This is a genomic window from Streptomyces sp. KM273126, assembly GCF_004337435.2.
GTDB classification, from domain to species: Bacteria; Actinomycetota; Actinomycetes; order Streptomycetales; family Streptomycetaceae; genus Streptomyces; species Streptomyces acidicola.
In genome coordinates this window covers 171545-285284 of the sequence record NZ_SJXB02000002.1, presented here as the reverse complement: position 1 = coordinate 285284, position 113740 = coordinate 171545, and the positions used below count along the sequence as shown (strand labels likewise).

The 113740-nt window shown below is 70.5% G+C and carries 100 protein-coding genes and 2 pseudogenes (1 of these 102 only partly in view); 52 read left to right on the top strand and 50 right to left on the bottom strand.

What is annotated here, in order from left to right:
- Window positions 1-123 precede the first annotated feature (123 nt).
- The 7 genes from glnII to E0500_RS31805 all read left to right on the top strand — a co-directional run bounded on the left by glnII (window position 124) and on the right by E0500_RS31805 (window position 7356).
- Window positions 124-1152, top strand: coding sequence for a glutamine synthetase (glnII, locus tag E0500_RS31830; RefSeq protein ID WP_131559172.1), 1029 nt, complete (start codon window positions 124-126; stop codon window positions 1150-1152).
- A 460-nt stretch (window positions 1153-1612) separates the two neighbouring features.
- The gene (locus E0500_RS44470) at window positions 1613-1735 is read left to right on the top strand and encodes a hypothetical protein (RefSeq protein ID WP_258573691.1); all 123 of its coding nucleotides are present in this window, start codon (window positions 1613-1615) and stop codon (window positions 1733-1735) included.
- A gap of 116 nt (window positions 1736-1851) precedes the next feature.
- A complete protein-coding gene (locus E0500_RS31825) occupies window positions 1852-2448 on the top strand; it encodes a winged helix-turn-helix domain-containing protein (protein ID WP_131559170.1) in 597 nt (198 codons plus the stop codon).
- A gap of 86 nt (window positions 2449-2534) precedes the next feature.
- Entirely contained in the window at window positions 2535-3557 is a 1023-nt protein-coding gene (locus tag E0500_RS31820) for an NAD-dependent epimerase/dehydratase family protein (protein ID WP_181587301.1), read from the top strand.
- Window positions 3558-3608: 51 nt separating this feature from the next.
- Window positions 3609-4892 (top strand): sensor histidine kinase, encoded by a 1284-nt coding sequence (locus E0500_RS31815; protein WP_131559168.1) that lies wholly within the window; start codon window positions 3609-3611, stop codon window positions 4890-4892.
- Window positions 4883-5536, top strand: a complete 654-nt coding sequence (locus E0500_RS31810; protein WP_131559167.1) for a response regulator transcription factor — start codon at window positions 4883-4885, stop codon at window positions 5534-5536. The genes E0500_RS31815 and E0500_RS31810 overlap by 10 nt, the downstream gene beginning before the upstream one ends.
- 248 nt (window positions 5537-5784) lie before the next feature.
- Window positions 5785-7356 carry a DUF1996 domain-containing protein gene (locus tag E0500_RS31805; RefSeq protein WP_131559165.1) on the top strand — a complete coding sequence of 524 codons (1572 nt, stop codon included), beginning with the start codon at window positions 5785-5787 and terminating at the stop codon, window positions 7354-7356.
- Between the two features lie 124 nt (window positions 7357-7480).
- Here the strand turns inward: E0500_RS31805 and E0500_RS31800 are convergent, their stop codons facing one another.
- Window positions 7481-7915: a hypothetical protein gene (locus tag E0500_RS31800; RefSeq protein ID WP_181587300.1), complete on the bottom strand. Its 435-nt coding sequence runs from the start codon at window positions 7913-7915 to the stop codon at window positions 7481-7483.
- 166 nt (window positions 7916-8081) lie between these two features.
- On the opposite strand from E0500_RS31800, the gene E0500_RS31795 reads away from it, so the two are divergent.
- Both E0500_RS31795 and E0500_RS31790 read left to right on the top strand, forming a co-directional pair.
- The gene (locus E0500_RS31795; protein ID WP_131559163.1) at window positions 8082-10004 is read left to right on the top strand and encodes a hypothetical protein; all 1923 of its coding nucleotides are present in this window, start codon (window positions 8082-8084) and stop codon (window positions 10002-10004) included.
- A 91-nt stretch (window positions 10005-10095) separates the two neighbouring features.
- The gene (locus tag E0500_RS31790; protein WP_131559162.1) at window positions 10096-10818 is read left to right on the top strand and encodes a TetR/AcrR family transcriptional regulator; all 723 of its coding nucleotides are present in this window, start codon (window positions 10096-10098) and stop codon (window positions 10816-10818) included.
- Between the two features lie 33 nt (window positions 10819-10851).
- Here the strand turns inward: E0500_RS31790 and E0500_RS31785 are convergent, their stop codons facing one another.
- From E0500_RS31785 to E0500_RS31775, 3 genes are all read right to left on the bottom strand, one after another.
- Window positions 10852-11208 carry a 5-carboxymethyl-2-hydroxymuconate Delta-isomerase gene (locus E0500_RS31785; RefSeq protein ID WP_131559160.1) on the bottom strand — a complete coding sequence of 119 codons (357 nt, stop codon included), beginning with the start codon at window positions 11206-11208 and terminating at the stop codon, window positions 10852-10854.
- Window positions 11209-11291: 83 nt separating this feature from the next.
- On the bottom strand, window positions 11292-16721 hold the full coding sequence (pulA, locus tag E0500_RS31780; RefSeq protein WP_131559158.1) for a pullulanase-type alpha-1,6-glucosidase: 5430 nt from the start codon (window positions 16719-16721) through the stop codon (window positions 11292-11294).
- 306 nt (window positions 16722-17027) lie between these two features.
- A complete protein-coding gene (locus E0500_RS31775) occupies window positions 17028-18416 on the bottom strand; it encodes an alpha-amylase family protein (protein ID WP_131559156.1) in 1389 nt (462 codons plus the stop codon).
- 181 nt (window positions 18417-18597) lie between these two features.
- Between E0500_RS31775 and E0500_RS31770 the strand changes: the two genes are divergently transcribed.
- Window positions 18598-19017, top strand: coding sequence for a hypothetical protein (locus tag E0500_RS31770; protein WP_131559154.1), 420 nt, complete (start codon window positions 18598-18600; stop codon window positions 19015-19017).
- 55 nt (window positions 19018-19072) lie between these two features.
- Here the strand turns inward: E0500_RS31770 and E0500_RS31765 are convergent, their stop codons facing one another.
- A complete protein-coding gene (locus E0500_RS31765; protein WP_131559178.1) occupies window positions 19073-19507 on the bottom strand; it encodes a VOC family protein in 435 nt (144 codons plus the stop codon).
- Between the two features lie 720 nt (window positions 19508-20227).
- Between E0500_RS31765 and E0500_RS31760 the strand changes: the two genes are divergently transcribed.
- From E0500_RS31760 to E0500_RS31740, 5 genes are all read left to right on the top strand, one after another.
- The gene (locus E0500_RS31760) at window positions 20228-20566 is read left to right on the top strand and encodes a hypothetical protein (protein ID WP_131559150.1); all 339 of its coding nucleotides are present in this window, start codon (window positions 20228-20230) and stop codon (window positions 20564-20566) included.
- A 241-nt stretch (window positions 20567-20807) separates the two neighbouring features.
- A complete protein-coding gene (locus E0500_RS31755) occupies window positions 20808-21170 on the top strand; it encodes a transposase (RefSeq protein ID WP_131559148.1) in 363 nt (120 codons plus the stop codon).
- A gap of 53 nt (window positions 21171-21223) precedes the next feature.
- On the top strand, window positions 21224-21484 hold the full coding sequence (locus E0500_RS31750) for a hypothetical protein (RefSeq protein ID WP_131559146.1): 261 nt from the start codon (window positions 21224-21226) through the stop codon (window positions 21482-21484).
- Window positions 21485-21632: 148 nt separating this feature from the next.
- Entirely contained in the window at window positions 21633-22295 is a 663-nt protein-coding gene (locus E0500_RS31745; RefSeq protein WP_131559144.1) for a hypothetical protein, read from the top strand.
- A gap of 252 nt (window positions 22296-22547) precedes the next feature.
- Window positions 22548-23066 (top strand): hypothetical protein, encoded by a 519-nt coding sequence (locus E0500_RS31740; protein WP_131559142.1) that lies wholly within the window; start codon window positions 22548-22550, stop codon window positions 23064-23066.
- Window positions 23067-23237: 171 nt separating this feature from the next.
- Here the strand turns inward: E0500_RS31740 and E0500_RS31735 are convergent, their stop codons facing one another.
- The 6 genes from E0500_RS31735 to E0500_RS31710 form a co-directional block, all read right to left on the bottom strand.
- Complete coding sequence (locus E0500_RS31735; RefSeq protein WP_165934854.1) at window positions 23238-23405, bottom strand: hypothetical protein; 168 nt, start codon at window positions 23403-23405, stop codon at window positions 23238-23240.
- Between the two features lie 18 nt (window positions 23406-23423).
- Complete coding sequence (locus E0500_RS31730; protein ID WP_131559140.1) at window positions 23424-23951, bottom strand: DUF6584 family protein; 528 nt, start codon at window positions 23949-23951, stop codon at window positions 23424-23426.
- A 427-nt stretch (window positions 23952-24378) separates the two neighbouring features.
- Window positions 24379-26082 carry an alpha-amylase family glycosyl hydrolase gene (locus tag E0500_RS31725; RefSeq protein WP_131559138.1) on the bottom strand — a complete coding sequence of 568 codons (1704 nt, stop codon included), beginning with the start codon at window positions 26080-26082 and terminating at the stop codon, window positions 24379-24381.
- A 108-nt stretch (window positions 26083-26190) separates the two neighbouring features.
- Window positions 26191-27099, bottom strand: a complete 909-nt coding sequence (locus E0500_RS31720) for a sugar ABC transporter permease (protein ID WP_131559136.1) — start codon at window positions 27097-27099, stop codon at window positions 26191-26193.
- Between the two features lie 14 nt (window positions 27100-27113).
- Window positions 27114-28118: a carbohydrate ABC transporter permease gene (locus tag E0500_RS31715; protein WP_131559134.1), complete on the bottom strand. Its 1005-nt coding sequence runs from the start codon at window positions 28116-28118 to the stop codon at window positions 27114-27116.
- A 155-nt stretch (window positions 28119-28273) separates the two neighbouring features.
- Window positions 28274-29545 (bottom strand): extracellular solute-binding protein, encoded by a 1272-nt coding sequence (locus tag E0500_RS31710; RefSeq protein ID WP_131559132.1) that lies wholly within the window; start codon window positions 29543-29545, stop codon window positions 28274-28276.
- A gap of 389 nt (window positions 29546-29934) precedes the next feature.
- On the opposite strand from E0500_RS31710, the gene E0500_RS31705 reads away from it, so the two are divergent.
- Together E0500_RS31705 and E0500_RS31700 are read left to right on the top strand one after the other, a co-directional pair.
- On the top strand, window positions 29935-30969 hold the full coding sequence (locus tag E0500_RS31705; RefSeq protein ID WP_309505262.1) for a LacI family DNA-binding transcriptional regulator: 1035 nt from the start codon (window positions 29935-29937) through the stop codon (window positions 30967-30969).
- A gap of 133 nt (window positions 30970-31102) precedes the next feature.
- Complete coding sequence (locus E0500_RS31700; RefSeq protein WP_131559129.1) at window positions 31103-32020, top strand: phosphatase PAP2 family protein; 918 nt, start codon at window positions 31103-31105, stop codon at window positions 32018-32020.
- A gap of 426 nt (window positions 32021-32446) precedes the next feature.
- Here the strand turns inward: E0500_RS31700 and E0500_RS31695 are convergent, their stop codons facing one another.
- The gene (locus E0500_RS31695) at window positions 32447-35467 is read right to left on the bottom strand and encodes a bifunctional [glutamine synthetase] adenylyltransferase/[glutamine synthetase]-adenylyl-L-tyrosine phosphorylase (RefSeq protein ID WP_131559127.1); all 3021 of its coding nucleotides are present in this window, start codon (window positions 35465-35467) and stop codon (window positions 32447-32449) included.
- A gap of 401 nt (window positions 35468-35868) precedes the next feature.
- Here E0500_RS31695 and E0500_RS31690 point away from each other — a divergent pair, with 401 nt between their 5' ends.
- The gene (locus tag E0500_RS31690; RefSeq protein WP_131559125.1) at window positions 35869-36384 is read left to right on the top strand and encodes a pyridoxamine 5'-phosphate oxidase family protein; all 516 of its coding nucleotides are present in this window, start codon (window positions 35869-35871) and stop codon (window positions 36382-36384) included.
- Window positions 36385-36484: 100 nt separating this feature from the next.
- On the opposite strand, the gene glnA is transcribed toward E0500_RS31690, so the two are convergent.
- Window positions 36485-37846 carry a type I glutamate--ammonia ligase gene (glnA, locus tag E0500_RS31685; protein WP_131559123.1) on the bottom strand — a complete coding sequence of 454 codons (1362 nt, stop codon included), beginning with the start codon at window positions 37844-37846 and terminating at the stop codon, window positions 36485-36487.
- Window positions 37847-38246: 400 nt separating this feature from the next.
- On the opposite strand from glnA, the gene E0500_RS31680 reads away from it, so the two are divergent.
- Window positions 38247-38906 (top strand): DUF3105 domain-containing protein, encoded by a 660-nt coding sequence (locus E0500_RS31680; RefSeq protein WP_131559121.1) that lies wholly within the window; start codon window positions 38247-38249, stop codon window positions 38904-38906.
- A gap of 24 nt (window positions 38907-38930) precedes the next feature.
- Window positions 38931-39551: a DUF305 domain-containing protein gene (locus E0500_RS31675; protein ID WP_131559120.1), complete on the top strand. Its 621-nt coding sequence runs from the start codon at window positions 38931-38933 to the stop codon at window positions 39549-39551.
- A 282-nt stretch (window positions 39552-39833) separates the two neighbouring features.
- Here E0500_RS31675 and E0500_RS31670 read toward each other — a convergent pair whose 3' ends face one another.
- From E0500_RS31670 to E0500_RS31655, 4 genes are all read right to left on the bottom strand, one after another.
- Window positions 39834-41066 (bottom strand): MFS transporter, encoded by a 1233-nt coding sequence (locus E0500_RS31670; RefSeq protein WP_131559118.1) that lies wholly within the window; start codon window positions 41064-41066, stop codon window positions 39834-39836.
- Between the two features lie 108 nt (window positions 41067-41174).
- Complete coding sequence (locus tag E0500_RS31665) at window positions 41175-42209, bottom strand: endonuclease/exonuclease/phosphatase family protein (protein WP_131559116.1); 1035 nt, start codon at window positions 42207-42209, stop codon at window positions 41175-41177.
- 385 nt (window positions 42210-42594) lie between these two features.
- Entirely contained in the window at window positions 42595-43236 is a 642-nt protein-coding gene (locus E0500_RS31660) for a TetR/AcrR family transcriptional regulator (protein ID WP_181587299.1), read from the bottom strand.
- 141 nt (window positions 43237-43377) lie between these two features.
- Complete coding sequence (locus E0500_RS31655; RefSeq protein ID WP_131559114.1) at window positions 43378-44970, bottom strand: MFS transporter; 1593 nt, start codon at window positions 44968-44970, stop codon at window positions 43378-43380.
- A 208-nt stretch (window positions 44971-45178) separates the two neighbouring features.
- Here E0500_RS31655 and panB point away from each other — a divergent pair, with 208 nt between their 5' ends.
- The 3 genes from panB to E0500_RS31640 all read left to right on the top strand — a co-directional run bounded on the left by panB (window position 45179) and on the right by E0500_RS31640 (window position 48247).
- On the top strand, window positions 45179-46084 hold the full coding sequence (panB, locus tag E0500_RS31650) for a 3-methyl-2-oxobutanoate hydroxymethyltransferase (protein ID WP_131559112.1): 906 nt from the start codon (window positions 45179-45181) through the stop codon (window positions 46082-46084).
- 277 nt (window positions 46085-46361) lie between these two features.
- The gene (locus E0500_RS31645; RefSeq protein WP_131559110.1) at window positions 46362-47387 is read left to right on the top strand and encodes an ATP-binding cassette domain-containing protein; all 1026 of its coding nucleotides are present in this window, start codon (window positions 46362-46364) and stop codon (window positions 47385-47387) included.
- A complete protein-coding gene (locus tag E0500_RS31640) occupies window positions 47384-48247 on the top strand; it encodes an ABC transporter permease (protein ID WP_258573688.1) in 864 nt (287 codons plus the stop codon). The genes E0500_RS31645 and E0500_RS31640 overlap by 4 nt, the downstream gene beginning before the upstream one ends.
- Before the next feature lie 47 nt (window positions 48248-48294).
- Here the strand turns inward: E0500_RS31640 and E0500_RS31635 are convergent, their stop codons facing one another.
- Window positions 48295-51636, bottom strand: a complete 3342-nt coding sequence (locus tag E0500_RS31635; protein ID WP_131559108.1) for a BTAD domain-containing putative transcriptional regulator — start codon at window positions 51634-51636, stop codon at window positions 48295-48297.
- Between the two features lie 159 nt (window positions 51637-51795).
- Here E0500_RS31635 and E0500_RS31630 point away from each other — a divergent pair, with 159 nt between their 5' ends.
- Window positions 51796-52593: a site-2 protease family protein gene (locus tag E0500_RS31630; protein WP_131559107.1), complete on the top strand. Its 798-nt coding sequence runs from the start codon at window positions 51796-51798 to the stop codon at window positions 52591-52593.
- Here the strand turns inward: E0500_RS31630 and E0500_RS31625 are convergent.
- From E0500_RS31625 to E0500_RS31610, 4 genes are all read right to left on the bottom strand, one after another.
- Entirely contained in the window at window positions 52583-52765 is a 183-nt protein-coding gene (locus tag E0500_RS31625; RefSeq protein ID WP_131559105.1) for a hypothetical protein, read from the bottom strand. The genes E0500_RS31630 and E0500_RS31625 overlap by 11 nt on opposite strands.
- A 132-nt stretch (window positions 52766-52897) precedes the next feature.
- Entirely contained in the window at window positions 52898-54379 is a 1482-nt protein-coding gene (locus E0500_RS31620; RefSeq protein ID WP_131559103.1) for a short-chain fatty acid transporter, read from the bottom strand.
- A 614-nt stretch (window positions 54380-54993) separates the two neighbouring features.
- Window positions 54994-55734, bottom strand: coding sequence for an NADPH-dependent F420 reductase (gene npdG, locus E0500_RS31615; RefSeq protein ID WP_131559101.1), 741 nt, complete (start codon window positions 55732-55734; stop codon window positions 54994-54996).
- Between the two features lie 58 nt (window positions 55735-55792).
- Window positions 55793-56878, bottom strand: coding sequence for an exo-alpha-sialidase (locus tag E0500_RS31610; RefSeq protein ID WP_131559099.1), 1086 nt, complete (start codon window positions 56876-56878; stop codon window positions 55793-55795).
- Window positions 56879-56982: 104 nt separating this feature from the next.
- Here E0500_RS31610 and E0500_RS31605 point away from each other — a divergent pair, with 104 nt between their 5' ends.
- On the top strand, window positions 56983-57585 hold the full coding sequence (locus E0500_RS31605; protein WP_131559097.1) for a hypothetical protein: 603 nt from the start codon (window positions 56983-56985) through the stop codon (window positions 57583-57585).
- Between the two features lie 48 nt (window positions 57586-57633).
- On the opposite strand, the gene E0500_RS31600 is transcribed toward E0500_RS31605, so the two are convergent.
- Window positions 57634-57864, bottom strand: coding sequence for a hypothetical protein (locus tag E0500_RS31600; RefSeq protein WP_131559095.1), 231 nt, complete (start codon window positions 57862-57864; stop codon window positions 57634-57636).
- A 61-nt stretch (window positions 57865-57925) separates the two neighbouring features.
- On the opposite strand from E0500_RS31600, the gene map reads away from it, so the two are divergent.
- Window positions 57926-58783 (top strand): type I methionyl aminopeptidase, encoded by an 858-nt coding sequence (map, locus tag E0500_RS31595; RefSeq protein WP_131559093.1) that lies wholly within the window; start codon window positions 57926-57928, stop codon window positions 58781-58783.
- A 204-nt stretch (window positions 58784-58987) separates the two neighbouring features.
- A complete protein-coding gene (locus tag E0500_RS31590) occupies window positions 58988-59635 on the top strand; it encodes a heme oxygenase (biliverdin-producing) (RefSeq protein WP_131559092.1) in 648 nt (215 codons plus the stop codon).
- 113 nt (window positions 59636-59748) lie between these two features.
- On the opposite strand, the gene E0500_RS31585 is transcribed toward E0500_RS31590, so the two are convergent.
- The gene (locus tag E0500_RS31585; RefSeq protein WP_131559090.1) at window positions 59749-60393 is read right to left on the bottom strand and encodes a PhzF family phenazine biosynthesis protein; all 645 of its coding nucleotides are present in this window, start codon (window positions 60391-60393) and stop codon (window positions 59749-59751) included.
- A 281-nt stretch (window positions 60394-60674) separates the two neighbouring features.
- Between E0500_RS31585 and efeO the strand changes: the two genes are divergently transcribed.
- From efeO to E0500_RS31565, 4 genes are read left to right on the top strand one after another with little or no spacing between them, the layout of a single operon-like run.
- A complete protein-coding gene (gene efeO / locus E0500_RS31580) occupies window positions 60675-61829 on the top strand; it encodes an iron uptake system protein EfeO (RefSeq protein ID WP_131559088.1) in 1155 nt (384 codons plus the stop codon).
- A gap of 20 nt (window positions 61830-61849) precedes the next feature.
- On the top strand, window positions 61850-63250 hold the full coding sequence (gene efeB / locus E0500_RS31575) for an iron uptake transporter deferrochelatase/peroxidase subunit (protein ID WP_131559086.1): 1401 nt from the start codon (window positions 61850-61852) through the stop codon (window positions 63248-63250).
- Between the two features lie 4 nt (window positions 63251-63254).
- Complete coding sequence (gene efeU, locus E0500_RS31570; protein ID WP_131559084.1) at window positions 63255-64130, top strand: iron uptake transporter permease EfeU; 876 nt, start codon at window positions 63255-63257, stop codon at window positions 64128-64130.
- The gene (locus tag E0500_RS31565; RefSeq protein ID WP_131559082.1) at window positions 64087-65178 is read left to right on the top strand and encodes a hypothetical protein; all 1092 of its coding nucleotides are present in this window, start codon (window positions 64087-64089) and stop codon (window positions 65176-65178) included. Before efeU ends, E0500_RS31565 begins: the two co-directional genes overlap by 44 nt.
- 30 nt (window positions 65179-65208) lie before the next feature.
- Here E0500_RS31565 and E0500_RS31560 read toward each other — a convergent pair whose 3' ends face one another.
- Both E0500_RS31560 and E0500_RS31555 read right to left on the bottom strand, forming a co-directional pair.
- Entirely contained in the window at window positions 65209-65937 is a 729-nt protein-coding gene (locus tag E0500_RS31560; protein ID WP_131559080.1) for a bifunctional DNA primase/polymerase, read from the bottom strand.
- A gap of 302 nt (window positions 65938-66239) precedes the next feature.
- On the bottom strand, window positions 66240-66881 hold the full coding sequence (locus tag E0500_RS31555) for a TetR/AcrR family transcriptional regulator (protein WP_131559078.1): 642 nt from the start codon (window positions 66879-66881) through the stop codon (window positions 66240-66242).
- Between the two features lie 148 nt (window positions 66882-67029).
- On the opposite strand from E0500_RS31555, the gene E0500_RS31550 reads away from it, so the two are divergent.
- On the top strand, window positions 67030-67212 hold the full coding sequence (locus E0500_RS31550) for a DUF6243 family protein (RefSeq protein WP_131559076.1): 183 nt from the start codon (window positions 67030-67032) through the stop codon (window positions 67210-67212).
- Window positions 67213-67287: 75 nt separating this feature from the next.
- Here the strand turns inward: E0500_RS31550 and E0500_RS31545 are convergent, their stop codons facing one another.
- The 5 genes and pseudogenes from E0500_RS31545 to E0500_RS31525 form a co-directional block, all read right to left on the bottom strand.
- Window positions 67288-68307 carry a small ribosomal subunit Rsm22 family protein gene (locus tag E0500_RS31545; RefSeq protein WP_131570498.1) on the bottom strand — a complete coding sequence of 340 codons (1020 nt, stop codon included), beginning with the start codon at window positions 68305-68307 and terminating at the stop codon, window positions 67288-67290.
- Window positions 68308-68495: 188 nt separating this feature from the next.
- Complete coding sequence (locus tag E0500_RS31540; RefSeq protein WP_131570496.1) at window positions 68496-68855, bottom strand: ASCH domain-containing protein; 360 nt, start codon at window positions 68853-68855, stop codon at window positions 68496-68498.
- Window positions 68852-69031: a hypothetical protein gene (locus E0500_RS44460; RefSeq protein ID WP_258574030.1), complete on the bottom strand. Its 180-nt coding sequence runs from the start codon at window positions 69029-69031 to the stop codon at window positions 68852-68854. Before E0500_RS44460 ends, E0500_RS31540 begins: the two co-directional genes overlap by 4 nt.
- 274 nt (window positions 69032-69305) lie before the next feature.
- On the bottom strand, window positions 69306-69470 hold the full coding sequence (locus E0500_RS31530) for a hypothetical protein (protein WP_165935207.1): 165 nt from the start codon (window positions 69468-69470) through the stop codon (window positions 69306-69308).
- Window positions 69467-69643 (bottom strand): annotated as a pseudogene (locus E0500_RS31525) (radical SAM protein); the annotation flags it as partial. The gene E0500_RS31530 and the pseudogene E0500_RS31525, both read right to left, overlap by 4 nt.
- 15 nt (window positions 69644-69658) lie before the next feature.
- On the opposite strand from E0500_RS31525, the gene E0500_RS44450 reads away from it, so the two are divergent.
- From E0500_RS44450 to E0500_RS31510, 3 genes are read left to right on the top strand one after another with little or no spacing between them, the layout of a single operon-like run.
- Window positions 69659-70045 carry a helix-turn-helix domain-containing protein gene (locus E0500_RS44450; RefSeq protein WP_309505330.1) on the top strand — a complete coding sequence of 129 codons (387 nt, stop codon included), beginning with the start codon at window positions 69659-69661 and terminating at the stop codon, window positions 70043-70045.
- Window positions 69982-70260, top strand: a complete 279-nt coding sequence (locus E0500_RS31515; protein WP_131570494.1) for a hypothetical protein — start codon at window positions 69982-69984, stop codon at window positions 70258-70260. Before E0500_RS44450 ends, E0500_RS31515 begins: the two co-directional genes overlap by 64 nt.
- Window positions 70257-70655 carry a PIN domain-containing protein gene (locus E0500_RS31510; protein WP_131570492.1) on the top strand — a complete coding sequence of 133 codons (399 nt, stop codon included), beginning with the start codon at window positions 70257-70259 and terminating at the stop codon, window positions 70653-70655. The genes E0500_RS31515 and E0500_RS31510 overlap by 4 nt, the downstream gene beginning before the upstream one ends.
- 111 nt (window positions 70656-70766) lie before the next feature.
- On the opposite strand, the gene E0500_RS31505 is transcribed toward E0500_RS31510, so the two are convergent.
- Window positions 70767-71153: an Imm10 family immunity protein gene (locus E0500_RS31505; protein ID WP_309505261.1), complete on the bottom strand. Its 387-nt coding sequence runs from the start codon at window positions 71151-71153 to the stop codon at window positions 70767-70769.
- 138 nt (window positions 71154-71291) lie between these two features.
- Here E0500_RS31505 and E0500_RS31500 point away from each other — a divergent pair, with 138 nt between their 5' ends.
- Window positions 71292-72035, top strand: coding sequence for an aminoglycoside 3'-phosphotransferase (locus E0500_RS31500; RefSeq protein WP_131570490.1), 744 nt, complete (start codon window positions 71292-71294; stop codon window positions 72033-72035).
- 163 nt (window positions 72036-72198) lie between these two features.
- Here the strand turns inward: E0500_RS31500 and E0500_RS31495 are convergent.
- A pseudogene (locus E0500_RS31495) lies at window positions 72199-73418 on the bottom strand (serine hydrolase domain-containing protein); the annotation flags it as partial.
- Window positions 73376-74806, bottom strand: coding sequence for a multidrug effflux MFS transporter (locus E0500_RS31490; RefSeq protein WP_220141425.1), 1431 nt, complete (start codon window positions 74804-74806; stop codon window positions 73376-73378). The gene E0500_RS31490 and the pseudogene E0500_RS31495, both read right to left, overlap by 43 nt.
- A gap of 83 nt (window positions 74807-74889) precedes the next feature.
- Here E0500_RS31490 and E0500_RS31485 point away from each other — a divergent pair, with 83 nt between their 5' ends.
- Window positions 74890-75999: a Gfo/Idh/MocA family protein gene (locus E0500_RS31485; RefSeq protein ID WP_131570488.1), complete on the top strand. Its 1110-nt coding sequence runs from the start codon at window positions 74890-74892 to the stop codon at window positions 75997-75999.
- Here the strand turns inward: E0500_RS31485 and E0500_RS31480 are convergent.
- Complete coding sequence (locus tag E0500_RS31480) at window positions 75986-77671, bottom strand: alkaline phosphatase (RefSeq protein WP_131570486.1); 1686 nt, start codon at window positions 77669-77671, stop codon at window positions 75986-75988. The genes E0500_RS31485 and E0500_RS31480 overlap by 14 nt on opposite strands.
- Window positions 77672-77804: 133 nt before the next feature.
- On the opposite strand from E0500_RS31480, the gene E0500_RS31475 reads away from it, so the two are divergent.
- Entirely contained in the window at window positions 77805-78557 is a 753-nt protein-coding gene (locus tag E0500_RS31475; RefSeq protein WP_131570484.1) for an SDR family oxidoreductase, read from the top strand.
- Between the two features lie 323 nt (window positions 78558-78880).
- Here E0500_RS31475 and E0500_RS31470 read toward each other — a convergent pair whose 3' ends face one another.
- The 3 genes from E0500_RS31470 to E0500_RS31460 all read right to left on the bottom strand — a co-directional run bounded on the left by E0500_RS31470 (window position 78881) and on the right by E0500_RS31460 (window position 81752).
- Window positions 78881-80122 (bottom strand): D-alanyl-D-alanine carboxypeptidase family protein, encoded by a 1242-nt coding sequence (locus E0500_RS31470; protein WP_131563449.1) that lies wholly within the window; start codon window positions 80120-80122, stop codon window positions 78881-78883.
- A 240-nt stretch (window positions 80123-80362) separates the two neighbouring features.
- A complete protein-coding gene (locus E0500_RS31465) occupies window positions 80363-81364 on the bottom strand; it encodes an aldo/keto reductase (RefSeq protein WP_131563450.1) in 1002 nt (333 codons plus the stop codon).
- Window positions 81365-81425: 61 nt separating this feature from the next.
- Window positions 81426-81752, bottom strand: coding sequence for a nuclear transport factor 2 family protein (locus E0500_RS31460; RefSeq protein ID WP_131563451.1), 327 nt, complete (start codon window positions 81750-81752; stop codon window positions 81426-81428).
- Between the two features lie 214 nt (window positions 81753-81966).
- Here E0500_RS31460 and E0500_RS31455 point away from each other — a divergent pair, with 214 nt between their 5' ends.
- Genes E0500_RS31455 through E0500_RS31440 form a run of 4 tightly spaced genes read left to right on the top strand, consistent with a single transcriptional unit; the run spans window position 81967 to window position 84338 of the window.
- A complete protein-coding gene (locus E0500_RS31455) occupies window positions 81967-82524 on the top strand; it encodes a DoxX family protein (protein ID WP_131563474.1) in 558 nt (185 codons plus the stop codon).
- A 56-nt stretch (window positions 82525-82580) separates the two neighbouring features.
- Window positions 82581-82937: a MazG-like family protein gene (locus tag E0500_RS31450; RefSeq protein WP_131563452.1), complete on the top strand. Its 357-nt coding sequence runs from the start codon at window positions 82581-82583 to the stop codon at window positions 82935-82937.
- 42 nt (window positions 82938-82979) lie between these two features.
- A complete protein-coding gene (locus E0500_RS31445) occupies window positions 82980-83501 on the top strand; it encodes a hypothetical protein (protein ID WP_131563453.1) in 522 nt (173 codons plus the stop codon).
- A 21-nt stretch (window positions 83502-83522) separates the two neighbouring features.
- Window positions 83523-84338: a TIGR01458 family HAD-type hydrolase gene (locus E0500_RS31440; protein WP_131563454.1), complete on the top strand. Its 816-nt coding sequence runs from the start codon at window positions 83523-83525 to the stop codon at window positions 84336-84338.
- Window positions 84339-84353: 15 nt separating this feature from the next.
- Here E0500_RS31440 and E0500_RS31435 read toward each other — a convergent pair whose 3' ends face one another.
- The 4 genes from E0500_RS31435 to E0500_RS31420 are packed head-to-tail and all read right to left on the bottom strand — an operon-like array spanning window position 84354 to window position 93179.
- A complete protein-coding gene (locus tag E0500_RS31435) occupies window positions 84354-85643 on the bottom strand; it encodes a TIGR02679 family protein (protein ID WP_131563455.1) in 1290 nt (429 codons plus the stop codon).
- Window positions 85640-89953, bottom strand: a complete 4314-nt coding sequence (locus E0500_RS31430) for a TIGR02680 family protein (protein ID WP_131563456.1) — start codon at window positions 89951-89953, stop codon at window positions 85640-85642. The genes E0500_RS31435 and E0500_RS31430 overlap by 4 nt, the downstream gene beginning before the upstream one ends.
- Window positions 89950-91434, bottom strand: a complete 1485-nt coding sequence (locus E0500_RS31425; protein WP_258573684.1) for a TIGR02678 family protein — start codon at window positions 91432-91434, stop codon at window positions 89950-89952. The genes E0500_RS31430 and E0500_RS31425 overlap by 4 nt, the downstream gene beginning before the upstream one ends.
- Window positions 91434-93179 (bottom strand): TIGR02677 family protein, encoded by a 1746-nt coding sequence (locus E0500_RS31420; RefSeq protein WP_309505260.1) that lies wholly within the window; start codon window positions 93177-93179, stop codon window positions 91434-91436. Before E0500_RS31420 ends, E0500_RS31425 begins: the two co-directional genes overlap by 1 nt.
- 307 nt (window positions 93180-93486) lie before the next feature.
- On the opposite strand from E0500_RS31420, the gene E0500_RS31415 reads away from it, so the two are divergent.
- Genes E0500_RS31415 through E0500_RS31385 form a run of 7 tightly spaced genes read left to right on the top strand, consistent with a single transcriptional unit; the run spans window position 93487 to window position 100985 of the window.
- The gene (locus E0500_RS31415; protein WP_131563457.1) at window positions 93487-94782 is read left to right on the top strand and encodes an extracellular solute-binding protein; all 1296 of its coding nucleotides are present in this window, start codon (window positions 93487-93489) and stop codon (window positions 94780-94782) included.
- A gap of 6 nt (window positions 94783-94788) precedes the next feature.
- Window positions 94789-95718, top strand: a complete 930-nt coding sequence (locus E0500_RS31410; protein WP_131563458.1) for a carbohydrate ABC transporter permease — start codon at window positions 94789-94791, stop codon at window positions 95716-95718.
- The gene (locus E0500_RS31405) at window positions 95715-96614 is read left to right on the top strand and encodes a carbohydrate ABC transporter permease (protein ID WP_131563459.1); all 900 of its coding nucleotides are present in this window, start codon (window positions 95715-95717) and stop codon (window positions 96612-96614) included. The genes E0500_RS31410 and E0500_RS31405 overlap by 4 nt, the downstream gene beginning before the upstream one ends.
- A gap of 2 nt (window positions 96615-96616) precedes the next feature.
- Complete coding sequence (locus E0500_RS31400) at window positions 96617-97804, top strand: ROK family protein (RefSeq protein ID WP_399121024.1); 1188 nt, start codon at window positions 96617-96619, stop codon at window positions 97802-97804.
- Between the two features lie 56 nt (window positions 97805-97860).
- The gene (locus tag E0500_RS31395) at window positions 97861-99387 is read left to right on the top strand and encodes a GMC oxidoreductase (protein WP_181587298.1); all 1527 of its coding nucleotides are present in this window, start codon (window positions 97861-97863) and stop codon (window positions 99385-99387) included.
- A gap of 28 nt (window positions 99388-99415) precedes the next feature.
- Entirely contained in the window at window positions 99416-100027 is a 612-nt protein-coding gene (locus E0500_RS31390; protein WP_131563460.1) for a nucleoside deaminase, read from the top strand.
- Window positions 100028-100058: 31 nt separating this feature from the next.
- A complete protein-coding gene (locus tag E0500_RS31385; RefSeq protein WP_131563477.1) occupies window positions 100059-100985 on the top strand; it encodes a sugar phosphate isomerase/epimerase in 927 nt (308 codons plus the stop codon).
- 21 nt (window positions 100986-101006) lie between these two features.
- Here the strand turns inward: E0500_RS31385 and E0500_RS31380 are convergent, their stop codons facing one another.
- Window positions 101007-101528, bottom strand: coding sequence for an ATP-binding protein (locus E0500_RS31380; RefSeq protein WP_181587456.1), 522 nt, complete (start codon window positions 101526-101528; stop codon window positions 101007-101009).
- Window positions 101529-101675: 147 nt separating this feature from the next.
- On the opposite strand from E0500_RS31380, the gene E0500_RS31375 reads away from it, so the two are divergent.
- Window positions 101676-102611 carry a helix-turn-helix transcriptional regulator gene (locus E0500_RS31375; RefSeq protein WP_131563478.1) on the top strand — a complete coding sequence of 312 codons (936 nt, stop codon included), beginning with the start codon at window positions 101676-101678 and terminating at the stop codon, window positions 102609-102611.
- Window positions 102608-102814 (top strand): DUF397 domain-containing protein, encoded by a 207-nt coding sequence (locus tag E0500_RS31370; RefSeq protein WP_131563462.1) that lies wholly within the window; start codon window positions 102608-102610, stop codon window positions 102812-102814. The genes E0500_RS31375 and E0500_RS31370 overlap by 4 nt, the downstream gene beginning before the upstream one ends.
- Here the strand turns inward: E0500_RS31370 and E0500_RS31365 are convergent.
- The 7 genes from E0500_RS31365 to dctA all read right to left on the bottom strand — a co-directional run bounded on the left by E0500_RS31365 (window position 102811) and on the right by dctA (window position 112472).
- Window positions 102811-103491 (bottom strand): response regulator transcription factor, encoded by a 681-nt coding sequence (locus tag E0500_RS31365; RefSeq protein ID WP_131563463.1) that lies wholly within the window; start codon window positions 103489-103491, stop codon window positions 102811-102813. The genes E0500_RS31370 and E0500_RS31365 overlap by 4 nt on opposite strands.
- Window positions 103488-104699, bottom strand: a complete 1212-nt coding sequence (locus E0500_RS31360) for a sensor histidine kinase (protein WP_131563464.1) — start codon at window positions 104697-104699, stop codon at window positions 103488-103490. The genes E0500_RS31365 and E0500_RS31360 overlap by 4 nt, the downstream gene beginning before the upstream one ends.
- Before the next feature lie 141 nt (window positions 104700-104840).
- On the bottom strand, window positions 104841-107096 hold the full coding sequence (locus E0500_RS31355) for an MMPL family transporter (RefSeq protein ID WP_131563465.1): 2256 nt from the start codon (window positions 107094-107096) through the stop codon (window positions 104841-104843).
- A gap of 341 nt (window positions 107097-107437) precedes the next feature.
- Window positions 107438-108550, bottom strand: coding sequence for a tartrate dehydrogenase (locus tag E0500_RS31350; protein ID WP_131563466.1), 1113 nt, complete (start codon window positions 108548-108550; stop codon window positions 107438-107440).
- Window positions 108551-108702: 152 nt separating this feature from the next.
- Window positions 108703-109602, bottom strand: a complete 900-nt coding sequence (locus tag E0500_RS31345) for a LysR family transcriptional regulator (RefSeq protein ID WP_131563467.1) — start codon at window positions 109600-109602, stop codon at window positions 108703-108705.
- 213 nt (window positions 109603-109815) lie between these two features.
- Window positions 109816-110976: a glycerate kinase gene (locus tag E0500_RS31340; RefSeq protein ID WP_131563468.1), complete on the bottom strand. Its 1161-nt coding sequence runs from the start codon at window positions 110974-110976 to the stop codon at window positions 109816-109818.
- Entirely contained in the window at window positions 110976-112472 is a 1497-nt protein-coding gene (dctA, locus tag E0500_RS31335) for a C4-dicarboxylate transporter DctA (protein WP_258573683.1), read from the bottom strand. The genes E0500_RS31340 and dctA overlap by 1 nt, the downstream gene beginning before the upstream one ends.
- A gap of 343 nt (window positions 112473-112815) precedes the next feature.
- Between dctA and E0500_RS31330 the strand changes: the two genes are divergently transcribed.
- On the top strand, window positions 112816-113740 hold the 5' portion of the coding sequence (locus tag E0500_RS31330; protein ID WP_131563469.1) for an aldo/keto reductase family protein. It continues 74 nt past the right edge of the window; 925 of the gene's 999 nt are visible here — the first part of the coding sequence; it begins with the start codon at window positions 112816-112818; its stop codon lies off the right edge, out of view.

Genomic DNA, 113740 nt, shown 5'->3' with positions numbered 1-113740 from the left:
TGATCGGGAAACCGCCTGTTGACAGGCTTCCGGGCATCTTCCCACGCGGCGCCCCCAGTGCCGCAGCGCCGCCGCAGCACCCGCATGACTGCGACTTCAAGACACACCCGAAGGAAGTGGCCCGTGAGCTTCAAGGCTGAGTACATCTGGATCGACGGCACCGAGCCGACGGCCAAGCTGCGTTCGAAGACCAAGATCCTGGCCGACGACGCCAAGGGTGCCGAGCTGCCGATCTGGGGCTTCGACGGGTCCTCCACGAACCAGGCCGAGGGTCACGCCTCCGACTGTGTCCTCAAGCCGGTCTTCTCCTGCCCGGACCCGATCCGCGGCGGTGACGACATCCTCGTCCTGTGCGAGGTCCTGAACATCGACTTCACGCCGCACGCGTCCAACACCCGCGCCGCGCTGACCGAGGTCGCGGAGAAGTTCGCCGCGCAGGAGCCGATCTTCGGCATCGAGCAGGAGTACACCTTCTTCGACGGCACCCGCCCGCTGGGCTTCCCCGAGGGCGGCTTCCCGGCCCCCCAGGGCGGCTACTACTGCGGTGTCGGCGCCGACGAGATCTTCGGCCGCGAGATCGTCGAGGCGCACCTGGACAACTGCCTGAAGGCGGGTCTCGCGATCTCCGGCATCAACGCCGAGGTCATGCCCGGCCAGTGGGAGTTCCAGGTCGGCCCGGTCTCCCCGCTGGAGGTCTCCGACCACCTGTGGGTGGCCCGCTGGCTGCTCTACCGCACCGCCGAGGACTTCGGCGTCTCCGCCACCCTCGACCCCAAGCCGGTCAAGGGCGACTGGAACGGCGCCGGCGCGCACACCAACTTCTCCACCAAGGCGATGCGCGAGGGCTACGACGCGATCATCACCGCGTGCGAGTCGCTCGGTGAGGGCTCCAAGCCGCTCGACCACGTCAAGAACTACGGCGCCGGCATCGACGACCGCCTGACCGGTCTGCACGAGACCGCCCCGTGGGACCAGTACTCCTACGGCGTCTCCAACCGCGGCGCCTCGGTCCGTATCCCGTGGCAGGTCGAGAAGGACGGCAAGGGCTACATCGAGGACCGCCGTCCGAACGCCAACGTCGACCCGTACGTCGTGACGCGTCTGCTCGTCGACACCTGCTGCTCCGCCCTGGAGAAGGCCGGCCAGGTCTGATCCACGGCCAGGTCTGATCCACGCGGGCTCCGTGAGGGGGCGCCCAACCGTTCGCGGTGGGCGCCCCCTTCGCGTTGCCGTTCGTCATCGCGAGAGCGGCCGGTGTCGTCCACCTCACTTGACGCCCTCTCCCGCCCGAGGGCAGGAGATTCCGGTCCGTACCGCTACGCGGTACCACCACGGGTTCCTGTTTCACGGGCCGCTGCCAACCGGTGAGGGTCGGTCTTACACGGCCTCCGCAGGCCTGACTTCCCGCCCGTCCGGCGGTAGGTCCGCCAACCACGTTGTCGGACAAGGCGACATTAGCAGTGGTGCTGCGCCTCTACGGGCCTCCAGGGCGAGGATGCCCTACACCTCCACCCTGAAGGGTGGAGCACTGGGCAAGTTTTCGGTAGCCGGAAGCGTCCAAGCAGTGAGAGGAGGCTCCCTCCCCCGGCCCGCTGTCTGCTTCAATGGGCCCATGGCCAGCTTCCAGAAGGACACCGCGACGGGTCGCCACGACCTTGAGCCGTTCTGGCCTTCCCGTCAGCACCACGACTTCGACCGGGTGTGTTGCCGCGCGACGAACGCGCCGGCCTGCTGAGACCGCACACCCGGGCCTTCCACCGGCGCGCACGACGTACGTCCCGACGAGCCCGACCACGCACTCGCGGCCGTCGCCCTCCCGACGAACCTCTCGCGCGAAAGAGCTGACCTCTCATGGCGACCACTCGTTCCATCTCCACCGCCGCCCTCACCGTCCCGGCCTCTCCCCCGGCGAACGGCCCCGCACGCCACCGGCTGCGTGCCGTGGACCGCGACGAGGTCGTCCACGTCGCGGACTTCCTGCCCCCCGGTGCCACCTGGCTGCCCGCGCCCCCGCACACCCTGCCCACGCTGCCGGGGCAGCCGCCGATGATCGGCTACCTGGTCCTCGTACCCGCCGACCAGCAGCCGCCGGTACCGCCGTTCGCGGTGCCGGGCCCGTCCGGAGCCGACGCGGCCGGCCCCGACGACGACGAGGACACCCTCGTCCGGATCGACACCGTGCAGCGCACCGCCGAGGTCGACGGGCGCCCGCTCGACCTCACCTACCTGGAGTTCGAGCTGCTCGCACACCTGGTGACGCACCCTCACCGGGTGTACACCCGCGACCAGTTGGTCACCACGGTGTGGGGTTACGGGCACGTGGGCGACGGCCGGACCGTCGACGTCCACATCGCCCGGCTGCGCCGCAAGCTCGGCGCGGAGCACCGGCAGGCCATCCAGACGGTGCGCAGGGTCGGTTACAAGTACACGCCGCCTGCCGGGCGCTGACCGGGCTGGACCGCGCCAACCGCCGGCTGTCTGCCCTGGGCAGACAACGGTTCCGTCCCGCCGCCGCACCGGGCAGAGTCACCGGCATGAGACTTCTTGTGCTGGGCGGTACGGAGTTCGTGGGGCGGGCCGTCGTGGAGTCGGCGCTCCGGCGCGGCTGGGAGGTGACCGTCTTCCACCGGGGACGGCACGCGCCCCCGCCCGGCGTGCGGTCGTTGCACGGCGACCGCACCGCCGACGACGGGCTCGCCGCGCTCGCCGACGGCGGCCCGTGGGACGCCGTCGTCGACACCTGGTCGGCGGCGCCCCGCGCCGTGCGGGAGGCGGCGCGGCTGCTGCGGGGCCGCGCCGGCCGGTACGCGTACGTGTCCAGCCGCTCGGTGTACGCCTATCCCCCGGCGGGCGGGACCGGCGAGGACGCGCTGCTGGTCGAGGGCGCCTCGGCCGACGCCGAGCAGACCGAGTACGCGCAGGACAAGCGGGGCGGGGAGCTGGCCGCCGTCGAGGCGTTCGGCGCGGACGACTCGCTGCTGGTACGGGCCGGGCTGATCCTCGGCCCGTACGAGAACGTCGGCCGGCTGCCCTGGTGGCTGACCCGGATCGCCCGCGGCGGCCCGGTCCTGGCGCCGGGCCCGCGCGATCTGCCCCTTCAGTACGTCGACGTGCGCGACCTGGCCGACTGGACGCTCGGCGCGGTGGAGAGGGGGCTCGGTGGCCCGTACAACCTGGTCAGCCCGCCCGGGCACACCACGATGGGCGGGTTCCTTGCGGCGTGCGTCGAGGCCACCGGCGGCGACGCGCGGCTGTGCTGGACCGATCCGCAGGTCGTCCTGGACGCCGGGATCGAGCCGTGGGTCGAGCTGCCGGTGTGGGTGCCGCCGGACGGTGCCCTGTACGACGCCCTGCACCGCGCGGACGTCTCACGGGCGCTGGCGACGGGCCTCGTGTGCCGTCCCGTCGGCGAGACCGTCGCCGACACCTGGGCGTGGCTGCGGGACATCGGCGGCACGGCGCCGCAGCGGCCGGACCGGACCAGCAAGGGCCTCGACCCGCAGGTGGAGGCGAGGGTGCTCGCCGCGGCGGAGGGTGTAGCTGACACCACCCCCTGACCGGGGGCTCCGCCCCGTGACCGCCGCCCCCGGTTCGGCGAGACTGGCGGCATGGACACGCAGAGCAAGGGCCCCCGGAACGCCGGCGGCCGGACGCGCGCCGTCATGACCGCCGGAGTCCGGGGACTCGCTCTCTCGGTCGTCGCCCTCGCCGGTTCGATCACCCTGTTCGTTCTGTCCGTCGTGTCGATCGCACTCGTCCCGCTGGGCGTCGGGATCGTCACGACGTCCTGGGTGCTGACCGGTGTCCGGGCCTTCGCGAACTGGCGGCGGCTGGTGGCCGCGCAGTGGTGCGGGGTGCGGATCCCGCCCGGATACCGGCCCCTTCCGGAAGGGGCGAACCCGTGGGCGCGGACCTTCGGCATGCTCGGCGACCCGGCGACCTGGCGGGACCTCGGCTGGCTCCTGGTGGACATGACCGCCGGGTTCGTGACCGCGCTGCTGCCCGCCGCACTGCTGGTGTATCCGGTGGAGGGCTTCGCGCTGGCGGCCGGACTGTGGCGGGCCTTCACGGACGGCAGCAGGGTGGGCTGGTGGTACGGCTTCGTGCCGGTCTCCGGGCAGGGCAGCGCGCTGCTCGCCGGACTGCTCGGCGCGGTGCTGCTCGCCGCCGCGTACGCCCTCACCCCGCCGCTGCTGCGCGTCCACTTCCTGCTGACCCGTTCGGTGCTCTCCGCCGGGCAGGGCGAACTCGCCGAACGGGTCCGTGTGTTGACCGAGACCCGGCGGGACGCGGTGGACACCTCGGCCGCCGAACTGCGGCGCATCGAGCGGGACCTGCACGACGGGGCGCAGGCCCGGCTGGTCGCGATGGGCATGGACCTGGGAACCGTCGAGGCGCTGCTCGACAAGGACCCGGCGAAGGCGCGGCAGTTGCTCGCGCAGGCCCGCCGCAACTCCGCCGAGGCCCTCGGCGAACTGCGTGACCTGGTGCGCGGCATCCATCCGCCGGTACTGGCCGAACGCGGGCTGGGCGACGCGGTACGGGCGTTGGCGCTGCGGCTGCCCGTGGCCACCGAGGTGACCGTGGAGCTGGACGGGCGGGCGGACGCGCCGGTCGAGTCGGCCGCGTACTTCGCGATCAGCGAGGTGCTGACCAACGCGGTCAAGCACTCCGGCGCCGAGCGGATCTGGGTCGACCTGCACCAAGTGGCGCAGGACGGCGGCCTGCTACGGATCACGGTCACCGACAACGGCAGGGGCGGCGCGCGGATCGGCGCGGGCTCGGGGCTGGCCGGAGTGGAGCGGCGACTGGGTACATTCGACGGCGTCCTGGCCGTCAGCAGCCCCGTGGGCGGCCCCACCATGGTCACCATGGAGATCCCTTGCGCGTAGTCCTGGCCGAGGACCTGTTCCTGCTCCGTGACGGGCTGGTCCGGCTCCTGGAGGCGTACGACTTCGAGATCGCCGCCGCGGTCGAGAGCGGGCCCGAACTCACCCGCGCGCTGGCCGAGTTGAGGCCGGACATCGCCGTCGTCGACGTCAGGCTGCCGCCCTCGCACACCGACGAGGGGCTCCAGTGCGCGCTCCAGGCCCGCCGGGAGCGGCCCGGGCTGCCCGTGCTGGTGCTGTCGCAGCACGTGGAGCAGCTGTACGCGCGGGAGCTGCTCGCCGACGGCACGGGCGGGATCGGGTATCTGCTGAAGGACCGGGTGTTCGACGCCGACCAGTTCATCGACGCGGTACGGCGGGTCGCCGCGGGCGGTACGGCGATGGACCCCCAGGTGATCCAGCAGTTGCTCACCCGGCGGGCGGTGGACGACCGGCCGCTGGGCCGGCTCACGCCGCGTGAGCTGGAGGTGCTGGAGCTGATGGCGCAGGGCCGCTCGAACGCGGCGATCGCCGAGCGACTTGTGGTGACGGAACGGGCTATCGCCAAACACACCTCCAATATTTTCGCCAAATTGGGACTTGAGGTGTCGGACGACGACAATCGTCGTGTGCTCGCGGTCCTCGCGTATTTGGATCATGGCCACTGAATGTGGTGCCGAATGTGATGCTGAATGTGATTCGGCGATTACTGAACCTCGTTCAAAAGTCGACAGGCTACCCCCCTCAACTGCCGTTGAAACCTGGGCATCTGTACCCTTTGCGCCCGAATTGGAAGCACTGACTTCTGATTTTTTCCAAGGTTTCTGAACACCTCACGAGCCCCTTGCGTATGAGATGGAGCCGCTTCACTCCTGTCGGGCGCCTCGATGCCCCGCAAGGAAGTCAGAGGAGTTCCATGGGACGCAACACAAGAAAACGTCGTTCGCCGCTGGCCGTGCGCGCCGTAGCCGCATCCGCGGCTCTGGCGGTCGCCGGAGGTGGACTGGTCTGGGCGAACTTCTACGCCTCGGCGGGCGAGTCGTCGGACCGGAACAACATCAAGGCCGCCGCCGCGCAGGTCGCGACGATCGACTGCCCGGATGTCGGCCAGCAGCTCACCGATGTGCCGGACGGCGCCCGGCAGGGCGTTGACCAGGAGCTGGCGAAGCTCGACCAGCAGGTCACCGAGGCCTACAAGCGCCTCGCCGACACGCGCCAGGCCCAGGCCGGGGATTCCAGTTACGTCAACAACGCCATCCTCAGCCCGCTGAAGTCCAAGCGGGTGGCCACCATCGACCGGATCGGCATCAACATCAAGCGCGCGGGCGGTAAGCCCCCGCGGGGTGCCGACCAGCTCGCCGAGTGCAAGGGCATGGAGGTCGACCAGCCCGCCGCCGGTGGAGGCCAGAACCAGGGTGGTGGCCAGAACCAGGGTGGCCAGGACCAGGGCCAGAACCAGGGCGGTCAGGACCAGGGCCAGAACCAGGGTGACGGTCAGAACCAGGGCGGCCAGGACCAGGGCCAGGGTCAGGACCAGGGTCAGGGCCAGGGCGGAAACGGTCCGACCGCGGACGACTTCCAGGACATCACCCAGGTCCAGCCGAACGGCGGCCCGAAGGGCGTCGGCGGAAACGGCCTCCCCGCGAACGGTGACGGTGGTTCGACCGGCACCTTCACCACGAGCTGTGGCACCAACAGCAACAACCTCCACAACTCGGACAACGTGATCGTCGCTCCGGGTGTCAGCAACGGTGCGCAGCACCAGCACGACTACGTCGGCAACCAGAGCAACAACGCCTTCGCGAGCGACCAGGACCTGGCGGCCGCTGAGACCAGCTGCCAGAACCAGGGCGACAAGTCGTCGTACTTCTGGCCGGTGCTGCGTGTGCAGAACGGTCAGGACGACTTCGACGCGAACGCCGCCGGTGGTGGCCAGGACGGCAACGTGGGTCAGATCCTGGAGCCCAGCGCGGCAGAGCTGAAGTTCGTCGGCAACAAGACGAGCGATGTCGTCGCGATGCCGACCGCCCTGCGCATCATCACCGGTGACGCCAAGTCCTTCGTGAACGGCCTCGCCAACGCCAACACGAACTGGAGCTGCACCGGCTTCGAGGACCGGCAGCTGACGGACAAGTACCCGATCTGCCCCGACGGCAGCTCCGTGGTGCGGACGTCCAACTTCCAGAGCTGCTGGGACGGCCAGAACATCGACAGCGCCAACCACCGCACGCACGTGGCCTTCGTCCAGCAGGACGGCAGCTGCGGCAACGGTTTCCAGGCCATCCCCCAGCTCCAGGTCCGCCTCGTCTACGACGTTCAGGCCCCGCAGATCCAGAACGGGCAGATCCAGAACGCCTTCGCGGTGGACTCCTTCCCGGACCAGCTGCACAAGGCGATCACCGACCACAACGACTTCATCAACTTCTTCGACGAGAACACGATGAACCAGGTGGTCGACTGCATCAACAGCGGCCAGGACTGCCAGTAGCGCAGCCGGTAGCACACAGGTAAGCCGGCGGTGGGAATTCCCACCGCCGGCTTTCGATTGTCCTCGAACGTCCTGCGCGTCAGCCGCTGTGCGGTCAGCCGTTACGCCGCCGGCCGTTGCACGGTCAGTGACCGCCGTTCATGTGGGCGGACCCCTCCTCCATGGTCCCGCCGAGCCGGCCGCGCAGCCCCGTGACCGTCTTCTGCTCGCCGATGGCGACCCACTTGCGGCCGACGAGGTAGTAGCCGCCGTAGTCCTTGGCCCCGTTGAGCCACTCGCGCTGGCCGCGGTCGGTGGCGAAGGTCGCGAGGACGAACTTGCCGTTGAAGTCGCCGTCGGCGTTCTTGCAGATGGCCTGGCGGATCGTGTCCGCGTCCGTCTGCATGTCCGGCTTGCAGCCCACCTCGCTCGCGATGTGCTCCAGACTCCCGGTCGCGGTCTCGGGGAGCTTCTTCTCCCCGCCCCCGCCGCCGTCGCCCGAGCCGCAGCCGGTCAGCACCATCAGGGCCGCGACCGCCGCGACCGCGCTCCCCGCAAGCTTCTGCCTCGTCACACTCATTCGTACGTACCTCCGGGTCCCCGGGTCCTGTTCCGGCCCACGCCGCTGAGAGCCCCGGCGGGGGCCCTGCCTTCGATACGGCTCCCGCACGCCCGGCGCTCAATCGGCCCCTGCCCCGACGCGGGCGGCAAGGTGACCATCCAACGATTCGCTCGTTCTGCTGAACGTGCAGTCACAGGATGTCGCCCCACGCCCCCCAGTCCCCACCACCGAACCGGCCGTCGATGTCGATGTCGAACAGGCCGAGGCCGCGCTCGTCGAGCACTACCCACGACTCGTCCGGCTCGCCTACCTCGTGCTGCCGCCCGCCCTCGGCCGCACCCGCCGGGTCCTGACGGCGCACGCCCTCACCCAGCGGGCACTCCCACGGGGCCGTTCGGCGAAGTCCGTGATCCCGGCACCGGCGACGGGCAGCGACGGCGGCCCGGGCTACGGCTACGTCCGCCTCCAGGTCCTGCGTACGGCGCTGGAGGCCGGCCGTCCGCTGAGGCTCCGGCCCCTGCCCAAGCGCTCGCAACTGCCCCCGCTGCTGCCGCAGGTGTGGGGCCTGCGCCTGTTCCCCCGCTCCGGCGGGGCAGACGAACTCGCCCTGGATCAGCGCCTGTCGGCCCTCTCGGGCCCCGCACGGGCCGCGTACGTCCTGCGGGGCCTGGAGAAGCTGACCGACGCCGACGTACGGAAGGTGCTGGACGCGGCCGGGGTCGAGGACCCGGGGACCGCGCTGAAGGAGGCGGGCGGCGTTCCGCCCGAGGACGCCCTGCTCGGCTCCCCCGAGTTCGACCCCTGTTCGCTCCAGGCCAGGCCCACCGACCTGATGCGGCGCCGACAGCACATGAAGGCCGCGCTCGCCGCCACGGCCGCGGCACTCGTGTGCGGGGCGCTGCTCGTCATGCCCGGAGACGGCTGGGGCCCCGACGGGGCGGCCGCACCCCCGTACGCGCGGAACCCGGCCGCCGAAGCCGCCCTGGACCCCGGCAGGTTGGCGACCGCGTCGGCATCCGCCTGGAAGACGTCCACGCGCACCGGTTTCTCCGTGTGGCCCGCACGCGGAACGCTCACCGAGGACAAGGCGCTGCTACGGCGCGCGCTCGCCGTGTGGGCGCGGCCCGGAGAGTCCGTCCAGGTCTCGGCGACCCCCGGCACCCCGGCCGGCGCCCCGCCCGGACCGCCGCAGCTGCTGTACGCGGGCGTGGTCGACTCCGCACGCGTCGTGCTGCTGTACGACGGGCTGCGCGTCGCGCGGTACGCCGAACCGAAGGAGGGCACGGGCGGGGCCGCGCTGGACTTCGCGCGGGTGGACGGGGCGACCGGGCCCGAGGCGAGCGCGGTGGTGCTCGACCGGGCCGACGGCAACGTCCGCTATCTGATGGCGCCCTGGGTGAGGAAGGTGACCGTACGGGACCTGATGAAGCCGGCCGGCGGGACGTCGGCGCTGCCGGTGGCGGCGGACGGGGTGACGGGCGCGTTCGCGAGCCCCGCGCTGCAACAGGGCGCGTGCCGCTCGTGGAACGTGCTCCAGCTGAGCGGCGCGTCGGGCTCCCGGCTGCTGACCGACCTCGCCGAGCTTACCCCCGCGCGCCTGACCACCGGGCGGCCGTCCGCGCCTCGCGATGCGTCGAAGGAGCTCGGGACCTGGTCACCGTATGCCTGCTCGCTGGCCGCCGCGCGGGCGCAGGGCGTGCGCTCCGTGAACGCCTGGCAGTACGCCCAGCAGACGCTGCCCGACGCGACCGGGACGGCGTCCTGGGTGTGCACGCGGGCCGAGACCTGGCGGGGTGGCGGCACACGGGTGCTGGCCCAGTTCCACGCGTCGGCCGCACGGTTCGGAGCGGTCGCCGCCAAGGCCGACGACTCCCCCGCGTGCGGCGCCCGTGACCCGCACCTCCTCGCCGGTGTGCTGTGGAAGTCGGGCACGGGCACCTGGTACCTGCTCGCCGCCGGCAGCCAGGACACGACCTCGGTCACCGCGACGGGCGGGATCAGCGGGTCCGCCCAGGGCAATGTGCTGGCCGTACGCGCGAAGCGGGGTGCGGAGGCCAAGTTGAAGGGCACCCTGGCCGAGGGCCGGCCGATCACGGGGCTGAGGTGAGCGCGTTCGGTGACCGGTTTGCACCGAAGCCGTGAAAAATCTTGACCGATCTGGTCCGTTGGAGGCCGAATCCGATCGGTAGGGTGTCCGTATGACAACCGGGGTTCGCCGCAGGATGGGAGTCGAGGAGCGGCGGCAGCAGTTGATCGGCGTCGCCCTTGAACTGTTCAGCCGACGCTCACCCGACGAGGTCTCCATCGACGAGATAGCGTCCGCCGCAGGCATCTCGCGGCCGCTGGTCTACCACTACTTTCCCGGCAAGCTCAGCCTCTACGAAGCCGCGTTGAAGCGCGCCTCCGACGACCTGGCCGCCCGCTTCCTGGAACCGCAGGAGGGCCCTCTGGGTGCCCGGCTGCTGCGCGTGATGCGCCGCTACTTCGACTTCGTCGAGGAGCACGGGCCCGGCTTCTCGGCACTGATGCGCGGCGGACCGGCGGTCCCCGGGGACGGACCCCGCTCCCGGGACGCCGTGTCCCGCACCAACGCCCTCATCGACGGCGTGCGCCAGGCCGCGTACGACCAGATCCTCGCCCACCTGAGAATCGAGGACCCGCCCGCCCGGCTGGAGCTGGTGATCCGCTCCTGGATCTCCCTCGCCGAGTCCACTGCCCTGATCTGGCTGGACGGCCGGCGCATCCCGCGGGGGGAACTCGAGGCGCAACTCGTCCACGACTTCGCCGCGTTGGCGGCGGTGAGCGCCGCGTACGACGAGGAGATGGCGGAGCTGCTGCGCCGCATACTCAAGGACGAGCCGACGGACGGCCCGTTCACGGACCTGGTTGGCCGCTTGGTGGCACTGGGAGCGCCCCGGTAGGAGGCGCTCCCCGGCGGGCGGCGTACGGCGCGACTACGCGTCGAACTTCCTGTACGACGCGTCAAGATCCCGCACCTCGGCCGACGCGTGCAACGCCGCCCCCGCACCGGGCTTCACATACGTGCGGAGCAGCTCCAGCACCGCCTCGGTGAGCCGCGCCTTCGTCTCGTCCGTACGCCCCGCCAGCAGCCCCAGCGTCACATGGACGACCACATGACCGTCCTCGTCCCGCCCCACGGTCGTGTCCTCGGTCGCACGGAACTGCGTCTTGCACGCCTCGTACTTCGCGGCGGCGATCCCCACCACCGCGTCGTGCAGGGCGAGCGCGAAACCGCGCCGGTCGAAGCCCTCGGAGAGGCGCGCTGAGTAGTCGACGGTGATCTGCGGCATGAACACTCCTGTGGTGGGACCGGTTGGGCTCACCCTAACCGCGGGGCCGGCAGGCAGCGCGATGCGAGGTGCGCGGGGCCGTGCTACCGCGTGCCCCGGGCGAAGAGCGCGACGGTACGCCCCGGAACGGAGAACGTCCCCGATTCCGCCGCGTACGACGAGGTCCGGACGACGGGGTCCGCGCCCGCGGCCTGGACGGGGTGCAGCGCGTACGCCGTCCCGGACAGGTCCGCGATCCGCTGCTCCTGCCGCTCGGGAGTCGCGTTGAGGACGACAACCAGGTCGCCGAGTTCCATGGTGATGACGCCGGGTGTCTCGTCCTTGCCGGAGAGCGGGAAGGTCAGCGCCGCCTGTACCTGGTCGGCGGTGTCGAGCGAGAACACGTCTTCGGTGGTGCGGATGCGCAGCAGGTCCCGGTAGGCGGCCGAGGTCCCCCGGATCTGCTCGCAGCCCACCGCGACCGAGGTCAGCAGGGGTTTGGCGTAGGGCCACTTGGACTCGTTGTCGGCGGCCATCGGCAGCCCGCGTCCGAAGCCGTTGCCGTCGCGGCAGTCCCAGTGGACGGCGTTGAACCAGTCGCCGCTGTCGTACGAGTTGCGGTCCAGCGACTTGGAGCGCAGCAGGTCGGTGCCGGCCTGGGAGAGCGCGGGGCCCTGCGAGAGGGCGGCCGTGGCCATGGCGAGGACCTGCATCCGGGCCCGGTCGTCCGCGCTCGCGGATCTCGGCAGCTTGTAGGCGAGCGCGTCGAACAGTGACTCGTTGTCGTGGGCGTCGGCGTAGGCGAGGGCGTCGCCGGGTACGTCGGCGTAACCGGCGGGTGAGCCGTTGTAGTCGACCTCGGAGCCCTTGACCCTTTTGCCGCTGGTGTCGGTGAAGGTGAACGACGCCAGGTTGCCGCTGAGCCCCACCTTGATCAGATCCTGGTAGTGCAGCAGCCGCGCCCGCTGCTCGGCCGGACTCCCGTTGCTCGCCGACGAGTTGGGGGCGGTGTACAGCCCGGAGGCGAAGCCCTGCACACCCGGGTCGTCGTCGAACGGGCCGCCGCCGCGGACGGCGTCACGCGCACGGTCGGAGAAGGTCGCGACGCCCGTCCCCGCCATGTGCCGCTGCGTCGCCTGGACGAACCGGGCGTCGTCGGCGACCTCGCCGAAGTTCCAGCCCTCCCCGTACAGGATGATCTTCTTGCCGTCCACGCCGTCCTTGTCGAGGGTGAGCGCGTCAAGTGCCTTGCGTACGGCGAGGATGTTGGCCTTCGGGTGGTGCCCCATCAGGTCGAAGCGGAACCCGTCGACCTTGTACTCCCTGGCCCAGGTGACGATCGAGTCCACGACCAGTTTGCCCATCATGGCGTTCTCGGGGGCGGTGTTCGCGCAGCAGGTGGAGGTGGCCACCGAGCCGTCCGCGAGGAGCCGGTGGTAGTAGCCGGGCACCACCTTGTCGAGCACGGAGGTGGGGGCCTGCCCGCTGGCGGTGGTGTGGTTGTAGACCACGTCCATCACGACCCCGAGGCCGTCGTCGTTGAGCGCCTTGACCATCTTCCGGAACTCGACCGTGCGCCGGGTGCCGTCCGGGTCGGTCGCGTACGAGCCCTCCGGCACCGTGTAGTGGTACGGGTCGTAGCCCCAGTTGTAGGCGTCCTTCGCGGCGGCCTTCGCCACGCACTCCTGCTGTTCGCCGGAGTCGGCGGCGTACGAGCCGAGATCGCAGTCGACGGTCGTCTGGTCCGCCTTCTTCTCCGGGATGGTGGCGATGTCGAAGGCGGGCAGCAGGTGCACGTAAGACGTGCCGGACGCGGCGAGCTTCCGCAGGTGCTCGGAGCCGTCGCTGTCCTTGTCGGTGAAGGCGAGGTAGGTGCCCCGGTCCTTCGCGGGCACGGTGCTGTCCGCGACCGAGAAGTCCCGGATGTGCAGCTCCTGGATCTGCGCGTCCTTGAGCGGCACCGCCTCGGGTTTCCGGTACGAGGACCAGCCGCTGGGGGCCAGTGACCGGTCGTCCAGGTCGACGACGAGGCTGCGCTCGGAGTCGGCGGTCAGGGCGAGCGAGTACGGGTCGGTGACGTGGTTGGTGACGACCTTCCCCACACGCGGGGCCCAGACCTTGACGACGTACCGGTAGGGCTTGTTCTTCCAGGACTTCCCGCCGGTGACGGCCCAGACGCCGGTGGTGTCGTCCCGCTTCATGGCCACGGAGGTGCCGTCGAGGTCCAGGGACACGGACTGCGCGGTGGGCGCCCACACGGCGAGCGTGGGACGGCCGCCCCGGAAGACCGGTCCGAGGGCGGCACCGGTCCCGTCGTACAGGTCGTCCAGCACTCCGGCGATCTGGACGCCGGTCGCCGCGAGCACCGCGCCGTTCGCTGCCCGCTGCGAGGCCACGACCTGGCCGCGCAGGGCCTCACGCACCCGGTCGCGGTCGCGCGGGTCGACCGACCAGGCGGTGTACGAGCTCAAGTGCGGGAACTTCGCCTTCTGGGCGTCGGTGAGGCCGGCCCTGTCCAGCCGCAGCCAGCGCTCGTCCTCGCTCGTCAGCGTGGAGTCACGCACCTCGATGGAGCCGCTTGGCGAGTACAGCAGCTGGGTGGACGCAGCGGTGTCGCTGCCGTTCCAGGCGACGGTGTTCCGGTCGATCCAGACCGCCTTGGAGGTGGTCAGGTCGAGGGCGGCGGCGGAGCCGGCCGGCTGCGGAAGCAGGTACTTCTCCTGCCCGTTCAGGAGCCACACCTCATGGCCGTCGGCCTTGAGGTCCAGCGACTGGTCGGCGGGGAGGTCCTTCTCGTCGCCCTTGTGGATGATGTAACCGAGACTGGTGGCCCCGTCGGTGAGCGGCACTTCGAACACCGCGCCGTAGGCGTCGGTCCGCACCGGCTGCAGGGGCTTCGACCAGTCCGTGGGCTGCGCGGCACCGGACCACACGTGCAGGCCCCAGCCGTCGTAGTTGCCGTCGGCGCGCTGGTAGTGCAGGACGGCCTTGGTCGTGTCCTGCTCCGGGTAGTCGGCCGTGGGCTTCTCCGTCCGTACGGCCTCCTCGCCCTGCTCGATCCACACCTCACCGGTGTTCGTGACGTCGATCGAACGGTCGGCGGAGACGTCCTTGTTTCCCTCCTTGTCGATGACGAGGAAGCCCACGGTCGAGGCGCCCGGCTTGAGCTTGACGTAGGCGAAGGCGCCGTACGCGTCACGGCCGGTGAAGGGATGGCTGTCGGGCCAGGTGGTGCCCTCCCCGTCGGCGAGGTCGCCCCAGGCGTACAGGCCCCAGTCGTCGTAGTCGCCGTCGGTGCGCTTGTAGTGGACGATCGCGTAGTCGCGGGAGGAGGCGGTGGGGATCTCGGGGGCGGGCGGAGTGCCGGTGGCCGACCCGGCGGTCGCACTCACCGTACGGCCGGCGGAGTCGATGACCACTGCCTTGTACCGCAGGGCGGTTCCGGACGGTACGTCCTTGCCGATGGTCTGGGTGACCTTGTACGGCGCGCGGTCGGCGGACCCGAGCGTCTTCCACGGGCCGTTGCCGGTCTGGGCGGCGAAGACGACGCGGTTGAGCTGCCCGCCCTCGACGTCGGCGCCGATCTCGACGGTGCCGGTGGCGCCGGTGGCCGGGGCCTTGAGGGCGATGGTGGGCTTGGTGGCGGGCTTGGCGAGCCCGTCGGCCGCCTTGAGGACGACCGAGGAGCCGGCCGGGACCGTGACGGTGATCGTCCTGTCGGAGCCGCTGGTGAGGGACTTGTCCGTCCCGTAGATGCCCCGGAACCGCATGTCCGCTGAACCGGTCGCGAAGGTCGCCGTCTCCGCGTCCTCGGCGTTGTTGAAGGCGACGACGTATTCGGTGCCGGTCTTCGCGTCCGTACGGGAGAAGGCGTACACGCCCGCGCCGTCAGCCGCGTACCGCTCCGTCTGCACCCCGTCGGCGAGCGCGGGGTTGGCCTTGCGGAGCTCGGCGAGAGCACTGATCTGCTGATAGAGCGGTGCTCTCGTGTCGTACGCGTCGCCGGCATGGGTGCGGTCCGTGCCGATCTGGTCGTCGTCGAGGTAGTCGGCCGTACGGGACGCGAACATCGTCTGGCGGGCGTCCTTGTCACCGCCGGAACCGGTGAAGCCCTGCTCGTCGCCGTAGTAGACGACGGGGTTGCCGCGGCTGAGGAACATCAGCTCATTGGCGAACCGGTCCTTCTTCAGCAGCTCGGCGTCGGACGCGTTCGGGTTGTCCTGCTTGAGGAAGTACCCCACACGTCCCATGTCGTGGTTGCCGAGGAAGGTGACCTGCTCGTACGCGTTGGCCTTGTCGGTCGTGTACTTGTAGTCGTCGCCGAAGACGGAGGCCAGCTTCTTCGCGCTGCCGCCCTGGGAGGCGTACGACCGTGCCGCGTCCTGGAAGGGGAAGTCGAGCGTGGAGTCGAGGCGGCCCTGGGTGACGTAGGGCGCGGTGACGGACGTGTCGGCGGAGTAGACCTCACCGAACATGAAGAAGTCGTCGCGCCCTTGTTCGGCCGCGTAGGCGTCCAGGGCGGTGGCCCACTGGGTCCAGAACTCCATGTTGACGTGCTTCACGGTGTCGATCCGGAAGCCGTCGATGCCGAAGTCCCTGACCCAGCGCTGGTAGATCTTCTCCATGCCCTCGACGACCTCGGGACGCTCGGTCCACAGGTCGTCGAGGCCTGAGAAGTCTCCGTGGGTCGTCGACTCACCTGCGTACGTCGAATCGCCCCGGTTGTGATACATCGTCGGGTCGTTGAGCCAGGACGGGACCTTTGTGTCCCGCGTGACCTTCGGCTTCCGTGGAAAGGCGGCGGCGTCGACAGCGGGGAACTCGGAAGTGCCCGCGTACTCCGCGTCGTCGAAGGGCTCGCCGTCCTTCGTCAGGTACGGGAAGGCGCCCTTGGAGAGGTAGTCGTAGGACTTCTCCTCATAGTCGACGACATCGGCGGTGTGGTTGGTGATGACGTCGAAGAAGACCTTCATACCCTTGGCGTGCGCCTTGGAGACAAGGGTCTCCAGGTCCTTGTTCGTCCCGAAGTGCGGGTCGACCTGGGTGAAGTCGGTGATCCAGTAACCGTGGTAGCCGGCGGAGGCGTTGCTGCCGGTGCCCTGCACGGGCTGGTTCTTGAAGATGGGCGCCATCCAGATGGCGGTGGTCCCCAGCCCCTTGATGTAGTCGAGCCTCTGGGTCAGGCCCTTGAGGTCGCCGCCCTGGTAGAAGCCCTTGTCGGTGGGGTCGTACCCGGTGGCGAGCCGGGAACCGGTCAGACCGCCCTTGTCATTGGCGGTGCTGCCGTTGGCGAAACGGTCCGGCAGGACGAAGTAGAACTGCTCGCGGGTGAGGTCGTGGCGGCTTGCGGCCTTCGCGAGGGATGCGTCGGACGGGGGCGGAGGCGGGGTGCCGGCCCGTGCCGCGAGGGGCTGGACGAGGACCGCGGCGAGGGCGGTCACGGTGACGGCTGCGGTGACGGCCGGGGTAACGGCCGCGGCTCTTCCGGCACGGTTGGTACGGCGCGTCCGGGGCGCCGGCCATCTCGGTATCACAGGTCTGAACTCCTTGCGACTTCGGCTCGAACAGGTCCGGCCCCACGCCGCGGCACGGCTCCTGCGCCGGGCGCCGGCGCGACCGTATCGCCGACGAAAGCCTTACAGCAAGAGTCTTGAAAACCCCGGCAAGAGATTTCACAACTGGCGAGTGACGGACTCGGGTCCGGACGGTGCGCGGATAGCGGATATCGGGGCCGAACGGTGCGCGGACACCAGGTCCGGACGGTGCGGGGACACCGGGTCCGGACGGCGCACCGCCCGGACCCGGTGCCGGCGTGGCCGTCAGCGGCCCGTCGACGTCGCTCAGCAGCTGGACTTGCCCGAGTAGATCGCCAGTGCCGTGTTGGAGCCGAGGGTCGCGGTGAGCTGGCCCGAACCGTTCACCGTCACGGTCGTGTTGTTCTGCACGTTGCAGTACGTCCCCGCGGGCAGCGAGGTCTGGTACGTACGGGTCAGGGAGCCGGACTCGTGGTTGATGGCCACGTAGCCCTTGGCGCCCCGCCCGAAGGCGATGGCGTCGCCGCCGTTGTCCCACCAGTTGGTGACGGACTCGCCGCGGGTGGCGTTGCGGAAGGCGACCATGCGCTGGATCTCGGGCCAGGCGTGCTGGCACTTCCAGCCGTCCTGCCAGCAGGCGTTCACGGTGCCGCCGTTCGGCGGCCCGGCGTCCGTGTCGGAGAACTCGTAACCGGAGTTGATGTCGGGCGCGCCGTACGGCCAGGCGAGCATGAAGACGTTGGCCAGCGTGTAGTTGGCGTTGTCCTTGTAGCTGAGCGTGGAGCCGTTGCGCTCGGTGTCGTGGTTGTCGACGAAGACGCCCGCGACGGAGCTGCTCATATAACCCCAGCCCTCACCGTAGTTCTTGAGGTAGGCGAGGTTCTCGTTGTTGAAAACGCGCTTGAGGTCGTAGGCGTAGCGGAACTCCTGGACGTCGCCGTTGCGGGTGTACTCGGTGGGCTGCACCGCCTCCCCGCTGCCGTAGATGACCTCCTGCTTCCAGTACGCGTTCGGGTTGGTCAGCCGCGACTTGATGTTGGCGAGGTCGGCGGTGTCCATGTGCTTGGCCGCGTCGATACGGAAGCCGTCGACGCCGTAGCCGAGCAGGCTGTTCATGTAACCGGCGATCGCCGAACGGACGTACTCCTCACCGGTGTCCAGGTCGGCGAGACCGACGAGTTCGCAGTGCTGGACGTTCCAGCGGTCCTGGTAGTTGGTGATCTGCGCGGTGCAGTCGTCGAAGTCGTACGAGGAGTACAGGCCTGGGTAGTTGTACTTGCTGTACGAGGAGCCGCCCGTACCTGTGCCGCTGCCCGCCGACATGTGGTTGATGACCGTGTCGACGACGACCTTCACTCCGGCCGCGTGGCAGGTGTTGACCATGTTCCGGAACGCGTTCGCGTCACCGAGCCGTCCGGCGATCTTGTAGCTCACCGGCTGGTACGAGGTCCACCATTGGGAGCCCTGTATGTGCTCGGCGGGCGGGGAGACCTGGACGTAGCCGTACCCGGCGGGCCCGAGGGTGTTCGTGCACGCCTTCGCCACCGAGTCGAACTTCCACTCGAAGAGAACGGCAGTGACGTCCTTGCTGCCCGGCGGAGAGGCCTGAGCGGGAGTCGGGAACATGACAAGAGCGGCTGTCGCTGCGGCTGCGGTGAACGCGGCGAGGACGCCGGAGAGGGTTCTGCTGGCCATGTGGGGGTCCTTCTTCGTTGAAGGCGCCAAGGGGTGGCGTTGGGGGTGGCGCTGAAGGTTCTTGCAGAAAGACGACTGAAATATTTCAGTCGAGCCGACGGTACGAGTCCCTTATTCAACGGTCAACCCTCTGGGCGCAGTTGAAGGAACCCGGCGCGCCCGCAGCGGCTACCATCTGCCGATGCCTCGCAAAAACAAGGCACGGCGCCTCGTGGTCGACGGGCAGACCTTCCTGTGGTCGTTGAGCCACACCCACCGGGCATCAGGCGACGGCCGGTACGAGGACTGCTGCGAAACCGTCCTCATCCGTCTGTTCAAGGCGAGAGGGCGTCTCCGCATAGCCTTCCGGGCAGGCCCCGACAGACTCGTCCCGGACGGGTACCTCATGCCCTCAGGCGCGGTCGGCACCACCCTCGACAGAACCCTGAACCTCCACGAGCCGGGAACCGCCAGGGCCCTGCTTGACGAAGCCCTGTCCCGGGGATGGTGTCCCGACAGTCCCCTGACGGAAGAGGTCGAGGGCTGGACCCTTTTCGACGCCGTGGTCACACGCCGCGGGGCGGCCTCGCCCGACCGTGCGGGCGAGGCCGCACTGCACTGACGCCCCGCCCGCAAATGGCGGCCGCGAGGGCGCCCCTCGCCGGCTCGGAGGACGCTCAGTCGAGACAGAACTCGTTGCCCTCGATGTCCTGCATCACGATGCACGACTCATTGACGCCATCGGCACGCAGTAGCCGCACGCGCACCGCGCCGAGCGCGACCAGTCGTGCGCACTCGGCCTCAAGTATGGCGAGGCGCTCTTCACCTACGAGCCCGGTGCCGGCCCGCACGCAAAGATGCACCCGATTCTTGACGACCTTGCCTTCGGGAACGCGCTGAAAGAACAGTCGCGGGCCGACACCTGAGGGATCACTGCATGCGAACCATGAACCCTGATCCTCAGGAGAACGGGAGCGGTCGAAATCGTCCCAGGTGGCGAACCCCTCCGGTGGCGGCGGTACGGCGTACCCCAACACCTCGCACCAAAAACGAGCGACGCGCTCAGGTTCCGCGCAGTCGAAGGTGACCTGGAACTGCTTGACCGATGACATCGGCGCACCATAACAGGGGGACTCCGTTGCGGCGGCGAGGGCGGTCAGGAAGTCCAGGGCGTGCATGTACCCCTGTCGATCAGTTCGGGCACGGCACGACGGATCTGCCGTGTTCTACGGGGTGCCGTTGCCAGGCCGCACAATTCGGCTTCGCCCACGGGCACCGCCTCCGCGCTGTCCAGCGCGGCCAGCGTCCCGCGCAGGGCGCTCACCGCGGCCTTGTCACGGGCGCGCATCGCTTCCGGAAGGGTTGACGCATACGAATACGTAGGGACATGCCGGGACCCTACGACCGTGCTCATGGCCCACAACGGGTTATCCCTACAGCACCAGGTTTCCCGCAAACCCGAAACGCTCAGCTCCGGCAACCCATGTGCGCACCTCACGAACCATGCATCGGCCTGGCCGACGAACTGCTCGCTGTGTGGGGTGCCCCCGAGGACGCCGCGAATTGCGTAAGGCCGGTGTCCGCCAATGACTCACTCCACGCAGTGCACTGATCCGCGAGATGCCACGCGATAAGCCGGACGATACGGTGGAAGAAGCATCAAGCTCCACGAAATGCCTCGGATAGCGAACGCATGCATTGCCCACGTGGGGGATATGCGCACGATGTGACGGAGCAAGGCAATCGCCCTGGGTGCTCTATGCGTCCAGTGCTGCGGGTAGCGGAGCCGTCACGTCCCACCGGCCGCACTGATAGCGTCCAAAGCAGGTTGAATGATGGACCGAACTCGTCGTCTCGCAGCACTCGCGTTCCTGGTCGCCCCCGCGCTCACGGTGGGCCCCGCGATGGCCGCACATGCTTCTGCCACCATCGCTCCCGGCGCCGCGTCCCGCGCGACGTGCCATGTCGAAACAGAGTCGAACGGCAAGTACCACCTCTGGGGTGTGGGATTCCCCAGCCACACGAAGGTGACCTACTCGGGGTCCGCCTCGGGCACAGTCTCCACGGACAAGTCGGGAAGGTTCGACATCGGCGGTCTCAGCGGGAGCAAGTTCGTCGTCAAGACGAGCGACGGAAAGACCAAGCTCACCTGCACCGAGGTCCACCACTGAGTGTCCCGCGCGGGTGGTGGCATGGGTGGCCGAGACTGTGCAGGGCTCCCTCCGAAGGAGGGCGAGCTGGGTTGCGATGCGGTCCTGGCAGAGCCAGACCCATGCATCGTCGCGCGCCCGCCGCAGGGCCCGCCGCCCCGAACCGGGCGGCGGGCCCTGAAACACCTCGCCACCCTTCGGGCGGGCACCGCCGAGCCAGTTCGGGCCGACATCCCCAGCACGCAAGATCACCTCGTGGATCATGCGGCCCCGCGAAACGCTCACCGAGAGCCAGGACAAACGGCTCCTGGAGGTCCGGCTCGCCTGCCCGGACATCACCCGGGCCTGCGACCTCGCCCGCGCTTTCGCCGACCTGATGCGTCATCGGCGCGGATACCTGCTGCTGGAGTGGATCCGGCAGGCCGAACAAGACGCGCCGAGACCGATGCAGGGCTTCGTCGGCTTCCTCCGCCACGATCTCGACGCCGTCACTGCCGGACTCACCCTCCCGTGGAGTTCGGGCGTCGTAGAAGGCCACGAGCACCGGCTGAAAACGCTTAAGCGAGCCATGTATGGCCGAGCCTCGTCCGAACTCCTCCGGGCCCGCATCCTCACCCAGCCGTGATCTAGGTACGGGTACTCAGGTGCTCGTCAGCGCCCGGAGCGAGTATGACCTAAATGAAGCGGAGAAACACCATTGCGGTGCTCGGTCTTTTACCCATCAACATCCTGGTTGTGGGCTACGGGCTGCTGGCGGTTGGGATGACGGGGTGGGGGGCGACCTGGAACGAGGATCCCTACGAGCCGCCGCTGGCGGAGCTGGGCGCGGCGTGCGGTGCGGTTGCAATCATCGGCGGTGCCCTTTGGTGGGCCCGGCTGCGGCGAGCTGCAGCATTTCAAGCGATACCGCTGCTTGTGCTGGCCGCGCTCATGATCTGAAAACCGCAGTGCCGGACTCTTCACGCAACCGCGGCCAGAGCCTTGGAAATCCCCACCCACCCGTCGCCGTCACGCACACCCCCCTCATGCGGTCCTGACCGGTGCGGCACAATCGCGGTCAACTAGGCAGGCAACAGTGGGGGGGGACGTGGCGCGTTTTGGCTGGCGAAGCCAACGTAAGGGCATACCGAACGAGCCGGCGCTGTTGGCTGCGGCTGCTGAGAATCCGGGTGGCAGCGTCGCCGAGATCGATCCGACGTATATCGACGACCCGAACGGCTACGTACCTCCCGAGGCGATCCGCGGTGCGTGGTTGGTGGATGGCAGCGGGAAACTGACAGGTGAGTACCAGGAGAATCCCCGGCACGGGGTGCCACAGGACGACTTCAGCAAGCTCACTCACCCTGATCACTGGCTTGGCTGGCTCGGCGATGATCCCGCGACCGCCATCCGGCAGGGCATCGAGGAGTCCTTGCGCGCCCAGGTGGCAGACGCAGTGCTCGAGTGGGTCAAGATCCTTGAAACGCCCCGGTTTCTCACGGGTGGGCGTCGACACTCTGAGGACGAACAGGTCATGTTGGTCACCCGCGCGGCACTCGCCGCGCCGTTTGCGTTGTCCGTGCGCACCACGCAGCAAGGGCGTTCCATCCTCCTGGGGGTGTTCTCGTGGGCGGCGGTGAACCTCTCACCGCCCGGAGTCCGCAAGGATCGGCACTGGTTTGACCTGGGCGCCGGGCTGGACTGGGCCGGTGAACGGCTTCAAGAGCGGATCTACGAGATTGACGGTGAGGACGGCACCGCCGAGCGGTAGAGCGGCAATGCCATTCCGTACCGGCGGTCAGAGCGGATACATGAAGCCGTAGGCGCCCTTGACGGGAGGAGGCGTCCAAACCCTCAACTGGCGGGCGGATTCGGGCCCCTCCGTTCACTGCGCAACCAAAGTGGGGAACGCGAGCAGCCCCGGGGAACTTCAGGGCTCTGCCCGCAGTTCCGTGAAACTCCAGATCGGCGGCTGGAGACGACCGCCCATAGGCGACGGACCTTCTGGTGGTGGGATGTCCTGGTGTTCTACGAAGACCTCAGCACCTACAGCTACTCCGATGACGGAGACATCTTCACCGACTGCACCACCGGCATGCGCTTTGTCAGCTTTCAGCCCGCCTACGAGCGGCTCAACGTGGGCTGGTTGGAGGCCGCTCGGCCCTGGACGCAAGGGACGGCCCCCGACGGCTTCACCGACAAGCTGCTGGAAATCCTGGCTGCGCAGGAGGTGAACTCCATGCTGGGCCTCCACTATTGCGGCCTCTGCCCAACGCTGCTGGACGGCTCCCACCAGCCAGGGAGCAGCCGTGCCAGTGCAGGCACCGGCGAGATCCGTGTTCCGGGCCCGCCCGGCATCGCCTTCGCCGCTCCGCAGCTGATCGGACACTACGTAGCAGACCACGGCTACCTGCCACCTCAAGGATTCATCGACACCGTCTTCGCCTTTGATCTGCGGGGGACATCCTCCACTTCGTACCCCTGGATCAGGTTCCCCTGGATTCCCGATGGTGCCGACTTGTACGACGCCAGGTTCGAGTGACGCTGACTACTCGGCGGCGGCCATGGACGTCAGGAACTGCGGCCAGAGCCCTGAAAAGCAACAGAAGAGCGCTGCGAGACCGGCCCCTTGACGGTCCCTCAGCCCGTCGTCCACGACACAGTCGTATCCCCGCCACCTTCGCCTCGTCGTCCCCCCGACGCGACGGTCACCTCACCACTGGCGACCAGGACGCGCCTGGTCGGGCTGTTCACGGCGCACGGCGAGCATGGTGCGGTAGAGGTCCAGCGTCGAGTCCGGCTCGCCCGTCTGCACCTCGACACTCAGCTCGCGCCAGCCCTCCGGCTGCGGCAGCCAGGAGCCACCAGCGGCGCCCCTCACCGGCCCCGGTGACCTGAGTCAGTCGAAGAGAGCAACGACTCCATTCACCCAGATCGCGAGGAACGCAAGGGCCCCCACCAGGCAGCCGACGCCCGCCAGGACACCGCTGACCGACCACGGCTCGGAGGGCGCCTCGTACTCCTCCTCCAGGCCGTCCCGGTAGGAGGCGGGGTCGTCCCAGTCGACGGGGTGCCCCAGCTTCTCGGCGCAGGCGGTCCGCACCGCGACCAGCTGCCCCTCCGCAAAGGCGGTGGCAGCCGTCGCCTCGGGGCCGCGCCAGGCGAGGGCCTTCATCCGCCACCCGGGAGACCCGTACCGCGCCTCGAAGGCGGCGGTCTCGTCGGCGTTGCGGTCCTCTTCAATGTACATCCAGCGTCCAGCCTCGGCGGCGTCGCCGTAGAGCCGGTACACCTCGGCCAGACGCCGGCGGAGCGTCAGGTCGTACGGGAAGGACGAGACGAGACCACGCAAACGCTGGCGTGCGACGGGAACCCGGCCAGCGGCCAGGTCTGCATCGACTAGGGCAAGGGTCTCTCTCCGGGGCATGAACGCATGATCGGGTACCGCACTGATCTACGTCGACCTGGTTTTGTTGCTCAGCAGCCGCTCGCTCCCAACGGCACCGGCTGAACCTCACTGAGACGGGGCACCGCCACTTACGGAACAGCCCTTAGACATCGGTCGTGTGCGGCTTGAAGTTGTATGCGCATGCGAGGAGTTCGGTGCCCTCGCGGTGTGCGGGCGTCAGGAAGATCACCGGACGGATGGTCCATGTGATGCGGGTGGTGGCGTGGGTGGCTGAGACCGTGCGGGGCTCCCTCCGAAGGAGGGCCAGTCGGGTTGCGATGCGGTCCTGGTAGAGCCAGACCCATGCATCGTCGCGCGCCCGGAGCAGGGTCCGCCGACCCGAACCGGGCGGCGGACCCTGAAGGGCAACCGAAGGTGGCTGCGAGAGATACCCCTTGATGAACCCTCAGTCCACCGCCCACCACACAGTCGTATCCCCCGCCACCTTCGCCTCATCGTCCCCCGACGCGACGGTCACCTCGCCACTCGCGACCAGGACGCGCCCGTACGCCGGGATCCGTACCGTCTCGCCCGTCGTGTTCGCGACGCACACGAAGCCGCCGCGGCGGAAGGCGAGGACGCCCTCGGGGGCCTTCAGCCAGTCCACCGAGTCGCCCGCGCCCAGGTCGGGCTGTTCGCGGCGGACGGCGAGCATGGTGCGGTAGAGCTCCAGGGTCGAGCCCGGCTCACCCGTTTGCGCCTCCACACTCATGTCGCCCCAGCCCGCAGGCTGCGGAAGCCACGAACCCCCCGTTCCGAAGCCGTACGACGAGCCCTCGCGCGTCCACGGGATCGGCACCCGGCAGCCGTCGCGGAAGCCGTCCTGTCCGGCGCCCCGGAAGTACGCGGGGTCCTGGCGCACCTCGTCCGGCAGGTCCACCACGTCGGGCAGGCCCAGTTCCTCGCCCTGGTAGATGTATGCCGAGCCGGGCAGGGCCAGCATCAGCAGCGTGGCCGCGCGTGCCCTGCGCAGGCCCAGCTCACGGTCGCCCGCCGAGCGGATCTGCGTGCCGAGGCCCGCCTCGTTGGCGAAGCGCGTGGCGTGGCGGGTGACGTCGTGGTTCGACAGCACCCAGGTGGCGGGGGCGCCGACCGGGCGCATCGAGTCCAGGGTGCGGTCGATGACGGAGCGGAGCTCGGCGGCGTCCCAGTGGGTGCTCAGGTACTGGAAGTTGAATGCCTGGTGCAGTTCGTCGGGGCGTACGTAGTTCGCGGTGCGCTCGACCGTCGGGGTCCACGCCTCCGCCACGAAGACGCGCTCTCCCGCGTACTCGTCCAGGACCAGCCGCCACTGACGGTAGATCTCGTGCACACCGTCCTGGTCGAAGAACGGCATGACATCGTTGCCCAGCAGCTTCACCTGCTCGTGGCCTCCGATGTCCGGCAGTCCGGCCTCCTTCACCAGGCCGTGGGCGACGTCGATACGGAAGCCGTCGACGCCCATGTCCAGCCAGAAGCGGAGGATCGAGCGGAACTCGTCGCCGACCGCCGGGTGGTCCCAGTTGAAGTCGGGCTGCTCGGGCGCGAAGAGGTGCAGGTACCACTCGCCGGGCGTGCCGTCCGGTTCGGTGACGCGTGTCCACGCCGGGCCGCCGAAGATGGACTCCCAGTCGTTGGGCGGGAGCTCGCCGGCCGCTCCCTTGCCGGGGCGGAAGTGGTAGCGCTCCCGCAGCGGGGAGCCGGGGCCGTCCGCGAGCGCCCGCTTGAACCACTCGTGCTGGTCGGAGGAGTGGTTGGGGACCAGGTCGACGATGATCCTCAGGCCCAGCGCGTGGGCGTCGCGGATCAGGGCGTCGGCGTCGAGGAGGTTGCCGAACATGGGGTCCACGGCGCGGTAGTCGGCCACGTCGTAGCCGGCGTCGGCCTGCGGCGAGGAGTAGAAGGGGGACAGCCAGACGGCGTCCACACCCAGGTCACGCAGGTACGGCAGGCGGGAGCGTACGCCCTCCAGGTCGCCCATGCCGTCGCCGTCGCTGTCGGCGAAGCTGCGCGGGTACACCTGGTAGATCACCGCGTCGCGCCACCAGTCGCGGTGTCCGGCGACGGTGGCGAGGGCTGTCGTCGAGGAGAGGGCCGGGGACGGGGCAGGGTCGGCGGAGTGCTGGCTCATATCGTCCTTGTGCGTAGTCGAGGTCGGGTTCGGGTCATCGGGGTCTCGGGGCGGGGTGACCGGGCGGCAAGGCACCGGCAAGGCACGCGGGAGTCGGTCCGGGGAGCGTCAGCCCTTCGTGCCGCCCGCCGTCAGCCCCGTCACCAGGTTCTTCTGCACGAGGTAGAAGAACGCCGAGACGGGAACGGCGACCAGCACGGCTGTCGCGGCCATGTACTGGCGCTGTGCGTCGTGCTCGCTGACGAAGCTCTGCAGACCGACCGCGAAGGTGTACTTCGTGTCGGACAGCATGAACGTCGAGGCGAAGGCGACCTCACCGAACGCGGTGATGAAGCTGTAGAACGCGGCGACCGCCAGGCCCGGTTTGGCCAGCGGCAGGATCAGCCGCGCGAACGTGCCGAAGGGGGTCAGCCCGTCGACGCGTCCCGCCTCGTCGATCTCGAACGGGATCGTGTCGAAGTAGCCCTTGAGGAGCCAGGCGCAGTACGGCACGGCGGTCGAGCAGTAGACGAGGACGAGGCCAAGGTAACTGTCGATGAGCTGGAGTTCCGACAGAATCTGGTACATCGGCACGATCAGTACGGCGATCGGGAACATCTGGGTCACCAGCAGTACCCACATGAACTTCTTGTAACCCGGAAAGCGCATGCGCGAGACGGCGTAGCCGGTCGTCGCGGCGACCAGGACACCGATCACCGTGGTGCCGAGCGAGACGATGAGCGTGCTCGTCAGCCAGTCGAAGAACTTCGTCTCCTGGAGCACGAAGACGTAGTTGTCGAGCGTCATCTTCCCGAAGATCCGCCCCGGGTGGAGGTAGTCGTCCTTGTCCGGGCCGAGGGACAGGAAGACCAGCCAGGCGACCGGGAAGAGCGCGATGAGGCTCGCGACGACGAGGACGCCGTGCGTGGCGAGCCGGGCACCGGGGCTCTGCTCACCGCGCCGGCGCGCCTTGCGCGGCGCGGCGGTGGAGGAGGCCCGGTCCGCCGCGGAGGAGGTCTTGAGGGTCGTGGTGCTCATGGGGGGCTCCTGCCTCAGTTCGCGAGCTGCGGCTCGTCGCGGTTCAGCCAGCGGCGGTAGAAGGCGGTGAAGACGACCAGGACGGAGAGGAGCAGCATGCCGTACGCGGCCGACTGCGCGAAGTCGCGCGGCTGCTGACCGAAGCCCAGGTAGTACGCCCAGGTCACGAGGATGTCGGCGTCCGGGGCGGTACCGCCGAACAGCAGGAAGATGATCGCGAACTGGTTGAAGGTCCAGATCACGCCGAGCAGTACGACGGTGGAGCTGACGGACCTCAGACCCGGCAGGGTGACGAACCGGAACCGCTGCCAGGCGCTCGCGCCGTCCATCTCGGCGGCCTCGTAGAGGGACGTGTCGATGGACTGCAGTCCGCCGAGCAGCGAGAGCATCATGAACGGCACACCGCACCAGGTGTTGACCATGATCGCGGCGAACCGCTGCCAGAAGGTGTCCTCCAGCCACAGGGGTGTCGGCAGGTGGAGGGCGTCGAGGGCCGAGTTGATGAGGCCGGTGTCGGCCAGCATGAAACGCCAGCCGAAGACGGTGACGAAGGTGGGCACGGCCCACGGCAGGACCAGGACGAGGCGGTAGAGGGTCCGGCCGCGGATCCGCTGGTTGAGCAGCAGCGCGAGGCCGAGGCCGATGACGTAGTGGAGCGTCACACAGGCGGCCGTCCAGACGATCGTCCAGATGAAGTGCGACCAGAACCGGTCGTACGCGGTGTCGCCCCACAGGATGTCGGCGTAGTTGTCGAGGCCGATGAACGTGTAGGTGGCCTCGATCCGGTTGACGCCGATGGTACGGGCCGAGTTGAGGCTGTCGGCGTCGGTGAGCGACAGGTAGAAGCCGTACACCAGGGGATAGAGCACGAGGACGCCGAGCACGAGGGCCACGGGGGCGATCATGGCGTACGCGTACCAGTACTTCTGGTACGTGTGCTTCAGACGCGTCAGCGGACCGGGGCGCGGCGTCCGCTCACCGCGGCGCTTGCCGGTCGCGCGGTCGATGGCGACTGTCATGGGTTCGACACCTTCTGGAAGATCCGGGCACTGATCTACGGCGCTGCCGGCCTGCGGAGTTGCTGGTCTACGGCGCTGCGGAGCACCTGGGTACAGGCCGGTGACCGCCGGGTCCGTCCCCCGCAATCAGGCGGACCCGGCGGCCGTTCGGAGAGTCACTTGCTGAAGTCGGGGACCAGCTTCGCGATCGCGGTCTCGGCGTTGCCCAGGCCCTTGTCGAGGGACTCCTTGCCACCGGCGATCTGGTTCAGCTCGGTGTCGAGGGGGCCCCAGAGGGAGCTGTACTCGGGCAGGGCCGGGCGCGGCTGGGCGGCGGGGAGGACGGCCTGGTAGCCGGCGATGCCCGGGTCGGCCTTGACCTCGGCGGTGTAGGCGTCGTCGCGCGTGGGGAGCGTGGAGTTCTTCAGGGCGATGGTCTCCTGGGCCTTCGCCGAGGTCATGAACTTCACCAACTTCAGCGCGGCCTGCTGGTGGGCCTTGTCCGAGCCCGCGTACACGGAGAGGTTGTGGCCGCCGGTCGGGGCGCCCGCCTTGCCGGTGGAGCCGGCCGGGACGGTGGCGATGCCGAGGTTGGCCTTGTCCTTGAAGGCCGAGCCCTTGTAGAAGTTCGTGATCTCCCAGGGGCCCTGGATGATCGAGGCGACCTTGCCGCTGACGAACGCCTCCTGGATGTGGGCGTAGGCGTCGGCGGTGGTGTCGGCCTTGTGCAGGCCCTTGCCGTCGAAGAGGCCCTGCCAGGTCTCGTAGCCCTTCTTGGCTGCGGGCGAGGTGACGGTGATCTTCTTGGCGTCGGCGTCGACGGTGTCGGTGCCCTCGCCGTAGAGGAAGGACTGTGCGTAGTAGGCCTGGGTGGAGCCCCAGTACCCGTCGACACCGGTCTTGTCCTTGATCGTGGCGGCGGCCTTCTTCAGGTCGTCCCAGGTCTTGGGGGCTTCCTTGATGCCGGCCTCCTCGAAGAGGGCCTTGTTGTAGACGAGCGCGAGGGTGTCGGTGGTGAACGGGACGCCGTACGTCTTGCCCTCGTACGTGGCCTGCTCGATCAGGCTGGCCTGGAACTTGCTCCGGTCGGCGAGGGCCTCGGTGCCGTCCAGCGGCAGGAAGAAGCCCTTCTTGGCGAAGGCGGGCGTCCAGCCGACCTCGGAGCGCAGCACGTCGGGGGCGCCCTTGGAGCCGGCGGCCGTGTCGAACTTGTTCTGCGCCTGGTCGAAGGGGACGTTGACGAACTCGACCTTGATGTCCTTGTTGGCCTTCTCGAACTCCTTGACCAGGGCCTTGTACGTCGGCGCCTCATTGGTGGCGTTGGAGGTGTCCCACCAGGTGATGGTGACCGGACCGTCGGCGTCGCCGCCGCTGTCGGTTCCGCCGCAGGCCGTCGCCGCCAGGGCGAGGGACGCCACCAGCGCGGTGGCCGCTATGCCACGCCGCATGAGTTCTCCTTGAGGGTGAGGTCCCCCCGTTCGTCATCGAGGGAGGGGGGAGGCCGCCGGGCGACGTGAACGTAACAGCGTTGCAATCGCCGCGAAAGACCTTGCAGCAAAAAAGTGCAAGGGATCGCGAGAGTTACCTGCGCGTGACCCGCGATCGACCGCTTCGAGACCGGGATTCCGCGGGCTCGGCGGGTTCTCGGCCACTTGTGCAAGGCGCTGCAAGCACTTGCCATACGTTTCCGAGGCGAGGATCATCCGTTGCGGACCGGACCACGACCAGAATCACGAGGACCGCGATGACGCAGCAGCCCGCAGCGGGCCGCACACCCGCCCGCACCCGGCGCCGGGCCGGTGGGCAAGCGGAGACCCGGCCGGTACAGTCCGGTGCTGTGACCACACGGCTTGCCGACATCGCGGCCCAGGCGGGGGTCAGCGAGGCGACGGTCAGTCGCGTCCTGAACGGGAAGCCGGGCGTCGCCGCGACCACCCGCCAGTCCGTGCTCGCCGCGCTCGACGTCCTGGGCTACGAGCGGCCCGTGCGGCTGCGGCAGCGCAGCGCCGGCCTGGTGGGCCTGATCACCCCCGAGTTGGAGAACCCGATATTCCCGGCGCTGGCCCAGGTCATCGGCCAGGCACTGACCCGGCAGGGCTACACCCCGGTGCTGGCCACCCAGACACCCGGCGGCTCCACCGAGGACGAGCTGACGGAGATGCTGGTGGACCGCGGGGTCGCCGGGATCATCTACGTCTCGGGACTGCACGCGGACACGACCGCCGACACGCAGCGCTACGAGCAACTGCGCGCCCAGGGCGTCCCCTTCGTCCTCGTCGACGGCTTCTCGCCGAAGGTCCAGGCCCCCTTCATCTCGCCGGACGACCGCGCGGCCATGACCCTCGCGGTCACCCACCTCGTCTCCCTCGGCCACACCCGTATCGGCCTCGCCCTGGGACCGAAGCGCTTCGTGCCGGTGCAACGCAAGATCGAGGGCTTCGTACGCACGATGCAGGACCAGCTGGGCCTGCCGTCGGAGACCATCGAGACAGAACTCGTCCAGCACTCGCTGTACACCCTGGAGGGCGGCCAGGCAGCGGCGACCGCGCTCATCGACCGGGACTGCACGGCGGTGGTGTGCGCGAGCGACATGATGGCGCTGGGTGCGATACGGGCGGCGCGGCAGCGGGGCCTGGAGGTGCCGCGGGACGTCTCGGTCGTCGGCTTCGACGACTCCCCTCTGATCGCCTTCACGGACCCGCCGCTGACCACGATCCGCAAGCCGGTCCCGGCCATGGGCCAGGCCGCCGTCCGCACGCTCCTGGAGGAGATCGGCGGGACACCGGCACCCCACAGTGAGTTCGTGTTCATGCCGGAACTGGTGGTGCGCGGTTCGACCGCTTCGGCCCCTGGGGACCGGTCTCGTCCCTAGGTTGGAGGACCGAGGGGCCGCACCGGTACGCAGGCAGGAGGCGTCCACAGCCGTCTACGACGAACACCGTGCGTCCAGGACCCGACCAGCGGATGATCTGCAGGAGAAGTCTCTTCTGGCAGACTCTCTGCCCATGGGTGACACGACCGTGACGACACCGAGTGGCCGGCAGTCGGCCGCTCGACGCCCCGTCGCGGACGAGCCGGCGGAACAGTCCGTTCTCTCTCGCTTGCGCACCCCTCGCCGCCCCCGCTTCTGGTTCGAGATCCTGCTGATCGCGGTGAGCTACTGGACGTACTCACTGATCCGCAACGCGGTGCCGGAGCAGAAGCAGCAGGCCCTCAGCAACGCCGACTGGATCTGGAAGGTGGAGCAACGCCTCGGGATCGCGGTCGAGGACTCGGTGAACCACGCCGTGAACTCGGTGAAGTGGCTGGTCGTCGGCATGAACTACTACTACGCGACCCTGCACTTCGTGGTGACGCTGGGCGTCCTGGTCTGGCTCTACCGCCGTCACCCCGGTCGTTACGCGGGCACGCGCCTGGTGCTCTTCGCGACGACGGCCGTGGCCCTGGTCGGCTACTACTTCTACCCACTGGCCCCGCCCCGCCTGATGACGAACGGCGGCTTCGTCGACACCGTCCTCGTCCACCAGACCTGGGGCTCCATGGCCTCCGGGGACCTGAAACACATGTCGAACCAGTACGCCGCGATGCCCTCCATGCACATCGGCTGGTCCGCGTGGTGCGGGCTGACGATCTACGCGCTCGCCTCGGTCCCCTGGGCCCGCGTCCTGGCCCTCCTTTACCCGGCGACCACCCTCGTCGTCATCGTCGCCACCGCCAACCACTTCTGGCTCGACGCGGTCGGCGGCCTGCTCTGCCTCACCTTCGGCTACCTGGTGGCCCGCGTCTGGTACGGGGCGGTGCCGCTTTCGCTGCCGGTTCCCTCCGGGGGTGTGGCCGGTCGGTCTCGTCTGCCGGGATCTGCCAGTGATCGACTGCGGGTCCGTGGTGGCTGGTCGCGCCCGCGCGGCGGAGCCGCAAAGTGAACACAGCCCCGCGCCCCTGAAAAGCACGGGCGCACCCGAGCCCGAGCCCGCACCCCACCCCGACCGCACCGCCCACGCACCAGCAGCCATACCCGCAGCCGCAGCCATACCTACACCCGCCCACGCACCGCCAGCCGTGTCCGCACCCCGACCGCACCGGCAGCCATGCCCAGCCCCCGACGCACCGGCAGACGCGTACGCGCGGCAGGGGGTGTGCCGGGAGGTGTCCGCCCGCAGCGGCCGGCGCCCGCCGCCGAGCACATCCCACCCCACAGAACCGCCGGACCGAGGACGGAGACCTCCCGGCGCGCACCCGACCCACGACGAAACCGCAGGCGCCCAAGCCACGACGGCGGGAAAGCCGCCCACGGGCCCCGAACACCCCAACCTGCAAGCCGCCCCAACCGCCGGAGGCACCCCGCAGCCTCACGCCCCGTAGAACAGCTCCTCCATGACCGACCGAGCCCTGCGCGTCGTGCGCCGGTAGTCGTCGAGCATGTCCCCCACGTGGCCGGGCCCGTAGCCCAGGTAGCGTCCGACGGCGGCGAGTTCACGGCCTCCCGACGGGAACATGTCCCCGGCCCGCCCCCGCACGAGCATCACCGCGTTCCGCACCCGCGTGGCCAGCACCCACGCCTCGTCCAGGGTCGCCGCGTCCTCCTCGGAGATCAGCCCCGCGGCACACGCGGCGGCCAGGGCGCGACGGGTCCGCGTGGTGCGCAGCCCCGGCTCCGCCCAGCCGTGCCGGAGCTGAAGGAGCTGTACGGTCCACTCGACATCGGACAGCCCGCCACGGCCCAGCTTGGTGTGCAGCGTGGGATCGGCGCCACGCGGCAGCCGCTCCGACTCCATCCGGGCCTTGAGCCGCCGGATCTCCCGTACGGCATCGTCGCCCAGCCCCTCCGCCGGATACCGCAGCGGGTCGACGAGCTCGATGAAACGACGGCCCAGATCCTCGTCGCCCGCGACGGGTTCCGCGCGCAGCAGTGCCTGCGACTCCCACACCAGCGACCAGCGCCGGTAGTACGCCGCGTACGACGTCAGCGTCCGGACGAGCGGCCCGGACTTGCCCTCGGGCCGCAGGTCGGCGTCGATCAGCAGCGGCGGATCGGTGCTGGGGAGCTGGAGCAGCCGGCGCATCTCCGCGACGACGGTGCCCGCGGCCCGCGCGGCCTCGTGCTCGTCGACCCCGTCGCGCGGCTCGTGCACGAAGAGGACGTCCGCGTCGGAGCCGTAGCCCAGTTCGTGCCCGCCGAACCGGCCCATGCCGATGATCGCGAACCGGGTGGGCAGCGTGTCGCCCCACCTGTCTCCTACGACCGCCCGCAGTGCCCCCGCGAGGGTGGCCGCCGTAAGGTCCGACACCGCGCCGCCCACCAGTTCCACCAGCGCCCCCTGGTCGGCGTCACCCGGTGCCTCCTCGGTGCCGTAGGAGGCGACGATGTCGGCGGCGGCCGTACGGAACAACTCGCGCCGGCGCACTCCGCGGGCGAAGGTGACCGCCTGCTCGTCGTTCTCGGAGCGTCCGACGGCGGCGAGGATCTCCTGTTCCAGGTGCTCGCGTTCGCGGGGTTCGAGGCCGCCGCCCCTGCCATCGCCGTCACCGAGCAGGGCGACGGCCTCGGGGGCGCGCAGCAGCAGGTCGGGGGCGAGCCGGCCGGCCGACAGCACGCGGGCGAGGTTCTCGGCGGCGGCTCCCTCGTCCCGGAGGAGCCGCAGGTACCAGGGGGTCTTGCCCAGCGCGTCCGACACCTTGCGGAAACCCAGCAGCCCCGCGTCCGGGTCGGCCGAGTCCGCGAACCAGCCCAGCAGGACGGGGAGCAGGGTGCGCTGGATCGCGGCCTTGCGGGTGACGCCCGAGGCGAGTGCCTCCAGGTGCCTGAGCGCCGACGCCGGGTCCGCGTAGCCGAGGGCGACCAGCCGCTCCCGGGCCGCGCCGGCGCTCAACCGGGTCTCGCCCGGGGCGAGTTGGGCCACGGCGTCGAGTAGTGGCCGGTAGAAGAGCTTCTCGTGCAGGCGCCGTACGACGGCCGCGTGCCGCCTCCACTCGCGGTTCAGCTCGGGGACCGGGTCCGTGCGCAGCCCCAGGGACCGGCCGATGCGGCGCTGGTCGTCCTCGGCCGCGGGGACGAGGTGGGTGCGGCGCAGCCGGAAGAGCTGGATGCGGTGCTCCATGGACCGCAGGAAACGGTAGGCCTCGTCGAGCTGCACGGCGTCGGCCCGCCCCACGTACCCGCCCGCGGCGAGGGCCCGCAGCGCGTCGAGGGTGGTGCCACTGCGCAGTGAGGTGTCTCCGCGCCCGTGCACGAGCTGGAGGAGTTGCACGGCGAACTCGACGTCGCGCAGGCCGCCGGGGCCGAGTTTCAGCTCGCGTTCGATCTCGGCGGCGGGGATGTTCTCCACGACCCTGCGGCGCATCTTCTGTACGTCGGCGACGAAGTTCTCGCGTTCGGCGGCCTGCCAGACGAGGGGGTCGAGCGCGGCGATGTACTCCTCACCGAGTTCGATGTCGCCCGCGACGGGCCGGGCTTTCAGCAGGGCCTGGAACTCCCAGGTCTTGGCCCAGCGCTGGTAGTAGGCGAGGTGACTGCTGAGGGTCCGCACGAGCGGTCCGTTGCGGCCTTCGGGGCGGAGGTTCGCGTCGACGGGCCAGATGGTTCCCTCGACGGTGGATTCCGAGCAGATCCGCATCAGGTGGGAGGCGAGCCTGGTGGCCGCCTGCAACGCCTTCTGCTCGTCGGCGGAGTCGGTGGAGCCGCTGGAGCCGGCGGCCTCGCCGACGAAGATGACGTCGACGTCGGACACGTAGTTCAGCTCGTGGCCGCCGCACTTGCCCATCGCGATGACGGCGAGCCGGCACAGCGCGGCGTCCTCGGGGGCGGCCGCGCGGGCGAGAGCGAGGGCGGCGCGCAGGGTGGCGGTGGCGAGGTCGGCGAGCTCGGCGGCGGTCTGGGCGACGTCAGTGGTTCCGCACACGTCGCGGGCGGCGATGGAGAGCAGGCAGCGGCGGTAGGCGACACGGAGGGAGACGGGGTCGGTGGCTTCGGCGAGCCCCCGCTCGAACTGCTCGACGCCCGGGTGCAGGTCCTCCGGCTCGTATGTGACGAGTGCCTGCCAGTCGTGCGGATGCCGGGCGAGGTGGTCGCCGAGCGCGGCCGACGCGCCGAGCACTCCGAGGAGCCGGTCCCGCAACGGCTTCGCCGCGATCACCGTGTCCAGCAGCTCGCGCTGCGCGGTCCCGTCGGGCTGCGCCTCCAGCAGCCGGACGAAGCCGAGGAGCGCCAGGTCGGGGTCGGCGGTGGCACCGAGCGCGTCGAGCAGGACCGGGTCGTTCCTTATGGCCGTCAGCTCGGTGCTCTCCAGGAGCCGCTCGGCGGCCGACGGATCGGTGAAGCCGTGCCTCAGCAGCCGAGAGAAGGTACTGCTCCTGCGCCCCGGCGCCGTCATCCCCGGCCTCCCTCGGATCAAGGTCGTTCGGCCCCGAGGGTAACCCCGACGGGGGCGGGTGCGCTGGGCGCCTGTTGCGGTGGGTGCGGAATCGCCGTGGGCGGGATTCCCGTCGTTGTGACTTGGGTGCCTGGGCGTTTGTTCGTTGGCCGGGGACGCCGCGCCGTGATGCCGGGCGCGCGCCCGGGCTTTCAGGGGCGCGGGGCTGTGCTGAACCTGCGGCTCCGCCGCGTGGGCGCGACCAGCCATACACGACCCTCAGCCGCCCACCGACAGGAACGCGGCAGACGAGACGTACCCGCCAGACCGTCGGAGACCACCCGCCCCGATGAGTTCCGCGGCCGCGCGAGGTCTGTCCCTGCGGACGGCCATCCCGCTCCCCCACACCCCCGGAGGCGACCATGGCGGACAAAGAGACCCCACAGACCCGGCTCGATCCGCGCTACAGCAGCGAAGGAGCCACCCCGGCCACCTGGCCGCAGGCCGAGTCGATGCTCACCGAGGCCGAGCTCTTCTGGATCTCGACCGTACGGCCTGACGGGCGCCCGCATGTGACGCCCCTGCCCGCGGTGTGGGCGGACGGCGCGCTACACTTCTGCACCGGCCCCGAGGAGCGCAAGGCACGCAACCTCGCGGAGAACCCGCAGGTCGTGCTCACCACCGGCACGAACACCTGGGACAGGGGCTACGACCTGGTGGTGGAGGGCGAGGCGGTCCGGGTCACCGACGACGACCGGTTGCTTGAGCTGGCCGCGGCCTGGGAGGCCAAGTACGGCAGTTTCTGGCATTTCGACGTGCGGGACGGTCACTTCCATCACGGCCCCGGACGGGCCGTCGTCTTCGCGGTGGCGCCCTGCCGGGTTTTCGGCTTCGGCAAGGGGGAGCCCTTCAGCCAGACCCGCTGGCGGTTCGACTGACGTTGCCGTCGGCAGCGGTGAGAAGGGCCCCGGGGCCGGCGGATCAATTCCGCCGGCCCCGGGGCCGCTTTTTGTTTGAGAAAGCCTCTGACCTGCGCGCCTACAGCACAGGCAGGTTCTTCCGCAGCTCGAAGGCCGTGACCTCGCTGCGGTACTCCTCCCACTCCTGCTTCTTGTTGCGGAGGAAGAAGTCGAAGACGTGCTCGCCGAGCGTCTCGGCGACGAGGTCACTGCGCTCCATCAGGGACAGGGCCTCGCCGAGGTTCTGGGGCAGGGGTTCGATGCCCATCGCGCGGCGCTCGGAGTTGGACAGGGCCCAGACGTCGTCCTCGGCTCCCGGCGGGAGCTCGTAGCCCTCCTCGATGCCCTTGAGGCCGGCGGCGAGGAGGACGGCGTAGGCGAGGTAGGGGTTCGCGCCGGAGTCCAGGGAGCGGACCTCGATGCGGGCCGAGCCCGTCTTGCCGGGCTTGTACATCGGGACGCGGACCAGGGCCGAGCGGTTGTTGTGGCCCCAGCAGATGTACGAGGGGGCCTCGCCGCCCGCGCCGGCGGTGCGCTCGGCGCCGCCCCAGATGCGCTTGTAGGAGTTGACCCACTGGTTGGTGACGGCCGCGATCTCGCCCGCGTGCCTGAGCAGGCCCGCGATGAAGGAGCGGCCGACCTTGGAGAGCTGGTACTCCGCGCCCGACTCGTAGAACGCGTTCCTGTCGCCCTCGAAGAGCGAGAGGTGCGTGTGCATGCCACTGCCCGGGTGCTCCGAGAACGGCTTCGGCATGAACGTCGCCTGGACACCCTGCTCCAGCGCCACCTGCTTCATGACCAGGCGGAACGTCATGATGTTGTCGGCCGTGGAGAGCGCGTCGGCGTAGCGCAGGTCGATCTCCTGCTGGCCCGGTGCGCCCTCGTGGTGGGAGAACTCCACCGAGATGCCCATGGACTCCAGCATGGTGATCGCCTGGCGGCGGAAGTCCATGCCGACGTTGGTCGGGGTGTGATCGAAGTAGCCCGAATTGTCGGCCGGGGTGGGGCGGGAGCCGTCCATCGGGCGGTCCTTCAGGAGGAAGAACTCGATCTCCGGGTGGGTGTAGAAGGTGAAGCCCAGGTCGGAGGTGCGGGCCAGGGCACGCTTGAGGACGTAGCGCGGGTCCGCGAAGGACGGCGAGCCGTCCGGCATGAGGATGTCGCAGAACATACGGGCCGTACCGGGCGCCTCCGCACGCCACGGCAGGACCTGGAACGTCGACGGATCCGGCTTGGCGATCATGTCGGACTCGTAGACGCGCGCGAAGCCCTCGATGGCCGAGCCGTCGAAGCCGATGCCCTCGTCGAAGGCCTGTTCCAGCTCGGCGGGGGCCACGGCCACGGACTTGAGGAAGCCCAGCACGTCCGTGAACCACAGGCGTACGAACCGGATGTCGCGCTCCTCCAATGTGCGGAGCACGAACTCCTGCTGCTTGTCCATGTCTAGCTTCCACCCATCCTTGCTGGTCAGGCCGCCTGGTCCCGTGCCACTACGCCCGTGCCACGGGAAACGGTCCGGCACCTGAGCATCCCACCACAACACCGTTTCATGCGCGTTGCGGACCTTGATCGTTCGACCGACTCCGGTGTGAACGCCTCGCGCACGGCAGGTGTACGGCTCTGAGCCCATTTTGCCTGCTCGCCGGCGCTTCTGTAATGGCAGGCCCTGCCCTTTCCGCCGGCCCGGGCCCTGCGGCCGCGGTCGTTCCGGGGCCCGGAGCAGATACGGGGTCCCGGCCGGCAGGAATCCCCCTCGTTTACGAGAGGGAGGGCGTCAAATTACGATCAGCGGGCCCCTCCCGTCTCATCCCGTCTCATCCCCCACTGAAGGAACTCACGACATGTCCGCCAAGAAGAGCAGCTCCGCGGCGCGCAAGGCGCGAATAGAGGAGATGCGCCGCGCCGAGCGCACCCGCGAGCGTCGCAACCGCATCCTCACGATCGGCGCGAGTGTGGTCATCGTCGCCGGTCTCGTCGTCGGCGGGGCGTTCCTCATACGCTCGCAGTCCGACGACAGCGACGCCGCCGGTGACACCAAGGCCGCCTCGGGCAAGTTCGTCACCGGCGAGGACGGCGTGAAGAAGTGGGAGGGCAAGCTGGCCCAGACCCACGTCACCAAGTCCGTGAAGTACCCGGTGGAACCGCCGGTCGGCGGCGACCACCACCCGGCGTGGCAGAACTGCAACGGCAACGTCTACGACAAGGCGATCAAGAACGAGAACGCCGTGCACTCCCTGGAGCACGGCGCGGTCTGGGTGACGTACAACAGCGCGGCGTCCGAGGACGACATCAAGGCGCTCGCCGAGAAGGTCAAGCAGACCCCGTACACGCTGATGAGCCCGGTCGACGACCAGAAGGACCCGATCATGCTGAGCGCGTGGGGTGTCCAGCGTACGGTGACCAGCGCGAGCGACCCGAACCTCGGCAAGTTCTTCGAGACCTATGTGCAGGGCGAGCAGACCCCTGAGCCGGGCGCCGCCTGCACCAATGGCCTCTCGTAGCAACTGCCTGACACAGTGGGGAAGATGAAGCACATAGTCTGGATCGCCTCCGGGGCCGCGGCGGTGCTCGTCGCGGCCGGAGCGATCACGTACGCGGTCGCCGACGGCGACGACTCCGCCACGAAGGTGCCCGCCGCTGACTCCGCGGACGCGGGCTTCGCCCGGGACATGGCGGTCCACCACCAGCAGGCCGTCGAGATGTCGTACATCGTCCGCGACCGCACCGACAACGAAGAGGTGCGGCGGCTCGCGTACGACATCGCGCAGACCCAGGCCAACCAGCGCGGCATGATGATCGGCTGGCTCGACATGTGGGAGCTGCCGAAGGTGTCGTCGGACGCGCCCATGACGTGGATGGGCATGGGCGACATGGCCTCCGGCAAGGACGGCTCGCTGATGCCGGGTATGGCGACCAACGCCGACCTAAAGAAGCTCGGCAAGCTCAGCGGCAAGGAGGCGGAGGTCTTCTACCTCCAGCTGATGACCGACCACCACAAGGGCGGCATCCACATGGCGCAGGGCTGCGTCTCCAAGTGCACGGTCGGCGTGGAGAAGAGGCTCGCGCAGGGCATGGTCGTCGGGCAGGAGTCGGAGATCCAGCTCATGACCGGCATGCTCAAGGACCGGGGCGCGACACCGCGTTAGGGCGGTCCCTGGGTCGGGTGGTGGCGTGGGGCGCTCCGTGCGTGGGGCGCCCCAGACGCCCGCCCACCCCATTGCGTCGTTCTGACGATTAAACGGGCCGCGTGCCTCGGCTGCCCCCGGGCTACTGACTACTGGCTACTGGGCGGAATTTTCGCGCCACTCGGGCCCCCGGATGCGGCGGTCGCATCCGCGGGCCCGGAAAGATCGCCGACAGCTCCCGCGGCCTACGCAGCCGGGCGGGCGACTTCGTCGCCCCTCCGGGGCGAGCGCTACGGGAGCCCCTCAGCGCACCACCGCATCCGACTCCTGCGGAACATGCGCCGCCACCAGGCGCCCGGGACCGCTCTGCCGTACGACGGCACCCCGCCGTACATCGACCACGTACGCCACAGCCGCGACGCCCAGCCCCAGCAGGGCCAGTCCCGCTCCCGCGACCGCGGGAGACGTCACCCCGAAGCCGGCGGCGAGTGTCAGCCCGCCGATCCACGCACCGCCCGCGTTGGCCAGGTTGAAGGCCGCCTGGTTGGCGGAGGAGGCCAGGGACGGGGCCGTGCACGCCTTCTCCATGACCATGAGCTGGAGGGGCGAGCCGGTGGCGAAGGCCGCCGTGCCGAGCAGCGTCACGGCGAGGGCGGCCGTCCACGCCGACTGCATCAGCAGCGGGAACAGGGCCAGCACCACGACCAGCGAGACCAGACCGCCGAACAGCGTCCCCCGCATCGCGCGGTCCGCGAGCCGGCCGCCCACGAGGTTGCCCACCGTCGCCCCCACGCCGAACAGCGCCAGCAGCAGCGTCACGCTCGCCTCGGCGTACCCGGCGGCCGCCGTCAGCATGGGCGCGATGTAGCTGTACGCGGCGAAGAGGGCGCCGAAGCCCGCGACGGTCGTGCCCAGCGCCAGCCAGACGGGCCCCGAGCGGAGGGCGGCCAGTTCACCGCGCAGGCCACCACCCGGCGTCCCGCCGTGGGCATGGTCACGGGGCAGCAGCAGCGCCAGGGAACCGATCGCCGCCAGCCCGATCACGCTCACCCCGAGGAACGCGGCGCGCCAGCCGAGGTGCTGCCCCACGAGCGTCGCCGCGGGCACCCCCGCGACGTTCGCGACCGTCAGCCCCAGGAACATCAGCGAGACCGAACGGGCCTTGCGCTCGGGTGCCACCAGGTTCGTGGCGACGACGGCGCCCACACCGAAGAAGGCACCGTGCGGCAGCCCGCTCAGGAAACGGGCGGCCAGCAGCCAGTGCGCGTCGGGCGCGAGGGCCGACAGGGCGTTGCTGAACACGAACAGCGCCATCAGGGCGATGAGGACCGTGCGGCGGGACATTCGGGCCGTCACCGCGGCCAGCAGTGGAGCACCGATCACCACGCCCAGCGCGTACGCCGAGACGAGGTGCCCGGCGGTGGGGAGGGAGACGCGCAGGTCGACCGCGACGTCGGGCAGCAGGCCCATCATCACGAACTCGGTCGTACCGATCCCGAACGCGCCCACGGCGAGGGCGAGCAGGGCGAGGGGCATGGAGAGGCCTTTCGGAGGGAGGTTTCGTTCCATCGTATGTTCAAAGACGGAACAAACTCTCCCCGGCCCAGCATTCCGGCAGGTGACGCCCTGGTTTCAAGCAGGTGTTCAGGGGGCCGATGTGCCGAGTTTCACACGCGCCGCGAGCGGCAGATGGTCACTCGCCGTCGCCGGCAGCGTCCACGACGCCTCCGGTTCGGCGTCCCGCACCAGGATCTGGTCGATGCGGGCCATCGGGAAGGACGCCGGCCAGCTGAAGCCGAAACCGCTGCCCGCCGCGCCCTGCGTGGAACGCATCTGTGCGGTGACGGCGTTGAGCGCACGGTCGTTCATCGTGCCGTTGAGGTCGCCGAGCAGGACGACCTGCCTGATGGGCTCGTCCGCGATGGCCGCGCCCAGGGCGTTGGCGCTCTTGTCGCGCTGTCGCGCGGTGAACCCGGCCTCCAGCTTCACCCGCACCGAGGGCAGATGGGCGACGTAGACGGCGACCTCGCCCTCCGGCGTCGTCACGGTCGAGCGCATCGCGCGCTCCCAGCCCAGCTTGATGTCGACGGACTTGGTGTCGCTCATCGGGTATTTGCTCCACAGCCCGACGGTGCCGACCACCTTGTGGTACTTGTATGTCGGCTCCAGCGCCTTCTCGTAGACCGGCACGGCCTCCTCGGTCAGTTCCTCCAGCGCCACCACGTCCGCCCCGGAGGCGGCGACGTCGCGGGCCGTGCCGGACGGGTCCGGGTTCTCCGCGTTGACGTTGTGCGTGGCGACGGTCAGGTCACCGCCACTGCTGGCCTTGTCGGTGACGAGCCCACCGAAGAGGTTCAGCCAGACGGCCGTGGGCAGCAGCACGGCGATGAGCGCGGTCGCGGACCGGCGGATGAGCGCGAGGACCAGGAGCACCGGGACGAACACGCCGAGCCAGGGCAGGAACGTGTCGGTGAGGCTGCCGAGGTTGCCGATCTTGTTGGGGATCCGCGCGTGCAGCACCATCATCAGCGCGAGGATCACCGCGAGGGCCGCGATCACGATGCCGCGGCGCCAGATCCCCCGGTCGCCCCGCCAGCCGCCCCACAGGCGCCGGAGCCGGGACCGCTCGCGGCCCGCACCCGTGCCGCCGCCCGTCTCCGTCACATACGCCTGCGCCATACCGTCGCCTCACAACCTGCCGTGCACGTCGTCCCCCGCGCCTACGACCCTAGGGGATGATCGCCGTCCGTCCCGCCGTCCTGTGACGGCCGTACGGGCACGATGACGAAGATCTCAGCTGCCGAAGTTCCGAACCGGCGGCCGGAGAACGCTCTCTGTGACGAAACGCGCACACCAGCGGGCGCACCAGCGGGGAGTTGTGAGGTGTGGTTTTGTGACGTCACTTCAGGAAGGGGTTCGGACTTCAAGGTTTCAAGGAGTCTTCCGGCCGGGGACGAGGCCGCGCATGGCCCTGCTGGCTCTGCTGGCTCTGCTGGCTCTGCTGGCTCTGCGAGAAATGTCACCCTGCGCGAACGGGCCGTCGGCGGCGAGTCGCGGTGAAGGACTACACGCTGTCCGGCCGCAGTCCCGCCAGGACCGTGTCGACGATGTGCTCGGCCAGTTCCTCGTCGAGTGCGGCGTCCGGGCGCATGACGGTGCGTACGAGCATGGGGCCCACGAACAGGTCGCTGACCAGCTCGATGTCGAGGTCGGCCCGGAGTTCGCCGTTCTCCCGGCCCCGGCGCAGTACCTCGAAGGTGGTACGGCGCCGGGGTTCGATCACGACGGCGTGGTACGCGGCCCAGATCTTCGGGCTGCTCTTCATCTGCACGTGGACGTTGTGCAGGATCGCCGAGGAACGGCTCATCAGGCCGCGCCGGCGCAGCGATTCCAGCAGGGCGACGAGGTCGTCGCGCAGGGAGGTGCCGGGGAGCACGGGGTCCGGTGGTTCGGCCGCGCGCAGGACGTCGACGAAGAGCTCCTCCTTGCCGCTCCAGCGGCGGTAGATGGTGGCCTTGCCGACGCCCGCGGTGCGCGCCACCCGCTCGATGGACAACTCCGCGAGCGGCACACCCTCCTCAAGGAGCTTCATCACCCCTTCGATGATGGAGCGTTCCACGGCCTCGCTGCGCGGGCGTCCCCGGACGGGGCTCCCGGGGCCCACTGCCGTGCTGCCTTCCCTGGCTCGGCTCTCGGCGAGGCTCACGATCGGCTCCGTCCCTGTGTTGTCGGCGTGGGGCGATTCTCCCGTCTGAACGACCGCGAGGGGCACGCGGTGCCCGGACAAACTCCTTGACGTCCGCCGAACGACATCGCGCGTCCGCCCGATGGGTCTGCCTTATCCGCCCTATTGATCCGCTTTATCCGCTGTCACCAACTCGGTCTCCCCGGGCTCCCGTTGTTCCTGTGGTGCCTTTCCCGGCAGGAACAGCGCCACCACCACCGCCCCGAACACGGCCACTCCCGCCCCGCACAGTGCGGTGACGTGCATCGCGTGCAGGAAGGCGTCGTGGGCCGGGGCGACCAGGGCCTCGCCCTTGACGCCGAGCTTCGCGGCGAAGCCGAGGGTGGCCTCGATGGACTCGCCCGCCTGGTGCCGGGCGGCGGGCGGCAGCCTGTCCTCGATGCCGGAGCGGTACGCCGTCGACAGCACCGAGCCGAGGACCGCGATGCCCAGGGCGCCGCCGAGCTGGCGGAAGGTGTTGCTGAGGGCGGACGCCGAGCCGGCCTTCTCGCGCGGCAGCGCCTGCATGATGACGACGCTCACCGGGGTCATGATGTGCGCCATGCCGGCCCCCATGAAGAAGAAGATCACTTCGAGGATCCAGATCGGCGTGTCCGCCTCCAGTGCCGTGAAGGCGGCCAGCATCGCCGCGACGGTCAACAGCCCCGCCGTGCACACCGCCTTGTTGCCGAACCGGTCCACGACCAGCCGGGCCCGCGGCGCGAACACCATCTGCGCGACGGCCAGCGGCAGCAGCAACAGGCCGGCGTGCAACGGCGAGTAACCGCGCACGCTCTGGGTGTAGAAGACGGAGAAGAAGGTCACGCCCATGAGCGCGAAGAACACGAGCGCGATGGCGGCGATGGCCGCCGAGAAGACCTTGTTCTTGAAGTACGTGACATCGATGGACGGATGGTCGCTGCGCTTCTCGAACAGGACGAAGACGGCGAGCACCGCGAGTCCGGCCCCGATGGTCGCGAGCACGGTGGCGTTCGTGAAGTCCGCGAGCTGGCCGCCCTTGATGATGCCGTACACGAGCAGCACGAGCCCGACGATGGAGAGCACGACACCGAGGGGGTCCACGCGCCCAGGGTTCGGGTCCCGTGAGTCGGGCACCAGCCACAGCATCAGCGCCAGCGCGAGGACGACTATCGGCACGTTGATGAGGAAGACGGACCCCCACCAGAAGTGGTCGAGAAGGACCCCTCCGGTGATGGGCCCGATGGCGATGGCGAGCCCGACACCGCCCGCCCAGATGCCGATGGCCTTCGGCTGCTCGTCCCGCTCGAAGACGTTCATCAGGACGGCCAGGGTGGCGGGCATCACGAACGCCGCCCCGAGGGCCATCACGGCACGGAACGCGATGAGTTCGGCGGGGGAACCCGACTGGGCCGCCAGCGCCGATCCGACGCCGAACACCACGAGCCCGGCGAGCAGCACCTTCTTCCGCCCCAGCCGGTCGCCCAGGAGCCCGGCGCTGAACAGCAGCCCGGCGAAGACGAGCGTGTAGGCGTTGATCGCCCACTCCAGCTCGCTCTGGGTGGCGCCGAGCCCGGTCGGAGCGGGCGTGGAGATCGTCTTGATGGCGACGTTCAGGATCGAGTTGTCGAGCACGACGATCAGCAGGCTCAGCATCAGTACGCCGAGGATGGCCCAGCGGCGCCTGTGTACGGCTTCCGGGACCCGCCGCTCGGCAGGGACAGCAGGAGAAGTCATGGGTACGACCCTAACGAGCTTTCGATACGGGACCGTCTCGTATCGAAATCCTTTACGGAGCCCTTAAGCGAGGACCTAGGGCGACGGGCTTAGGTACGTGACAGACATCCCCCGCCCCGGTCTGGCCGGGCCTGGCACGAGGTGCCACCATGGAGACGGTCCGGGGACGCCGTGAGGGCGCCTCGAGATGACAGAAGGAGCCGTTGCGATGACGCAGCTTCCGGCTGCCCCCGAGCAGCCCGAGCAGCCCGAGCAGCCCGCACAGGGTGCGCTCAAGCCCTCCGACAGCAGCAGGGCGCTGTACGGGGGCAAGAGCACCCGGCGGATCACCGTGCGCGACATTGCCGCCGCCAAGGAGCGCGGCGAGAAGTGGCCCATGCTCACCGCGTACGACGCGCTGACCGCGTCCGTCTTCGACGAGGCCGGCATTCCGGTGATGCTCGTCGGCGACTCGGCGGGCAACTGCCACCTGGGGTACGAGACCACCGTGCCCGTCACCCTCGACGAGATGACGATGCTGTCGGCGGCGGTCGTCCGCGGCACCAGCCGTGCCCTGATCGTCGGCGACCTGCCCTTCGGGTCGTACCAGGAGGGCCCCGTCCAGGCCCTGCGCTCGGCGACGCGCCTGATCAAGGAGGCGGGCGTCGGAGCGGTCAAGCTGGAGGGCGGCGAACGCTCCCACCGCCAGATCGAGCTCCTCGTGGAGTCCGGCATCCCGGTCATGGCGCACATCGGACTGACCCCTCAGTCGGTCAACGCGATGGGCTACCGCGTGCAGGGGCGTGGCGATGAGGCGGCCGCGCAGCTGTTGCGGGACGCGAAGGCCGTGCAGGACGCCGGCGCCTTCGCCGTCGTCCTCGAACTGGTCCCGGCCGAGCTGGCGGCCGAGGTCACGCGCGTGCTCCACATCCCGACGGTCGGTATCGGCGCGGGCCCCGAGACGGACGCGCAGGTCCTGGTCTGGACCGACATGCTCGGGCTGACCGGGGGGCGGGTACCGAAGTTCGTGAAGCAGTACGTCAACCTCCGCGAGGTCATGGCCGGCGCGGCCAGGTCCTTCGCCGAGGACGTCATCGGCGGAACGTTCCCCCAGGAGGAGCACTCCGTCCACTGATCCACCACGGCACCACCCAGCAGCCCGCCGATCTTCCCCCGTCGGCGGGCTGCTGTTTTTTGCGCCTAAGCCGGCGCCGCTCTCGCGGACCTGGTTGCTCGGCACCTTTTTGCGCCTAAGCCGGCGCCGCTCTCGCGGACCTGGTTGCTCGCCGTCGTGGATTCTCAATTGATGGTTTCGGTGATCGTCGGGGAATTGTCGGTGGTGTCGGCCGTCATTCACCTGCTGTCGGTGCTCTGTCGGTCGTTTGTCGGTGGGGTCTGGCACGGTCGTCCCCATGAAGCGAAACGACAAGAACCCAGGCGGCCCGAACGGGGCCGTCACCGTCCGGGGACTGGTCAAGCACTACGGCGAGACCAAGGCGCTGGACGGCGTCGACCTGGACGTGCGCGAGGGCACCGTGATGGGTGTGCTCGGGCCGAACGGGGCCGGCAAGACCACCCTCGTGCGGATTCTGTCCACCCTGCTCGCGCCCGACGCGGGACAGGCGACCGTCGCCGGATACGACGTCGTACGGCAGCCCCGGCAGCTGCGCCGGGTGATCGGGCTCACCGGGCAGTACGCGTCGGTCGACGAGAAGCTCCCGGGCTGGGAGAACCTGTACATGATCGGGCGGCTGCTCGATCTGCCGCGGAAGGACGCGCGCGCTCGCGCCGACGAGCTGCTGGAGCGGTTCTCGCTCACGGAGGCCGCCATGCGGCCCGCGAGCACCTACTCCGGCGGCATGCGGCGGCGGCTCGACCTCGCCGCCTCGATGATCGGGCGGCCCGAGGTGCTGTTCCTCGACGAGCCGACCACCGGGCTCGACCCCCGTACCCGTAACGAGGTGTGGGACGAGGTCAAGGCCATGGTCGGTGAGGGGGTGACCGTGCTGCTCACCACCCAGTACATGGAGGAGGCCGAGCAGCTCGCCTCCGAGCTGACCGTCGTCGACCGCGGGAAGGTCATCGCGGGCGGCGCCATCGACGAGCTCAAGGCCAGGGTCGGAGGGCGGACGCTGCGGGTGCGGCCCGCTGATCCGCTGCAGTTGCGGCCGCTCGCCTCCGCCCTCGACGAACTCGGCATCACGGGGCTCGCCAACTCGACCGTCGACACCGAGGGCGGTGCCGTACTCGTCCCGATCCTCAGCGACGAGCAGCTGACCGCCGTGGTCGGCGCGGTCACCGCGCGCTCCATCACGATCAGCTCCATCACCACCGAACTGCCCAGCCTGGACGAGGTGTTCCTGTCCCTCACCGGCCATCGCGCCAGTGCCCCGCAGGACGCCGTGCCCGCCGACACCCGCGAGGAGGTCGCCGTATGAGCTCCCACCCGTCGCCCACCACCACCCTGAACGAGGCGCTTCGCGCCGCCCCTGCATTCACCGCCGGCACCACAGCCGACGCACGTATTCCGCTGCGCGGCCATCTGCGCCACACCGGCGCCCTGATCCGCCGCAATCTGCTGTGGATCCGGCAGGACCCCGAGTCGATGTTCGACGCGCTGCTGATGCCGGTCGTCTTCACCCTGCTGTTCGTGTACGTCTTCGGCGGCTCGATCGGGCAGGCCCTGGGCGGCGGGCAGGACGGTTACGTGCAGTACGTGATCCCCGGCATGATCGCGATGATGAGCATGACGCTGTCCCAGGGCGTCGGCACCGGGTTCAGCCAGGACTTCAACTCCGGTGTCATGGACCGCTTCCGGTCCTTGCCGATCGGGCGCGGCTCGGTACTGTTCGCGAAGGTCTCGGTGGAGCTGGCGCGGATGCTGTTCGCGACGACCGTGCTGATGATCGTCGCCGTCCTGGTCGGCTTCGACATCAACCACTGGGACGGTCTGTTCGCCGCCGTGGGCCTGTCCGCGGTGTTCGCCTCGTCGATCATGTGGGTGTTCCTCACTCTGGGCGTGATCCTGAAGAACGCGCAGTCCGTGCAGGCGATGGGCTTCCTGGTGCTGTTCCCGCTGCAGTTCGGCTCGTCGATCTTCGCGCCGACCCAGTCGATGCCCGGCTGGCTGCAGGCCTTCACCGACTACAACCCGCTGTCCACGCTCGCCGACGCGGCGCGCGGCCTCATGGTGGGCGGCCCGGTCGCGCAGGACCTGTGGGTGACGCTGGCCTGGTCGGTGGCTATCACCGTGGTGATGGCGCCGGTCGCGATCCACAAGTTCCGTACGAAGAGCTGACGAGAACTGACGAGAGCTGACGCGCGGGCCCCGGGCCGGACGACGGCTCAGACCAGGGCGGTGGCCTCCTCCACGGAGAGCGCGCCGCCCTCGGCGTGGGCCGTCTCGTACGCCGCGTCGTCCAGTACGGCCCGGGCCGCGGACTCGGCCAGCCCGCGGTTCTCGACCTCCAGGGGGCTGGAGAAGTGGCCCTGGGGCAGCATCGCGTCGGCGGCGCCGAGGAGACGGGCCGCGTCCCGTGCCCGGCTGCCGCCGTCCACGCCGGCGACGGCGATGGCGGCCCCGGTGAGCTGCACGGAGACGAAGTGGGGCGCGATGTTGCGGGTGATCGGGTCCGTGGCCCGTGCCAGCGCCTCGCGCAGCTTGACCAGGGCCTCCTCATGGCGGCCCGACAGCGCCTCCAGCCAGCCCTCGATGCCGGCGACGAAGCTGGAGAAGATCACGAAGTTGACGGCCTCGAAATCCTCCCGCAGCAGCCTGATCTGCTCCCACGCCTCCGCCATGCGCCGGCGGCGGCCGAGCCAGGCCGCGAGAAAGAGCCGGGCGGCCGGAATGGCCTCGTTGGTGCTGCCCTGAGCGCTCTCCAGCACCTCGAACAGCATCTTCTCGCCGCGCTCGGCGTCCCCGCCCTCGATGAGCACACCGCCGAGGCGGGCTCTGAGGACACCCAGCTGGGCGCGGGCGCCGAGTTGTTCTGCGTACTCCAGGGCCCGTGCGAAGTCCGCGGCGGCGCCCTCGTAGTCGCCCTTGCGCTCCTGGGCCTCACCTCGCGCGGAGAGTGCCTCCGCCGCGCCCCAGGCGTCGCCGATCCGGGTGAACAGCTCCAGCGCCTCGTCGGCGTCGCGGGTGGCGTCGCCCGTCCAGTCGCTGCGGTTGGCGAGGATGTTGGCCCGCAGTTGCAGGGCCTGCGCCAGCTCCCAGGAGTAGCCGAGCTCGCGGCAGGTGTTCACGGTCTCGTTGATGACATCGCGGGTGCGCTCCAGTTCGGCGCTGAGCAGAACGGCGAAGAACCACATGGAGCCGGGGAAACGGCAGGTCTGCGGCTGGCCCGGCCGGTAGGTCCCGCTGATGACGAGCAGCTTCTGTCTGGCCTGCGGGGTTTCCCAGGCGCCCAGGTCCATGTCCATGCAGGCGAGGTGGAGGAGGTGCACCCCGCGCCGGGCCTCCGCGAGGACCTCGGGGCTCATCGGCGGCGGGCCGTCGGTGAGGCCTTCGAGCACGTCCGGGGCGGGGAGCGCGGGCCCGGCGAAGGGGTCGGGGCCGAGCGCCATGACCTCGGCGGACCAGGTGCGGGCCTCGCTGCGCAGATCGCGCATCTGCCAGTACCAGCACAGCGACAGCGCCAGGCTGAGGGCCTCCTGTTCGTCGCGTTCGGCGACGGCGTGGCGGAGGGCCGTGCGGATGTTCTCGTACTCCAGCTCCAGCAGCTCGATCGCCATGCGCTGGCCGGGGCCGCGCAGCAACGGGTCGGTGGTGCGGGCGACTTCGCGGTAGTACGTGAGGTGGGCGCGCTCGGCGGCGGCCCGCGCACCCGTCTCGTCGAGCCGCTCGCGGGCGTACTCGGCGACGGTCTCCAGGAGCCGGTAGCGCATCGCGCCGTCCCCGCCGGGGGTTGCCACCACGAGGGACTTGTCGACGAGCGAGCCGAGCGCCTCCAGCGCGGCCGGGCCGCAGACGGCCTCGGCGGCGGCGAGGTCGCAGCCGCCCGCGAACACCGACAGCCGCCGCAGGACGTCCCGTTCGCCCTCGTCGAGGAGGTCCCAGGACCAGTCGACGACGGCACGCAGGGTCTGCTGTCGGGGCAGCACGGTCCGGCTGCCGTTGGTGAGCAGCCGGAACCGGTCGTCGAGCCGCTCCGCGACCTGTCGCAGCGTCAGCATCCGGAGCCGGGCGGCCGCCAGTTCGATGGCGAGGGGCAGGCCGTCGAGGCGCCGGCAGATCTCGGCCGCCGCCTCCGGATCGTCCGCGGGGTCGAAGCCGGGGCGGGCGGCGGCGCCGCGGTCGGCGAGCAGCCGCAGCGCGTACGGCTGCGGCAGCGGATCCACGGGTCGCAGCAACTCCCCCGGTACGCCGAGGGGTTCGCGGCTCGTGGCCAGTACGGTCAGTCCGGGACAGCGCTCCAGCAGCCGCTCGACGAGGCGGGCGGCGGCGTCGACCACGTGCTCGCAGTTGTCGAGGACGATCAGCATGCTGCGTCGGCCGCAGTGCTCGACGAGGCGGCTGACCGGGTCGTCGTGCCGGTCGGCCATGGCCCGCATCTCCTCGGCGCCGGCTCCCCTCAGGACGGTCTCGCGGGCGCCGAGGGCGGTGAGTACGGCCTCCGGGACGTTCTCGGGGTCGTCGACCGGCGCCAGTTCGGCCAGCCAGACGCCGTCGGGGACGGCCTCGGCCACGGCCTCCCCCGCCTCCTGCGACAGCCGGGTCTTGCCCGCCCCGCCGGGGCCCAGCAGGGTCACGAGCCGGCCCGCCGTCAGGTCACCCCGGATGGCGTCGATGTCGGCGTCCCGGCCGACGAAGGAGGTGAGCCGGGCGCGGAGGTTGCCGGGCTTGGGGTTTTCGCCCCCGCCGCCCCTACCCGTCCCATCCCTTCCCTGGGGGCTGCCGCCCCCAGACCCCTGCTTGTCGGCCTGAACGGCCTCGTCCTCAAACGCCGGACGGGCTTGCTGGTCCAGCAACTCCCCATGCAGCCCCCTCAGTTCCGCACCCGGATCCGCGCCCAGCCGATCCGCCAGCAGTCGCCGTACGCCCTCGTACGCGGCCAGTGCCTGAGCCGTGCGCCCCGCGTCGCGCAGGGCTCGCAGCCGCAGGGCCTGGAGGGGCTCGTCCAGCGGGTGGGCGTCGCAGAGCGCCGTGAGTTCGGGAAGGTGCTGCTGGGCCTGGCCCAGGGCGAGGGCCGCGGTGAGACGGGCGCGGCGGGCGTCGAGCCGGCGCGCCTCCCAGCGGGCCGCCGTGGCCGTACGGTCGGGGAGGTCGGCGAGGGCCGGCCCCTGCCAGAGGGCCAGGGCGTCGTCCAGCACCACGGCGGCCTTCGCCGCGTCACCGTCGGCCAGGGCGCGCGATCCTTCGCCGGCGAGCCGTTCGAAGCGGTGGAGGTCGATGTCGTCCGCGCCCGCGACCAGCCGGTAGCCGCCGTCGGCCGAGGCGACCGCGTCCGAGCCGAGCGCCCTGCGCAACCGCCCGACCAGCGCCTGCACCGCGCCGGACGCGTCCGCGGGCGGCTCACCGTCCCACACCTCGTCGACCAGCACGGTCACAGGCACCGTACGCCCGGGCCGCAGCGCAAGCACGGTCAGCAGGGCACGCAGCCGCGCCCCGCCGACCGGAGCGGGGGAGCCGTCGGGGCGGAACGCCTGGGTGGTGCCAAGGATGCGATAGCGCACGGGGTCCATTGTCTCCGGCGGCGCCCCGGCACCGCCTCCGGGTTTCGGACCCGCATGAACCGCAGGAACCTCACACCGCCCGCAGGACGTTGCCCCCACAGCACCGATACGGTCGACCCGCGACCGAACCGACCCGCCACCCGCAGCCCACACCAGGGAGCACGCCCCATGGCCATCGCCACGTCCCGCCGGAGCGAGCGGAGGATCAGTCCTGTCTTCCTGGGCATCGTGGCCGTGATGGCGGTCACGGGCTGGGCCACGTGGACCGGCTTCGCCGAGCAGCCCGGGATCGCGGTCTTCCTCTTCGTGACGGCGGCCTGGATCGTCTCCCTCTGTCTGCACGAGTACGCCCACGCGCGCACGGCCCTGCACAGCGGCGACATCTCGATCGGCGCGAAGGGGTACCTGACCCTCAATCCTCTCGCCTACACGCATGCTCTCCTCAGCATCGTCCTGCCGGTGCTGTTCGTGATCATGGGCGGGATCGGTCTGCCGGGCGGTGCGGTGTTCATCGAGCGCGGGCGCATCCGGGGCCGCTGGAGGCACAGCCTGATCTCGGCGGCGGGCCCGCTGACCAACGTGGCGTTCGCGGTGGTCTGCACGGCGCCGTTCTGGCTGGACGCGCTGGACGGGGTCCCGACGGCGTTCCGGTACGCGCTGGCGTTCCTGGCGCTGCTGCAGGTCACGGCCGCGATCCTGAACTTCCTGCCGGTGCCGGGCCTGGACGGCTACGGGGTGATCGAGCCCTGGCTGTCGCACAAGGCCCGCCGCCAGATGGAGCCGCTCGCGCCGTTCGGGCTGCTGCTGGTGTTCGCGGTGCTGTGGATCCCGGAGGTGAACGCCGCGTTCTTCGGCGCGGTCGACGCCGTGCTGAGCGGACTGGGCATCAGCGACCTCGACACATACTGCGGCCTGAATCTGTACCGCTTCTGGCAGGAGGGCGGCAACGTGTGCGTCACTCCGTGACGGAGCCGCGCCCTGCCCTCGCGCGCCGCGCGTAGTACCACGTCATGTTGGACGACAGCCCGGCCAGCAGCACCCAGACGATCCCCAGCCAGCTGTCCTGGACGAAGGAGACCACGGCGGCGGCCACGGAGAGCAGGCAGACAGTGAGGGTGTACAGAGCAAGGCGGGGCATGGGGGTCGGCTCCTGACAGGACGGTCGGACGTCAGTGGTGACGACGTCACTGTCCGTGACGCCAGCGGTGGTGGTGCAGCGTCCAGTGTCCCCCATGCCCGAGGGCGCCCCAGCGGGTGTGTCAGGGGATGGTCAGGGGAAGGGCAGGGTCTGGGCGAGCAGCGTCACGAGGACGACCACCGTGGGGAACAGCGCGAGGAACATGGCGAAGGTGTAGCCCATGATGTCGCGCGCCTTCAGGCCGAGGATGGCGAGGGTGGGCAGCATCCAGAACGGCTGGAGGAGATTGGCGCTGGCCTCGCTGAGGTCGTACACGACGACCATCCAGCCCTGGTTCACCTGCAGTTCGTTGGCCGCGCCCAGGACGTACGGCGCCTCGATCACCCACTTGCCGCCGCCGCTGGGGACGAACACGCCGAGCACACAGCTGTAGACCGAGATGAGGGCCGGGTAGAAGTACTCGCTCGACACCGAGACGAGCCAGTCGGCGATGGTCTTGTGCAGTCCGGTGAAGGCGATCATGCCGAAGATGCCGCCATACAGCGGGAATTGCAGCAGCACGCCCGAGGCGGCCGGTGTCCCCTCCTTGAAGGCGCGGGCGAGGTGCACGGGCCGCCAGTGCAGGATCAGGGCCAGCAGGATGAGGATCAGGTTGATGGTGTTCAGGTCGAGCGCGTTGAGCGGGTTGCCCTCGGCCTGGGCGAAGTGCCGGGCGAGGTACCACACGCCGAGGGCGAAGAGCAGGATCGTGAGGGTCGGGCTGTACTCGACCCATTCGCCGGGGCGGCTGCGCCGGTCGTCGGAGCGCCGGGTGCCGGGCGCGGGCCCCAGGTCGATGCCGAGGCGCTCCGCGGTCATCGCGCGTTCCGGTGACGGCGCCAGGAACCACGCCATGGCGAGGGCGACCACGAAGATCACCGCCGTGGCCACGATCCCCTGCCACAGGAAGATGGTGTCGGTCAGGGGGATGACTCCGCTCCCGCGCCCCTCGGCGATGATCTCCTGTACGGCGGCGGGGCTGGAGGCGGTGCTGGCGACCTGAAGTGCGGCCGACCCCGACAGGCCCTGCGCCCACACGGTGCCGAGGCCCAGGAAGGCCATGGCGCCGATGGCGCGGTAGTCGACCCCGGGCAGCCGGCGGGCGATCTCCTTGGCGAGGATCGCGGTGAAGACCAGGCCGAAGGCCCAGTTCACATAGGCGGTGAGCATGGCGACGGCGGCGGTGAAGGTGATGGCGCCGCGCGGAGTACGGGGCAGGGCCGCGAGCCGGGTGATGAGCCGGCCGACGGGCGGCGAGATCGCGACGGCGTAGCCCGCGATGACGATGATCGCCATCTGCAGGGTGAACTCTATGAGCGACCAGAATCCCTTGCCCCAGGCGTCCACCAGACCGAAGCCGCTACTCGCCTCCGGGTCGTCCGGCGTGCCCAGCAGGGCCTCCCCCGAGACGAGCCCCAGGGCGAGCACCACGAAGGTGCCGATCAGGACGAATCCGAATGCGTCGGGGAGCCACTTCTGGGAGAAAGCGGTGAACCGCAACGCCAGCCGGGCAAGCCAGGTCTCACCGCCGCCGCTGTCCCGCGCTTCCGCGACTTTGGGAGCGTTCGAGGTCATACGTGCCTCCTGTTCGTGCACCTGCGATCGGCCGCCTGCGGTCGGTCGTGGCGGGGAGTCGGCCCGCCATTCATGTGTCTCTCTGCTGCCCACCGGGTGACGGATGATCATCCGGTGCGGGGCGAGGCGCTTGATCTTCATGGGGCGCGGTGGTCCGGGCAATGAGGGCGTCGCACATCAGTTGCCGCTGGGCCATGTGGGGCGTCCCCATAGCGGATCGGGGGCGCGGGAACAGGGTCGGGGCATGGCGGCGGAGGCCGAGCGAGCCGCAGCCCGCGCGTACCGGCATTTCACCGAACTGGTCGCGCGGGGCGGGAACATCGATGGCCTCGGGCCCGTGACGGCGGCGCGGCGAGCCAGCGCGGCCTCGGGTTCCCGGGCGTCGTTCTGGGCGTCGTCCTGGGCGGCAGCGGCGACGTGCCCGCGTTCGTCGAGGGCCGCCTACTCGCTCCCCCGACCGCCTACGACGAACGACGCGGCACCGGCCTGCTCCACACCGTCGGAACCTGCGTCCGGTGCGATCGGCTCCGACTGGCGGGAACAGGAGCAGGTTCTTGAAACATGCAGGTCAGAAGTGGTTTCGAGGGCGAGATCCAGACTCCTGACCACAGGCTCTAGACGTCGGTGAGCCTGAGGCCCGCGTGGGCCTTGTAGCGGCGGTTCACGGAGATCAGGTTGGCGACCAGGGACTCGACCTGGTGGGCGTTGCGCAGACGGCCGCCGAAGATCCCGCGCATGCCGGGGATACGGCCCGCCAGCGCCTGCACGATCTCGACGTCGGCCCGGACCTCGCCGAGCACCATCACATCGGTGTCGATCTCCTCGATCTCCGGGTCCTGGAGGAGGACGGCGGAGAGGTGGTGGAAGGCGGCGGTGACCCGCGAGTCGGGCAGCAGCGCGGCGGCCTGCTCGGCGGCGCTGCCCTCCTCCGGCTTCAGGGCGTAGGCGCCCTGCTTGTCGAAGCCGAGCGGGTTGACGCAGTCGACGACGAGCTTGCCGCCCAGTTCCTCGCGCAGCGCCTCAAGCGTCTTGCCGTGGCCGTCCCAGGGCACCGCGACGATGACGATGTCGCTGCGGCGGGCCGTCTCGGCGTTGTCGGCGCCCTCGACGCCGTACCCGAGTTCCCCGGCGGCGGACCGTGCGCGGTCGGCGACCCGCGAGCCGACGATCACCTTCTGCCCGGCCCTGGCGAGCCGGTACGCGAGGCCCTTGCCCTGCGGCCCGGTGCCGCCGAGCACGCCGACCACGAGGTCGGACACGTCGGGCAGGTCCCAGGGGTCCTTCGCGGGAGCCTTGGCGGGGGCCGCCTCCGCAGCCGTCCCGGAAGCCGTCTGTCCACTGTCAGTAGAGGTCATGGCCCGACTTTACGTGCGCGGGGCGCGCGGGCGGGCGCGTGGATCGGGTGAGGCCGGCTCAGGTGAGCGAGTTCACGGGGATCCTGCGGAACGTGATCGTCTCGTAGGCGCTGAAGTCGCCCGTCTCGTACAGCAGGCCGACGGTGTCCGCGTCGACCCGGACGAGGTCGGAGTACGCAGCGGGCAGCCCGTCGACGGTGTGGGCGGACCGCCACGTCGTACCGCCGTCCTCGGAGACCCGTACGGTCATCAGCGCGCGGAAGCCGGGGTCGGCGGGGCCGGAGTACAGGAGCAGGTCGGGGTCGCGGAGCTGGAGGACGCTGCCCTCGCAGACGGGAGCGACGAGGCCGGCCTGGGGGCGGAAGGGCTTGACGAGGGTGGTGCCGCCGTCGGTGGAGTGGGCGTCGGCGCGGGTGCCCGGTGATGGGGAGTCGTTGCGGGTGTTGAAGTAGACGCGGCCGTCGGGGAGTTCGGCGGCGGTGGTCTCGTTGGCGTTGATGTAGCCGTCGGTGTTGTCGTCGACGTATCCGATGCGCCAGGTCGCGCCGCGGTCGTCGCTCAGCAGGCAGTGGCCGCCGTTGTACTTCCCCTCCGTGCCGGTGTCCTTGCCGGCCGGCGGGAGCGAGTGGTTGGCGGGGACGACGACCCGGCCGGTGCTCAGCTGGAGGGCGTGCCCGGGTGTGGTGGCGTACCAACGCCAGCCCGTTCTCTTCGCCGTCCTGGTGATCTCCTTGGCCGCGGACCAGGTGGCGCCGTCGTCGTCGCTGTGCCGCACCCACACGCGGCGGCCGTCCGCTGCGCTCACCTTGCCGCGGCGGATGGCGTCCTCGGTGGCGAGGGCCGCGTTGCGCACATGGACGAGGAGGACGCGGCCGGTGTCGAGGACGACGGGGGCCGGGTTGCCCGCGAGGTTGTCGCCGTTCTGCGCGGCCACCTGCAGCGGGCCCCAGGTGCGGCCGCCGTCCGTGGACCGCTTCAGCACAATGTCGATGTTCCCGAAGTCGTCCCGCGAACCGGACCGGCCCTCGCAGAAGGCCAGCAGGGTACCGTCGGCGGTGGCGACGACGGCCGGGATACGGAAGCTCGCATACCCCTCTCGGCCGGCACGGAACGGGATGCTGCTCTCGGTGCTGCTCTCGGTCATGGGCGGGCTCCTTGAGGGCGGCTGGAACCACCCCGTGCCCCGCTCGGGCTAATTCGGGGTGAACTTCACGTCACGAGTGGTGGTGTGCGGCAGGATGCCTGCGCATGGACGCCGTACGGGTCGCGTTGTTGCGGGAAGTACTCGCCGGGACGGAGTGGCCGGTCGCCACCCGCCGGTTCGCGAGGGCACTCAGGGGCTCTGTCGTGTCGTACGGCGGCGGACTGCTGCTCGTGGGAACGGCGGAGTACGAGCCGTGGCATCTGGCCGCGCACCTCGTGGACGAGGCGGCGTGGTCGGGCACGCCGGAACTCTCCCCGACGCTCGTTCGGCACGGGGCGCGCCCCAGTGATCCCGCGCATCTGGCGGTGGGGCTGGGCCGTGTGTCGGCGGCCCGGCGGGGCGAGACGCTGCTCGTGGTGTCCCCGTCCGCGCCGGGCGGTGCGCTGCTGGAGCGGGTGCACGACGCCCGGCGGGCCGGGGCGCGGGTGCTCGCACTCGACGCCGGTGACCGTGACTTGGGGGCGATGGCCCACGAGTCGCTGGCTGTGCCGTCGGACACCGATCTGGACCTGGACACGGTCCAGCACCTGGTGAGCGCGGCGGCGGGTGAGAACGCGCTGCCGGAGCCTAGGGGCCGACGGCGCCTGCGGGACCGACTGGCCCGGCTGGCGGACCAGTTGACGGCTCCGCCGCCGACGCGGTGGTGACCCGCCCGCCCGGTGAGGGCGGGCGCGCCCCCGGAACAACTCAGGTGCTTACTCGTCGCCCTCCCGTGCCGCACCGTTCTGCCAGCGCGGGTCGCCCTCCCACGCGACGTTCCGTTCGCGGGCCGTCTCCATCGCGTGGGCGGCCTCGTCCGGGGAGGCGTACGGCCCCATACGGTCCCTGCCGGGGCACTCGGGCCCCTCCTCGACCTTCTTGTGCTCCAGGCAGTAGTACCACTCGCCCGGCTTCCCGACCGCCTTGCGCTTCTTGAACAGGGCCATGACTCGCGGCTCCTTTCGCCAGGGACATCGTCCCCCACACCCGCTGGTTAAACTCGCTGACATGTCTGCCCAGTCGCTGCTCGCCCCGGGGAGGATCTCCCCCGCCCGTACCGTCCCGGGACACATCCGCCGGCCCGAGTACGTGGGCAGGGACGCCCCCGCCCCGTACACCGGCCCGGAGGTCCAGACGCCCGAGACGATCGAGGCGATGCGGACCGCCGGGCGGATCGCCGCGCGGGCGATGGAGGAGGCCGCGAAGGTCATCGCGCCCGGCGTGACGACGGACGAGCTGGACCGGATCGCGCACGAGTACATGTGCGACCACGGCGCCTACCCCTCCACCCTCGGCTACCGGGGCTTCCCCAAGTCGCTGTGCACCTCGGTCAACGAGGTCATCTGCCACGGCATCCCGGACTCCACGGTCCTGCGCGACGGCGACATCATCAACCTGGACGTGACGGCGTACATCGGCGGCGTGCACGGCGACAACAACGCCACGTACCTCGTCGGCGACGTCGACGAGGAGTCCAGGCTGCTGGTGGAGCGCACTCGTGAGTCCCTCAATCGGGCGATCAAGGCGGTCAGGCCGGGACGGCAGATCAACATCATCGGGCGCGTGATCGAGTCGTACGCGAAGCGCTTCGGGTACGGCGTCGTGCGGGACTTCACCGGGCACGGGATCAACTCGTCCTTCCACTCCGGGCTGATCATCCCGCACTACGACAGCCCGCACGCGACGACCGTCATGCAGCCCGGGATGACGTTCACGATCGAGCCGATGCTCACGCTCGGGACGCACGAGTACGACATGTGGGACGACGGCTGGACGGTCCTGACCAAGGACCGGAAACGGACCGCCCAGTTCGAGCACACGCTGGTCGTGACGGACACGGGCGCCGACATCCTCACGCTGCCGTAGCGCCGCGCTCGCGCATCGCCCGCTCTCCTGGCCCGCCCTCATGGCCCGCTCTCTCAGGAGGGCGGGCTTTTTGTGCGGTGTTGTGTGGGGCGGGTGATGTTTCTGGGTATGCCTTTACCGACAGGGCGTCGGCATCCTATTGACTTAGGTAAGCCTAACCAAAGAAAATCGTAGCGACTCCCGCCCCACGACACCGGAGATCCCATGGACTCGTTCTCGACGCTCATCCGCACCGCGTCGCGCGAGCAGCACGCGGCCGCGCACCATTCGACGTTCATGAGCGATCTGCTGGGCGGCAGACTCGGCGTCGACGCGTACACGCGGTACACGGAGCAGCTGTGGTTCGTGTACGAGGCACTGGAGAGCTGCGCGCGGGAGCTGACCGACAACCCGGTGGCAGGACCGTTCGTCCAGCCCGAGCTGATGCGTCTGGCCGCACTGGAGCAGGACCTGGCACACCTGCGCGGCCCTGACTGGCGCTCGACGCTGGCCGCCCTGCCGAAGACGGAGGAGTACGCACGGCGGATCACCGAGTGCGCGCGCACCTGGCCGGGCGGGTACGTCGCCCACCACTACACCCGCTACCTCGGCGACCTCTCCGGCGGCCAGGTCGTCCGCGACACGGCCGAGAAGACGTGGGGCTTCGCCAGGAAGGGCGACGGCGTGCGCTTCTACGTCTTCGAGGACATCGCCAACCCGGCCGCCTTCAAACGGGGCTACCGCGAACTGCTCGACCGGGTGCGGGCGGACGACCTGGAGAGGCAGCGGATCATCGCGGAGTGCAAGAGGGCGTTCGCGCTGAACATCGCGCTGCTCGGCGCCCTGGGCGAGGAGTTCCCGCTCAGCGCGTGACCGTTGCGGGTGATCCACACACGGAATACGGATATCCCGCTCGTCGGAGCCAGTCGACCCCAGAGGGCGCGTACTCACGACCACGGCCCGGCAAAGGCCGTGCATCGGCAGCCTCAGCGCTCCAGGAGCACCCGTCCCCCGACCTCGACCCACCCCTCCGGCTGCGGTGCCGTGAGGATCTGTGAGCCCGCGCCCTGCGTGATGTTCAGGGCGCGGCCCAACTGGTGCGTGAGCAGCAGGGCCGCCGCGCCCGTGGCCTCGTCCTCGTCGATGCCGTCGTCGCGGCCGGGGAAGGCGCGGGCGCGGATGCGGCCCGCAGCCTCGTCCTCCCAGGCCCAGGCGTAGACCCACTCGCCGGGCTGCGGGACGGGGAGGGCGTCGACCTCGGCCGCCGAGCCGTACTGGCGGAGCGTGCGTGGCGGGGCCCACTCCGCGCGGGCCTCGATCCAGGTGAACTCGCCGTCCAGGCGGGTGCCGACGATCCCGGCGGGGGTGACCAGTTCGGGTACGTCCAGGAGCCAGGCCGAGCCCACGCAGGGGTGCCCGGCGAAGGGCAGGCGGAGGGTGGGCGTGTAGATGTCGATGATCCCGCGTTCGGGGTCGTCGACGAACACGGTCTCGCTGAAGCCGAGTTTGGCGGCGAGGGCCTGCCGGCCGTCGGGCTCCGGCAGGACCGAGCCGTCCCGGACGACACCCAGCTCGTTGCCATAGCCGCCCTCCGGCCCGCAGAAGACCCTCAGCACGTCATAGCTAGTCACCCGCGCATTCAAACATCACTCGCGCCGCCCGATCCGCCCAGGCCGCGACGCCACCCGTTCTTCGTCTGCCGGGAGCCCCGCTTGACCCGCACCTTGAGTTCTTTACTCCCGCTTGACCGAATCATCACGGCTGTTTTGAGCCACCGTGATCCAGCCGTGCTCGTACGCCTGCGATGAGAGGAGATTCACTGAACGGACAGGAATTGGTGAGGTAAGCCTCAGATAAGTTGGGGCAGCCTCACCTTATCTGTGCGTCCTCCGTGTCCCTCCCTGGAGCCGAAATGCGCCCCCTCAGACTGTCCGTCGTCACCGCCGCCGCCACCGTGGCGGCCTTGACCGCCGTCACCGGCTGCACCGAGAAGAGCAGCGCCGAGGGCGGCGACGGCTTGATCGAGGTGACCGCCACCGACACCACGTGCGAGGTGTCGAAGAAGGAGTTCCCGGCGGGGCACGTCGAACTCGCCATCGAGAACAAGGGTTCCAAGGTCACCGAGGTCTACATCCTCTTCCCGGACGACCGCGTGGTCGCCGAGCGCGAGAACATCGGCCCCGGCACCCGGCAGAAGGTCACGGCCGAGGTGAAGGCGGGCGACTACCGGATCGCCTGCAAGCCGGGCATGAAGGGCGACGGCATCCGCCAGGACGTCACCGCCACCGGCACCGGAAAGGCCGTCGAGCGCGACCCGCGCCTGGACAAGGCCGTCGCCGCCTACCGCGAATACGCCCAGGAGCAGGCCGACGCGACCATCCCGGAGGTCGAGAAGTTCGCCAAGGCCGTCAAGGACGGCGACATCGAGGCCGCGAAGAAGGCGTACGCGCCCTCCCGTATCGGCTGGGAGCGCACCGAGCCGATCGCCGAGTCGTTCGGCGACATCGACCCGAAGGTCGACGTGCGCGAGGACGGACTGGAGGACGGCCAGGACCCGGAGAAGGACTGGACCGGCTGGCACCGGCTGGAGCGCTCGCTGTGGAAGGACGGCAAGCTCACCGACCACGACTCCGCGCTCGCCGACCAGCTCGTGAAGGACCTTCAGGACTGGCAGAGCCGGGTCGGCAGGGCCGAGATCACCCCGACCTCCATGGCCAACGGCGCCAAGGAGCTCCTCGACGAGGTCGCCACCGGCAAGGTCACCGGCGAGGAGGAGCTCTACTCGCACACCGACCTGGTCGACTTCAAGGGGAACGTCGAGGGCGCCGAGGAGTCGTACGAGCTGCTGAAGCCGGTCGCCGCCGAGAACGACCCGGCGCTCGCGAAGGAGCTCGACAAGCAGTTCGCGGCGCTGAACACACTCCTCGACAAGTACCGCGAGGACAAGAACGGCTACGACTTCGTCTCGTACGACACGGTCGGCAAGGACGAGCGCAAGGAGCTCTCGGACGCGGTGAACGCGCTCGCCGAACCGCTCTCCCGGCTCGCCGCCGCCGTCGTGAAGTAGCGGGAACGAGGGCGGCCGAGATGACGGACAGCACCGAAAAAGACGAGACCGGAACAGGCGGTGCCGGAACAGGCAGTGCCGGAACAGACGGCACCGCAACAGCCAGCACCGCAACAGACACAACCGGAACAGACGGCACCGGAACAGGCAGCAGCGAGAGCGCGACCACGGTCCAGGACAACTCCCGTGCGCCGTCCAGGCGTTCGCTGATCGGCTGGGGCGGGGCCGGGCTCGCGCTCGGGGCCGCCGCGGCCGGTGGCGCGGTGGCCATGGCGACGACTGTTGGCGACGCCGCTCCGGCCGGCGCCGACGCCGGGGCGCCGGTCGCCTTCCACGGCACGCACCAGGCCGGCATCGCCACCGCCGTGCAGGACCGGCTGCACTTCGCCGCGTTCGACGTCAAGACGGACGACCGCGCCGAGTTCGTGCGGATGCTCAAGGACTGGACGGCGGCCGCGCGGCGGATGACGGCCGGGAAGGCGGTCGGCGAGGGCGCGTACGGCGGGCCGGCCGAGGGGCCGCCGGACGACACCGGCGAGGCGCTGGGGCTGAAGCCGTCCCGGCTGACCCTCACCATCGGCTTCGGGCCCTCGCTCTTCGAGAAGTTCGGGCTGGCGGAGGCGCGGCCCGAGGCGCTGGTGGACCTGCCGCAGTTCGCGGGCGACAACCTGGACAAGGCCCGCAGCGGCGGCGATCTGTGCGTGCAGGCGTGCGCGGACGACCCGCAGGTCGCGGTGCACGCGATCCGCAACCTCGCCCGCATCGGCTTCGGCAAGGTGTCGGTCCGCTGGTCGCAACTCGGCTTCGGCAAGACCTCGTCGACCACTCCGGAGGCCCAGACCCCGCGCAACCTCATGGGCTTCAAGGACGGCACCCGCAACATCGCGGGCACGGACACGGCCGGGCTGAAGAAGCACGTGTGGGTGGCGGGGTCCGACGGCCCGGCGTGGATGGCCGGCGGCTCGTACCTGGTGGCGCGGCGCATCCGGATGCACATCGAGCCCTGGGACCGCACCTCGCTGCAGGAGCAGGAGGACGTCTTCGGCCGTGACAAGGGCGAGGGCGCACCCGTGGGCAGGGCGAAGGAGCATGACGAGCCGTTCCTGAAGGCGATGCTGCCGGACGCGCACGTACGGCTCGCGCACCCGGACTCCAACAACGGGGCGAAGATCCTGCGCCGCGGCTACTCCTTCACCGACGGCACGGACGGCCTCGGCCGCCTCGACGCGGGCCTGTTCTTCCTCGCGTACCAGCGGGACGTGCGCACGGGGTTCATCCCGGTCCAGCGCAACCTCGCCACGGACGCGCTCAACGAGTACATCCAGCACGTGGGTTCGGCGATCTTCGCGGTGCCACCGGGCGTCCGGGACGCGGACGACTGGTGGGGCCGGACGCTGTTCTCCTCGACGAAGGGAGCCTAGCGGCGTGTTCGCGAACTATCTGATCGGACTGCGCGAGGGCCTGGAGGCCAGCCTCGTCGTCTGCATCCTCATCGCGTACCTGGTGAAGACGGACCGCCGGGACGCGCTGAAGCCCGTCTGGACCGGCATCGGCGTCGCGGTCGCACTCGCCCTCGGCTTCGGCTGCGTCCTCGAATTCGGCTCGCAGGAGCTGACGTTCGAGGCCCAGGAGATGCTCGGCGGCTCGCTGTCGATCATCGCGGTGGTCCTGGTGACGTGGATGGTCTTCTGGATGCGGCGCACGGCACGCCATCTGAAGTCCGAACTCCACGGCAAGCTGGACGCGGCCCTGCAGATGGGCACGGGCGCGCTGGTCGCCACGGCGTTCCTGGCGGTGGGCCGGGAGGGCCTGGAGACGGCGCTGTTCGTGTGGGCGTCGGTGCGCGCCTCCAGCGACGGCACCCAAGGCCCGCTGATCGGCGTGCTGTTGGGCATCGCGACGGCCGTCCTGCTCGGCTGGCTCTTCTACCGGGGTGCCCTGCGCATCAACCTCTCCAAGTTCTTCACGTGGACCGGCGGCATGCTGGTCGTGGTGGCGGCCGGCGTGCTCGCGTACGGCTTCCACGATCTGCAGGAGGCCGACTTCCTGCCTGGTCTGACGGACCAGGCGTTCGACATCAGTCACATCGTCGACCCGTCCAGTTGGTACGGAACGCTGTTGAAGGGAATCTTCAACTTCCAGCCCGATCCGACCGTTCTCCAGGTCACGGTATGGCTCCTGTACCTGATCCCGACGCTCGCACTCTTCTTCGCCCCGGTAGGGTTCGCCTCCGGGAAGGGGAAGGTGAAGGCACCTGATGAGCAGGGATCGCGGGGTTCGGAGCCTTCGAAGGCTCAGTGAGTACACGGGCCCTCGAAGGCTCGGCATGAACGGCCGCCCTCGGCGTCTCGGCGGGCAGGGCCGATTCGCCCTGGCGACCGCGTCGGTGGCTGTGCTGTCGGTGACGGCGAGCGGCTGCGTGGTCGTCCACGGCGAGCGGGAGATCGTTCCGACGGTGACGCGGGCCGATGCCGCCGGCGCGCTCAAGGAGTTCACCGCCGCGTACAACAAGGCCGACAAGACGTACGACCAGGCCGCGGACGCGGAGCGGGTGACCGGCGCGCTCGCCGACATCGACGGGGCGAAGCTGAAGGCGGGCCGCAAGAACAGTCCGGACGGCAATCCGGCGCACTCGCCGCTGAAGCTGACGGACGCGGAGTTCACGATCCCCGAGAAGGCGGGCTGGCCACGCTGGTTCGTCGCCGACACGGCCGCCAACAAGGGCCTCAAGAACACCCGTTGGCTGATGGTGTTCACCCGCTCCAGTGCCAACGACGTGTGGGCGGTGTCGTATCTGACGATCGTCAACGCCAGTGACGTACCGAAGTTCGAGAAGACCAAGGACGGCTTCGCGGAGCCGGTCCCGGCGGACGACGCGGCACTGGCGATAGCGCCGGGCGAGCTGGGCGAGGCGTACGCGACGTACCTGAAGGCCAAGGACTCCGGCAGTGCCGGCAGCTCGGGCGGTGAGACCTTCGCGCCCGGCACCCACACCTCCGTGTGGCGGACCGACCGCGAGAAGAAGTCGAGGCAGCCGGGGCTCGCCCGCCAGTACATCGACGAGCCGCTGTCGAAGGGCGACTACGCCCCGGTGGGTCTGCGCACGACGGACGGCGGTGCTCTGGTCTTCTTCGCCACCCACCACTACGAGAAGCAGACGGCCGCGCCCGGTGTCGACCTCGATGTCGACCCCAACGTCCGGGCCCTGCTGACCGGCGAGGTCAAGTCCTCGCTGACGCTGCAGCGCGTGTCCAACCAGGTGGTGCTGAATCCGGCGAAGTCGGCTTCGGACCAGCAGGTGAAGTTCCTGAGCCGGGTGGACGGGTTGACGAGCGTGAAGGGCGAGTAGGGGGCTTCTGATGGATCTCCGGGGAGGGGCTCAGCCGCGGAGGGGCCAGGCCGCCGTCGTGTGGTCCGGCTCCTCCCCCGCGTACCGGGAGCATGCGTCGGTGAGGATCTCCAGCAGGCTCAGCGGGTCGGGGAGCGGGTGTTCGAGGCCGCGTACCCACTGGACGGTGAGGTCACCGGGAAGCCGCGCGGGCGGCACGAGGACGTAGGAACCGCGGCAGTGCCAGCGCAGGCCGGGGTGCTCGTCCATGGTCTCGGGATGGCAGTCCAGTTCGCAGGGCCACCACTCGTCCTCGTCCTCGGGCGTGCCGCGGGTGAGGGTGAAGAACAGCATGCGCCCGTCGCCGGTCTCGGCCACCGGACCGACCTCGGTCCCGGCGGCGAGGAGCCGCTCCAGCGCCTCGCGTCCCGCGTCGAGCGGCACGTCGAGGACGTCGTGCACCATGCCGGTCGCGGTGATGAAGTTGGCCTGCGGCTGGTGGCGGGCCCAGCGCTCGATCTGGGCGTGGTCGGTGGTGGACTGCGTCTGCCAGGCGAACGAGACGGGGTGGCGCGCGGGCGTGGGACAGCCGACCCGGTCGCACGAACACCGGTAACCGGACGGGTACGCGGCCGGCGCGAGCGGGAGTCCTGCGGCGGCAGCGGCGAGCAGCAGGGGTTCACGTCGGCTGTCCTCGGTCTCCCGGTCGGTGCGGCGACCGCGCAGCCACTGGGAGATCCTGCCCTGCCCGCCGGAGCGGCGGCCGAACTCAGCGCTCATCTATCCCCTCGCCTTGCCGTTGTGCGGACAGCATCTCTCCATGCTCCCACCATCCTGCGCTCCGGGTGGCCGGAGACCGCATCCGGGGTAGGTGGGGCGATGCCAACCCCCGGCAGGGATCAAGGTTTATTGAGCGCTTTGCCGTGATTTGCCACCCGGTTCCGGGGCGTTGCGGGAACGTCGCGGTCGTTTTGGTCACACCTGTTTGGTCACACCTGCTTGGTCACACCTGTCTGGTCACACCTGCGGGTGGTTTTCGGGCGATACGGGATCGAGACCGGACCGGTCGGCGCCGCCGATGCTCAGCGGGGCGCCAGGCCGCCCAGGGCGTAGTCGACGAGGGTGTCCGTGTACTCGTACGAGATGGGCCCGCTGCGCTGGAGCCAGCGCTGGGCGAGCGGGGAGACGAAGAGTTCGAGGGCGATCCGCGGGTCGATGTCGCGGCGTACGTCACCGGCGCTCTGGGCGGCCCGCAACCGCTGTACGTAGAGCTGGAGTTGGGGTTCGAGCAGCCGGGAGACGACCTGTGTGGCGAACTGCGCGTCGACGACCCCCTCGGCGGCCAGGGCGCGGGAGGGCGCCTCGAACTTCGGGTCCACGAGCTCGTCGACCGTGGCGCGCAGGACGTACTTGAGGTCGGCGGCGAGGTCGCCGGTGTCCGGGATCCCGTACTCCTGCCGATCCTCCTGCCCGGGCGGCGCCACAGGGGCCACAGCCTCGGCGTACTGCTCGCTCAGATCGAGGAAGGCCTCCAGCAGCACGTCCGCCTTCGACGGCCACCAGCGGTAGATCGTCTGCTTGCCGACTCCGGCACGGGCAGCGATGCCCTCGATGGTGGCCTTCGCGTAACCGACCTCCACGACGAGGGCGAGGGCGGCGTCATAGATGGCGCGACGCGACTTCTCGCTGCGGCGGGTGGAGTCGGGAGCGGGCTTCTGGACCATGCGGCCAATTTATCAGTTGACAAGACGGAGCGTCTCGCCTCAGCCTGAGGGGGCGGGCTTGCGAGACGATACGTATCGTCACGAGCGGTGCGAGCCGTGACGCAATGAGCCAGACGTACGAGACGGACGAGACGAAGGGAGACCTGCCATGGCCCGAGGCGGAGCCGGAAACATGCTGGGAGTCGGCGGCACCCGCAACAACCTCAGCCGCAAGGCGCTGCGGGGAGGAGGCCGCGGAGGCCCGGTCGGCGGGGGTCAGAGCCCGCAGGCCCAGAAACGGGAGCTGTTGCGCAGGCTGCAGGAAGGACGCGCGACCGACAAAAGGTCGTGACCGTGACAGGGACAGGGGTGGAGTCGGGGGTGGGGGTGGAGTCGGGAGGCGGGGGCCTCCCCACCTCTGGTCCCGTTACCCCTGGTCCCGTTGCCCCTGGTCCCATTGCCCGGCCGGTGGCCAGGCGTCGCCCCAGTCGGCGTCACGGGCGGCCCGGTAGAGCGGCCCGTGGCGCTTGGTGACGGTGGTGCGGTGGAGGGACGGTTCGGTCTCGCACAGGTCCAGGAGCACCTGGCCCTTGCGGATCTGGGGCCTGCGTACGACACGGGAGGGCGCGGGGGTGGCCTCCGGCCCCCGTACGGCGGCGACGTAGCTGAACTTCTCGTCCTCGTACGCGAGTGACCCGCCCTTGACCTGCCGGTGCAGCGAGGACCGGCTGACCCGAGCGGAGAAGTGACACCAGTCCTCGCCGGGCACGATGGGGCAGGCCGCGCTGTGCGGGCACGGGGCGGCGATACGGAACCCGGCGCGGACGAGCCGGTCGCGGGCCTCGATGACGCGGGCGTACCCGTCGGGAGTGCCGGGCTCGATGATCACCACGGCCTGGGCGGCGCCCGCGGCGGCGTCCACGACGGCGGAACGGTCGGCTTCGGTCAGCTCGCCGAGGACGTAGGAGACGGTGACGAGATCAGTGCTCTCGATGGTGAGCGCCGCTCCGATACGAGAGCGCCGCCACTCGGCGCCCTTCAGCTCCGGGTTGCGCGCGGCCATCTCCCGCCCGAGCGTGAGCGCGGGCTCGGCCCAGTCGAGCACCGTGACCGGCCGCTCCCCTGCCCAGACGGCGTTGACGGCCCAGGTCGCCGCGCCGGTACCGCCCCCGACGTCCACGTGGCTGTCCGGCACCCACACGGGCACGGTCTCCGCGAAGGCCTCCAGCGCCGAGCACACCGCCTCGAACGTCGCCGGCATCCGGTACGCGGCGTACGCGACGACATCCGAACGGTCCCGCAGCACGGGCGCGTCCGTCGGCGTCCGCCCCCGGTAGTTCGCGATCAACCGCTCGACCGCCTGCGAGGCCGCCTTCGGCGGCAGCCCGTCGAGCAGCCCGGCCAGGGCGTCACGCAGGGAGTCGGCTGGGGAGACGGGGGCGTTCACGTGGTGATTCTATGGGGGGTGGCGGGCGGTCCGGAGCTCGGCTCGGTGCTCTAGTGAAACGGTTGGGCAGGAAGGTGAGAGGGAGCACGGACGGCACCCGCCGTTCGTGCCACGGAACGGGACACGAACGGCGGGCGCCGGGGAAGCCGTACCGTCCCCTTGGGGGGAATGAGGACCGTAGGGCGGGCTTACTGAGGCAGCAGCGCGATTTCGATGGCCAGCGCGCCGAGCGCTTCCTTCTCCGCAGGGTAGATCTCGCGGATGTTGGCGAGCTGTTGCTCGCGGGAGGACGCCGGGTTGACGTTCGCCGGGCCCTCCCCGTCGAGCAGTTCCTCGAACGTCTTGTACTCCGTGACCCGCTTCACGCGGACGTCGCAGGACTCGTCCGTGCCCTTGATCCGGAAGCGGATGACGTCGCCGGGGGCCAGGTCTTCGAGGTGGGAGTACTTCACCCGCACCTCGATCGTCTTCTCACCTGCGGCGACGAGGTCGAAGTAACGGCGGTAGAGGTTCAGTTCTCGAACGCGGGCGGCGGCGGTTTCCGTCATGGGGCGGGAACGCTCCTAGCTGTTGCTGTGGTCGTCAGTCGGCCGAGTTCACCGGCCGAGTACGAGCGGAAGAAGTGGCGGGGATCGGCGAGCAGCACCTCGGTCAGACCGAGCAAGCGGGCAAAGTACTGGGGCACGAGCTGGGGGCGTCCGATCGCGTCGGGGCGTACTTCCATGGGGCCGATCACACCCAAAATGCGGTCTTCGACAGCGGCAGCGAGCCGGCAGTCTCCGGTGACGGCCGCTCGCAGGGTGTCCTCGAAAATATCGACGGTCAGAGCATCGGGATGGACGGGGGCCGACAGTCGGCACGATGGGCGCGGTCAGCACGGGCCGGAGCCAGTCCCAGCGGAAGAGCATGAGCGGCACCCTAACGGTCGGCTGGCCAGGGGTCAGGGCCCCGGCGCGAACACGCCAGGGCCCGACCGGGGACCGAGCTGTATGGGTCGGTCAGTGACGGTTGTCGTCGCCGGCGTCGCAGGAGCACTCCGAGCTCTCCACGACCGTGTCCAGATCCAGGACGGCGGTCACTGAGGAAGCGGCGACGGGCGCTGCCGCGCGGCGGGCCGAGGTCGGTGGGCCGGGCAGCAGGTTCACCAGTACGGGCGGGGTCATGATCCGTTCTCCTTGTCCCCGTGTTGGCAGTAGCTGTGCAGCGGCGCCTTCGCCTCCTGGTAGTGCTTGGCCAGGGGTCGGCAGACCTGGCAGGTGCCGGACAGGGCGCAGCCCTCGCACCCTCCGGTGCGAAGCATGAGGCGGTCGGCGATGGCGCCGAGCCGTTCAGTCCCAGCTGATGGTTGACAGTGGCTGTGATCGATTTTTCTGTGCGCCTCGTTGCGGCGTGTGTGGGGAGGCCGGGACTGGCGCTGGTGGAGTTGTCGGTTGTTGAGCAGAGGTACCGGGCTGTTCTGGCGGTGTTGGCGGGTTCGACCGTGACGGAGGTCGCAGCACGAATGAGTGTGTGCTGGCAGACGGTGAGCGGCTGGAAGCCCCGGTATGCGGCTGGGGGTCTGGCGGGGTTGCGGGAGCATTCGCGCAGGCCGGTCTCGTCCGCACCGGGTCTGTGTCGGGTGGATGTGGATGACCGAGCAGCCGCTGTGGCATTTTCTATGCCACAGTGGAGTCCATGGATGAGGACACCGACTTCCCACCCGGCGACGGTCCCAGCAGCGGCATCTCCGTCACGTTGACCGCCGGTACCCTGCACGCGATCCGTGAGCGGGTCGGCAAGCGAGGTGTGTCGGCCTACCTGGAGAGGGCTGCACAACGGCAGATCGAGAGGGACAACCTTGACGAGCTGATCGCGGACTTCGAGGAGCTCCACGGGCCGGCCGACCCAGAGGCTGTGGCAGCGAAGCGGGCCCGACTCGCCGGGAACGCCCCCGGAAAGGGAGCCGCTGCGTGAGTGGTGCCCTGGTCCTGGACAGTGAAGGACTGGCGAAGGCCGTGCAGCGGGATCGGGAGGTACACGAGTGGCTGACGGCAGCCCGTGACGCGGACCTCCCGGTCGTCACCTCGACTGCGGTGCTGGTCGAGGTGATCCATCCGAGGATCAACGATGCTGCGTTGCGGTGGACGCTCTCACGTCTGCGAGTGGAACCAGTGACCCAGGCTCTCGCCCAGTCCGCCGCCGCTCTGCTGCGCGGAGCCGGCTTGCACGGCCACAAGTACGCCATCGACGCCATGCTGTGCGCGACCGCGCTGCAGCATCCGGGCCGAGTGACGATCCTGACCTCCGACGTCGAAGACATCGAATTGCTTGCCATCGAGTATCCGCGAGTGATGGCCGAGAAGGTCTGATCCCGTTGTGCGAGCGCGGTGATTCGGGGCGTTCCCCCGCACCCTGGTCGTTGTGGTGCGGACCTGGCGCGCTTCTGGCACGTGGCGTGCAGTAGTCACTCCGTAATCAGGCTAGGACGGGCGTCCGGGCGCCCGTACGCCAGGACCCTCGCGCAAGCGCGCCACGTCCGCTGCCGGCGCATAGAGCAACGCCTCCACAACAGGATCGACCAATCCGAGATCGTCCAACGACGCAGAATCCAAGGTCACGCGCAGCAGATCGCCGCTGAGCTCCACTTTGTGTACACAGCCGTAGGCGGTGCCCTGGTCGGGCGTGACAAGGCAGTGTGTGTCCATGCCCAGGGACACTTCCTGCGAATCGGGCTCGTTGAAGCCGCACATGAACAAGAGGGAGAACCCCTCCTCGTCGTTCGATTCAGCCACGCCTGCCATCATGCAGTCGTCTTCGTCCGGATCGTCGAGCCCGCAAGCAACCCGAGCCGTGAAGCTGTACGTCATGCACGTGTTCCAGCACTGGGTCGCGACAGCCGGGATGGGGTCGGGCAAGGGATCGGTGGAGTCTCATGACCGCGTCAAGCCACCGACGACCTTGAAAACCGTTCGGCTGCGGCGTGAGATGCAGGGGAAGCTGGTCGTATGTCTTACGCCGGACCGCCGCAGGCCCCCGTGCACGTGCCCCCGCCGATCGCTTCGCTGGCCGGGGAGCGGGCGCTGCTTCCCGTGTGGCAGAACGAGTTGGGCGGGCTGACCTTCCGGATCGGGGACGGGGAGGGGCGGATGTTCGCGAAGTGGGCTCCGGCCGGGTCCGGGCTGGATCTTGCGGCCGAGGCGGAGCGCCTGCGGTGGGCCGGCGGGTTCACGCCCGTGCCGCGTGTCCGGGACCAGGGGGCGAGCGAGGACGGTGCCTGGCTCGTCACCCATGAGCTGCGGGGCGACAGTGCCGTCAGCCCACAGTGGAAGGCCGATCCCGACACCGCCGTCCGCGCGCTGGGAGTGGGACTGCGGCAACTGCACGAGAGCCTGCCCGTGGAGGACTGTCCGTTCAGCTGGTCGGTCGAGCGGCGTCTGGGACGCGCCCGGCGCGCGGGCATCGAGGTCCCGGCCGATCTCCCCGAGGCGCCGCCCGTGGACCGGCTCGTCGTGTGCCACGGCGACGCCTGCGCGCCGAACACGCTGCTCGGCGACGACGGCTCCTGGTCCGGTCATGTCGACATGGGCGCCCTCGGCGTCGCCGACCGGTGGGCCGACCTGGCCGTCGCCACCTGGAGCACGCAGTGGAACTACGGCCCCGGCTGGGAGGACCTTCTCCTCGACGCCTACGGCATCGCCCCCGATCCGGAACGGATCGAGTTCTATCGGCGCATCTGGAGCGTGACCTGACCCTGCCGGGGCCACCGGGCCATTGGGCTGCCGGGCCTACCGGGCTACCGCGCCGGGCCGGGCCGGGCCGAGCCGCCAGCCCTACCGGGCTACCGCGCCGGGCCGGGCCGGGCCGAGCCGCCAGCCCTACCGGACCCCGGCCGCGCCCCTCGTCCCCGGTCGGCCCCCGAACCGCCCGGGCCATCCGCGTCCCCGCCCTCGCCCTCACCCGGTTGTCCGGCTGCGCGCGGCGGCGGGGGTGCACCGTGTTCGCCAGCAGTACCAGGAACGTGTCCGTGGCTCGGTCCAGGACCAGCGACGTCCCCGTGAAGCCCGTGTGGCCCGCCGCCCCGCGGCCCGCCAACTCGCCCATGAACCACGGCTGGTCGACGGCGAGGCCCAGGCCCGGTGGGGTGAGCATGAGGTCGGCGAGCTCGGGGCCGAGGACGCGGGCGGGCCCGTAGGAGCCGCCCGCGAGCAGCGCGCGACAGAGGACCGCCAGGTCCCGAGCCGTGGAGAAGAGGCCCGCGTGGCCCGCGACGCCGCCGAGGGCCCAGGCGTTCTCGTCGTGGACCACGCCACGGAGCATGCCGCGGTCCGCCTTCGCCCAGGGGCGCCGCTGGTCCTCCGTCGCCGCCGCTCCCGGGCACGGGCCGAAGGCCGTCGACGTCATGCCCAGGGGGCGCGTGATGCCGTCGCGGATCAGGACGTCCAGTCCGCGGCCCGTGAGGCGTTCCACGACGTGCTGCAGCAGGAGCATGTTCAGGTCCGAGTAGCAGTACGCCGTCCCCGGCCGTGTCGTCGGCGTCTCCGCGCGAAGCATGGCCAGGCGGGCCTGGTCCGTAGGGCAGTCGTACAGCGGGAGTTCGGGGCGCAGGCCCGAGGTGTGGGTGAGGAGCTGGCGTACGGTCACGTCGTGCCGGACGGCGCCCGTGAAGTCCGGCAGGTATGCCCCCACGCGCGCGTCGAGCCCGAGGGTGCCCCGCTCCAGTTGCTGCGCGGCCGCCACCGCCGTGAACAGCTTCGTGAGGGAGGCCAGGTCGAAGGGGGTGTCCACGGTCACCGACACACGGTCCTCGGGCGGCAGCTCGACGGCCGTGTCGTTCGTCTCGTCGTACGACGTGTACCGCACCGCCCAGCCCATGGCCTCCTCCACGGCGATGACCGGGCCGCGTCCCGCGATCACGACGGCGCCCGCCGCCCACGGGCGCTCGCCTCGGCCCCGGCCCCGGCGCCCTCAGCCCCGGTGGGGGCCTCCTCGGCCTCCTCCGTGCAGGCCCGGATCTCGCTGACGAGGAGGCGGAGTTGGCCGGGGTCGAGGCCGGCCCGTTCCGGGGTGCCGGTGCGCAGTCTCGGGGCGCTCAGCGTTCTTCCCCCAAGCTCTCGGCCGGTCGTGTGGTCCAGGGGCGGCAGAGTGCCACGAAACTGGCGACGCCCACCAGCGCGGCCGCCAGTTGGACGACGGCCATCGGGACGGCGGTGTCCTCGCCGGCGATTCCGACGAGCGGCGAGGCGATCGCGCCGATGAGGAACGAGGACGTGCCGAGCAGCGCGGACGCCGAACCGGCCGCGTGCCGGACGCGGACCAGGGCGAGCGTCTGGGTGTTGGGCAGTGTGATGCCCATCGCGCTCATGAGGACGAACAGCCCCGCCGCCATGGGCCAGAGCCCCACCTCGCCGAAGACCCCCGCCGACATCAGCAGCAGTGCGATCGCGGAGAGCGTCACGATCGCGAGGCCCGTCGCCAGCACCTTGTCCAGTGCGACGCGGCCGACGAGGACCTTGCCGTTGATCTGACCCGCGATCACCAGGCCGACGGAGTTGACGCCGAAGAGCAGGCTGAACGTCTGCGGGGAGGCGCCGTAGATCTCCTGGATCACGAAGGGGGAGGCACTGATGTACGCGAACAGCGCGGCGAACGTGAAGCCGCCCGCCAGCATGTACCCGGTGAAGACCCGGTCGGCGAGCAGCCCGCGCATCGCGCGCAGGGCCTCGCCCACGCCTCCCCCGTGCCGGTCGCCGGGGGCCAGCGTCTCGGGCAGCCGCCACCAGACGACCGCGGTCAGCGCGACGCCGACGCCGATCAGGACGACGAACACGCCCCGCCAGTCCGTGACCCGCAGGATCTGCCCGCCGATCAGTGGCGCGACGATCGGCGCCACCCCGGAGACCAGCATCAGGGTGGAGAAGAAGCGGGCCATCGCCATGCCGTCGTACAGGTCGCGGACCACTGCCCGCGCGATCACGATCCCGGCCGATCCCGCGAGGCCCTGGACGAGCCGGAAGGCGATGAGTGCCTCCACCGTGGGCGCGAGCGCGCACAGCGCGGTGGCGACGACGTAGACGGCGAGTCCGGCGAGCAGCGGCCGCCTGCGGCCCCAGCGGTCGCTCATCGGGCCGACGACCAGTTGGCCCAGCGCCATGCCGGCGAGGCAGGCGGTGAGCGTGAGCTGCACGGTCGTGGCGGGCGCCTGCAGGGACTGCGTGACCTCCGGCAGCGACGGGAGGTACATGTCCATCGCCAGCGGGGGCGTGGCGGTGAGGCCGCCGAGGATGAGGGTGACGAGGACGCCGGTGCGGCGGGGGGCGCCGCGGTCGGGTCCGTTCCATGACGTTCCGGGCTTCCCGGTCGTGCCCCTGGTCGTGTTCCCGGCCGGGCCCCCGGCCGTGTCGCCGGCCGTGTTCCCGGTCGTGCCTCCGGTCGTGCCCCCCGTTGGCTCCGCCACCGCCGTGTTCGGTATGTGCCCCTCCGGGACTTCCTGGTCCCGCGTGGTACGGCCACGCTCGGGCATGTGCCCCTCCCTCTCTGTTCGGTCCCCCGCCTATGCTCTCAGTTCGAACGGAGTGTTCGGGGTCACAGATCAAGGGGTGGGACATGGCGGACCGGCCGGTGCGATGGGGAGTCCTGGCGACCGGAGGTATCGCCGCATCGTTCACCGCCGACCTGGTGGACCTGCCGGACGCCGAGGTCGTGGCGGTGGCCTCGCGGAGCACCGAGTCGGCGAAGGCGTTCGCGGAGCGGTTCGGGATAGCGCGGGCGTACGGCGAGTGGGGCGCCCTCGCCGAGGACGCTGACGTGGACGTCGTGTACGTCGCCACGCCCCACTCCGCGCACCGGGCCGCCGCCGGGTTGTGCCTGGAGGCCGGGCGGAACGTGCTGTGCGAGAAGGCGTTCACGCTGAACGCGCGGGAGGCCGGGGAGCTGGTCGCGCTGGCGAAGGAGCGCGGGAGCTTCCTGATGGAGGCCATGTGGATGTACTGCAATCCGCTGGTGCGGCGTATGGCCGGCCTGGTGCGGGACGGGGTGATCGGTGAGGTCCGTACCGTGCAGGCGGACTTCGGCCTGGCGGGCCCCTTCCCTCCCTCGCACCGGCTGCGCGACCCGGCACAGGGCGGGGGCGCGCTACTCGACCTCGGCGTCTATCCGGTCTCCTTCGCCCAACTCCTGCTCGGGGAGCCCTCGGACGTGACGGCGCGAGCGGTGCTCTCCGACGAGGGCGTCGATCTGCAGACGGGTGCGCTGCTCTCGTATGAGAGCGGTGCTCTCGCCTCGGTGCACTGCTCCATCACTGGCGGCACGGCCACATCCGCCTCGGTCACCGGCTCGCAGGGCCGTATCGACATCCCGGACGGCTTCTTCTTCCCGGACCACTTCGTGCTGCACCGCGACGGCCGGGACCCGGAGACCTTCCGCGCCGACCCGTCCGCGGGCCCCCGCAACAGCCTCAAGCACGAGGCCCGGGAGGTCATGCGCGCCCTGCGCGCCGGCGAGACCGAGTCGCCCCTGGTCCCCCTGGAGGGCACCCTCGCCGTGATGCGGACGCTCGACGCGATACGGGACCGCGTCGGCGTCCGCTACCCGGGCGAGGGCGACCGGCAGGACGACCCGCAGGACGACCGGCGGGACGACCGGCAGAGCAGCCGCGGAGACCAGCAGGAGGAGAACGGGCCGGAGGAGAACGATCCGGTGGCTACGCCGGCTTGAGCCCCGGGCTCCCCGCCTCCGTCACGAAGGACGCGACCGTGGTGATCGCCGCCCCCGGAGTGGTCACCGCGGGCAGGGTCTTGAAGTCGGTCCGTGCGGTGTCCTCGTCCAGGGCCACGGTCGCGTAGCCGCGCCGCCCGTTGTAGAACTTCATGTGCGGGTTGGCCGTCATGTACGTGTCCCAGTTGGCGGGCCTGTCCGAGCCGTTGCCGCCGCTGGTGATGGACGTGGCGACGATCTCCGTGCCGACCGTCCGGGAGGAGCGGTCGTCGAAGTCGCGCTTGATGTCGAAGGCGTAGCCGACGTGCACGTCACCGGTCAGGACCATCAGGTTCTCGACGCCGGCCGCGTCGGCGCCCGCCAGCAGCCGCTCGCGTGAGGCCGGGTAGCCGTCCCAGGAGTCCATCGAGAGCTTGTAGCTGTCACCGGTGGCGTTGCGGCGCTGGGAGAAGGTGACCTGCTGCGGGACGACGTTCCACACGGCGCGGGAGTTGTGCCAGCCGTCCAGCAGCCAGCGCTCCTGGGTCGCGCCGGTCAGGGTGCGCGAGGGGTCCTCGGACTCGGGGCCGGGGAACTGCCAGCCGTCGCCGTACGCCTGGTCGGAGCGGTACTGGCGGGTGTCGAGGATGTCGAACTGGGCGAGGCGGCCCCACTGCAGACGGCGGTAGAGCTTCATGTCGGGGCCGTCGGGGCGCTGCGGGCGGCGCAGCGGCTGGTTCTCCCAGTACGCGCGGTACGCGGCGGCGCGGCGCAGCAGGAACTCCTCGGGGGGTACGGAGTTCTCGGGGATGTCGCCGGCGTAGTTGTTCTCGGTCTCGTGGTCGTCCCAGGTGACGACGAAGGGGTGCGCCGCGTGGGCGGCCCGCAGGTCGGGGTCGATCTTGTAGAGGGCGTACCGCAGGCGGTAGTCCTCCAGGGTGACCGTCTCGCGGTTGAAGACGGCGGGCAGGGTGCGGTCGGTGTACTTGCGGTTGCCGCCGGCCGAGTCCACCGCGTACTCGTACAGGTAGTCACCGAGGTGGAAGACGACGTCGACGTCGTCGGCCGCCAGGTGCCGGTACGCGGTGAAGTAGCCGTCGTGGTACGCCTGGCAGGAGACGGCCGCGAAGGTGAGCGGGGTGGTGAGGCCGAAGCGGCCGGGCGCGGTGCGCGTACGGCCCGTCTCGCTGATCCAGTCGCCCGCGCGGAAGCGGTAGTAGTACACGCGTCCGGGCTCCAGGAACCCGATCTCGACGTGCACGGTGTGGTGGAACTCGGGGTGGGCGGTGGTGGTGCCGCGTCTGACGATGCGCCGGAACTGCTCGTCGTGGGCCAGCTCCCAGCGCACGGTGACCCGTTCGGCGGGCAGTCCGCCGTCGGCCTCGTACGGCGACGGGGCGAGCCGCGTCCACAGGAGCACGGATTCGGAGAGCGGGTCGCCGGAGGCCACGCCGAGCGTGAACGGGTTCTCGGTGATCTGTGCCGCGTCGAGTTCGGCGGCGCTCGCCACGCCGGCGGCCGGCAGGTTGGTGGCGAAGGCGAGAGCGGCTGCGGCACCGGTGACGGTGAGGAACCGGCGGCGCCCCAGGTGGCGTGCCGCGGCACGGAGCTCGTGGTCGTGTCGCGACGAGTCGTTCGGTGAGGGGGCGTTCGGTGAGGGGGCGTTCGGTGGCTGATGGGCTGCGGGTGTCATCTGGCCCTCCCCTGACGGTGGTTGTACCAGGCATTGGAGTGGCCAGGGTCAACGCATACCTGTCACGTACACAACACTCAGATGTCGGACTGATGAGTTCCGTATGACGGACCCTCGCTTACGCTGAGAGCTCATGAAGATTACGCAAACGAAGATCGCGATCGTGACAGGCGCGGGCTCCGGAATCGGTCGTGCCGTGTCGCAGGAACTGCTGGGGACGGGCTGGTCGGTGGCGCTCGCGGGCCGCCGGGCGGAGAAACTGGCCGAGACCGCGGCCGGTCATCCCGAGGCACTCGTCGTCCGTGCCGACGTCTCACGGCCCGAGGACGTCGCGGCGCTCTTCGCGGCCGTACACGACCGGTTCGGCCGCCTTGACCTGCTCTTCAACAACGCGGGGACGTTCGGGCCGGGCGGCGTGCCCGTGGAGGAGCTGGACTACTCGGCCTGGCGGCACGTGGTGGACACCAATCTCAACGGCGCGTTCCTGTGCGCGCAGGCGGCGTACCGTCAGATGAAGGGGCAGGACCCGCAAGGCGGCCGGATCATCAACAACGGCTCGATCTCCGCGCACGCGCCCCGCCCGCACTCCGTCGCGTACACGGCGACCAAACACGCCCTGACCGGCCTCACCAAGTCGCTGTCGCTGGACGGCCGGCCGTACGGCATCGCCGTCGGCCAGATCGACATCGGCAACGCGGCGACCGACATGACCGAGCGCATGCAGCGGGGCGTACCGCAGGCGAACGGGCAGCTCGCGGCCGAGCCCGTGATGGACGTGGCCGACGTGGCGCGCACGGTACGGCACATGGCGGAGCTGCCGCTGGAGGCGAATGTGCAGTTCGCCACGGTCCTGGCGACGGCGATGCCGTACGTGGGGCGCGGCTAGCGCGACCGGGTCACCTCCGCCACACCCGCCCCCGGCTCCCCCGCCCCCGGCTCCCCCGCTGCCGCAATCTTCATAAGCGGGGTGTCAAACTCCGTGCTGTTTCGGCACGTGGGGAGCTTGTACTCAAAACTCCTCCACCAAAGCTTCACACTTAAGGCACAATACTTCCGCAGGCCGCAGTCCACACCGAGGGGGATGGCGGCAGTCGTTCCATGGTCCGGAGGGGCGGACCTCGCGTGGGACCGCGAGGTGGCACCGGGCCGTGGAACGACTGCCCCACAGACAGGGGGCGGGGGCGGTATTTCGGGATGTCGGGCCGCGGTTCAGCGCCTGTGCCGGCCGCCGCTCGCCCGGCTCGCCTCCCCGCGCCTGCGGTTGCGCAGCGCGTACACCCCGGCCCCCAGCAGGGCGGCCGTTCCCGCGGCCCCCTCCGCCAGCCTCCACGGCGAGGGGCCGGCCGTGGCGCCGGCCGCCGCAGTCTTGCCCGCCTTCCGTGCGGGCGCGTTCGTGGACCCGTCCGGCGCCCCGCCCTCGCTGACCGGCACGACCAGCGTGCCGACGGGCTCGGCGCGCCCGGCCGCCCGGAACCCCCAGTCGAGCAACGCGGCCGCCTCCTCGTACACGCCGTTCCCGGCGAGCCGGGGATTCAGGACGGTGACGAGGAGGGTGCGGCCGTCGCGAGTGGCGGCGCCGGTGAAGGTGTTGCCCGCGTCGCTGGTGTAACCGTTCTTGACGCCGATCACGCCGTCGTACACGGGCATCCCCCACGCGCCCGTCAGCAGGCGGTCGGTGTTCTGGATCTGGAAGGTCTTCCCGCCGCCCGCCGGGAAGTCGGCCGTCTTCGTGGAGCAGTACGAACGGAAGTCGGCGTTCCGCAGCCCGTGGCGGGCGAACAGCGTCAGGTCGTACGCCGAGGAGAGCTGCCCCGGGTGGTCGAAGCCGTCCGGGCTGACCACGTGTGTGTCCAGGGCCTGGAGGTCCTTGGCCCTGTCCTGCATCTGGGCGACCGTCCTCGCGACACCACCGTTCATATGGCTCAGCACGTGCACCGCGTCGTTGCCCGAGCGGAGGAACACGCCCTGCCACAGCTGCTCGACTGTGTACGTGATGCCGGCCTGGATGCCGACGAGACTGGAGCCCGCCGGGATGTCGGCGAGGTCGGCGGCGGTCACCTTGTGCTTCGCGGTTCGCTCGAACCTGGTCAGCACGGTGTCCGCGAAGAGCATCTTCAGCGTGGAGGCGGGCGCCAGCCGCCGGTGCGCACGGTAGGAGGCGAGCACCTCGCCGGTCTTCCCGTCGGCCACCAGCCAGGCACGGGCCGTGACGGCGGGCGGCCTGGAGGCACCGCTCACCTGGACGCCGTCACGGGCCAGCCGTTCTCCGCCGACGACTGTTCCGGCCGTTCCGGCTATTCCCGCTGTTCCGGTCGCGGTGGCGGCCGAGGCGGGCGCGGCCGCCGCCAGGGGCAGGGCCGCGGCGAAGCCGAGGCCGAGGGCGGCACGGCGGGACACCTGAGCGGTACGCGGGCCGGTGGTACTCGGGGGATGCGTTGAGGATGCGCGCATTCGGGGAACCGTACAAGGCGATCTGCGGCCACCGACAAAGGTGAGGTAAAGGGACGGCCATGGCCGGGGCACGGAAAGGAAAAGGCAGGTGACGTCGACCGACGGGCCAGCGGACGGACGGGCCAACGGGCAGCCCCGACGAAGGCGCCCGGGATGAGCGTGTGGCCCTGCTCGGAGAGCTGCGGCGTGAGCAGGACCTCACATTCCTGCTGTCGACATTCGTACTGTCGACCGGGTCGCTCAGCGGCCGAGCACCTGCTCCACCTCCGCCATCTGCGCGGCGGTGAGCGGCCCTTTCGCGAGGGCGCCCGCGTTCTCCTCGGCCTGGGCGACCGAGCGGAAGCCGGGGATCGGGACGGTGAGAGGGCTGCGGGCCCACAGCCAGGCGAGGGCGCCCTGCGTGAGCGTACGGCCCTCGCTGGTGAGGATGTCCCGCAGCGACTCGACGCGCCGCAGCCAGTCCGCGTCGGCGCCCGTGCCCTCGGTGAACCCGGGCAGCCAGGCGGGCGGCGCGCTGCGGATGTCCCCGGCCTCCAGCGGTGTGCCCGCGGTGTGCTTGCCCGTCAGCAACCCCATGGCGAGCGGGCTACGGTTGATGCTGGCGAGGTTCAACTCCTCACAGAGTGCGACGAGTTCGGGAGCGTCCTGCATCAGGTTCATCGCGTGCTGCACGGCCGTGCAGTGCGGGCCCTCGGCGAACACGGCCGCCCGCTCCGGGTCGTCGGTGCTCCAGGCGTACGCGCGGACGAGCCCCTCGCGGACGAACTCCTCGCACAGGTCCCGCAGTTGGGCGGCGCACTCGGGGTCGCAGTCGCTGATGTGGAGCTGGTAGAGGTCGATGTGGTCGGTGCCGAGGCGTTCGAGGGAGGCGGTCAGCGCCCGGCGGGCGTGGGCCGGCGAATCGTCCTGTCCGACGCGGGTCCGGGTGCCCTCGTCGAAGACGTTGCCCCACTTGGTGGCGATGACCACGTCGTCCCGGCGCTTGCGGAGGGCCCTGCCGAGCAGCCTCTCGCTGTGCCCCGTGCCGTAGGCGTCGGCGGTGTCGAAGAAGGTGACGCCCAGGTCGAGGGCGCGCCGGATCGCCCGTACGGACTCCTCGTCGTCGACCTTGCCCCAGCCCAGGGGCTGCCCGTCGGGGGACCACCACTCCCCGCCGATGGCCCAGCAGCCGAAGCCGAGGGCGCTGACCTGGATGCCGCTGCGTCCGAGGGTGCGTGTCGCCTTGTGCTCGATGCTCTCCATGCCTGAGGACGGTAGGAGTTGATGTGCACTCGAAGGCAAGGCTCGTTTCCGGACGGCGAGTTCAGGCCTGGCCCGTCTCGAAGCGGGTGATCCTGCCGTCGTCGCCCATGGTGAAGCTCCACCTCGTGCGCATCTCGCCCCAGGTGTCGTTGCTGTAGCGGGCGATGAGGGCGAGGCCGCCCCTGGACTCGTTGTCGACGTCCATGTGGCCGTGGGTGGAGAAGATCTCCCGTTCCGTCCAGTCGTCGAGGTCCCGGTCGGAGCCGTCGTCGGACATGGTCGCGCCCGGGGCGAGGAGCGCCTGGAAGGCTTCGCGGTCATGCGCGTTCACGGCGCTGACGAAGGCACGGACCGTGGGGTCCTTGAGCCTGGCTACCTGAATCGTCATGCCCGCCAGCCTCACAGCGGGGCCGGGGTCCCACCACCCGGGAGGTCCGTACGGGAGGCCTGTCGGCGTGGCGACACCCGATCGGCCGCGCGGAACGGCCGGGGAGGGATCATCGGTGCGACGGTGGAGACGAGACGGGGGAGGAGACGTCGGAGAACAGGTGACCAAGATGACCAAAGCGCACACCATGCACAACAGGCACGCCATGCACAACGTGACCACTTTCGACCGACGCGACCTGGGACTGCTGCTGCTCCGGCTGGGGACGGGCGGCGTGCTCGCCGCGCACGGCGCGCAGAAGCTCTTCGGCTGGTTCGGTGGGGGCGGCATCGGGGGCACGGGCGCGTTCATGGAGTCCGTCGGGTACACGCCGGGCAGGGCGAGCGCGACGGCAGCGGGGCTGGCCGAGGCGGGCGGCGGCACCCTGCTCGCGCTGGGCCTCGCGACGCCCGCGGCCGGCGCGGCCGCCGCCGGCGGGATGACGGGCGCCGCCGCGGTGCTGAAGCCCAACGGGTTCTTCAGCCAGCAGGGCGGCTACGAGTACCCCGCGACCCTCGGCCTGGTCGCCGCCGGGCTCGCGATCGCGGGACCGGGCCGGCTCTCCCTTGACCACGTGTTCGGGCACGCCTTCGACCGCGACTGGATGGTCCCGACGGCACTGGCCGCCACGGCGGCGATGGCGGCGCTGGTCGTGGGGGCACGGAACAAGCGGGTACGCAAGGAGAAGGACAGCGAGAGCGAGAGCGAGCAGGAGCCGCTGTTCGAGGAGTGAGGAGCGGCTGGGGGGCGCGTCTGTCGGCCGTGCGTGCCCCGTGGCAGTCTGCGCCCATGAGTAATCGTCTCGAACCGGACACCCGCGAGCCCGACCTCTGGGAGTCCATCGCCCTCCTCCAGACCTGGCTGGACGAGAACCGCCGTCACGACGGCCAAGAGGCCCTGCTGCTACGGATGCTGAAGCTCTCGGAGGAGGTCGGCGAGGTCGCCCAGGCGGTCATCGGCGCGACCGGCCAGAACCCTCGCAAGGGCACGACCCACACCTGGGACGATGTGCGGGCGGAGCTCTGCGACGTGATCATCACGGCCCTGGTGGCCCTGCGTACGCTCACTCCCGAGGCCCGAGAGGTGTTCACGGCCCACTTGGCGGCCGTCACGGAACGTTCGCTGGGCTCTCCCCAGGGGCGGTGAGCGATCCCTCGGGGCGGTGAGCGATGCATGATGATGATCGCCATGTCCGACAACGCCCTCTGGATCGCCTCCCTCACCGCCGGCACCGCCGTGCTCGCCAGCTGGGTCACGAGCTGGGGCACCACGCGCGCGGCCCGCATCCAGGCCGACACCGTGACGACGGCCCAGCGCGAGGAGCGGCGGCGGGAGGCACGGCGCACCGCATACGCGAACCTCATCGAGCAGGCACAGCGCATGGGCGACCTGTACTGGAAGGTGACCCACGCGCGTACCGACGGTACCGAGGCGGACCGGGCCCGCCTGGTGGAGCTGCGCGAGCGCCAACGGGACGAGTACGGCAAGCTCCGGCACTGCGTGTGGATCGTGTCCCTTGAGGGCCCGGAAACCGTCGCCGACGCGGCCGACACCCTTCGCCACGCGACGACCCCGCCGTACCGCGCGCTGGAAGCCATGATCGAGGGCGATCCTTCCGCGGCCGACCGGTTCGAGGCCTGTCGCGATCCGTTCTGGCAGTCCGTCATATCCTTCGCCGCCGCGGCACGCGAGGTACTCCGGCAGACGTAGGCAAGCGGTTATCGTCCGCGCATGGAGAAGGAGTCGGCACGCTCGGTCCACGCAGTCCTGATCGACATCGACGGCGTCCTCACGGTCTCGTGGAAGCCGCTGCCGGGTGCGGTGGAGGCGCTGCGACACCTGCGGTCCCGTGGCCTGGACGTCGTCCTGCTCACCAACACGACGTCGCGCACCCGTGTGTCCATCGCCGACACGCTGGCCGGGGCGGGCTTCCCGGTGACGGCGGAGGACATCCTCACCGCACCCGCGGCGACGGCCGCGTACCTGGCGGAGCACTTCCCCGGCGCGCGGTGCTCCCTCCTGAACAGCGGTGACATCCGTGAGGACCTCACGGATGTGGACCTCGTCGACGCCGACGACACCGGGACCGTGCCGGACGTGGTCGTGGTGGGCGGCGCGGGCCCCGAGTTCCACTACGCCGCACTGAACCGCGCCTTCGGTCACCTCCAGCGGGGCGCGAAGCTCGTGGCCATGCACCGCAACCTCTACTGGCGCACGGACCAGGGCCTCCAACTGGACACAGGCGCCTTCCTGACGGGCCTGGAGAAGGCCGCCCGCACACAGGCGGAGATCACGGGCAAGCCCGCACCCGCGTTCTTCGAAGCCGCCCTGTCCCACCTCGGCACCGAGGCCGGCCAGGCGCTGATGATCGGCGACGACATCGAGTCCGACGTGCTGGCGGCCCAGCGCACCGGCGTCACCGGCGTCCTCGTCAGGACGGGCAAGTACCAGCCGGAGACCCACCGGGCCGCGAGCGCGGAACCGGACCATGTGCTGGACTCGTTCGCGGATCTTCCGGCGCTGTTGGAGTCCGTCACCGGGAAGTAGGGGCTCCTCGTCCAATTACCCGAGGTCGTCCAGGAGGAGGTCCAGCGCCGCCTCCTCGTGCAGGGCGATGCCCAGGGACGTCATGGCCGGGGCCAGTTCCGCGTCCCACGTCGCCTCGACCGGTGTGCCGCTGAGCGGAAGCGGTGGTGTGCCCTGCAGTTCCGCGCGGGTCGCGAGGTACTCATAGTCGCCCGCCGTCATGCGCCACGGCTGCGCCCCGTAGCGCCCCATGACGCGGTTGGCCAGAGCGATGCCGGGCCAGTCGAAGTCACCGTGGTAGACGAAGGCGCAGTCGGCCGCGGCCAGCGTGTCGAGGAGGGTGAGAACGACCGTCGTCGCGCTGCCCGAGGTGCAGATCAGGGGTGCGGTGCGGGCGGCGTCCGCGGCGGCTTCGACGACTCGCGGGTTCTCACAGACGTGGATGCGGGTGTGTGCGGGCAACTCCAGGTGCAGAGTGCGTAGTTCGCGCAGGGTCAGGTGCGTCTCCAGGTGGTGGTCGGCGCGCTCGCGCAGGGCTGTCTCCTGCCAGGTGCCGCCCGTGGGGCGCAGGCCGTACGTCAGGACCGTGCTGGAGACCTCGTCCGGCGTGACCGAGGCCCGGCGCCACAGCGCGCGGCGGCCCGGAGCGTCGGTCGGGAACTCGACGCCCTGGGCCAGCGCTATGCCGCGCAGGACCAAGCGGGCCAGGAGGGTGCCGTCGTCCAGGCCGTGGGCCGAGCCCGTGGTGCGTGTGGCGAGTTCGCCTCGGCCCCAGGTCGCCGGAGTGGGGTTGGGTCCTGCGCCGGGGAAGAGGATCGCGAGGCTCTGGATGGCCTGGGTGACGGTGATGTGCGCGGTGGTGGACGGCTGGCGGCTGAGTGTGCCGCTCCGTCGTAGCTCCTCCAGCCATCGGCCGGCCCAGGGGTGGTCGGTGAGGGGCGTGGCGGCCATCGCCGTCTCCGCCGTGGTCCACAGGCGGATGCGTTCGGCCGCCGCCGCGTCGCGGGCGGCGCGGCGGTCGGTCAGGGGTGGGCCCAGTTCCGCCAGCGTCGCGTTCAGGCCGCGGCCGACCGCGCTGGCGCGCAGACGGGCGTCCAGGTCCGGCAGGCGGATCGTGACGGCGGGGGTGGTGAGCGGTTTCCCGAGGAGGAGGGACAGCGCCTCGCGCTCCCGCGCGTCCAGGCTCTGGAGCCTTATCGTGCCGGTCGGCTGCAGGCCGTTGCGTTCCAGGCGGGCTCGTACGACCGTCCAGAGGCGGGTGAGACCCGGGCGGTTGAGGAACGCCAGACTCTCGGCAGCTGGTTCCTGTGGTTCCTGTTCCGTCATACCGACATCAGGCGCCGCTGCCGTCCGTTCCATGTGTAGTGGAGGGTCGCCACGCCTCGTACGTGCGGGTCGCGCAGGCACTCGTAGATGTGCAGGGACGGTACGTCGGGCCAGTTGCCGATCAGGCGCTCGCTGGTGAGGACGAAGTCCAGGTCCAGGTCGACCAGGATGCGGCCGAGGCGGGCGTGGGTGGGCTCGTCGACCTTGGCGAAGGCGTCGTCCAGCAGGATCAGCCGGGGTGCGTGCGGGGCCGCTTCCGCCAGGCTCGTGAAGTGGGCGGCCGCGGCGGCGAAGAGGACCAGGTACGACAGGACGCGTTGCTCGCCCTGGCTGAGGCCGGTGCGGCCGGAGAGTTTGCGACGGCTGCCGGGGGCGGCGTCGTTCACGACCCAGGGGGTGAAGGTGAACCAGTCGCGGTAGTCGAGGGCCGTGCGCAGGTGGGCCGCGTATCCCGCGCCCGGGTCGGCGCGGCGGGCCTCCTCGATACGGCGCTGGAGTACGTCACGGAGCCGCTCGGACTGCTCGCGGGTGCGCAGGCCCGAGGGGCTGCGCAGGAGGTCGACGGCCGCCTGGACGTCAGCCTCCACGCCGTCGGCCAGCTTCCAGTCGAGCGTGACGCCCAGGCCGTGTGACGTACGGACCGTGGACAGGGTGGCGTTCAGGGCGGCCACCAGCGCACCTGCTGCCAGGACCTGGGAGGACAGGTGGTCGCCCAGCTCCCCTGTCAGGAATCGCTGGAACACCTCGCGCTCGCGTTCCGTCAGCCGTTCGCGGGCCTCTGCCGCCTGGGCGGCGATGCGTTCGCCCACCACGGCGATGTCGTGCGGGCCGTGGTCGTCGACGAGGCGGCAGACCTTGATGCCGTCGTGTTCTTCGAGTGTGGCGTCGTAGCCGCCGGAGAGCTGGTCGCGCAGGTCCGTGTGACGGTTGAGGAGGGTGGTGTCCGAGATATCGCGTCGCGCCGCGTCGAGGCGGCTCCGTACGGCCTCCACCAGCCGTCGCAGCGCGGCCTCTTTCGCCTCGCGTGCTGCCTCACGTTCTCCCGCCTCTCCCGCCGCTCCCGCCGCTCTGGCCTCTCCCGCCTCGCCCTCCGTCGGTACGTCGAGGCCGGCGCCCCTCGTCACGCCCGGCAACGACAGCGCCGCCCGCAGGCGTCTGCCGCTCGCGACCGCCGCGTCCTCCTGCGTCGCCAGCGCCTCGCGCCGTACCCTCTCGTCCTCCTCCGCGCGTACGCGTTCATCGTGTGCGGCGCTCAAGTCCCGTTTGATGCCGGGGAGTTGGCGCCCCACTGCCTCCAGGCGGCGTTTCGCCTCGGCCTCGCGGGCGAGGATCTCCTGTTCCGACGCTCCCAGGGCCTCCTCCAGGCCGCGGACCGTGCGGCGGGCGGCGTCCAGGCGGGCGAGCGGCTCGGCGTAGTCGGACTCCGCTTCCCGGCGGGACGCCAGGGCGCGCTCGTAGCCTTCGCGGCCCTGACGATGGGCGTCGGCGGAGAAAGTGACCGCGCGCAGCCGTCGCCGGAGGCGTTCCGTGCCCGTGCCGAGGCGGTCCAGGGCGATGCGTACGGAGTCGAGTGCGGCCGTGTCGGCCGGGAGGTCGTTCGCGCTCGCGGTCGCCTCGGCCTCGCGCCGGGCGGCGACCGCGTGGGCGCGCGCCCGCTCCGCCTCGCGGGCCGCTGTGGAGGCCTTGCCAGCCAGCGCCTGTGCCGTGCGTTCGGCTTCGTCCGCGCGGGCCCATGCGTCGGTCAGGCCGCGTGCCGCGGGCGGGTGGCTCAGGACGTCGGCCACCTGGGTGCGGTGCTCCGTCAGGATCCGCAGCCTCGTCTCCTGTTCGGTCAGCTTCTCCCGCACGTCCGTGAGTTGCCGTTCGAGTTCGGCAAGAGCCCGGCGTCGTGTCTCGGCGCGTACTTCCGCGCCGACGTACTCGGCGGTCTGCTTGGTGTGACGGCCGCGGGCGACGCCCAGCTTCCAGTAGCCGTCGGTGCCGATCGCCGAGTCCGTCGTCGTGTCCGGCGTCGTGTCCGGCGTCGTGTCCGGCGTCGTGTCCGGCGTCGTGTCCGTGACCCCCGAGGTACCAACAGCCTCCTCCGTCACCAGGGCCACCGCCCGCAGGACGCTCTCGACCTGCTCGGCCGTCACCCCGCTGTCCGGTGCCGCGACCGGGCGCAACACCTCGGCCAGCGTGTGTCCGGCCGGCGTGTATCCGGCCGGGGTGTGCCCTGCGAGCGCATGTCCGGCAGACGGTGCGCCCGGGACGAGGAGGGTGTCCCGTGCGGACGCGTCCAGGACGGTGCCGTCGGCGCACACCCAGGCGTCGAGCAGTCCGCTCGCTTCGAGTGCGGCTTCCAGGCCCGCCCGGTCCGTCGGCCGCACCCCCTCGGCGAAGTCCACGAGACGGTACAGGGGTGCGCCGGTACCGGCCGTACGGGGCGCCGAGCGGTGGGGCGGGGGTGCGGGCGAGGGGTCGGTGCGGCTTTCCCAGTCGTTCCGTTCGCGCTCCAACCGGTCCTGCTCGGCGGACAGTTCGTGGATCTCCACGGCGCGTGCGTCGCGCTGTCCGCCCAGTTCCGCGAGCCACGGGTCGACGGCCTGACGGGCGGCCACGGCCACCTCGTCGGGGACGTGGGAGGGCAGCGGGCCCTCCGCCGGGTCGTGGGCGGTCAGGGCGTGTACGGCGTCGAGGGGCATTCCGGTGAGGCCGCGCAGTCGCTCCGTCCAGGTGCGGACGACTTCCGCGTACGCCTCGCCCTCGCGTGCCGTTTCGTCCCGGCGGCGTCCGGCCCGCGAGCGCGCCTCGTCCGTCTGCTCCTCCAGACGTTCCCGGGTGGCGTCGGCCTCCTGGGCCTCCCGCTGGGCCTGGCGCGACGTGCCCATGAGCGCGGCCAGTTCGGTCACGGCTCGGGTGCGGTTCCTGATCACCGGTCCGGCGGCGTCCAGTTGGGCGTCCCAGGTATGCAGAGCCCCGGTGCAGGCGTCCGTGTCGACGGCCAGCACCTCGCTGTGGCGGACGAGGTGGAAGTCGCCTTCCGGGGCGGTCAGTTCGGCCGCCGCCGCGGCCGTCACCGAGGTGAAGGGGACCTCCGCGGGCTCTCCCACGTGCGCGGGGTCGAGTCCCGACCGCTCCGCCTCCCGAAGCAACTCGCCGTGGGCAGTGCGGAGTTCGGCCAGATCGTCGCCGAGCCGTTCGGCTTCGTCGGTGAGACGCCGTCCGGCCTCCTCCTGGCCGCTGTGGGCCTGGCGCAGGGCTTTGAAGGCGGTCGCCGCGGCGCTGTGCAGGGCGGTCACGGTGGCGCGCTTCTCGGCCAGTTCCCGCAGGCCGCGGTATGCGGCGCTGTCGTGCAGGGCGGCGAGGTCCGTCTCCGCTGCTTCCGACTCGGCCTTAAGAACCTCCAGGCGAGCGGCGAGTTCCTCCTCGCCCGTGAGGAGCTCCGCCGCTCTCTTCGCCGCCTCGCCCGCCGCTCGTCGGTGCTCCGCCAGCCGTTCCAGTTCGCCGCTCACCTGGTCGGTCCTGCGGCGCAGCGCCCCGTGCAGATAGCCGCGGTAACCGGTGAGGAAGGTCCCGAGCGCCTCGTCGGTCCGCTCCAGGCGCCCGAGGTCGGTCCGTACGGCGTCCAGGTCGTCGAGGTTTCGGGCCACCTTGTCCACGATCTCGTCGTCCAGCGCCGGCAGCGTCTCGGCGAGGACGGAGACCAGGCCGCCGGAGTCGATGCGGTCGCCGATGGTGGGGCGGCGCAGGCGGTGCAGCAGGTGGAGCAGGTTGCGGTAGCGCGCCGGGTCGGTCAGGCCGAACAGATGGCGAGCGACCCGGGCCCGGTGCTCCACGGCACGGTCGGTGACGTTCTCCGCGCCGACGAGCGACTTGAGCTGGTCGACGGGGAGCGGCTGCCCGGCGGGGGCCAGGTGCAGGTCCTCGCCCACCCGCAGCGGGGTGACGAAGAAGACCGGCTTGGCCGTCCTGGTCGACTGGGAGGCGCGGATGGCCGCCCCGAGGGTGAGGTGGTGCTCCTCCCCCGACTCGTCCGTGCGCGCGAACTCCACCCACAGGTAGCCCAGCCGGTTGGTCTGCTCGAAGCCGTCGAGCATCAGCCACAGGAGCGTGGTCCGGCCGGTGCCGGTGGCGTCCAGGGCGCGGGCGTCGCCGTCGAGGAGGTACGGCAGCAGCATCTCCAGTGCCTTGGACTTGCCCGCACCGTTCTTGCCGCGCAGCAGCAGGCGGCCGTCGCCGAAGGAGAACTCCTGCTCGTCGTACTGCCAGACGTTCCGGATACCGGCCCGGTGCAGGCGGTAACGGTGCAGGGACGGGGGGCGGTTCACCGGGGCGGCTCCTGAGTGACGTGGTCGGCGTTGTCCGCTGTGGACGGTTCGGTGGCGTTGTCCGCTGCGGACGATTCGGCGTCGTCCACTCTGGACGGTTCGGCGTCGTCCGCTCCGGACGCTTCGGCGTTGTCCGCTCCGGACGCTTCGGCGTTGTCCGCCGTGGACCGTGCGGTACGGGACGTGACGGCCACCGTGGTGGCGAACCGGGCCGCCCCGGCGAGCAGCACCCAGCCTTCAGCACCGCCCGTGCGGTCCGTACTGTCCTGCCCGCGGGCGCCCGAGACGTCCGTGACGGACCGCCCGTCGGGCGCGGCGTCCTCGTACCCCTCGGGCAGGCCGTGCCCGTCGGCGCGCACCGGGCCGGCGGGCGCCACCAGCCGCATGCGGACCAGGAAGTCCAGGACGGCGGCGAGCAGCCCTTCCCGGTCCTCCACGAGGCCGCGCCGCCAGTTGCCGCGCCGGCCGTACTCCTCGATCAGCTCGTCCAGCAGTTCCGGCAGCAGCCCGTCCGGGACGGGTACGCCGATGACGAGCCGTCCGCCGGCCGCGGGGTGGCCCGCGTCCTCCGGGCGCAGCCGGTCGACCAGCCGTCCCACCAGCAGCAGCGCCGCCTGCGCGACGGTGCCGGTGCCGGGCAGGTGCAGGTCGGTGAGGTCACCGTCCGGGTCGACGAGGGCGATGCCCTCGGCGCGGATCTCGGCCTCCAGGCCCAGCAGTTCGGAGAAGGCCTGGGACTCGCGCCGCTGCCGGGTCCGCAGCCATTCGCGCTCGGCGCCGGTGAGGTCGTCGAGGTGGACGACGGGGGTCTCGACGAGGCGCCTGCGGACGTACGTACGCGGGCCGCCGAAGCCGGGGTCGGCGGCGCGGCGTACGAGATCCGCGCCGTCGCGGCTCTGGGCCAGCGGACCGGCGACGACCGCGCGGGCGATGTCGCGGTCCACGGACAGCAGCGCCTCGCCGCCCCGCTCCTCGGCGACGGCCGACACATGGCCCTCGGTCTCGGCCAGGACACCCCAGTCGACGAGCTGCCGCAGCGCGGCGGCGAGGGTGCGGCGCTCCGCCTGACGCCCGGTGTCGCTGATCTCGATCCCGGCGTCCACGGCCGCGGCCCTCAGGTCGGCGACGAGCTGGGAGAGCAGGATCTGTTCCGGGGCGGTGACGAGCACGGAGAGAGCGAGGGTCAGGTAGGCGTACGTCCGTGGAGTGAACGGCGTCCCGGTCGACGGCCGCTCCAGACGGTGACCCGAGCCGGGGCCGAGGCCCGCCTTGAACAGGCGGGCGTACGACGCCTCGACGAGGAGCCGGTAGCCGAACACCTGCTGGAAGCGCTGGGCGAGCCAGTCGGCGTGGCGCCGGATCAGCGGGAAGGTGTCGCTGTGCGGGCCGTTGCTGGTGACCAGGGGGTGGGCCAGCAACAGACGGGCGGCGGTGCAGCGTTCGGCGGCGAGGGCCACGTCGTGCGCGGAGGGCAGGACCATCAGGCGCTCGCCTCCTGGGCTGCGGGAACGTCGTCGGCTGCGGGAACGTCGTCGGCAGCCGGGCCCCCTTCGGCAGCGGGCAGTGCGGCACTCTCGACGACCAGGGTGAGATCGTCCGCCGTCAGGTCGCCGTCCGCGGAACGCAGGAGCGTGTGCCTGCCCGGAGTGCGCCATGCCGTCAGCCGGATGCCCAGGTCCGCGTCACTCGCCTGTGCGCCGTCGAGCAGGAAGCCGTCCGCGCCATCCCCGTCCTGGTGGAGCTGGTGGAGCTGGGCGTTGCCGAGGGCCGTGGTGAGGAGTTCCAGCAGCAGGCGCATGGCCGCGGAACCCAGCCTGACCTGGTCGAACCGGCCGGAGGCGCTGCGCAGTTCGGCGGCCGCGGCCTGGCGGGCGGCCGCCTGCTCGCGCGCCTGTTCCATGAGGCGGCGCTTCTGCTCGCCATGGTCCTCCACCGCCGCGGCCCGCCCGCGCGGAGCCCGGCTGCCGCGCTCGCGCAACGCCACCGGTACGTCCACGACGGGTCCCGTCCACCAGCTCACATACGCCGGCACGGACTGGTCGGGATCCGGCGCCACCCCCAGGTGCCGTGCCCCGTACAGCCCGAAGGCGGCCACGGCGATGTCATGGGCCTCCTCGGGCTCCGCGGCGTCGAACCAGGCCGCGAGCCTGAGCAGATCCTTGCGGCGGGACATCTCCCCCGACGCCGAGCGCAGCATCCGTTTGGCGTTGGCGAGCAGCGACTGCAGGGCGCGCAGGGTCGCGTCCCGGAGCTGGTCCACCTGGCTGCCGTGCCCGTCGGTGTCGGCGAACCAGTCGCGCAACCCCTCCCAGTCCGCCAGGTCCCGCCCCCGGCTGCGCTGCACACGCGTCCCGGGCGACGCGTCGGACAGCGCTCCGAGCGTGCCGAGAGCGCCAAGTCCTGTCGCGTGTACGTCGATCCGGCTCAGCAGCGTGGGCAGGTGAGGCCAGATCACCTTCAGATGTGCGGCTATACGCGGGGCCCGGAAGGACACGTCCTCGGTGATCGCCTCCACATAGTCGAGCAGCAGCTCCTTGAACCCCTGGTACTCGGCGCCGTCGAGGTCGTACCGGGCGAGCACCTGGCCCAGGTAGGCGTAGAAGTCCCGTACCGACTCGGTAAATTCGGCGAACTGCACGAACAGCGTGCTGATCTTCTCCAGTGCCTGCTGCGGGTCCGCGCCGCCCGGCGCGCCCACCATGGCGGCGATGTCGCGCAGCCCCCGGTCGACCAGCGTGAGCAGCTCGCTGCTGACCTCGCGCGCGGCGTCCGCTCCGGCCAGCACCTCGTCCGCGTCGCGCTGGACTCGCTCCCCCAGCTTGGACAGCTGGTAGCGGGACCGGGAGCGCTGGTACTCGGCGATACTGGTCGCCCTGACGGTGTGCGTGCTGCGCAGCAGATTGCCCCAGTGCACGAGCTTTTCGAGCCGTGCGGTGAGCGTCTCCGCGTCGAGCGCCGCCCCCGGGTCGCCCGCGCCGCCCGGGTCGCCCACCCGGGCCAGCTTGGCGAGCACGTCGGGTACGGCCAGGTCCGCGAGCAGGGTGCCGCAGAACACCCGCATCACCGCGACGTACTCCAGGCGCTCGGGTGCGCTGAGGTAGGCGTACGCGCTCAGCCGCTGCCAGGCCTCGGAGCCGCTCCGCTGGTCGGGCAGGTCCTCGTCCCGGCCGGGCGGTTCCTCGTGCAGGTCGTCCCCCTCCATACCGCCGAGCGTACGGACCGCCACCGACACTCCGGAGGAAGTCAGGGAAAACCGGCCACTCACGCGGCCCGCCCCCGTGTGTGCACCGAGCGGGCGGGAAAGCAGTCAACGGTCGGTACGGAGCGTGACACGTCGATTTTGCTACAAGTTCCGAAATTGTTTCGTGACGGGCGCTCCACTCCGCCGCAACACGGCGTTCTTACTGTCTCTACCGGCCACACAAGCACCATCCCACCCATGGGGCTGCCGGGCCGGAAATTGCTACTTCCCCGCGAATTCCCCGCGAAATCACATCACTGTCCTCATCTTTTCCATGAGACAGGAGCCCCGAGTGTCCAATCCCTCCCGACGCGGCGCCCTGAAGCTGACCGCCGGCATAGCCCTCAGCGGCGCCCTGGCCCTCACGGGCTGTGGACGCGGCGGTGACACCGCGACAGCCACCACCAAACCGATCGACGACTCCCCGGCCACCGGCACCGTCAAGGTCTGGGCCGCCCAGGGCGACGCCGACGTGCTCGACAAGGTCATCAAGCCGTTCAAGGCCGCGAACCCCGATGTCCGCGTGACGTTCACGCTGATCCCGAACGGCGAGTACTACACCAAGCTCCAGTCGGCGATCGCCGCGGGCAAGGGGCCCGACGTCGCCCAGTTCTTCCCCGAGTCGCAAGGGCAGTTTCTCGACCCGTCGGTCCTTCGGCCCGTCCCGGACGGTCTCGTCGACCCGAACGCCTTCTTCAAGAGTCTCTGGGACGCCGGTGTGGTCGACGACGTCGCCTACGCGGTGCCCTGGTACGCCTACACCTACGCCCTCGTCTACCGCGCCGACCTCGCGAAGAAGGCGGGGGTCAAGGCACCGGCCACCTGGGACGACATGGTGCCGTTCTTCGAGGCGCTCCAGCGCGCCGGAGCCGGGCACGGCCTCGGCGCGGACATCGGCTGGAACATCTTCAACGGCCAGGACCTCGCGATGTACGCCTGGCAGGCCGGCGGCTCACTGCTCTCCTCCGGCGGTGTGTGGACACTCGACACACCGGCGATGGTCGACGCGATGAAGTACAACGCGTCGTTCTTCACCTCGAAGGTCGCCGACACCAGCACGCCCACGTTCCTCGACTCGCGGCCGTACTTCGTCGCGGAGAAGACCGCCGCCATGATCACGGGTCCGTGGGTCATCGGTCTGCTCGACGCCGACGCGAAGGACAAGGGCTGGACGGCGTCCCACGTCGCCACCGCACCACTGCCGGCCGGGGCGTCGGGCAGTGTCTCCTTCTCCGCCGGAGGCAGCTGGGGTGTGCTCGCCGACAGCGGCAACGCGGACGCCTCGTGGAAGCTCATCCGCCATCTCACGAAGCCGGACACCCAGATCGCGCAGTACAAGGCGTACGGCTCGCTGCCGGCCGTCGTGTCCGCCTGGGACGACACCGCCATCGCGGGAGAGCCCCTGCTGGAGGCCTTCCTCACACAGCTGAAGAACACGCGGGCGTTCCCGCGGGTGAGCACCTGGCAGCAGGTCGCGACACGGCTGGGCAAGGAGATGGAAGGCGTGGCCAAGGGCACGCAGAGCGCCGAGAAGGCCGCCGCGAACGCCCAGGCGTACGCCGAAAGCCTCGGCACCGGGTCGAAGTGATCGCCGATGGCCACCACGATCCTTGCGGGCACGCCGCGCTCCCAGGGGACCGCGCGCCGTGCCCGGGGCTCCCGTCGAACGGCGGTCGCCTGGCTGTTCCTCGCGCCGTTCACCCTCGTCTTCCTGCTCTACACGGCGATCCCCACCGTCGCCGCGCTCGGGTTCAGCCTCACCGACCTCCGGGGAACGGATCTGCGTCATCCGTTCGCGGTCGACTTCACCGGGCTGGAGAACTACCTCCGTCTGTTCCAGGACGAGAACTTCCTGCGGGACGTCCTGAACACCGCTCTCTTCGTGGCCGTCGGCGTGCCGCTCACCATGGGGGCCGGATTCGCGCTGGCGCTCGCGCTGAACTCCGGCATCCGGCGGCTGCGCGGCACGTTCCGTACCGTCTTCTTCGCGCCGGTCGTCACGAACATCGTGGCGGTCGCGCTGATCTGGCAGTACGCCTTCAACGCGGACGGCACCGTCAACAAGGTGCTCGGCGCCGTGGGTCTCGCCGGGCCGAACTGGCTGGACGACCCGAACCTGGCCATGCCCGTGGTCATCCTGCTCGGTGTGTGGCGCAACTTCGGCACGGCGATGGTGCTGTTCCTCGCCGGTCTGCAGGCGGTTCCGCAGGACGTGTACGAGGCCGCCTCGCTCGACGGGGCCGGCCGGTGGCGGCAGTTGAGGCACATCACCCTGCCGCTGCTGCTGCCCACGACCCTCATGGTGTCGGTGCTGCTGACCGTCTTCTACCTCCAGGTGTTCGACGAGCCGTACCTGCTCACCGACGGCGGCCCCCTGGGCTCCACCGAGTCGGTGGCGCTGTACACCTACCACCAGTTCGGGTCCGGGGAGTTCGGAATGTCCTCGGCGGCGTCGTTCGTGACGCTCGTGCTCGTGGCGCTGGTCAGTCTCGTCCAGTTCCGGCTGCTGAGGCCCCGCACATGACCGCCGTCGCCGCGTTGAAGGACGCTCAGTTGAAGGACGCCCACACGACCACCGAAGGCGTCACCCCGCGCCGCCGCCGGTCCCTGACCCCGCCCCTGCTGTACGCCGCACTGGTGCTGTGCGCGCTGCTCACGATGCTTCCGTTCGTCTGGGTGGTCAGCGGCGCGCTACGCGGCCTCGACGAGATCCGCGCCGATCCCGGTGCCTGGCTGCCGCAGCACGTCACCCTCGACAACTTCGTGCGGCTGTTCCGCACCCAGGGTTTCGGCCGGTTCCTGGCCAACAGCATCGGGGTCGCGGCGATGGTGGTGACCGGCAACATCGTGGCGGCGTCGGCCGCCGGTTACGCGCTCGCGAAGTTCGACTTCGCGGGCAGGCGGATCGCGTTCGGCGCGGTCATGGCGGCGCTGATGGTGCCGTTCACCGCGGTGTTCGTCACACAGTTCGTGATCACCGTCGACATGGGTCTCGCGGACACCCTCACCGGTATCGCCCTGCCCGGTGTGGCGATGCCGATGTCGGTGTTCATCATGCGGCAGTACGCGTTGTCGGTCCCCGACGAGTTGCTGGAGGCGGCCCGGATCGACGGCGCGGGCGAGTTCCGGATCTTCTTCCGGATCTTCCTGCCGCTGGCCGGCCCCGCCGTCGCGACGATCACGATCATGTCGTTCCTCAGCTCCTGGAACAACTTCATCTGGCCGCTCATCGTCGCCCAGAGCACGTCCGGTTACACACTGCCCGTGGGCCTGGCAGCCACCAGCCAGGCGGCGTCACACGTCACCGACTACGGGCTCATGCTCGCCGGCGCCATCGTCGTGATGCTGCCGGTGCTCGTGCTCTTCCTGCTCCTGCAGCGCTACTTCGTTCAGGGCATAGCGGGGACGGGGATGCGATGACCATGACGCACTCCCTCGAAAGTCCTGGCAGCGGCAGGTCGCGCGTGCTGATGTCAGGGATGAACCAGAGCGCCGTACGCCGTGTCAACACCTCGGTCATCCTGCGCGCCCTGGCGGTGTCCGCCGGGCCGCTCAAGCTGGCAGCCCTCGCCGAGCGGACCGGCCTCTCCCGCCGCACCATCGAGATCGTCCTGGAGTCGCTCGTCGAGGCCGGCTGGGTCACGGAGCTGGACCGGGTGCCGATCAGCGGCTCCGCCGGGCGTCCGGCCCGCCGTTACGAACTGCGGTCCGAACACGCACTGCTGGCCGCCGTGCGCATCACCACCGTGGACGTGTCCGCGGTCGTCGCCGACGTGCGCGGCCGCGTCCTCGGCCGGGCCCACCGGCTGCTGCGCGCCTACCAGGACCCCGGAGCCACGCTCGACGACGCGGCGGCCCTGGTGCTGGCGGCGCTCGACGACGCGGGCGGCTCGGCGGACCGCCTGCGGGCCGGTGCGATCGCGAGCGGCGGCGCCATCGACGACGAAGGAGTCGTACGGCGCCTGGTGCACACCACGCGGTGGGAGGGCGTGCACCTGCCCGACGAACTCGCACGGCGCCTGCGCGTGCCCTGGTTCGCGGACAACGACACCAACCTCGGTGCGCTGGGCGAGCGCTGGCGGGGAGCCGCCGACGACCACGACAACGTCGTGTGGGCGATGCTCGGAAACCGAACCGGTCTGGGCATCCTCATACGAGGGGCCGTGCACCGCGGTCTCGACGGCGCCGCGGGCGAGATCGTCGAGGCACGGTCGCTGCCCGCCGACCTGGTCGAGGACCGGCCCGTGGCCTGGCTCACCTCGCCGGAACCCGCCCAACGGAGCGTGGCACACGCCCGGTTCGAGGCGGCCCGAGGCGGCGACGCGACCGCGCTCGCCGAGGTCGACGAGTTCGTGGAGAACATCGCCTCCATCCTCACCACCCTGTCGTGGACGGTGGCCCCGTCCCTCATCGTGCTCGGCGGCGGCCTGGAGGACGCGGCCGACGTACTGCTGCCCCGGGTGCGGGCGGCGATGCGCGACGCCCGTACCCCCGAGGTCGAACTGCGCGCCACCAGCCTGGGCCGCGACGCCCCGCTCGTCGGCGCCGTGAAGCTGGCCCTCGACCGCATGGACACCGAGCTGTTCGGCCCTCTCGCCCCGAGCGAATGATGCCCCCACCTCCACCCCCACCCCCACCCCCACGGCACTCACCTACGGAGTCTGACTTGACCCACTCCCCCCGCACCGACGTCCTCGTCGTGGGCAGCGGCATCATGGGTTCCGTCGTGGCCCGGCGGCTGCGCGACACCGATCCGACGCTGCACATCACCATGGTCGACGGCGGCAGCGCGATCGGCGCGACGCCCGGCCTGCACCTGCACGACCTCGACGACCCGGACCTCTGGTCGCGCTACAACGAACGGGTCGCCACCGGCGTCCAGGGCATGTACACGGGCGCCGAGGTGGTGCGCGAGGTAGCCGGCGGCCTCACCGACCTCGCACCCGGCATGTTCCACGCGCTCGCCTTCGGCGAGGACGCCGAGGCGATGCCCCAGGCCGCACTCGCCTGGAACGCGGGCGGCATGGGCGTGCACTGGACCGCCGCGACCCCCTGGCCCGCCGGGGACGAGGTGTTCGACTTCGGCGACCCGGACCGCTGGGCGACGGACCTCGACACCGCGCACCGTCTGCTCGCGGTCACGCCCTCGGCGATCGGCCCGACCGAGGTCGGGCGGACGGTGCTCGACATCCTGCGCCGACGCTACGACGCCGTCGGACCGGACGACCGCCGCCCCCAGCCGATGCCCATGGCGGTCACCGCCACGGCGTCCGGCCCCATGCCTCGCACGGCACCGGGGACGGTCTTCCCCCCGATCGCGGCAGGCGGGGACCCCGCCTTCACCCTGGTGACCGGCACGCTCGCGACCTCACTCATCGTCGCGGACGGCAGGGTCACCGGCGCCCGGCTGCGCCGCGTCGCCGACGGCGCCGAGTCGGAGCTCCTCGCGGACACCGTGGTGGTGTGCGCCGACGCGCTGCGCACCCCGCAGCTGCTGTTCGCCTCGGGCATCCGGCCGCCGGCACTGGGCCGTCACCTCAACGAGCACGCGTTCATCTCCGCGCGGGTGCTGCTCGACCTCGACCGGTTCGGCCTCGGCACCGACGCCCTGCCCCTGCCGCGCGCCGGTGAGTTCAGCACGGACTCGCTGTGGCTGCCGCAGAACGGAGCGGCGCAGCCCTTCCACGGCCAGATCATGAACCGGACGTACGTGGACGAGGACGGCCGTCCCCTCGCGCACTCCGTGGGCCTGTCCCTGTACGTCCCCGTTGAGTCGCGCGCCGAGAACCGGCTCGTGTTCTCGGAGTCGGAGACCGACCTCGCCGGACTGCCGCGGATCCGCGTCGAGTTCGGCTACTCCGACACCGACCGGGCGCTGATCCGGCGGGCACTCGACGAAGTCCGGTCGATCGCCGAGGAGTTCGGACCCTTCGATCCCGCGACCGAGTGCGCGCTGCTCCCGCCCGGCTCCTCACTGCACCTGACCGGCACGGTCCGGGCCGGCGTCGCCGACGACGGCACCTGTGTGTGCGACCCGGACGGCCGGGTGTGGGGCTTCGACAACCTGTACCTCGCCGGCAACGGCGTTGTCCCCACCGCGATGGCGGCGAACGTCACCCTGACCGGCACGGTCACCGCGGTACGGGCCGCCCGCGCCGTCACCGAACGACTCGCGGCGCCCGCCGCGCACTGACTCGCGCACCCCGAGAGGAAGCCCGACCGTGATCGACATCGCGAAGGAATACCGCGTGGCCCTGCCCGCGTGGATCGACGACGAACTGGCCGACGTGCCCGCCGCCGTCCCCGGCCGCGAGGACCGGATGCGCCTCGTTCACCGCCTCGCCGATCGCAACTGGCGCGAGGGCAACGGCGGCCCGTTCGCGGCCCTCGTCGCCGAACGGGACACCGGCCGCATCGTCTCGGTCGGCGTGAACGTCGTCCTCGCCTCCGGTGTCTCCAGCGCGCACGCCGAGGTCGTCGCGCTCGGCCTGGCCCAGACGGCGACGGGCGGCTGGGACCTCGGCGGCGACGGGCTGCCCGCCCACGAGCTGGTCGTGAACTGGCGTCCGTGCGTGCAGTGCTACGGCGCCGCGATGTGGTCCGGGGTGCGCGGACTGGTGGTCGCGGGCGAGGGCCCGGAACTGGAGGAGATCACCACGTTCGACGAGGGCCCGCTCGGCACGGACTGGGCCGAGCAGTTCGAGGCGCGCGGCATCGAGGTCGTCCAGGACGTGCTGCGTCAGGAGGCGCTCGCCGTGTTCCGCGCGTACCGGAAGGCCGTCGACGCCGCCGACGGCATCGTCGTCTACAACGCCCGAGGCGGTGCCGAATGACCCCCCTTACCCCGCTTACCCCCTGGCCCCGCTGACACCGCGTTACGCGACCGACGTCATCACCTTCTACCACCCGGACTTCTGGGGCCTTGAGTCCGCCGAGGCGGTGCGCGACTGGGCCTCGGCGAATCCCGCGAGCTTCTGGGAACGGGTGATGGACGCACTGGCCGACGCCGGTGTCACCGGCATCGAACTGACCTTCGCGCCCGGCGACATCGACTCGGCCCTGCGCGCCTTCGGCAGCGCGGACTCGTTCCGCCGCGCACTCTCGGCCCGCGGCCTGTCCGTCGTCAGCGCGTTCATCGCCGGGAGCGAGGCCCCCGACTGGCGGGACGGCGACAACCTGCCCGCGATCGTGGCCGACGCCGAGCACCGAGCGGCCTTCCTCGCCACCGTGGGCGCGGACCTTCTCGTCACCGGACTGCCCATGCGTACGACCTTCGGCACCCGCCCGCCCTTCTTCGTCGACGCCGCGTACATGACCCGCATGGCCGACATCGCGCACGCGGTCGGCGAAGCCGTCTCGCGGCTCGGTGTGAAGCTCGCCTTCCACACGGAGTCCAACAGCACGCTCTGGTACGAGAGGGACATCGACCTGTTCATGGCCCTGACCGATCCGCGCTATGTGTGGCTGTGCCCCGACTCGTGCCACATCGCCCTCGGCAGCGGCGACCCGGTCGCCGTGGCACGCCGCCACGCCCAGCGCATCGCACTGGCCCACTGGAAGGACGCGGTCAAGCCGATCGACGTCGAACTCACCATCGACGAAACGGTCTTCGCCCAGCAGCAGCCCTACATGACCGAACTGGGCACGGGCATCGTGGACTGGAAGGGCTGGGCCGACGCGATGTCACGCACTCCCGGCGCCGGCACCGTGCTCATCGAACTGGACGAGGCGGCCGATCCCGTCGCCGCGCTCCGGGCGGGGAGGACGGTCGCGGAGGAGGCGCTGGCCTGACCCGGTCTGGTCGCAGCCCGGTCACGCCCCGGGGACCACGTACTCCGCCCAGATCGTCTTGCCCGGCCCGTCGGGGCGCGGGTGCCGGTCCCACCGTGTCGCGAGGTGCGACACGAGGAGGAGACCGCGGCCGGTTTCCTCCAACTCCTCGATTCCAGTGCCCTCGCGGGTGACGGCCGGGTGGGGCGGAAGGCGCTCGGCGCGGGTGTCGGTGACGTCGACCCGGGCGGTGGCCGTGCCGGTGGCCCGGCGCAGGGTCAGCCTCAGGTGGAAGTCCCGCCCGGAGACGTGACCGTGGCGCACCGCGTTCGTCGTCAACTCGGCGGTGATCAGCACGATCGCGTCATGCGCCTCGGTGCCGTAACGGATTCCCCACTCGTCCAGCCGGACAGCCGCCAGGCGGCGGGCTAGGCGGGCTCCGCGGGGAGTGGAGGTGAAGCGCATGTCGAAGGCCTCGTCGCGCGGATCGGGAACGTGACCCAAGTGCGGGGTGGGGGTCCCGAGTTGGGCGGTGCTGGTGGGGCTGCCGGGGTTGGTCGTCATGCCGACCACGTTGCCGTTGATCGCGTAGCGTGACCAGTGGTGACGCACCGACGCGAACCTGCTGTACGCGCGGTGTGCGCACAGGTACGAGGCGCGCGGCGTGACGGCGTTCCCTGCGGGGGCGTTGGTCCTGGGAGGCGGTGTTCGATGACGGAGCGTACGGGTGCGGCAGCGGAAGCGGAAGCGGGAACGGAGTCCGTACCGGGCGATGGCGGTGGAGCGGTCGTGAGCCTCGGGGACGGCTGGGAGAGCGACGGCGGTGCCGGTCGGCGGCCCGAGGACGGGGCCGGGCGGGGCGTGGTGACCGCGTTCGGGCAGACCATGAAAACGCTGCGGGTGCGGAAGGGGCTGGAGCGCGAGGAGTTCGGCAAACGGCTCGGGTACTCGGCGTCCACCGTCGCGTCGTTCGAGCAGGGGCGGAGGATTCCCTCTCCTCGGACCATCGATCGTGCGGACGAGGTGCTGGGGGCGGATGGGTTGCTGTGCGTGTGGAAGGAGGAGGTGGAACGGGCGCAGTATCCCGTCTTCTTCCAGGGTATGGCCGCCTTGGAGAAGGAGGCCATCGAGCTGCTCATGTACGACACGCTTGTGGTCAACGGCCTTCTCCAGACCGAGGAGTACATGAGGGCACTGCTTGGCATGCGCCGTCCGCCGCTGGATCCCGAGACGATTGAGCAGCGGGTCATTGCGCGACTGGCCCGCCAGGACATCCTCGACCGACGGCCTGCGCCACTGTTGAGTTTCGTGCTGGACGAGTCGGTACTGCGGCGGCCGTACGGTGGCAAGGACGTGTTGCGGGGACAGTTGGAGCATCTCTTGCTCATCGGCCAGAAACGAAACGTCGAGCTCCAGATCGCGCCACTCGACTGCGAGGAAAGCGCAGGCGTGGACGGACCGTTCACGGTCGTCACGCGGAAGGGCGGCAAGAAGTTCGTGTACGCCGAGGCGCAGGGAACGAGTGCTCTTCAGACTGACCCGGATCAGGCGGCTCTCGCCGCGGCACGCTATGGGATCATCCGATCACAGGCTCTCACTCCGCGAGAGTCACTGGAGTTCATCGAAGGGGTGCTGGAATCGCTATGAAGAACGCTGAGCCCTCGACCGTTGCATCCGGCCTCGCCTGGTTCAAGAGCAGCTACAGCGGTGCCGAGGGCGGCCAGTGTGTAGAGGTCGCGGCCGATACGGCAGTTGTGCACGTCCGGGACTCCAAGGCCGCCGCCGGGCCCGTCGTCACGGTGTCGCGTGCGGCGTGGGCGGGGTTTGTCGGGTTGGCCTCAAGCCGTTAATTGCCGGAGGACGCGGGGCGTACCAGTCCGCACTGGTAGGCGATGACGACGAGTTGGGCGCGGTCGCGGGCGCCGAGCTTGGTCAGGGCGCGCTGGATGTGGGAGCGGACGGTGAGGACGCTCAGGAAGAGTTTCTCCGCGATCTCGTCGTTGGACCTGCCCTCGGCGGCGAGGACGGTGACTTCCCGTTCGCGCGGAGTGAGTTCCTCCAGGCGTTCCGGGGGTGCCAGAAGGCGGCCCGGGGCGGGCGCGGTGAGGAAGCGGTTGATGAGGGCGCGGGTGGCCGCGGGTGAGAGAAGGGCCTCGCCGGAGGCGATGGTGCGGATGCCGGCCAGCAGGGCGTCGGCGGTGACGTACTTGCCGAGGAAGCCGCTCGCGCCGACCCGCAGCGCCTTGGCCACGTACTCGTCGGTCTCGAACATGGTGAGGATGAGGACGCGGGTCGTGGCCAGTTCGGGGTCGTCGCAGATGGTGGCGGTGGCGGCCAGGCCGTCCGTGCCGGGCATGCGGATGTCCATGAGCACGATGTCGGGGCGGTGGGTGCGGGCGAGGTCCACCGCTTCCTGACCGCACGCGGCCTCGCCGACCACCTCCATGTCGGCGCAGGAGTCGATCAGCAGCCGGAACGTGCCGCGCAGCAGGGCCTGGTCGTCGGCGAGCAGGACACGGGTGCTCAACGGGTTGCCTCGTCTTCTTCCGGTTCTTCCAGAGCGTGGGGGTGCAGGGGGAGAGCGGTGGTGACTTCGAAGCCGCCGTCGGGGCGCGGGCCGGCGTGGAGGTCGCCGCCGACGGAGTGGGCGCGTTCACGCATTCCCATGAGGCCGTAGCCGCCGCCGGGCACGGCGGCCGTGGTGGCGGTGCCGTCGTTGGTGACGGTGATGAGCAGGCGGGAGCCGGAATAGGCGAGCCGGACGTGGGCCGCGTGGTCGGACGCGTGCTTGGTGGCGTTGGTGAGGGCCTCCTGGATGATCCGGTACGCCGTCAGGTCCACGCCCGGCGACAGGGGCTGGGGCTCGCCCTCGGTGGTGACGGTGACGTCGAGGCCGGCCGACTCGCACGTGGAGATCAGCTCCGGGAGGCGGTGCAGGCCGGGGGCCGGTTCCAGGGACTCGGAGTCGGGGTCGCCCGCCTGGCGCAGGATTCCGACGGTGGCCCTCAGTTCCAGCAGGGCGGAGGACGTGGTGCTCGCCAGTTGGGCGAGGATCTTCTGCGCCTGCTCCGGCTGGGTGGGCGCGAGATAGGCGGCGGTGCCGGCCTGGGCGTTGGCGACGGCCATGTGGTGGGCGACGACGTCGTGGAGTTCGCGGGCGATGCGCATGCGTTCTTCGGCGACGCGCAGACGTGCTTCCTCCTCGCGGGTGCGCTCGGCGTGCTCGGCTCGGGCGTGTACGGACTCCAGATAGGCGCGCCGGAGCTTGGCCATGCCCCCGCCGGCGAGGGGCAGCAGCAGCCACAGGACGGTGCCGAGCGTTCTGGGGACGAACAGTTCTCCCGTGGGGACGGCGACCACGGCCGTGATCACCAGTGCCGCGGTGGTCGTGTAACCGTAGATGCGCGTGGTCTTCGAGTCGGTGAGGGAGGCCAGCCAGAAGAGGGCCGCCATGACCGGCGCCAGCAGCAGAGGGCTGAGCAGGTATCCCAGCGCGGCCATGATCATGGTGCAGCCCACGGTCACCGCGACCACGGCGCGCGGATGGGTACGGCACTTCAGCACGGCGACGCAGGAGATGGCCGCGAGGACCCTGATGGGCCACTCGTACTGCCGGTCGGCGCCGGGCGCGCTGATCATCGAGCCGAAGGTCGAGCAGCCGAACATGGCCAGGACCATCGCCACATCGACAGCACGGGGGTGACGCTCCGTGTAGCGCTCCAGGCTGGTGGTCATCGTCTTCTCCGGAGAGAGGTGCTCGGCCTTGGGGGGACGGCACTGGGTGTGGGCGGCCCGCACGGGCCGCCCGAGGTCTTCGCCTCGGGCGGCCCGTGGGCAGGGATGCCAGGGGCCCTGGTCAGCCCTGGTCAGCCCTGGTCAGACACGGGCCTCGGCGGGCTCGTCCGGGGACTGGGCCGGGAGCGGAGCCGGGGCCGCGGCGTCGGCGTCGGCATCGGTCGGACGGCGGCTGAGTGCCTCGCCCTCCACGTCGACGACGGGCAGGATACGGTCCAGCCGTCGCGGCAGCCACCAGGCCCGGTCGCCCAGCAGGCCGAGGACCGCGGGCACCAGCGCCATCCGGACGACGAAGGCGTCGAGGAGCACGGCGGTGGCCAGGCCGAACCCGATCATCTTGATCATGGAGTCGCTCTCACCGATGAAACCGGCGAAGACCGCGATCATGATCAGGGCCGCGGCGACCACGACGCGGGCGCTGTGCCGGAATCCGGAGACCACCGCTTCCCTGGCGGTTTCCCCGTGGACGTACGACTCCCGCATCCGCGACACGAGGAACACCTCGTAGTCCATGGCCAGACCGAACACGATGCCCACCAGGAAGATCGGCATGAGGCTCATGATCGGACCGGTCTGCTCCACACCGAACAGGCTCGCGGCGTGTCCCTCCTGGAAGACCACCACCACCGCGCCGAGGGCCGCCAGGACGGAGAGGAGGAAGCCGAGGGCGGCCTTGAGCGGGACGAGAACGGACCGGAAGACCACGAGCAGGAGGATGACGGCCAGGCCGACGATGGTGATCAGATACGGGACCAGAGCAGCCTGGACCTTCTCCGCGATGTCGATGTTCAGCGCCGTGGTGCCGGTGACCTCGAAGGTCGCTCCGGTCGCCGACTCGGCATCGGAGCGCTCGTCGCGGATGGTCTTGACGAGGGTCTTGGTCTTCTCGTCGGTGGGGCTGGTCGAGGGGGTGGCGCTGAAGACCGCGGTGTCACCGGCCTTGTTGAAGTACGGCGGGGCGACCGAGACGATGCCCTTGGTGCCGGCGATCTTCTCGCTGACCACCGAGACGGCCGCCTTGGGATTCGCTGCTCCCTCGGCGTCCACCACGATGGTCAGCGGGCCGTTGAAGCCGGGCCCGAAGCCCTCGGCGAGCGCGTCGTAGGCGCGGCGCTCCGTGGTGGAGGTCGGCTTGGCCTCGTCGCCCGGCATGCCCAGCTGGAGGCCCGTCATCGGTACGGCGAGGGCGCCGAGGCCCAGGACGCCCAGGAGCAGCACGGGCAGCGGGCGGCGCAGCACGAAGCGGGCCCAGCGGGTGCCCAGGTTGTCGGCCCTCTCGCGGACCCCGGCCTTCTCGCCGCCCCGCTCGGAGCCCTTGCGTGCGGCGCGCGGCAGTACGGCGTTCGGCCAGAAGCCGAGGAGGGCGGGGACGGCGGTCAGGGCGACGAGTACGGCGACCACGACGGCTCCGGCGGCGGTCAGGCCCATCTTGGTCAGCATGGGGATGCCCACCACCGCGAGCCCCGCCAACGCGATGACGACCGTGAGACCGGCGAAGACGACCGCCGACCCGGCGGTGCCCACGGCCAGGCCCGCCGCCTCCTGCGGATCACTGCCCTTCGCACGTTCCTCGCGGTAGCGGGAGACGACGAACAGCGCGTAGTCGATACCGACCGCGAGGCCCAGCATCATCGCCAGCGTGCCGGTACTCGTGGACAGGCCGAGGGCATCGCCCAGCAGCGTGATCGTGAACATCGTGACGGCGACGCCGATGACGGCGGTCAGCAGCGGCAGCCCGGCGGCGACCAGCGAACCGAAGGTGACCAGCAGCACGACCGCGGCGACCAGGATGCCGATGATCTCGGCCACGCCGCCGGGACCGCCGCCGCCGTCCATCGCGGACCCGCCCGCCTCCACCGTCAGACCCGCGTCGCGCGCGTGGTCGGCGGCCCGCTCCAGCGCCGTACGGCTGCCGTCGGTGACCTCGGCGGACGTCACCTTGTACGTGACGCTCGCGTACGCCGTCGAGCCGTCCTCGCTGACCGCCCTCGACTCGAAGGGACCGGCCACACCGGCGACCTGCGAGCCGTCGGCCAGGGCGCCCACCGTCTCCTCGATGGCCTTCTTGTTCTCGGTGGCGGTCACCTTCTGCCCGTCGGGGGCGACGAACACGAGCCGGGCGGTGGCACCGTCGGCGGCCCCACCGGGGAAGCGCTCCTCCATCAGGTCGAACGCCTTCTGGGACTCGATGCCCGGCATCGAGAACTCCTCGTCCGAGGTTCCCGGCGCCTTCATGGCGCCAAGCCCCGAACAGGCCAGCACGCCCACCCACAGCAAGGCGACGTACCAGCGCCGCCGGAAGGCCAGACGGCCCAGTCGACAGAGAAAACCAGCCACAGCAGGGAACCTCATCTCGGATCTCGCTTACCTGCCCAGGCTGTCCCGAGGAGGGCCCCCCGGTCGTCGTGCCGCTAGTGGAAGTTCGGGCTACTTAAATCGCAGTAGGGGCTGCCTGAAATCGCAGTACGCCTGACAGCGCGCAGTACGCCTGAGGGCGCGTAGTACGTCCGCGTCAGCTCCCGGCTGACCGTGCTGCTCCTTCTGACGCAGGAAGGTCACGTCGCCCGGCGCCGGCCCATCGCGCGGGCGCAGTCACCGTCACCGCCACCGTCACGGCGCTTGGCCGGCAGGATCGCCGGTCTGCGACCCCTGCGACCCCTAGGACCTCTGCGGCGTCCTCAGCGGAAGCCTCCGGCTGACGCCGGCAGCGCGTCGATGAGGGCCTTGGTGACGTCCTCGGTGGTGGCGGTTCCGCCGACGTCGCGGGTGAGGATGCCGGCGGCGGTCGTGGCCTCGATGGCCTTGTTCAGACGGGCCGCCTGGCCGGGCAGGCCGAAGTGGTCCAGCATCAGGGCGGCGCTGCCCACCGCGCCGATCGGGTTGGCCAGGCCCTGCCCGGCGATGTCGGGGGCGGAGCCGTGGACCGGCTCGAACATGCTGGGGAAGCGGCGCTCGGGGTTGAGGTTGGCACTGGCGGCGAGGCCGAGGCTGCCGGCCAGCGCGCTGCCGAGGTCGGAGAGGATGTCGGCGTTGAGGTTGGAGGCGACGACGACGGAGAGGTCCTCGGGGTGCAGGACGAACTTTGCGGACATCGCGTCGACGAGGACGCTCTCGGTCTCCACGTCCGGGTAGTCGGCGGCGACCCGCTTGAAGACGTCGTCCCACAGGACCATGCCGTACTGCTGGGCGTTGCTCTTGGTGACGGACGAGACCTTGCGGCGGGTGCGGGTGCGGGCCAGGTCGAAGGCGAAGCGCATGATGCGTTCGCAGCCGACCTCGGTGAACAGGGCCGACTGGACGGCGACTTCGCCGCCCTGTCCGCGGCCGGAGAGGTTGCGGCCGCCCAGGCCGGCGTACTCGCCCTCGCTGTTCTCGCGGACGACGACCCAGTCGAGCTCGGTGTCGTCGGCCTTGCGCAGGGGGCTGGTGATGCCGGGCAGGAAGTGGACGGGACGGACGTTGGCCCACTGGTCGAAGCTCTGGCAGATCTTCAGGCGCAGGCCCCACAGGCTGATGTGGTCGGGGACGGTGGGCCAGCCGACCGCGCCGAAGTAGATGGCGTCGAAGTCCTTGAGCTGGTCGAGCCCGTCCTCGTCCATCATCTTCCCGGTGCGCTCGTAGTACTCGCAGCCCCAGGGGAACTCTTCCCAGGCGAAGGCGAACTCGGTGTCGGAGCCGCGGGAGTCCTCGGCCAGGGCGTCGAGGACGGCGCGGCCCGCGGCGACGACTTCCCTGCCCACGCCGTCGGCGGGGATGGCGGCGATGCGGAACGTACGGGGTGCGGTGGTCATGAGGGCCTCCGGCTCGCTGTGGTGGGGTCGCTGTGATGGGGTCGGTGCGAGTCAACACAGGGCTGCCGTGGCGCGTCCAAGACCTGCTTTCGATGCGACGTATAGGTGCGGCCGATGGGTCCCGCGTCCAGGTGTGGCCGATGGGTTCGGCGTCAGACGTCGCGTGCCCGTCGCTGGGCCAGTGACCTGGTGAGAGCCAGGAAGGCCCGCGCGGCCGGGGTGAGGTGCGCGGGCAGGCTGACCATCGCCACATGGAGGTGGGCGGTCGGCTCGATGGGGGCGACCACCGCCCCGCAGCGGCGCGCCAGCCGGGTCCAGGAGGACGGCAGGACCGCGACGCCCACCCCGGTGAGGACCAGCGGCAGGATCGACGTGCGGTGGTCGACGACGGTCACGATCTCGGTGCCTGTGCCGCCGGCGGTGATGTCGTCGACGATGCTGCGCATCAGGCTGCCCGTCCGGGACGCGATGAGCTTCTGCCCGGCGAGATCTCCGGGACGGATGGCGACGTCGTCCCCGATGGCGCCGCCCGGCGCTGCCACGACCACGAACGGCTGGTCCTCGACGTGCAGGACGTCCAGCCCGGTCGGGTGCACCGGGGTGGCGCTGCCGAGCAGGCCCAGTTCGCAGGCGCCGCTGCGGACCAGGGAGATGGCCTCGTCCGGAGTGAAGGCTGCCTGCGTGCTCACCGTCACGGACGGGTGCAGGTCGGCAAAGCGGTGGATGAGGGTGGTCAGCGGTTCGATGCCCGGGGAGGGCATGGTGGCGACCTCGACGGTGCCGCCGTGCAGCCCGGCGAGCGCGGCGGCGGTGTCCCGTACGGCCGCGAGGTCGCGCAGCACGCGCCGGCTGGGCTCCAGCAGCTCGGCACCGGCTTCGCTGAGGACCACGCCGCGGCCCATGCGGTGGAAGAGGGAGACTCCGAGGTCGGCTTCCAGGTTGGCCATCGCCTGGGACAGCGACGGCTGGGCCACGTGCAGCGCGGCGGCGGCCTTGCTGAAACCGCCGTGCTCCACGATGGCGAGGAAGTACTCCAGCTGCCGTGCGTCCATGGCGCCTCCCCACTTCGACCCGGTCCGGCCTTGGTCCGGGCTGGGTCCGGCTCGGTCCGGCCTTGGTCCGGCTCGGTCCGGCCTTGATCCGACTCGGTCCGGCCTGAGTCCAGTCTGGGTCCGGCCTGGAGTCCGGTCTGGGTCCGGCCCAGTCCAGCCTGGTCCGAACCCGTACATCGGCCCACCTGGTTCCCTCTCGTCCGGCAGGTGACCCTACCTGCCGGTTTCGCTCACCTCACGTCCGATCCAGCGGTCGGCGAGGCTTCGTCCGCACTGGGCGAGCAGCCGGGCGGACAGGGCGCTGTCCTTCGCGCAGTCCTGGTCGGTCAGGTCCGTCAGGGCCTGGACGGAGCGGAAGTGGGCGGCGGCACGGTCGGCGGGCAGCGTGCACCGCCCGGCCACGGCGTGCACATCCCTCCCCTGCAGGCCGGCCCGCCGGGCGAGCGCGACCGGCAGCTTGCCCGACAACGACTGCTCGTCCAGGCTTCCTTCGCCGGTCACGACGAGGTCGCTGCCGGCCAGCAGATCGTCGGCGCCGAGCAGGGTGAGGAAGTAGTCGGCACCCGAGCACACCCGGCCGCCCAGCAGCAGCCCGGCGTACCCGAGGCCGCCGGCCGACCCTGCCCCCGGGGCCTCGGCGAGGCGGGCCGCGTCCGCGACACCCGCCTCCTGGAGCCGTCGTACGAAGGTGCCGAGCGCGGCGTCCAGTTCGCGCACATCGCTGGCGGTCGCCCCCTTCTGGGGTCCGTACACGGCTGCCGTGCCCGTAGGCCCGAGCAGGGGGTTGTCCACGTCGGTGGCGAGGACCAGGTCGACGCCCGCCAGTGCGGCACGGGCTTCGGTGAGGTCGGCCGTGTGGAGGCCGGCGAGCGCTCCGCCGCCCTGGCCGACCGGTGTGCCGTCCTCGCGGGCCAGGACGGCGCCGAGGGACTGGAGCAGACCGGCACCGCCATCGGTGGTGGCCACCCCGCCGAGCGCGAGGACGATCGTGTCGACCGTGCCGGGACCGCCTGCCAGCGCGTACTGGACGGCCTGACCGATACCCCGGCTGGTGGCCGTGAGAGGTGCCTTGTGCCCGCCCGGCAGGACGCCGAGTCCGCAGATGGCCGCGGCTTCGATGAGGACAGTGCGGCCGTGTACCGCGACGAGGGCGGTGACGGGCTGCCCGGTCGGGCCCGTCACGATGATCTCCTCGGGGCTGAACCGGCCCGAGCAGGCGGCGGCCACGCTGCCCTCTCCCCCGTCGGCCAGGGCGAGCCGGCTGACCCGGGCGTGCGGGGCGCCTTCCAGCAGCCCGCGCTCCAGCGCGCGGGCCACGTCGTCGGCACTGAGGGAGCCCTTGAACTTGTCCGGTGCGACCAGGACGGACACCATCAGGGCTTCACCTCGGCTGGTACCGGGGCGACGGCGCTCCCGGCGCCCTCGTCCCCGGTGTCGTCGCCCTCGGGGTCTCCGGGCGCGGGAACCTTGCGGTCGGCCTTGACGGCGGCCGGCGCGTCGGTACGACTGTCCTCCTCGGCACGGGCGGCGGCATGCGCGTCCCCGTCCCTGGCCTTGCCGGACAGCACCGCGCGGGCCCTGGCCAGGTCCAGGGTGTTCTCCCATCTGGCGACGATCAGGGTGGCGACGGCGTTGCCGGAGAAGTTCACCAGGGCCCGGCACTCGGACATGAACTTGTCGATGCCGAAGACGAGCATGATGCCGGCCGCCGGGACCGTACCGACCGTGGACAGGGTCGCGGTGAGAGCGATGAAGCCGCCGCCGGCGACGCCCGCGGCTCCCTTGGAGGTCAGCAGCATGACGGCGAGCAGGCCGAGTTGCTGGGTGACCGTCAGGGGGGTGTCGGTGGCCTGGGCGATGTAGAGGGTGGCGAGGGAGAGGTAGATCGCCGCACCGTCGAGGTTGAAGCTGTAGCCGGTCGGCACGACCAGACCGACCGTGGACCGCTCGACCCCCATGTGCTGCAGCTTGCGCATCAGTCCGGGCAACGCGGGCTCGGCGGTGGACGTGCCCAGGATCAGGAGGAGTTCCTCCTTGAAGTAGCGGAAGAGCTGGAAGATGTTCAGCTTCACGTATGCGGCGAGCACCCCGCCGAGCACCACCACGACGAACAGGGCGGAGGTGACGTAGAAGAGCAGGATCAGCGAGCCGAGGCTGGTCAGCGTCGACAGGCCGAACTTCCCGATGGCGTAGGCCATCGCGCCGAAGGCACCGAGCGGCGCTGCCTTCATCACGAAGGACAGCACCTTGAACACGACCTCGGTGAGACGGTTGACGCCCGCGATGACCGGTTCGCCGACCTTGCCGACGGACTTGAGCGCCACACCGAAGATCACCGCCAGGAAGATGACCTGGAGGATGTCGCCGTCGACGAACGGCCCGAAGAAGCTGTCCGGCACGATGTGGGTGAGGAACTCCCACCAGTGCTGGTGCTCGCCCTTCTCGATGTAGTCCCCGGCGTCGCCCGACGTGTCGAGGGTGGACGGGTCGGCGTGCACACCGTCGCCGAGCCGGAAGATGTTGATGGCCACCAGGCCCGTCACCATGGCGACGATCGTGCCGACCTGGAAGTAGGTCAGGGCCTTGACACCGGTCAGGCCCACTTTCCTCAGGTCCGCGACGCCGGCTATGCCTCCGATGATGGTCAGGAAGACGATCGGCCCGATCAGCATCTTCATCGCGGTGATGAACGTCGTGCCGATCGGCTCCATGGAGGTGGCCAGATCCGGCCACCTCCAGCCCAGCACGATGCCGATCACGATCGCCACCAGCACCTGTACGTACAACTGCCGGTACCACGGTTTCGCCGAGATGCGCGCGGCCTGCTCGGCTCGCTCGCCGCCTCGCTCGCTGCCCGGGGTATGCGTCATTGCAGCCTCCCTGATCGCGCGACACCGAGCCCGACCGGTACGCGCATGCGTTGAGCGACAGTGAACCGGGCGGCACATCAGGGGGTCCACGACCAAAAATCAATGCCCCGTATAGGCGCGGCCTATCTGTTCGGCTCCAGCAGCGCGGCACCATGACCGGGCCCACGAGGGACGGGCACGAGGGGGCACGAGAGGGGTCACATCAGTGCCTCTCACCTCGCGCCGGGCCGGGCTAGCGTGGGGCGTGCGGCCGAGGTGCCTGTTCCACTCACGTCACGGGAGAGAGCTCCAGGGCACCGAATTCGGCACGGGAACCAGGCACCCACGTGCGAAAGGACCCCCCATGCAATACCGGAAACTCGGCAGCTCGGACCTGATGGTCTCCGACATCTCACTCGGGTCGTGGCTCACCTACTCCGGTGGCATCGAGGCGGACGCGACCCGCGCCTGCACCGAAGCCGCCTTCGACGCGGGCATCAACTTCTTCGACACGGCCAACGTCTACGGACGAGGAGCGGCCGAGACGGCGTGGGGCGAGATCCTCTCGGCCCACCCGCGCGACTCCTACGTCCTGGCCACCAAAGTGTGGGGACAGATGTCCGACGACCCGGCCGACAGGGGCCTGTCCCCCGGACAGATCGCCCGGCAGATCGACGCGTCCCTGACCCGCCTCCGGACGGACTACGTCGACCTCTACCAGGCCCACCGCTTCGACCCGTCCGTACCGATCGAGGACACCATCGAGGCGTTCCAGAAGGTCGTCGAACAGGGCAAGGCCCGTTACCTCGGCTTCAGCGAGTGGACTCCCGAACAGATCCGGGCGGCCGTCGACATCGCCGGCCCCGACCTGTTCGTCTCCTCCCAGCCGCAGTACTCCATGCTGTGGCAGGCCCCCGAGGCCGAGGTCTTCGACCTGTGCTCCACCAACGGCATCTCGCAGATCGTCTGGTCCCCGCTGGCCCAGGGGATCCTGACCGGAAAGTACAAGCCCGGCCAGCCCGTGCCCGAGGGAAGCCGGTTCGCGAGCGAGGAGATGTCGGTCAGCAAGGACCTGCTGTACTCCGACGCCGCGCTCGAAGCGGTGCAGCGCCTCGTCCCGATCGCCGAGGAGGCGGGGATGAGCATGCCCACCCTCGCGCTCGCCTGGGTCCTGCGCCGCACCGAGGTCGCCTCCGCCATCACCGGCGCCTCCCGCCCCGAACAGGTCCACGCCAACGCCGCCGCCTCCGGCGTCACCTTGTCCGACGACCTGCTGACCGCCGTCGACC

Coding starts and splice junctions, on each gene's coding strand:
- E0500_RS31820 (WP_181587301.1), top strand. CDS start 2,535: ATGAGACTTCTTGTGCTGGGCGGTACGGAGTTCGTGGGGCGGGCCGTC.
- E0500_RS31760 (WP_131559150.1), top strand. CDS start 20,228: ATGATGGACCGAACTCGTCGTCTCGCAGCACTCGCGTTCCTGGTCGCC.
- E0500_RS31400 (WP_399121024.1), top strand. CDS start 96,617: ATGACGCACTCCCTCGAAAGTCCTGGCAGCGGCAGGTCGCGCGTGCTG.
- E0500_RS31380 (WP_181587456.1), bottom strand. CDS start 101,528: ATGACGACCAACCCCGGCAGCCCCACCAGCACCGCCCAACTCGGGACC.
- E0500_RS31750 (WP_131559146.1), top strand. CDS start 21,224: ATGAAGCGGAGAAACACCATTGCGGTGCTCGGTCTTTTACCCATCAAC.
- E0500_RS31475 (WP_131570484.1), top strand. CDS start 77,805: ATGAAGATTACGCAAACGAAGATCGCGATCGTGACAGGCGCGGGCTCC.
- E0500_RS31500 (WP_131570490.1), top strand. CDS start 71,292: ATGTCTTACGCCGGACCGCCGCAGGCCCCCGTGCACGTGCCCCCGCCG.
- E0500_RS31440 (WP_131563454.1), top strand. CDS start 83,523: ATGGAGAAGGAGTCGGCACGCTCGGTCCACGCAGTCCTGATCGACATC.
- E0500_RS31790 (WP_131559162.1), top strand. CDS start 10,096: ATGACAACCGGGGTTCGCCGCAGGATGGGAGTCGAGGAGCGGCGGCAG.
- E0500_RS31405 (WP_131563459.1), top strand. CDS start 95,715: ATGACCGCCGTCGCCGCGTTGAAGGACGCTCAGTTGAAGGACGCCCAC.
- E0500_RS31550 (WP_131559076.1), top strand. CDS start 67,030: ATGGCCCGAGGCGGAGCCGGAAACATGCTGGGAGTCGGCGGCACCCGC.
- E0500_RS31350 (WP_131563466.1), bottom strand. CDS start 108,550: ATGACCACCGCACCCCGTACGTTCCGCATCGCCGCCATCCCCGCCGAC.
- panB (WP_131559112.1), top strand. CDS start 45,179: ATGACGCAGCTTCCGGCTGCCCCCGAGCAGCCCGAGCAGCCCGAGCAG.
- E0500_RS31675 (WP_131559120.1), top strand. CDS start 38,931: ATGAAGCACATAGTCTGGATCGCCTCCGGGGCCGCGGCGGTGCTCGTC.
- E0500_RS31765 (WP_131559178.1), bottom strand. CDS start 19,507: ATGTCATCGGTCAAGCAGTTCCAGGTCACCTTCGACTGCGCGGAACCT.
- E0500_RS31755 (WP_131559148.1), top strand. CDS start 20,808: ATGCGGCCCCGCGAAACGCTCACCGAGAGCCAGGACAAACGGCTCCTG.
- E0500_RS31555 (WP_131559078.1), bottom strand. CDS start 66,881: ATGGTCCAGAAGCCCGCTCCCGACTCCACCCGCCGCAGCGAGAAGTCG.
- E0500_RS31560 (WP_131559080.1), bottom strand. CDS start 65,937: ATGAGCGCTGAGTTCGGCCGCCGCTCCGGCGGGCAGGGCAGGATCTCC.
- npdG (WP_131559101.1), bottom strand. CDS start 55,734: ATGACCTCTACTGACAGTGGACAGACGGCTTCCGGGACGGCTGCGGAG.
- E0500_RS31600 (WP_131559095.1), bottom strand. CDS start 57,864: ATGGCCCTGTTCAAGAAGCGCAAGGCGGTCGGGAAGCCGGGCGAGTGG.
- E0500_RS31800 (WP_181587300.1), bottom strand. CDS start 7,915: ATGAGTGTGACGAGGCAGAAGCTTGCGGGGAGCGCGGTCGCGGCGGTC.
- E0500_RS31825 (WP_131559170.1), top strand. CDS start 1,852: ATGGCGACCACTCGTTCCATCTCCACCGCCGCCCTCACCGTCCCGGCC.
- dctA (WP_258573683.1), bottom strand. CDS start 112,472: ATGACGCATACCCCGGGCAGCGAGCGAGGCGGCGAGCGAGCCGAGCAG.
- E0500_RS31805 (WP_131559165.1), top strand. CDS start 5,785: ATGGGACGCAACACAAGAAAACGTCGTTCGCCGCTGGCCGTGCGCGCC.
- E0500_RS31710 (WP_131559132.1), bottom strand. CDS start 29,545: ATGCGGCGTGGCATAGCGGCCACCGCGCTGGTGGCGTCCCTCGCCCTG.
- E0500_RS31470 (WP_131563449.1), bottom strand. CDS start 80,122: ATGCGCGCATCCTCAACGCATCCCCCGAGTACCACCGGCCCGCGTACC.
- E0500_RS31720 (WP_131559136.1), bottom strand. CDS start 27,099: ATGAGCACCACGACCCTCAAGACCTCCTCCGCGGCGGACCGGGCCTCC.
- E0500_RS31445 (WP_131563453.1), top strand. CDS start 82,980: ATGTCCGACAACGCCCTCTGGATCGCCTCCCTCACCGCCGGCACCGCC.
- E0500_RS44460 (WP_258574030.1), bottom strand. CDS start 69,031: ATGGAAGTACGCCCCGACGCGATCGGACGCCCCCAGCTCGTGCCCCAG.
- E0500_RS31815 (WP_131559168.1), top strand. CDS start 3,609: ATGGACACGCAGAGCAAGGGCCCCCGGAACGCCGGCGGCCGGACGCGC.
- E0500_RS31490 (WP_220141425.1), bottom strand. CDS start 74,806: ATGCCCGAGCGTGGCCGTACCACGCGGGACCAGGAAGTCCCGGAGGGG.
- E0500_RS31680 (WP_131559121.1), top strand. CDS start 38,247: ATGTCCGCCAAGAAGAGCAGCTCCGCGGCGCGCAAGGCGCGAATAGAG.
- E0500_RS31505 (WP_309505261.1), bottom strand. CDS start 71,153: ATGACGTACAGCTTCACGGCTCGGGTTGCTTGCGGGCTCGACGATCCG.
- E0500_RS31515 (WP_131570494.1), top strand. CDS start 69,982: ATGGATGAGGACACCGACTTCCCACCCGGCGACGGTCCCAGCAGCGGC.
- E0500_RS31450 (WP_131563452.1), top strand. CDS start 82,581: ATGAGTAATCGTCTCGAACCGGACACCCGCGAGCCCGACCTCTGGGAG.
- E0500_RS31425 (WP_258573684.1), bottom strand. CDS start 91,434: ATGGTCCTGCCCTCCGCGCACGACGTGGCCCTCGCCGCCGAACGCTGC.
- E0500_RS31460 (WP_131563451.1), bottom strand. CDS start 81,752: ATGACGATTCAGGTAGCCAGGCTCAAGGACCCCACGGTCCGTGCCTTC.
- efeB (WP_131559086.1), top strand. CDS start 61,850: ATGACGGACAGCACCGAAAAAGACGAGACCGGAACAGGCGGTGCCGGA.
- E0500_RS31730 (WP_131559140.1), bottom strand. CDS start 23,951: ATGCCCCGGAGAGAGACCCTTGCCCTAGTCGATGCAGACCTGGCCGCT.
- E0500_RS31670 (WP_131559118.1), bottom strand. CDS start 41,066: ATGCCCCTCGCCCTGCTCGCCCTCGCCGTGGGCGCGTTCGGGATCGGT.
- E0500_RS31665 (WP_131559116.1), bottom strand. CDS start 42,209: ATGGCGCAGGCGTATGTGACGGAGACGGGCGGCGGCACGGGTGCGGGC.
- E0500_RS31630 (WP_131559107.1), top strand. CDS start 51,796: ATGGCCATCGCCACGTCCCGCCGGAGCGAGCGGAGGATCAGTCCTGTC.
- E0500_RS31540 (WP_131570496.1), bottom strand. CDS start 68,855: ATGACGGAAACCGCCGCCGCCCGCGTTCGAGAACTGAACCTCTACCGC.
- E0500_RS31480 (WP_131570486.1), bottom strand. CDS start 77,671: ATGACACCCGCAGCCCATCAGCCACCGAACGCCCCCTCACCGAACGCC.
- E0500_RS31640 (WP_258573688.1), top strand. CDS start 47,384: ATGAGCTCCCACCCGTCGCCCACCACCACCCTGAACGAGGCGCTTCGC.
- E0500_RS31785 (WP_131559160.1), bottom strand. CDS start 11,208: ATGCCGCAGATCACCGTCGACTACTCAGCGCGCCTCTCCGAGGGCTTC.
- E0500_RS31465 (WP_131563450.1), bottom strand. CDS start 81,364: ATGGAGAGCATCGAGCACAAGGCGACACGCACCCTCGGACGCAGCGGC.
- E0500_RS31590 (WP_131559092.1), top strand. CDS start 58,988: ATGGACTCGTTCTCGACGCTCATCCGCACCGCGTCGCGCGAGCAGCAC.
- E0500_RS31770 (WP_131559154.1), top strand. CDS start 18,598: ATGCCTCGCAAAAACAAGGCACGGCGCCTCGTGGTCGACGGGCAGACC.
- E0500_RS31700 (WP_131559129.1), top strand. CDS start 31,103: ATGGGTGACACGACCGTGACGACACCGAGTGGCCGGCAGTCGGCCGCT.
- E0500_RS31375 (WP_131563478.1), top strand. CDS start 101,676: ATGACGGAGCGTACGGGTGCGGCAGCGGAAGCGGAAGCGGGAACGGAG.
- E0500_RS31775 (WP_131559156.1), bottom strand. CDS start 18,416: ATGGCCAGCAGAACCCTCTCCGGCGTCCTCGCCGCGTTCACCGCAGCC.
- E0500_RS31485 (WP_131570488.1), top strand. CDS start 74,890: ATGGCGGACCGGCCGGTGCGATGGGGAGTCCTGGCGACCGGAGGTATC.
- E0500_RS31635 (WP_131559108.1), bottom strand. CDS start 51,636: ATGGACCCCGTGCGCTATCGCATCCTTGGCACCACCCAGGCGTTCCGC.
- glnA (WP_131559123.1), bottom strand. CDS start 37,846: ATGGACAAGCAGCAGGAGTTCGTGCTCCGCACATTGGAGGAGCGCGAC.
- E0500_RS31345 (WP_131563467.1), bottom strand. CDS start 109,602: ATGGACGCACGGCAGCTGGAGTACTTCCTCGCCATCGTGGAGCACGGC.
- map (WP_131559093.1), top strand. CDS start 57,926: ATGTCTGCCCAGTCGCTGCTCGCCCCGGGGAGGATCTCCCCCGCCCGT.
- E0500_RS31530 (WP_165935207.1), bottom strand. CDS start 69,470: ATGACCCCGCCCGTACTGGTGAACCTGCTGCCCGGCCCACCGACCTCG.
- E0500_RS31715 (WP_131559134.1), bottom strand. CDS start 28,118: ATGACAGTCGCCATCGACCGCGCGACCGGCAAGCGCCGCGGTGAGCGG.
- efeO (WP_131559088.1), top strand. CDS start 60,675: ATGCGCCCCCTCAGACTGTCCGTCGTCACCGCCGCCGCCACCGTGGCG.
- E0500_RS31645 (WP_131559110.1), top strand. CDS start 46,362: ATGAAGCGAAACGACAAGAACCCAGGCGGCCCGAACGGGGCCGTCACC.
- E0500_RS31370 (WP_131563462.1), top strand. CDS start 102,608: ATGAAGAACGCTGAGCCCTCGACCGTTGCATCCGGCCTCGCCTGGTTC.
- E0500_RS31610 (WP_131559099.1), bottom strand. CDS start 56,878: ATGACCGAGAGCAGCACCGAGAGCAGCATCCCGTTCCGTGCCGGCCGA.
- E0500_RS31565 (WP_131559082.1), top strand. CDS start 64,087: ATGAGCAGGGATCGCGGGGTTCGGAGCCTTCGAAGGCTCAGTGAGTAC.
- E0500_RS31655 (WP_131559114.1), bottom strand. CDS start 44,970: ATGACTTCTCCTGCTGTCCCTGCCGAGCGGCGGGTCCCGGAAGCCGTA.
- E0500_RS31620 (WP_131559103.1), bottom strand. CDS start 54,379: ATGACCTCGAACGCTCCCAAAGTCGCGGAAGCGCGGGACAGCGGCGGC.
- E0500_RS31340 (WP_131563468.1), bottom strand. CDS start 110,976: ATGGTGTCCGTCCTGGTCGCACCGGACAAGTTCAAGGGCTCCCTCAGT.
- E0500_RS44470 (WP_258573691.1), top strand. CDS start 1,613: ATGGCCAGCTTCCAGAAGGACACCGCGACGGGTCGCCACGACCTTGAG.
- E0500_RS31410 (WP_131563458.1), top strand. CDS start 94,789: ATGGCCACCACGATCCTTGCGGGCACGCCGCGCTCCCAGGGGACCGCG.
- E0500_RS31725 (WP_131559138.1), bottom strand. CDS start 26,082: ATGAGCCAGCACTCCGCCGACCCTGCCCCGTCCCCGGCCCTCTCCTCG.
- E0500_RS31360 (WP_131563464.1), bottom strand. CDS start 104,699: ATGACCACCAGCCTGGAGCGCTACACGGAGCGTCACCCCCGTGCTGTC.
- E0500_RS31690 (WP_131559125.1), top strand. CDS start 35,869: ATGGCGGACAAAGAGACCCCACAGACCCGGCTCGATCCGCGCTACAGC.
- E0500_RS31435 (WP_131563455.1), bottom strand. CDS start 85,643: ATGACGGAACAGGAACCACAGGAACCAGCTGCCGAGAGTCTGGCGTTC.
- E0500_RS31625 (WP_131559105.1), bottom strand. CDS start 52,765: ATGCCCCGCCTTGCTCTGTACACCCTCACTGTCTGCCTGCTCTCCGTG.
- E0500_RS31695 (WP_131559127.1), bottom strand. CDS start 35,467: ATGACGGCGCCGGGGCGCAGGAGCAGTACCTTCTCTCGGCTGCTGAGG.
- E0500_RS31605 (WP_131559097.1), top strand. CDS start 56,983: ATGGACGCCGTACGGGTCGCGTTGTTGCGGGAAGTACTCGCCGGGACG.